Origin of the sequence: Stenotrophomonas maltophilia (assembly GCF_002799245.1) — a bacterium.
GTDB classification, from domain to species: Bacteria; Pseudomonadota; Gammaproteobacteria; order Xanthomonadales; family Xanthomonadaceae; genus Stenotrophomonas; species Stenotrophomonas maltophilia_S.
In genome coordinates this window covers 1-111,930 of sequence record NZ_NEQV01000009.1, presented here as the reverse complement: position 1 = coordinate 111,930, position 111,930 = coordinate 1, and the positions used below count along the sequence as shown (strand labels likewise).

110 protein-coding genes, 7 tRNA genes and 2 pseudogenes (1 of these 119 only partly in view) are annotated in these 111,930 nt (G+C 65.4%); 73 read left to right on the top strand and 46 right to left on the bottom strand.

Annotated elements, in window-relative coordinates; genetic code table 11:
• Positions 1–271, bottom strand: partial view of an MDR family oxidoreductase gene (locus B9Y64_RS21120; RefSeq protein WP_100442315.1) — the 5' end (the start) only. It extends 719 nt beyond the left edge of the window; only the first 271 of its 990 coding nucleotides appear in the window; the start codon lies at positions 269–271; the stop codon falls past the left edge of the window.
• Between the two features lie 102 nt (positions 272–373).
• Between B9Y64_RS21120 and B9Y64_RS21115 the strand changes: the two genes are divergently transcribed.
• The 5 genes from B9Y64_RS21115 to B9Y64_RS21095 all read left to right on the top strand — a co-directional run bounded on the left by B9Y64_RS21115 (position 374) and on the right by B9Y64_RS21095 (position 4,911).
• Entirely contained in the window at positions 374–721 is a 348-nt protein-coding gene (locus tag B9Y64_RS21115) for a winged helix-turn-helix transcriptional regulator (RefSeq protein WP_100442314.1), read from the top strand.
• A 479-nt stretch (positions 722–1,200) separates the two neighbouring features.
• Positions 1,201–1,608: a hypothetical protein gene (locus B9Y64_RS21110; RefSeq protein WP_100442313.1), complete on the top strand. Its 408-nt coding sequence runs from the start codon at positions 1,201–1,203 to the stop codon at positions 1,606–1,608.
• A 76-nt stretch (positions 1,609–1,684) separates the two neighbouring features.
• Entirely contained in the window at positions 1,685–2,548 is an 864-nt protein-coding gene (locus B9Y64_RS21105; RefSeq protein WP_100442312.1) for a Smlt3025 familytype IV secretion system inhibitor, read from the top strand.
• Between the two features lie 31 nt (positions 2,549–2,579).
• Entirely contained in the window at positions 2,580–3,905 is a 1,326-nt protein-coding gene (locus tag B9Y64_RS21100; RefSeq protein WP_100442311.1) for a Smlt3024 family type IV secretion system effector, read from the top strand.
• A 139-nt stretch (positions 3,906–4,044) separates the two neighbouring features.
• Entirely contained in the window at positions 4,045–4,911 is an 867-nt protein-coding gene (locus B9Y64_RS21095; RefSeq protein ID WP_100442310.1) for a Smlt3025 familytype IV secretion system inhibitor, read from the top strand.
• Positions 4,912–5,181: 270 nt separating this feature from the next.
• On the opposite strand, the gene B9Y64_RS21085 is transcribed toward B9Y64_RS21095, so the two are convergent.
• The 7 genes from B9Y64_RS21085 to B9Y64_RS21055 all read right to left on the bottom strand — a co-directional run bounded on the left by B9Y64_RS21085 (position 5,182) and on the right by B9Y64_RS21055 (position 12,138).
• Positions 5,182–5,559 (bottom strand): EF-hand domain-containing protein, encoded by a 378-nt coding sequence (locus tag B9Y64_RS21085; protein ID WP_100442309.1) that lies wholly within the window; start codon positions 5,557–5,559, stop codon positions 5,182–5,184.
• Positions 5,560–5,586: 27 nt separating this feature from the next.
• Positions 5,587–5,988, bottom strand: a complete 402-nt coding sequence (locus tag B9Y64_RS21080) for a hypothetical protein (protein ID WP_100442308.1) — start codon at positions 5,986–5,988, stop codon at positions 5,587–5,589.
• A gap of 90 nt (positions 5,989–6,078) precedes the next feature.
• Positions 6,079–8,043 carry a MacB family efflux pump subunit gene (locus B9Y64_RS21075; RefSeq protein ID WP_100442307.1) on the bottom strand — a complete coding sequence of 655 codons (1,965 nt, stop codon included), beginning with the start codon at positions 8,041–8,043 and terminating at the stop codon, positions 6,079–6,081.
• Complete coding sequence (locus B9Y64_RS21070) at positions 8,040–9,230, bottom strand: efflux RND transporter periplasmic adaptor subunit (protein ID WP_100442306.1); 1,191 nt, start codon at positions 9,228–9,230, stop codon at positions 8,040–8,042. The genes B9Y64_RS21075 and B9Y64_RS21070 overlap by 4 nt, the downstream gene beginning before the upstream one ends.
• 133 nt (positions 9,231–9,363) lie before the next feature.
• Positions 9,364–9,849, bottom strand: a complete 486-nt coding sequence (locus B9Y64_RS21065) for a hypothetical protein (RefSeq protein ID WP_238379960.1) — start codon at positions 9,847–9,849, stop codon at positions 9,364–9,366.
• Between the two features lie 265 nt (positions 9,850–10,114).
• Positions 10,115–11,464: a sensor histidine kinase gene (locus B9Y64_RS21060; RefSeq protein ID WP_100442304.1), complete on the bottom strand. Its 1,350-nt coding sequence runs from the start codon at positions 11,462–11,464 to the stop codon at positions 10,115–10,117.
• Entirely contained in the window at positions 11,464–12,138 is a 675-nt protein-coding gene (locus tag B9Y64_RS21055; RefSeq protein WP_100442303.1) for a response regulator transcription factor, read from the bottom strand. Before B9Y64_RS21055 ends, B9Y64_RS21060 begins: the two co-directional genes overlap by 1 nt.
• 216 nt (positions 12,139–12,354) lie before the next feature.
• Here B9Y64_RS21055 and B9Y64_RS21050 point away from each other — a divergent pair, with 216 nt between their 5' ends.
• Entirely contained in the window at positions 12,355–12,636 is a 282-nt protein-coding gene (locus B9Y64_RS21050; protein WP_100442302.1) for a hypothetical protein, read from the top strand.
• A gap of 55 nt (positions 12,637–12,691) precedes the next feature.
• Here the strand turns inward: B9Y64_RS21050 and B9Y64_RS21045 are convergent, their stop codons facing one another.
• Together B9Y64_RS21045 and B9Y64_RS21040 are read right to left on the bottom strand one after the other, a co-directional pair.
• On the bottom strand, positions 12,692–14,833 hold the full coding sequence (locus B9Y64_RS21045) for a TonB-dependent siderophore receptor (RefSeq protein WP_100442301.1): 2,142 nt from the start codon (positions 14,831–14,833) through the stop codon (positions 12,692–12,694).
• 74 nt (positions 14,834–14,907) lie between these two features.
• Positions 14,908–15,552, bottom strand: coding sequence for a TetR/AcrR family transcriptional regulator (locus B9Y64_RS21040; protein ID WP_100442300.1), 645 nt, complete (start codon positions 15,550–15,552; stop codon positions 14,908–14,910).
• Between the two features lie 82 nt (positions 15,553–15,634).
• On the opposite strand from B9Y64_RS21040, the gene B9Y64_RS21035 reads away from it, so the two are divergent.
• Entirely contained in the window at positions 15,635–17,164 is a 1,530-nt protein-coding gene (locus B9Y64_RS21035; RefSeq protein ID WP_100442299.1) for an FAD-dependent monooxygenase, read from the top strand.
• A gap of 45 nt (positions 17,165–17,209) precedes the next feature.
• Here the strand turns inward: B9Y64_RS21035 and B9Y64_RS21030 are convergent, their stop codons facing one another.
• The 4 genes from B9Y64_RS21030 to B9Y64_RS21015 all read right to left on the bottom strand — a co-directional run bounded on the left by B9Y64_RS21030 (position 17,210) and on the right by B9Y64_RS21015 (position 19,758).
• Positions 17,210–17,455, bottom strand: coding sequence for a hypothetical protein (locus B9Y64_RS21030; RefSeq protein ID WP_100442298.1), 246 nt, complete (start codon positions 17,453–17,455; stop codon positions 17,210–17,212).
• A gap of 122 nt (positions 17,456–17,577) precedes the next feature.
• Complete coding sequence (locus B9Y64_RS21025) at positions 17,578–17,850, bottom strand: hypothetical protein (RefSeq protein WP_100442297.1); 273 nt, start codon at positions 17,848–17,850, stop codon at positions 17,578–17,580.
• A gap of 103 nt (positions 17,851–17,953) precedes the next feature.
• On the bottom strand, positions 17,954–18,427 hold the full coding sequence (locus tag B9Y64_RS21020; RefSeq protein WP_238379959.1) for a hypothetical protein: 474 nt from the start codon (positions 18,425–18,427) through the stop codon (positions 17,954–17,956).
• A 92-nt stretch (positions 18,428–18,519) separates the two neighbouring features.
• Positions 18,520–19,758: an NADH:flavin oxidoreductase/NADH oxidase family protein gene (locus tag B9Y64_RS21015; RefSeq protein WP_100442295.1), complete on the bottom strand. Its 1,239-nt coding sequence runs from the start codon at positions 19,756–19,758 to the stop codon at positions 18,520–18,522.
• A gap of 89 nt (positions 19,759–19,847) precedes the next feature.
• Here B9Y64_RS21015 and B9Y64_RS21010 point away from each other — a divergent pair, with 89 nt between their 5' ends.
• Positions 19,848–20,324: a MerR family transcriptional regulator gene (locus B9Y64_RS21010; protein ID WP_100442294.1), complete on the top strand. Its 477-nt coding sequence runs from the start codon at positions 19,848–19,850 to the stop codon at positions 20,322–20,324.
• Between the two features lie 18 nt (positions 20,325–20,342).
• Here the strand turns inward: B9Y64_RS21010 and B9Y64_RS21005 are convergent, their stop codons facing one another.
• Positions 20,343–21,554: an MFS transporter gene (locus B9Y64_RS21005; protein WP_100442293.1), complete on the bottom strand. Its 1,212-nt coding sequence runs from the start codon at positions 21,552–21,554 to the stop codon at positions 20,343–20,345.
• Between the two features lie 272 nt (positions 21,555–21,826).
• Here B9Y64_RS21005 and B9Y64_RS21000 point away from each other — a divergent pair, with 272 nt between their 5' ends.
• The 26 genes and pseudogenes from B9Y64_RS21000 (at position 21,827) to B9Y64_RS20860 (ending at position 46,766) form a co-directional block, all read left to right on the top strand.
• The gene (locus tag B9Y64_RS21000) at positions 21,827–22,084 is read left to right on the top strand and encodes a hypothetical protein (RefSeq protein WP_100442292.1); all 258 of its coding nucleotides are present in this window, start codon (positions 21,827–21,829) and stop codon (positions 22,082–22,084) included.
• 35 nt (positions 22,085–22,119) lie between these two features.
• Positions 22,120–23,799 carry a type IV secretory system conjugative DNA transfer family protein gene (locus B9Y64_RS20995; RefSeq protein WP_100442291.1) on the top strand — a complete coding sequence of 560 codons (1,680 nt, stop codon included), beginning with the start codon at positions 22,120–22,122 and terminating at the stop codon, positions 23,797–23,799.
• 431 nt (positions 23,800–24,230) lie between these two features.
• On the top strand, positions 24,231–24,677 hold the full coding sequence (locus B9Y64_RS20990; RefSeq protein WP_042358796.1) for a hypothetical protein: 447 nt from the start codon (positions 24,231–24,233) through the stop codon (positions 24,675–24,677).
• Positions 24,678–24,766: 89 nt separating this feature from the next.
• Entirely contained in the window at positions 24,767–25,813 is a 1,047-nt protein-coding gene (locus tag B9Y64_RS20985; protein WP_100442290.1) for a virB8 family protein, read from the top strand.
• The gene (locus B9Y64_RS20980; RefSeq protein WP_014037652.1) at positions 25,810–26,589 is read left to right on the top strand and encodes a TrbG/VirB9 family P-type conjugative transfer protein; all 780 of its coding nucleotides are present in this window, start codon (positions 25,810–25,812) and stop codon (positions 26,587–26,589) included. Before B9Y64_RS20985 ends, B9Y64_RS20980 begins: the two co-directional genes overlap by 4 nt.
• Entirely contained in the window at positions 26,586–27,857 is a 1,272-nt protein-coding gene (locus tag B9Y64_RS20975; RefSeq protein WP_100442289.1) for a TrbI/VirB10 family protein, read from the top strand. Before B9Y64_RS20980 ends, B9Y64_RS20975 begins: the two co-directional genes overlap by 4 nt.
• 14 nt (positions 27,858–27,871) lie before the next feature.
• Entirely contained in the window at positions 27,872–28,915 is a 1,044-nt protein-coding gene (gene virB11, locus B9Y64_RS20970) for a P-type DNA transfer ATPase VirB11 (protein WP_100442288.1), read from the top strand.
• Positions 28,916–28,918: 3 nt separating this feature from the next.
• Positions 28,919–29,902: a lytic transglycosylase domain-containing protein gene (locus B9Y64_RS22645; protein ID WP_100442287.1), complete on the top strand. Its 984-nt coding sequence runs from the start codon at positions 28,919–28,921 to the stop codon at positions 29,900–29,902.
• Between the two features lie 72 nt (positions 29,903–29,974).
• Positions 29,975–30,382, top strand: a complete 408-nt coding sequence (locus B9Y64_RS20960) for a TrbC/VirB2 family protein (RefSeq protein WP_100442286.1) — start codon at positions 29,975–29,977, stop codon at positions 30,380–30,382.
• Complete coding sequence (locus tag B9Y64_RS20955; RefSeq protein WP_080347493.1) at positions 30,375–30,683, top strand: type IV secretion system protein VirB3; 309 nt, start codon at positions 30,375–30,377, stop codon at positions 30,681–30,683. The genes B9Y64_RS20960 and B9Y64_RS20955 overlap by 8 nt, the downstream gene beginning before the upstream one ends.
• An 81-nt stretch (positions 30,684–30,764) precedes the next feature.
• Complete coding sequence (locus B9Y64_RS20950) at positions 30,765–33,212, top strand: VirB4 family type IV secretion/conjugal transfer ATPase (RefSeq protein ID WP_100442285.1); 2,448 nt, start codon at positions 30,765–30,767, stop codon at positions 33,210–33,212.
• Entirely contained in the window at positions 33,142–34,080 is a 939-nt protein-coding gene (locus tag B9Y64_RS20945) for a hypothetical protein (protein WP_157804550.1), read from the top strand. Before B9Y64_RS20950 ends, B9Y64_RS20945 begins: the two co-directional genes overlap by 71 nt.
• Before the next feature lie 83 nt (positions 34,081–34,163).
• The gene (locus B9Y64_RS20940) at positions 34,164–35,324 is read left to right on the top strand and encodes a type IV secretion system protein (protein ID WP_100442283.1); all 1,161 of its coding nucleotides are present in this window, start codon (positions 34,164–34,166) and stop codon (positions 35,322–35,324) included.
• Positions 35,325–35,333: 9 nt separating this feature from the next.
• Positions 35,334–35,870, top strand: coding sequence for a DUF4189 domain-containing protein (locus B9Y64_RS20935; RefSeq protein WP_238379958.1), 537 nt, complete (start codon positions 35,334–35,336; stop codon positions 35,868–35,870).
• 44 nt (positions 35,871–35,914) lie between these two features.
• Positions 35,915–36,643 (top strand): annotated as a pseudogene (locus B9Y64_RS20930) (type IV secretion system protein); the annotation flags it as partial.
• 58 nt (positions 36,644–36,701) lie between these two features.
• The gene (locus B9Y64_RS20925; protein WP_100442282.1) at positions 36,702–37,217 is read left to right on the top strand and encodes a DUF4189 domain-containing protein; all 516 of its coding nucleotides are present in this window, start codon (positions 36,702–36,704) and stop codon (positions 37,215–37,217) included.
• Positions 37,218–38,221: 1,004 nt separating this feature from the next.
• On the top strand, positions 38,222–38,695 hold the full coding sequence (locus B9Y64_RS22445; protein WP_100442340.1) for a DUF4189 domain-containing protein: 474 nt from the start codon (positions 38,222–38,224) through the stop codon (positions 38,693–38,695).
• A gap of 84 nt (positions 38,696–38,779) precedes the next feature.
• Complete coding sequence (locus tag B9Y64_RS22640) at positions 38,780–39,055, top strand: hypothetical protein (protein WP_413483100.1); 276 nt, start codon at positions 38,780–38,782, stop codon at positions 39,053–39,055.
• Between the two features lie 328 nt (positions 39,056–39,383).
• Complete coding sequence (locus B9Y64_RS22440; protein WP_343124716.1) at positions 39,384–39,938, top strand: DUF4189 domain-containing protein; 555 nt, start codon at positions 39,384–39,386, stop codon at positions 39,936–39,938.
• Between the two features lie 81 nt (positions 39,939–40,019).
• A complete protein-coding gene (locus B9Y64_RS20900; RefSeq protein ID WP_100442338.1) occupies positions 40,020–40,868 on the top strand; it encodes a type IV secretion system protein in 849 nt (282 codons plus the stop codon).
• A 40-nt stretch (positions 40,869–40,908) separates the two neighbouring features.
• Complete coding sequence (locus tag B9Y64_RS20895) at positions 40,909–41,457, top strand: DUF4189 domain-containing protein (RefSeq protein ID WP_329913206.1); 549 nt, start codon at positions 40,909–40,911, stop codon at positions 41,455–41,457.
• Positions 41,458–42,323: 866 nt separating this feature from the next.
• A complete protein-coding gene (locus tag B9Y64_RS22635; RefSeq protein ID WP_100442281.1) occupies positions 42,324–42,593 on the top strand; it encodes a DUF4189 domain-containing protein in 270 nt (89 codons plus the stop codon).
• A gap of 152 nt (positions 42,594–42,745) precedes the next feature.
• Entirely contained in the window at positions 42,746–43,285 is a 540-nt protein-coding gene (locus B9Y64_RS22630; protein WP_100442280.1) for a DUF4189 domain-containing protein, read from the top strand.
• Between the two features lie 515 nt (positions 43,286–43,800).
• The gene (locus B9Y64_RS20875) at positions 43,801–44,337 is read left to right on the top strand and encodes a hypothetical protein (RefSeq protein WP_100442279.1); all 537 of its coding nucleotides are present in this window, start codon (positions 43,801–43,803) and stop codon (positions 44,335–44,337) included.
• Between the two features lie 57 nt (positions 44,338–44,394).
• On the top strand, positions 44,395–45,402 hold the full coding sequence (locus B9Y64_RS20870; RefSeq protein ID WP_100442278.1) for an XVIPCD domain-containing protein: 1,008 nt from the start codon (positions 44,395–44,397) through the stop codon (positions 45,400–45,402).
• Between the two features lie 98 nt (positions 45,403–45,500).
• Complete coding sequence (locus B9Y64_RS20860; RefSeq protein WP_428993248.1) at positions 45,501–46,766, top strand: hypothetical protein; 1,266 nt, start codon at positions 45,501–45,503, stop codon at positions 46,764–46,766.
• A 54-nt stretch (positions 46,767–46,820) separates the two neighbouring features.
• Here B9Y64_RS20860 and B9Y64_RS20855 read toward each other — a convergent pair whose 3' ends face one another.
• Genes B9Y64_RS20855 through B9Y64_RS20845 form a run of 3 tightly spaced genes read right to left on the bottom strand, consistent with a single transcriptional unit; the run spans position 46,821 to position 49,499 of the window.
• Positions 46,821–48,149, bottom strand: coding sequence for an XVIPCD domain-containing protein (locus tag B9Y64_RS20855; protein ID WP_100442277.1), 1,329 nt, complete (start codon positions 48,147–48,149; stop codon positions 46,821–46,823).
• A complete protein-coding gene (locus tag B9Y64_RS20850; protein ID WP_100442276.1) occupies positions 48,146–48,799 on the bottom strand; it encodes a hypothetical protein in 654 nt (217 codons plus the stop codon). Before B9Y64_RS20850 ends, B9Y64_RS20855 begins: the two co-directional genes overlap by 4 nt.
• 43 nt (positions 48,800–48,842) lie before the next feature.
• On the bottom strand, positions 48,843–49,499 hold the full coding sequence (locus tag B9Y64_RS20845) for a hypothetical protein (protein ID WP_202909095.1): 657 nt from the start codon (positions 49,497–49,499) through the stop codon (positions 48,843–48,845).
• Positions 49,500–49,760: 261 nt separating this feature from the next.
• Between B9Y64_RS20845 and B9Y64_RS20840 the strand changes: the two genes are divergently transcribed.
• The gene (locus tag B9Y64_RS20840; RefSeq protein ID WP_100442274.1) at positions 49,761–50,267 is read left to right on the top strand and encodes a GNAT family N-acetyltransferase; all 507 of its coding nucleotides are present in this window, start codon (positions 49,761–49,763) and stop codon (positions 50,265–50,267) included.
• Between the two features lie 12 nt (positions 50,268–50,279).
• Here the strand turns inward: B9Y64_RS20840 and B9Y64_RS20835 are convergent, their stop codons facing one another.
• From B9Y64_RS20835 to B9Y64_RS20825, 3 genes are all read right to left on the bottom strand, one after another.
• Complete coding sequence (locus tag B9Y64_RS20835; RefSeq protein ID WP_100442273.1) at positions 50,280–50,486, bottom strand: hypothetical protein; 207 nt, start codon at positions 50,484–50,486, stop codon at positions 50,280–50,282.
• A 57-nt stretch (positions 50,487–50,543) separates the two neighbouring features.
• Positions 50,544–50,981 (bottom strand): acetyltransferase, encoded by a 438-nt coding sequence (locus tag B9Y64_RS20830; RefSeq protein ID WP_100442272.1) that lies wholly within the window; start codon positions 50,979–50,981, stop codon positions 50,544–50,546.
• Between the two features lie 68 nt (positions 50,982–51,049).
• Positions 51,050–51,817: an NAD(P)H-dependent oxidoreductase gene (locus tag B9Y64_RS20825; protein WP_100442271.1), complete on the bottom strand. Its 768-nt coding sequence runs from the start codon at positions 51,815–51,817 to the stop codon at positions 51,050–51,052.
• Positions 51,818–51,895: 78 nt separating this feature from the next.
• Here B9Y64_RS20825 and B9Y64_RS20820 point away from each other — a divergent pair, with 78 nt between their 5' ends.
• The 5 genes from B9Y64_RS20820 (at position 51,896) to B9Y64_RS20800 (ending at position 55,766) form a co-directional block, all read left to right on the top strand.
• Positions 51,896–52,255 (top strand): winged helix-turn-helix transcriptional regulator, encoded by a 360-nt coding sequence (locus tag B9Y64_RS20820; protein ID WP_100442270.1) that lies wholly within the window; start codon positions 51,896–51,898, stop codon positions 52,253–52,255.
• Positions 52,256–52,330: 75 nt separating this feature from the next.
• Complete coding sequence (tadA, locus tag B9Y64_RS20815) at positions 52,331–52,855, top strand: tRNA adenosine(34) deaminase TadA (RefSeq protein WP_100442269.1); 525 nt, start codon at positions 52,331–52,333, stop codon at positions 52,853–52,855.
• 75 nt (positions 52,856–52,930) lie between these two features.
• The gene (gene orn / locus B9Y64_RS20810) at positions 52,931–53,503 is read left to right on the top strand and encodes an oligoribonuclease (RefSeq protein ID WP_100442268.1); all 573 of its coding nucleotides are present in this window, start codon (positions 52,931–52,933) and stop codon (positions 53,501–53,503) included.
• A gap of 114 nt (positions 53,504–53,617) precedes the next feature.
• Entirely contained in the window at positions 53,618–54,490 is an 873-nt protein-coding gene (locus B9Y64_RS20805) for an EcsC family protein (protein ID WP_100442267.1), read from the top strand.
• A 160-nt stretch (positions 54,491–54,650) separates the two neighbouring features.
• Entirely contained in the window at positions 54,651–55,766 is a 1,116-nt protein-coding gene (locus B9Y64_RS20800; protein WP_100442266.1) for an alkene reductase, read from the top strand.
• Between the two features lie 82 nt (positions 55,767–55,848).
• On the opposite strand, the gene B9Y64_RS20795 is transcribed toward B9Y64_RS20800, so the two are convergent.
• Both B9Y64_RS20795 and ppsA read right to left on the bottom strand, forming a co-directional pair.
• Positions 55,849–56,742 carry a mechanosensitive ion channel family protein gene (locus B9Y64_RS20795; protein ID WP_100442265.1) on the bottom strand — a complete coding sequence of 298 codons (894 nt, stop codon included), beginning with the start codon at positions 56,740–56,742 and terminating at the stop codon, positions 55,849–55,851.
• A 148-nt stretch (positions 56,743–56,890) separates the two neighbouring features.
• Complete coding sequence (gene ppsA / locus B9Y64_RS20790) at positions 56,891–59,269, bottom strand: phosphoenolpyruvate synthase (RefSeq protein ID WP_100442264.1); 2,379 nt, start codon at positions 59,267–59,269, stop codon at positions 56,891–56,893.
• 144 nt (positions 59,270–59,413) lie between these two features.
• Between ppsA and ppsR the strand changes: the two genes are divergently transcribed.
• The 5 genes from ppsR to B9Y64_RS20765 all read left to right on the top strand — a co-directional run bounded on the left by ppsR (position 59,414) and on the right by B9Y64_RS20765 (position 63,649).
• Positions 59,414–60,235, top strand: coding sequence for a posphoenolpyruvate synthetase regulatory kinase/phosphorylase PpsR (gene ppsR, locus B9Y64_RS20785; RefSeq protein WP_006452040.1), 822 nt, complete (start codon positions 59,414–59,416; stop codon positions 60,233–60,235).
• Positions 60,236–60,385: 150 nt separating this feature from the next.
• On the top strand, positions 60,386–60,895 hold the full coding sequence (locus B9Y64_RS20780; protein WP_100442263.1) for a DUF1249 domain-containing protein: 510 nt from the start codon (positions 60,386–60,388) through the stop codon (positions 60,893–60,895).
• Between the two features lie 43 nt (positions 60,896–60,938).
• Complete coding sequence (locus B9Y64_RS20775; protein ID WP_100442262.1) at positions 60,939–61,427, top strand: NUDIX hydrolase; 489 nt, start codon at positions 60,939–60,941, stop codon at positions 61,425–61,427.
• Positions 61,428–61,552: 125 nt separating this feature from the next.
• Positions 61,553–62,170 (top strand): DUF2239 family protein, encoded by a 618-nt coding sequence (locus B9Y64_RS20770; RefSeq protein WP_100442261.1) that lies wholly within the window; start codon positions 61,553–61,555, stop codon positions 62,168–62,170.
• Positions 62,171–62,287: 117 nt separating this feature from the next.
• Entirely contained in the window at positions 62,288–63,649 is a 1,362-nt protein-coding gene (locus B9Y64_RS20765) for an MATE family efflux transporter (RefSeq protein WP_100442260.1), read from the top strand.
• 64 nt (positions 63,650–63,713) lie between these two features.
• Here the strand turns inward: B9Y64_RS20765 and B9Y64_RS20760 are convergent, their stop codons facing one another.
• The gene (locus B9Y64_RS20760; protein ID WP_100442259.1) at positions 63,714–64,364 is read right to left on the bottom strand and encodes a class I SAM-dependent methyltransferase; all 651 of its coding nucleotides are present in this window, start codon (positions 64,362–64,364) and stop codon (positions 63,714–63,716) included.
• 347 nt (positions 64,365–64,711) lie between these two features.
• Between B9Y64_RS20760 and B9Y64_RS20755 the strand changes: the two genes are divergently transcribed.
• From B9Y64_RS20755 to B9Y64_RS20685, 15 genes are all read left to right on the top strand, one after another.
• On the top strand, positions 64,712–65,326 hold the full coding sequence (locus B9Y64_RS20755) for a CDP-alcohol phosphatidyltransferase family protein (protein ID WP_100442258.1): 615 nt from the start codon (positions 64,712–64,714) through the stop codon (positions 65,324–65,326).
• Between the two features lie 22 nt (positions 65,327–65,348).
• A complete protein-coding gene (gene phaE / locus B9Y64_RS20750) occupies positions 65,349–66,428 on the top strand; it encodes a class III poly(R)-hydroxyalkanoic acid synthase subunit PhaE (RefSeq protein WP_100442257.1) in 1,080 nt (359 codons plus the stop codon).
• On the top strand, positions 66,425–67,492 hold the full coding sequence (gene phaC, locus B9Y64_RS20745) for a class III poly(R)-hydroxyalkanoic acid synthase subunit PhaC (RefSeq protein ID WP_100442256.1): 1,068 nt from the start codon (positions 66,425–66,427) through the stop codon (positions 67,490–67,492). Before phaE ends, phaC begins: the two co-directional genes overlap by 4 nt.
• A gap of 53 nt (positions 67,493–67,545) precedes the next feature.
• Positions 67,546–67,917 (top strand): YfeK family protein, encoded by a 372-nt coding sequence (locus B9Y64_RS20740; protein ID WP_100442255.1) that lies wholly within the window; start codon positions 67,546–67,548, stop codon positions 67,915–67,917.
• A gap of 65 nt (positions 67,918–67,982) precedes the next feature.
• Positions 67,983–68,186: a PspC domain-containing protein gene (locus tag B9Y64_RS20735; protein ID WP_014647543.1), complete on the top strand. Its 204-nt coding sequence runs from the start codon at positions 67,983–67,985 to the stop codon at positions 68,184–68,186.
• Complete coding sequence (locus B9Y64_RS20730; protein ID WP_100442254.1) at positions 68,183–68,635, top strand: hypothetical protein; 453 nt, start codon at positions 68,183–68,185, stop codon at positions 68,633–68,635. The genes B9Y64_RS20735 and B9Y64_RS20730 overlap by 4 nt, the downstream gene beginning before the upstream one ends.
• 395 nt (positions 68,636–69,030) lie before the next feature.
• Positions 69,031–69,246 carry a hypothetical protein gene (locus B9Y64_RS20725; RefSeq protein ID WP_005410085.1) on the top strand — a complete coding sequence of 72 codons (216 nt, stop codon included), beginning with the start codon at positions 69,031–69,033 and terminating at the stop codon, positions 69,244–69,246.
• Positions 69,247–69,453: 207 nt separating this feature from the next.
• Positions 69,454–71,841 (top strand): Tex family protein, encoded by a 2,388-nt coding sequence (locus B9Y64_RS20720; protein ID WP_100442253.1) that lies wholly within the window; start codon positions 69,454–69,456, stop codon positions 71,839–71,841.
• Between the two features lie 207 nt (positions 71,842–72,048).
• Positions 72,049–74,232, top strand: coding sequence for a PAS domain S-box protein (locus B9Y64_RS20715; protein ID WP_100442252.1), 2,184 nt, complete (start codon positions 72,049–72,051; stop codon positions 74,230–74,232).
• A gap of 95 nt (positions 74,233–74,327) precedes the next feature.
• Positions 74,328–75,011: a response regulator transcription factor gene (locus tag B9Y64_RS20710; RefSeq protein ID WP_100442251.1), complete on the top strand. Its 684-nt coding sequence runs from the start codon at positions 74,328–74,330 to the stop codon at positions 75,009–75,011.
• A complete protein-coding gene (locus B9Y64_RS20705; protein ID WP_100442250.1) occupies positions 74,989–76,368 on the top strand; it encodes a sensor histidine kinase in 1,380 nt (459 codons plus the stop codon). The genes B9Y64_RS20710 and B9Y64_RS20705 overlap by 23 nt, the downstream gene beginning before the upstream one ends.
• A 564-nt stretch (positions 76,369–76,932) precedes the next feature.
• Positions 76,933–80,151 (top strand): efflux RND transporter permease subunit, encoded by a 3,219-nt coding sequence (locus B9Y64_RS20700; protein WP_100442249.1) that lies wholly within the window; start codon positions 76,933–76,935, stop codon positions 80,149–80,151.
• On the top strand, positions 80,144–81,307 hold the full coding sequence (locus B9Y64_RS20695) for an efflux RND transporter periplasmic adaptor subunit (RefSeq protein WP_100442248.1): 1,164 nt from the start codon (positions 80,144–80,146) through the stop codon (positions 81,305–81,307). The genes B9Y64_RS20700 and B9Y64_RS20695 overlap by 8 nt, the downstream gene beginning before the upstream one ends.
• Positions 81,294–82,685 (top strand): efflux transporter outer membrane subunit, encoded by a 1,392-nt coding sequence (locus tag B9Y64_RS20690; protein ID WP_100442247.1) that lies wholly within the window; start codon positions 81,294–81,296, stop codon positions 82,683–82,685. Before B9Y64_RS20695 ends, B9Y64_RS20690 begins: the two co-directional genes overlap by 14 nt.
• Before the next feature lie 76 nt (positions 82,686–82,761).
• Positions 82,762–83,004: a hypothetical protein gene (locus B9Y64_RS20685; protein WP_100442246.1), complete on the top strand. Its 243-nt coding sequence runs from the start codon at positions 82,762–82,764 to the stop codon at positions 83,002–83,004.
• 1 nt (position 83,005) lies between these two features.
• On the opposite strand, the gene B9Y64_RS20680 is transcribed toward B9Y64_RS20685, so the two are convergent.
• Together B9Y64_RS20680 and B9Y64_RS20675 are read right to left on the bottom strand one after the other, a co-directional pair.
• Positions 83,006–83,320, bottom strand: a complete 315-nt coding sequence (locus B9Y64_RS20680) for a putative quinol monooxygenase (protein WP_238379952.1) — start codon at positions 83,318–83,320, stop codon at positions 83,006–83,008.
• Between the two features lie 45 nt (positions 83,321–83,365).
• Positions 83,366–84,454: a DUF5694 domain-containing protein gene (locus B9Y64_RS20675; protein WP_100442245.1), complete on the bottom strand. Its 1,089-nt coding sequence runs from the start codon at positions 84,452–84,454 to the stop codon at positions 83,366–83,368.
• 467 nt (positions 84,455–84,921) lie between these two features.
• On the opposite strand from B9Y64_RS20675, the gene B9Y64_RS20670 reads away from it, so the two are divergent.
• Positions 84,922–86,748, top strand: coding sequence for a methyl-accepting chemotaxis protein (locus B9Y64_RS20670; protein WP_100442244.1), 1,827 nt, complete (start codon positions 84,922–84,924; stop codon positions 86,746–86,748).
• Here B9Y64_RS20670 and B9Y64_RS20665 read toward each other — a convergent pair.
• Positions 86,745–88,184: a GGDEF domain-containing protein gene (locus tag B9Y64_RS20665; protein WP_100442243.1), complete on the bottom strand. Its 1,440-nt coding sequence runs from the start codon at positions 88,182–88,184 to the stop codon at positions 86,745–86,747. The genes B9Y64_RS20670 and B9Y64_RS20665 overlap by 4 nt on opposite strands.
• A 296-nt stretch (positions 88,185–88,480) precedes the next feature.
• Positions 88,481–88,566: transfer RNA gene (locus tag B9Y64_RS20655), tRNA-Leu, on the bottom strand.
• Positions 88,567–88,698: 132 nt separating this feature from the next.
• Here B9Y64_RS20655 and B9Y64_RS20650 point away from each other — a divergent pair.
• Entirely contained in the window at positions 88,699–89,079 is a 381-nt protein-coding gene (locus B9Y64_RS20650; protein WP_100442242.1) for a response regulator, read from the top strand.
• Positions 89,080–89,148: 69 nt separating this feature from the next.
• On the top strand, positions 89,149–89,346 hold the full coding sequence (locus tag B9Y64_RS20645; RefSeq protein WP_010484956.1) for a hypothetical protein: 198 nt from the start codon (positions 89,149–89,151) through the stop codon (positions 89,344–89,346).
• A gap of 45 nt (positions 89,347–89,391) precedes the next feature.
• Here B9Y64_RS20645 and B9Y64_RS20640 read toward each other — a convergent pair whose 3' ends face one another.
• Positions 89,392–90,348: an SOS response-associated peptidase family protein gene (locus tag B9Y64_RS20640; protein ID WP_100442241.1), complete on the bottom strand. Its 957-nt coding sequence runs from the start codon at positions 90,346–90,348 to the stop codon at positions 89,392–89,394.
• 76 nt (positions 90,349–90,424) lie between these two features.
• Here B9Y64_RS20640 and B9Y64_RS20635 point away from each other — a divergent pair, with 76 nt between their 5' ends.
• On the top strand, positions 90,425–90,841 hold the full coding sequence (locus tag B9Y64_RS20635) for a GNAT family N-acetyltransferase (protein ID WP_100442240.1): 417 nt from the start codon (positions 90,425–90,427) through the stop codon (positions 90,839–90,841).
• A gap of 99 nt (positions 90,842–90,940) precedes the next feature.
• Here the strand turns inward: B9Y64_RS20635 and B9Y64_RS20630 are convergent.
• The 7 genes from B9Y64_RS20630 to B9Y64_RS20600 form a co-directional block, all read right to left on the bottom strand.
• Positions 90,941–91,016, bottom strand: a tRNA-Glu gene (locus B9Y64_RS20630).
• 48 nt (positions 91,017–91,064) lie between these two features.
• Positions 91,065–91,140, bottom strand: a tRNA-Ala gene (locus B9Y64_RS20625).
• Between the two features lie 44 nt (positions 91,141–91,184).
• Positions 91,185–91,260: transfer RNA gene (locus B9Y64_RS20620), tRNA-Glu, on the bottom strand.
• Between the two features lie 49 nt (positions 91,261–91,309).
• Positions 91,310–91,385 (bottom strand) — tRNA-Ala (locus B9Y64_RS20615).
• A 184-nt stretch (positions 91,386–91,569) separates the two neighbouring features.
• Positions 91,570–91,645, bottom strand: a tRNA-Glu gene (locus tag B9Y64_RS20610).
• A 54-nt stretch (positions 91,646–91,699) separates the two neighbouring features.
• A tRNA-Ala gene (locus B9Y64_RS20605) sits at positions 91,700–91,775 on the bottom strand.
• A gap of 103 nt (positions 91,776–91,878) precedes the next feature.
• Positions 91,879–92,277 carry a heavy metal-responsive transcriptional regulator gene (locus B9Y64_RS20600; protein WP_100442239.1) on the bottom strand — a complete coding sequence of 133 codons (399 nt, stop codon included), beginning with the start codon at positions 92,275–92,277 and terminating at the stop codon, positions 91,879–91,881.
• Between the two features lie 185 nt (positions 92,278–92,462).
• On the opposite strand from B9Y64_RS20600, the gene B9Y64_RS20595 reads away from it, so the two are divergent.
• From B9Y64_RS20595 to B9Y64_RS20560, 8 genes are all read left to right on the top strand, one after another.
• Positions 92,463–93,530, top strand: coding sequence for a GlxA family transcriptional regulator (locus B9Y64_RS20595; RefSeq protein WP_100442238.1), 1,068 nt, complete (start codon positions 92,463–92,465; stop codon positions 93,528–93,530).
• 81 nt (positions 93,531–93,611) lie between these two features.
• Complete coding sequence (locus B9Y64_RS20590) at positions 93,612–94,415, top strand: redoxin family protein (RefSeq protein WP_100442237.1); 804 nt, start codon at positions 93,612–93,614, stop codon at positions 94,413–94,415.
• 30 nt (positions 94,416–94,445) lie between these two features.
• On the top strand, positions 94,446–95,288 hold the full coding sequence (dsbG, locus tag B9Y64_RS20585) for a thiol:disulfide interchange protein DsbG (RefSeq protein ID WP_100442236.1): 843 nt from the start codon (positions 94,446–94,448) through the stop codon (positions 95,286–95,288).
• A 514-nt stretch (positions 95,289–95,802) separates the two neighbouring features.
• Positions 95,803–97,233, top strand: a complete 1,431-nt coding sequence (locus tag B9Y64_RS20580) for a DcaP family trimeric outer membrane transporter (protein ID WP_100442235.1) — start codon at positions 95,803–95,805, stop codon at positions 97,231–97,233.
• 76 nt (positions 97,234–97,309) lie between these two features.
• On the top strand, positions 97,310–98,662 hold the full coding sequence (adiC, locus tag B9Y64_RS20575; RefSeq protein ID WP_006461445.1) for an arginine/agmatine antiporter: 1,353 nt from the start codon (positions 97,310–97,312) through the stop codon (positions 98,660–98,662).
• A gap of 20 nt (positions 98,663–98,682) precedes the next feature.
• On the top strand, positions 98,683–100,971 hold the full coding sequence (locus B9Y64_RS20570) for an Orn/Lys/Arg decarboxylase N-terminal domain-containing protein (protein ID WP_100442234.1): 2,289 nt from the start codon (positions 98,683–98,685) through the stop codon (positions 100,969–100,971).
• 28 nt (positions 100,972–100,999) lie between these two features.
• Positions 101,000–101,902 (top strand): cation diffusion facilitator family transporter, encoded by a 903-nt coding sequence (locus B9Y64_RS20565; protein ID WP_100442233.1) that lies wholly within the window; start codon positions 101,000–101,002, stop codon positions 101,900–101,902.
• 252 nt (positions 101,903–102,154) lie between these two features.
• On the top strand, positions 102,155–102,589 hold the full coding sequence (locus tag B9Y64_RS20560; RefSeq protein ID WP_100442232.1) for a RidA family protein: 435 nt from the start codon (positions 102,155–102,157) through the stop codon (positions 102,587–102,589).
• Here B9Y64_RS20560 and B9Y64_RS20555 read toward each other — a convergent pair.
• From B9Y64_RS20555 to B9Y64_RS20515, 9 genes are all read right to left on the bottom strand, one after another.
• Positions 102,586–103,299 (bottom strand): energy transducer TonB family protein, encoded by a 714-nt coding sequence (locus B9Y64_RS20555; protein ID WP_100442231.1) that lies wholly within the window; start codon positions 103,297–103,299, stop codon positions 102,586–102,588. The two genes, B9Y64_RS20560 and B9Y64_RS20555, sit on opposite strands and share 4 nt — an antisense overlap.
• Positions 103,292–104,038, bottom strand: a complete 747-nt coding sequence (locus tag B9Y64_RS20550; protein WP_100442230.1) for a ChaN family lipoprotein — start codon at positions 104,036–104,038, stop codon at positions 103,292–103,294. The genes B9Y64_RS20555 and B9Y64_RS20550 overlap by 8 nt, the downstream gene beginning before the upstream one ends.
• Positions 104,039–104,078: 40 nt before the next feature.
• Entirely contained in the window at positions 104,079–106,550 is a 2,472-nt protein-coding gene (locus B9Y64_RS20545; protein WP_100442229.1) for a TonB-dependent receptor, read from the bottom strand.
• A gap of 64 nt (positions 106,551–106,614) precedes the next feature.
• Entirely contained in the window at positions 106,615–107,541 is a 927-nt protein-coding gene (locus B9Y64_RS20540) for a FecR family protein (RefSeq protein WP_100442228.1), read from the bottom strand.
• On the bottom strand, positions 107,538–108,047 hold the full coding sequence (locus B9Y64_RS20535) for an RNA polymerase sigma factor (RefSeq protein WP_100442227.1): 510 nt from the start codon (positions 108,045–108,047) through the stop codon (positions 107,538–107,540). The genes B9Y64_RS20540 and B9Y64_RS20535 overlap by 4 nt, the downstream gene beginning before the upstream one ends.
• A gap of 123 nt (positions 108,048–108,170) precedes the next feature.
• Entirely contained in the window at positions 108,171–108,677 is a 507-nt protein-coding gene (locus B9Y64_RS20530) for a hypothetical protein (RefSeq protein WP_100442226.1), read from the bottom strand.
• 70 nt (positions 108,678–108,747) lie between these two features.
• Complete coding sequence (locus B9Y64_RS20525; RefSeq protein ID WP_100442225.1) at positions 108,748–108,972, bottom strand: hypothetical protein; 225 nt, start codon at positions 108,970–108,972, stop codon at positions 108,748–108,750.
• Positions 108,969–109,670 carry a glutamine amidotransferase gene (locus B9Y64_RS20520; RefSeq protein ID WP_100442224.1) on the bottom strand — a complete coding sequence of 234 codons (702 nt, stop codon included), beginning with the start codon at positions 109,668–109,670 and terminating at the stop codon, positions 108,969–108,971. Before B9Y64_RS20520 ends, B9Y64_RS20525 begins: the two co-directional genes overlap by 4 nt.
• Positions 109,667–110,440: a YggS family pyridoxal phosphate-dependent enzyme gene (locus tag B9Y64_RS20515; protein ID WP_100442223.1), complete on the bottom strand. Its 774-nt coding sequence runs from the start codon at positions 110,438–110,440 to the stop codon at positions 109,667–109,669. Before B9Y64_RS20515 ends, B9Y64_RS20520 begins: the two co-directional genes overlap by 4 nt.
• A 76-nt stretch (positions 110,441–110,516) precedes the next feature.
• Here B9Y64_RS20515 and ptsJ point away from each other — a divergent pair, with 76 nt between their 5' ends.
• Positions 110,517–111,803: a transcriptional regulator PtsJ gene (ptsJ, locus tag B9Y64_RS20510; protein ID WP_100442222.1), complete on the top strand. Its 1,287-nt coding sequence runs from the start codon at positions 110,517–110,519 to the stop codon at positions 111,801–111,803.
• Positions 111,804–111,825: 22 nt separating this feature from the next.
• Here the strand turns inward: ptsJ and B9Y64_RS22625 are convergent.
• A pseudogene (locus B9Y64_RS22625) lies at positions 111,826–111,930 on the bottom strand (IS110 family transposase); the annotation flags it as partial.

Sequence of the window (111,930 nt, the reverse complement as noted above, 5' to 3'; positions counted from 1 at the left end):
CCCAGCCATTCAACACGACACGGTCACCGGGCTGGAAATCGGCATTGCTCGACTCCAGCACCACGCCCGCCAGGTCGATGCCCGGAATCAACGGGAAAGTGCGGATGACCGGGCGCGTATTCGTGAGGGCCAGTGCGTCCTTGTAGTTCAGCGTTGAGTATTCGACCTGCACCAGCACGTCGCCGTCCATCAGATTGGCTTCATCGAAATCGACCAGTTCCGTGGATACGCCGTCGTTTGTCTTGCGGGTCAGCAGCGCCTTGAAACTCATGGTGGGGCCTCACGTTCAGTGGATGGCGCCATGCTAGGCTCGCACCCTTATCGCAACAAGAACGATGATTTTCCGTAGGTACTATGGTTTTCCGGAGTATGCATGCGTAGCAAGCGTTGGGATGGCAAGAGCGGTTGCGCCGTGGAGGTCACGCTGTCGGTGATGGGCGGCGTGTGGAAGCCTGTCATCCTCTTTCACCTGATGACAGGCAAGCGGCGTTTCATGGAACTGACGCGGCGGGTGCCCAACGCCACCCAGTCCATGCTCACCAGCCAGCTGCGTGAACTGGAAGCCGATGGCGTGGTGATCCGCCACGTGTACCCGGAAGTGCCGCCGAAGGTGGAATACGAGCTTTCCGAGTTCGGGCGCACGCTGGTGCCGGTGCTGCTTGCCATGCGCGAGTGGGGTGAAACCTACCGTGGCCATCAGGGCACCGACGGTGATAGCTGAAGGCTGAGCGGGTGCGAAGGCCGCATGCCGATTTCGCGAGCGCTCACTGCAATCGACGGTCTTTGGCGCCGGCTGCGCACGTGTCGTATACGGCTTGATATGGCGTCCGTGCAGTGCACGCCGGTGGCGTTGTCTGCTGGCGACGCGCGTCCGTCAATGAGCAACTCGACGTCTGCTGACGTAACCAACGTAACAAGGCGATCGCCCGGGATTTATCTGCTTTCCGCCGCGGGTTCATGGCGGTAACCATGGTCGCGCCAAGGCACCCGCCCTGGCCGGGATTGGCGTCCCGAACTTACGTATCGCTACCGGTCGCGATTGCAGCCGAAGCTGCAACCGCGACAATGCACCGCCAGCTCATGGTGGACGGTGCGTGGGGATCTTCCGATCCGCCGGCTTTAGCGGTACGTATCCGGCACGCCAACCCGCACCGTCCGCCACCTTGCATCTGCAGGTGGCCACATCGTGAGGTTGCCGTCATGCCCGAACGTCTTCCCGATCATCCCCGCCTGCATGCGCTGCTGGGCGCCGCCGTGCGCGATCTTCCCACTGCCTTGGCCGAAACGCTGGAGGCCGCGCTCTGCGAATCCGCTGAATTCGTCACGCCATCGGCATTCTTTGCACACCTGAAAGGCCACGGCAGGAACCTGCGCGCCGATGGCGAGGCCTGGAGTGAGATGTGCTTGAGCCCCGGCCGCGGCTTCGACATGGCCCTTGCGACCCGCAGTGCTTCGGGAATCACGGCGTTGACCGCGATACTGCACGCCGCGCATGTGGCGCGGGAGAACGACGATCCTGCATGCTGCCCCTCCGCAGCCGTGGTCGAGGGTCTGTTCAACGCCTGCCACGTGCTGTCGCTGCAGGTGGAGCGCTGCCTGGTTCCATGAAGGGCTGCGATGCGGTTCCTGTTCCGTTGACGTCCGGTTCCCTATAGTGGCCCCGGAACCCTGCAATGGAATGCCCATGCACGTGATGTCCCCCAGCCGTTGCCTGACGCTTGCACTTGCCGTCGCAGTGAGTGCCGGCGCGTGTGCACGGCCGCCGTCCACCGAACACGAAAGGAATCCCGCCATGTCCGGCGCAACCCAGACCGGCCGCACGATCAACGGCCACACCTATACCGATGCGCCCGTGGAGGTGAAGCTCGGGCCGAACACCTTCCGCATTCCGGCCAACTACCTGGACAGCCAGATCGCACCGTGGCCGGGCGAGGGCGTGACGCTGGTCATCGAGTGGCCCGACATGAAGCCGACGCTGCCGGGTGCCCGGGCGAATCCGCGCACGAATGATTTCCGGAAGGAGATTCCCATTCGGATCAACTACGTTGATCGCGTTCCTGTCGAAACACTGCTTTCAAGGCTGTCGTCAAATGAAGCCATCACGGAGGAGGGCTCTGTGGAAAGGGAGGATCCCAGGGACCGTCTCGATCAACGCGTTGCACAGCCGGAGACCTTGGGCCTGACGCCCTATGCAATCGATGAAGCGAAGATGGTGTTGTACGCGAAGAAGTATGAGGCGCGGTACGGGAAGCCGCCTGTCCGCAATCCCGCCTACGAGAGAGACTGGTACATCGCACGCCAGGCCGACGGTCGGATCAGCTCGTTCATCAAATGTGACGGCGGGACGTTCCGACGCGACGGTGTGCGGCTGGAGGGGAGCGAGGTGATCAGTGAGCCAGGAGAAGTAGCAGCTGGCTGCGTTCATTATTTCGTGGACATCGACAACAAGCTGTCCGTCAGCCTGGACTACAAGAGAGCGTTTCTGAAGGACTGGAAGCGCATGGAAGAGGCCGTCAGGGACGTCATCGCGCGCACCCGGTCCAAGTGAACGGTAATTCAAGGAAGAGAAGGGACAAGGTATGAGTGGATTGACCGAACACGATCTCAGCGTCCTTGGCAGCTATGCCAGAGACGGTAACCGCGAGCTTTACTGGAACTACCTCTCGCAACTGCCGGGAGCCGATGGGTACGGGACACTGGCACTGGGTGTTGTACGCAATGACAGCCTGCCGGGACGCGTCGCGAACACCTATGCACAAAACTACGCGAAGACCCAGCAGGAACAGGGATCCCGGTTTTCCAATGCGCAGTTGACCGAGCGACAGTGGGAGTCCTTTGGGCAGACCCTGCTCGAAAGAGATTTTGAATTGCGACAGCAGTGGATGAACGAGCGCCGCCCAGACCTTGCACTGAATCTTCCCGGCAAGGATGTGATGCTGGCTCACGACCGGGCATTTGAACTGCATGAACTTGATCCCAACTGCTGGACCCCGCGCGTATTGCTGGAAGCGGCCGAGCAGAAGAGCGGCCGCGAGAAGCTGGAACAGATCTGGACCAACATGCTCAACAATGACTACGCCGGAGGCCCCCGCGTAGGCAACACCAGCGTCGATGCCATCAGCCAGATGGGATGGGCGAAGGGTGGGCAGTACCTGACCCGGTTGAGCGTGCTGGAGGCCACCCAGGCACTGGAGGGCCGCTCAACGGTTGATCCGAACGTCATCGGCGGCAACAGCTACTATGCGATGTACTTCGAAGCGGACAGGAAGTGGGCCAGTGTCAGTGCGGGCGGCGGCCACATGTCGCTACGCGAGATTACCGACCCCGCGCGCATCGCCGAACTCAACGATGCGCGCCAGGTTCGCCTGGAGCGGCAGGAGAAGCGTACCCAGTTCCACCCGGACGACCCGTACCGGACCATTACCCGCAGCCCGCTTACCGCAGCCGTGGACGACGTGCCGGATCCCTCGCAGGCACCGACCCGTCTGGCCGACATTGGTCCCGGCCACCGTGAGTACGCATTGATGCAGCAGGTGCGCGAAGGCGTGGCTGCGATCGATGCCAGCGCGGGGCGTACCCATGATGAGAACAGCGAGCGCCTAGTAGCGAGCGTGATGGCATTGGCGCGTCGTAACCAGCTCGAACGTGCCGACCATGTGCTGCTGAGTGCGCAGACCGCCGATCATCCGGCCGGCCGCAACGTGTTCGTGGTGCAGGGCGAGTTGAATGATCCGGCCCATCTGCGGGCCGCCATGCCCACGGACAGGGCGGTGCAGACACCGGTCGAGCAGTCGCTGCAGGCCCTGCAGGCAGTCGGTGCGGACCGTGAGCAGGCACAGGCGCAGCGCCAGCAGCAGGAGATCGATGTTCAGGCGCGCGACAACCCTGCGATGCGCATGGCCTGACCGGCCCAGCAGGTGAGCCGAGCGTGGGCTCGGCTCTACCGTGGTTTTCGCCTAAGGCCTCAAACCTTGGGGTGCGAGCCTTTCGTTCGCTTTTGCAGTTCTACCTATAATCGATTTGGAACCCTGCAATGGAGTGTCCATGCACGTGATGTCCCCCAGTCGCTGCCTGATGCTTGCGCTTGCCGTTGTACTGAGTGCCGGCGCGTGTGCGCGGCCGCTGTCCACCGGACAGGAAAGGAATCCCGCCATGTCCGGCGCAGCCCAGACCGGTCGCACGATCAACGGCCACACCTATACCGATGCGCCCGTGGACGTGAAGCTCGGGCCGAACACCTTCCGCATTCCGGCCAACTATCTGCACAGCCAGATCGCACAGTGGCCCGGAGGGGGCGTGACGCTGGTCATCGAGTGGCCGGACATGAAGCCGACGCCGCCAGGTGCCAGGGCGAATCCGCGTACGAATGATTTCCGGAAGGAGATTCCCATCCGGATCAACTACGTTGATCGCGTTCCCGTCGAAACACTGCTTTCAAGGCTGTCGTCAAATGAAGCCATCACGGAGGAGGGCTCCGTGGAAAGGGAGGATCCCAGGGACCGCCTCGATCAACGCGTTGCACAACCGGAGACCTTGGGCCTGACGCCCTATGCAATCGATGAAGCGAAGATGGTGTTGTACGCCAAGAAGTATGAGGCGCGGTACGGGAAGCCGCCTGTGCGGAATCCGGCGTTCGAGCGCGACTGGTATGTTGCACGAGACGTAGCCGGGAACCTGATCAGCTTCATCAAGTGCGACAGCGCAAAGTTCCTGGGGGACGGAGTGCGACTGACGCAAGATCAGGTCATCAGCCTGGAGGATCCTGTGGCTGCCGGATGCGTTCACTACTTTGTCGATATCTCTGACAGTCTATCCATCTCGCTGAACTACAAACGGGCGTTCCTGGCCGATTGGAAGCGGATGGAGGATGCGGTCTGGGATGTTCTCGCGCGTTCCCGAGTCCGGCAATGAGTGCATTCAGGAGCAGGCGATGGGCGGATTGACGCGAGAGTATCTCAAGATTCTGGCCAGCTATGCCAAGGCCGGGAACCGCAGCCTGCCAGGCCGTGTTGCGAACAGCTGAGCATAGGCCTGCGCCCAAGATCTGGAGGGCAGGCACTCCGGCTTTCCCGACGCGAAGCTGAGCGAGCACGTTCTGGCCCTCGCGCGTGGTGACGGAGCCGTGCCCACCAAGGTGGGCACCTGTCAAAGCGATGCGACGTGGCATCCGGTAATGGGGCGCTACTTCGCCGGGGCGTCTGCGGTCTGCGCGGCCACCATGGCCTGCTGCATCTCCTTCAGCGACAGATAGCCATCACCGTCGGTGTCCAGGCCCGCAAAGTACTTCGCGATCTCCGGCACCACGGTGGCTTCCTCCTTGCTGATCCTGCCGTCCTTGTTCGCGTCCATGGCAGTGAACGCGGCGTCGATTGAATCGGCCTGCTTGCTGAAGCGTTGCTGCTGGAATCGCGCGTACTCGGCTTTGTCGATGCGCCCATCCTTGTTGGTGTCCATCGCGGCAAATGTGGAATCGATGTAGGCCTGCTTGGGGTCGGCCGGTGCGGCCTCGGCAAGCAATGGGGCAACGCACAGTGCAATCAAAAGAGCGGTCGTCTTCATGGGGCATTTGTCCTTGAGGTGTACAGATCAGCGGCAGGGATAGGTGTAGCCGTCGGCGCCGCGATAGGTGTCGTTGCGGCGGTCATAGTTGCCGTAGCGGCTCATGCAGTAGTCGGCGCGCTCTCGGGTCTCGCGTTCGCGCTTGGCAGCTGCGGCAATCACACCGGCCACGACTGCCGCACCCACCACACCCACCACCACCCCGGTTGCCTTGGCCTCGTGGCGGCGCTCGCGTTCCCTGTCACGCTCCCGCTCGCGTTCCCGACGCTCCCATGCGTCGCGATCGTGGTCACGGTAGTCCTGGTTCCACTGCGGGGTGTAGCGGTCACCACGCTGCGCATGGGCGGCGCCGGAATACGGCAACAACACCAGCAGTTGAGCTGCTGCTGCTGCCAGCAGAAGTGCGGTTCTTCCTGGTCTTGGAAACATCGTCCAGCTCCTGTTCGGACATTGTCGGTAGCGCCAGTACACATCGCGGACATTGCGCGAACCTGCCGTCACTGCAGGCCACTTCACTGGCTATCGAACCAGTGCCTCGACCGGGTCCAGCTGTGCGGCACGGCGCGCTGGCAGGAAGCCGAAGCCAATGCCAATCAGGCTGGAACAGGCGAAGGCAGCCAGAATCGAACTGGCGGAGAACACCAGGCTGAATCCCACGTTGGCCAGCTCCAGCGCGACGCCCAGCGCGAGGGCCACGCCGATTCCAAGCATGCCGCCGAGCAGGCACACCAGCACCGATTCGATCAGGAACTGCTGCAGGATGTCGCTGCGTCGCGCGCCCACCGCCATGCGCACGCCGATCTCGCGTGTTCGCTCGGTCACCGACACCAGCATGATGTTCATCACCCCGATTCCACCCACCACCAGCGCGATGGCGGCGATGGAACTGATCATCATGGTCAGGATGCCGGTGGTCTGTTCGATGGACTGGCGGATCTGGGCGTTGTTGCTCATGTAGAAATCGGTGCTGCCGTGGCGGCGTGCGAGCAGTCGCCCGATGGCCCGCTCGGCCGCGTCCATGCTGATTGCATCGGAGACGCGCACGGTGATGCTGGAAACGTGGCTCTGCCCCAGCATGCGTGCCAGGGTGGTGGTGTAGGGCAGCCATACCCGCAACAACGAGGCGTCGCCGGCAGCGCCGGCGTCCTTCTTCACCACGCCCACCACGCGTACCGGTACGTTGCCCAGCAGCAGGGTCTGACCGATGGGGTTGTCCGCCGCAGCGAAGAAGCGGGCGCGGGTATTGGCATCGATCACGACCACCTGCTGGTAGCCTGCCACGGCGGGTGGGCCAAAGAAGGCGCCTTCACCCAGCTTCAAACCATGCACGCGGAAGTACTGTTCGCTGACGCCCTGCACCTGCACGCTGGCCGAGCGGTTGCCGCGCAACGCGGTGCCCGTGGTGGCCACGCCGGGCGTGGCGCTGTCCACGAACGGCTGCCCGTCCAGGGCCACGCTGTCGCCGGGGGTGAGCGTTTCCACCCGTGCCGAGTTCAGGTCGCCAAAGCCGGATCCGGGATAGATCTCGATGGTGTTGGTGCCCAGCGATGAGATGTTGGACAGGATGGCCTGCCGCGCCCCGGTGCCCAGCGCCACCACGGACACCACCGATGCGATACCGATGATGATGCCAAGCATGGTCAGGAAGGTGCGCATGCGATGTGCGTTCATTGCGCGCAGGGCCATGCGGAACGCCTCCGCGAAGCGGTCACGCATCGCTTGCCAGCCGCTGCCATGGCCGCGCTGCGGCAGGGCCGCCGCTGGCGCATCTGCTGCCGGGATTCTGCCCGTGGTGCGGTCATCGACAATCCGGCCATCGCGGATTTCGATGATGCGCTGTGCATGCTCGGCCACGGCCATGTCGTGGGTCACCAGCACCACGGTGTGGCCCTCGGCATGCAGCTCGCCCAGGATCTTCATTACTTCCTTGCCGGAGTGCGTGTCCAGCGCCCCGGTCGGCTCATCGGCGAAGATCACCGCGCCGCCGTTCATCAGTGCGCGCGCGATCGAAACACGCTGCTGCTGGCCCCCTGACAGTTCGCCAGGCAGATGCTGCAGGCGCCCGCCCAGTCCCAGCCGCGCCAGCAGTTCGGCCGCGCGGGCGTGGCGGGTGGCCGCCGGCATGCCTGCATAGATCGCAGGCACCTCCACATTGCCCAGTGCCGTCAGGTCAGTCAGCAGGTGATAGCGCTGGAAGATGAAGCCGAAGTGCTCGCGGCGCAGTTCGGCCAGTTCATCGGGCGACATCTGTGCGGTTTCACGTCCGTCGATCTGGTACGCACCCGCAGACGGTCGATCCAGGCAGCCGAGAATGTTCATCAGCGTGGACTTGCCCGAGCCGGACTGGCCCACGATGGCCACCAGTTCGCCGGCGCGGATGTCCAGGTCCACGCCATCGAGTACGACCAGGGTCTGTTCGCCCGCGGTGAACTCACGGCGTACGCCGCGCACGCGCAGCAAGGGGGCAGTGGTGGGTATGCTCATTTCGGCGGCGCGGGTGCAGTGGCGGCTTCGTCCCGGGTCTGCGCCAGTACCACCTGTTCGCCTTCCTTCAAGCCGCTGCGTACTTCCACCTGGATCTGATCGTCCAGCCCGGTGGTGATGCGGCGGGCACGGGCGTATCCGTCGGCACCACGCACCTGCACGCTGTAGCTGCCGTCGGCCGCGCGTGCACCCAGCGCAGCGGAGGGCAGTGTCAGCACATTGTCGGCGCGGCCCAGCACGATGCGCACCTGTGCGGTCATGTAGCTGCGCAGGCGGCCATCGGCATTGGCCACGTCGAACTGCCCGTTGTAGTACATGGCCGTGCGGCTGCCATCTGCGGTCGCGGGTGAAGCGAGGCCGGAGGCGTCTTCCCGGGTGATCGATTCGGGAGCCGGTGCGATTTCGCGCAGCGTGCTGCTGTAGCGACGTCCTGCGTCGCCAAGGATGGTGAAGAACACTTCCTGGCCAACGGAGGTGTGCACAACATCCGCCTCGGAAATCTCCGCGTATACCGTCATCACGTCCTGGTTTCCCAACATCACGATGGTCGGTGCGCTCTGTACCGCGTTCACGGTCTGCCCCTGGCGCGCCACCACGGCCAGCACGGTGCCGTCGGTGGGTGCCGTGATACGGGTGTACTCAAGGTTGGTCTGCGCGATATCCACGTCGGTCTGCCGCTGCGCGATCTCACCTTCCAGCGCGGCGATCTGTTCCCGGGTGGCGTCGACCTTGGCCTTGGCCGCATCGACGTCGGCGCGTGCCACAAGCTGCGATGTCACCAGCTGTTGTTGTCGATGCAATGTCAGCTCGAATTGGTGCAGGTCGGTAGCCAGCGCGTCGCGGTTGGCGCGCGCGGTGCGCTGTGCCGCCTGTGCGCTCAGCAGCGCGTTGCGCTGGGTGCGCGAATCGATATCTGCAATCGGATCGCCGGCCCTCACCTTGTCGCCCAACTTCACATGCAGGGTTTCGATGCGACCGGAGACCTGCGCGCCCACGCTCACCAACCGAGAGGGCTTCAGTGTTCCGGTGGCTTCCACGACCTGTTCGATGTTGCCACGGGTCACCGGTGCCACCTGCAGCTGCGGTGGGGGTGCGGGCCGGAGCCACGCGAAGAGCGCCAATGCCGTGCACAGCAGTGCGGCAGCAATCATCAGCACGCGGCGGCGGGTGCGGGGTGCGGCGCTCATCGGCGCAGCATCCGGAAGGGACGGGGCATCGTGGATCCTCGCGACAGATGGAATGCACGCCTGCGGGGACAGGCGGGGATGGTCGCCGAGTCTCGATGCGCTGGATTGCGTGAACCTTGCGCTGGGAGGCGTTTCAGCAGGCAACGCCCAGCGTGAGCAGTGCCAGCGCGACGAACTGAAGCATGCTGCCGAGCGCCAGCAGTACGTGGCGCGCGCGTTGCGCTACCGTGGGCAGGCTCGAAAGCTGGCACAACGCGCCGACCAGCAGCACGGCGCACGCAGTAACGGAGAGCCTGGCGGCAGCTGCGCTGAGGGTGATGATCATCAGCGTAGCAGCAAACATCACAGCCGCTGCGTGCGTTTCCAGGGTCCGCAGCGGCGCGGGAACGGGGCGTGATGCAGCTCCTCGCCACACTGCCAGCATGTGCAGTGCGGCATGCACGGCGACGAACACCACCACGGCGGCGGCCGTTGCGTGCGCGTGTCGATACGCGGAAGCCACCAGCGCGACGCCCGGGAGCAGCAGGAAAAGAGCCGCGAACAGGCGGATCAGCACGCCCGCCCGCTCGCGTTCGGAAATCATCCGCAGCCAGCGCGGCCAGTGCTCCAGCCCACGCAAGCGGCCTGCACGCGCGCGGCAGTTCCACGCCGCGGCGGTCAGGCTGGGCGCAGTCCGTGGCGGCGGGGTAGGTGTGGGAGTGGGCGGTGGAGAAGCTCCCTGTGTCACATGCAGGCTTCCTGTCAGATCCGGACGCAGCACCTTCAGCGGTGCCACTCACCTGGATGCTGGGCGGCGAACATTGCCGCAACCTTGCGTGTCACCTCCGGGCGCTGTACATGGACAGCTGGAAGTCACCCGAGTCCATGCGCTGTGTTCAGTGTGTTCAGTGCTCTGGCGGTGGCGCGCTGCTGACGCCTGGGTGCGGCGGGAACTCGACGCGGATCAGTGCGCCACCACCGGGCGCATCCAGAATCGTGACGTGGCCGCCGTGACGGTCGATCACCTGCCGCACCAGGTTCAGACCCAATCCGGCCCCTGTCTGCCGCGGCCGCAGGCGCTGGAAGGGCTCGAACACGCGTTCGCGCTGTTCGACCGGAATGCCGGGGCCATCGTCTTCCACCTCAACGCAGCTGCCCTGCACGCGCACGATGATGTGGCGTCCACCGTGCTCGGCGGCATTCAGCACCAGGTTGGCGAGCACCCGTTCGATCGCACCGGATTCGCCCAGCACCGGGAAGTTCGGTTCCACCGCCACGGCGACCGTCTTCTCGGACTGGATCAGCAGGGGCGCCAGATCGGCGACGACCCGCTTGGCCACGCGGGCCAGGTTGAGGGAGTCCTTCGGCCCGTCTGCTTCCATGCGATGCAGGTCCAGAAGCTGCTCGGCCAGCGTTGCCAGCCGAGCGACTTCCACGGCCAGGCTGCGCGAGGTCGAATCGTCGGTCGCATCGATCTTCACCCGCAGGATGGCGATGGGCGTTCGCAGCTCATGGGCGGCTGCGGCGATGAAGCGGCGCTGCCGTTCGTGCCCTTCGTCCAGGCGGTCCAGTGCTTCGTTCACTGCGGTCACCAGGGGCGCGATCTCCACCGGCACCGCGGTCTCTGTCAGGCGGATGCCGCGACGGCTGGCGGAGATGTTGCGGGCTTCCTGCGCGATGCGTTCCACGCCGGCCAGGGCACGACGCACGATGATCGGGGTCAGGATGATGGTGGCCAGGCCCAGCAGCAGGAAGATCGGCAGGGTGATGATGTGCGCGGCCAGCGCCATCTGCCAGGTCAGCGAATCGGTTTCGCCATGCGCCATGATGGTCAGCTTGCCGGCTGGACCGGTGTGCTGCCGTATCACCACGGCCAGGCCGTCGTTGCGGCCGCGTCCGCGCAGATCGCCATAGGGAATGCCGTCGAGGGCGCCGACCAGCGATGCGTAGGCTGGCGGTACATGGCCGAATGTCACATGGTGGCCATGTTCATCCTCGGCGATGAACCATGCGCCGGGGACGATCTTCAGCAGCTCGGCCAGCTCCGGCGTGTGTTCCACATACAGTTCGCCCCTGCTGTCGCGGTGAACGGCCTCTGCCGCCACCGGAGCGAAGGTCTGGATGGTGTAGTAGCCGCCGCTGTCGGCACGCACCAGCACCATCAGCAACGCGAAGAACGCCACCAGCAGTGCGAGCAGCTGGTAGATCAGCGTTTTGACGATCAGTGGGCGCTTCAGTGAAGGACGACGCGCCATTACTTCGTTTCCCGCATCAGATAGCCGACACCCCGGATGGCATGGATTTCCACCCCCGCATCGGCGTCGGCCAGCTTGCGCCGCAACCGGGAGACATGCGAGTCCAGCGTGTTGGAATGGATGCCGTCATCGAAGCCGTACACCGCCATTTCAATGGACTCGCGCAGCACGGTGCGGCCCAGGCGGCGGGCGAGGACTGCCAGCACGCGGATCTCGCGGCGGGGAAGCTCCAGTCGCTGCCCGCCCACGCTGGCCTCGCCCGAGGTGGGGTCGAACAGCAGCCGGCCGATGCTCACCGGCTCCACCTGCATGCCGCTCGGCCGACGCCCGGCCGCACGGATCCGCGCGAACAGTTCTTCCAGCGCGAAGGGCTTGGCCAGGTAGTCGTCGGCGCCCTCATCCAGGCCGGCGATGCGGTCCGGCAACTGTCCCAGCGCGCTGAGCACGATGATCGGTACCCCCGGATTGCGCCCGCGCAGCACTGGAATGAGGCTCAGCCCGTCACCATCGGACAGGGTGCGGTCCAGCAGCACCAGGTCGTGTGACCCGGAAAGCGCTGCTTCGCGGGCCAGCGCCAGGGTACTGGCCAGGTCCACGACATGGCGCTCGCGCTGCAAGGCAGACTTCAAGGTGGTAGCCAGTTCGGCTTCGTCTTCGATCAGCAGGATGTGCATCGGCGGGAGTCGGGCGGGAACGGGGGCACATGGGAGGGGGCTTCGGCACGCGCCGGCACCGTATTACAGGAACATTGCGTGAACATGGCGTGCCTTCAGGGCCTGCCGCTGGCACGGCAACACCAATGTGGCACAGGCCACCTGGCGCAAGGTTCGCGCAATCCGGGCACTCCAGCCTTGGCGCCCGTTCGCTGATCCCAAACCCCTGGAGTGCCCATGAAGCTGTTCTTCCCGCTGTTGTTCGTTGCCGCGCTGGGCGGCTGCACCACCGCCAAGATGACCGTCACCCCCGATGGCCGGCGTGGCGTTTCCATCGACTGCAGTGGCTCCAGCTCCTGGAGTGGCTGCTACGAAAAGGCCGGGCAGATGTGCCCGGGGGGCTATGTGGTCTTCAGCAAGGATGGCGATGAAGGAAACGCCATCGCGGTGGGCAACAGGAACGGCTTCACTTCCACGCAGATGGCCACGCGCTCAATGCTGGTGTCCTGCTCGCACTGACGTGGGCAGGGGAGGTGGGTTGCCACCTCCCCTTGGTGCGCTCCGCCGCGCGGTGTCAGAAGCTGTAAGCCGCCTGCACATACACCCGGCGCGGCTCGCCCGGGAAATGCCCGTTGCGTTCGATGAAGCCACTGGCCGCATACACCTTGTCGAACAGGTTCTTGACGTTGGCCTGGAACTGCCACTGCTTCCATGTCGTCTTCCAGCTCATGTCGAACACCGTGTAAGCCTTGACCGTCTGTCCATCCAGGCTGACACGCTCGCCGACATGATCGGCGCCGAAGCCGATGGCGGAGTTGATCGACGGCAGATCATAGCGAGTCCACAGACCGAGCTTGTTGCGGGGGGCGTTCGCGAAGCGGTCGCCGGAGGCATTGGTGATGCCATTGGGTCCGGCATCCATTACCCGTGCGTCGTTGTAGGCGTAGGTCAGGTTCACCACCCAGCGCTCGGTCACGTCGGCCAACAGGTCCAGTTCCATGCCCGTACTGCGTACCAGGCCCAGCGCGGCCAGCTGGTTCACGCCGCCGACTACGTCGCCGGTGGCCTGCACGATGTTGCTGCGGTCGATGCGGTAGGCCGCCATGTTCAGGGTCATGCGTTCGGCCAGCAGGGATTTCAGGCCGACTTCCCACTGCCTGCTGCGCTCGGCGTCGAACGGTCCGCCCGCCGCCGGGTTCTGGTTGGCCGCGCTCTGCGGCACGAAACCGCTGGCGACGTTGGCATACAGGTTCAAGCCGTCCCGCACAGTAAAGGTGCTGCCCACGCGCCAGCTGAGATCGTGGCCATCCACGCTGCTGCTGCCAATGCGGTCCTCATCCTTGAAGCCATCCCAGCGCAGTCCGGCCAGCACATGCCAGCGCGTGCCCAGTGCCAGCTCATCCTGCAGATAGCCGCCGTAGCGCTTGCTGCGGGTGGAGGTGCTGCGCCAGGGCAGGGCGGCCAGGTTGTAGTCGTGCCAGGTACTTGCGCCATAGACCGGGTTGAACAGATCGATGCCGCGCACCGGGCCGGCGCCGCGTGCCAGGTCGGCGCTGTTCGCGGTCTGCGCGGTGAAGTCGGCGTCGAGCTGATACACGTCTGCACCGAACAGCACCTTGTGCTCGATACGGCCGGTGCTGATCCGCCATACGGCATTGCCGCTGGCGGTAAATGCGGTGTTGTCACGGACCTGGTTACGCAGCTGGCGTGTCATCCACTCGGCTACGCCGTCGCGGTCACGATCAATCAGTCCCATCGGCTCGTGGTACATCTGGTGCTCGTTGTTGCTGAACCAGCGTGCGGCGAAGTCCACGTCGAGGTTGTCGCGCGGTGCGAAGCGATACTGTGCCAGTGCGACCTTGGCGCGCATGTCGAGAAAGTCACTGGCCTCGTTGTGGTTCCAGCGACGGTCGGTCAGGAAGCTGCCGGCGTCGTTCACCGGCACGCCGCGCAGGCGGTTGCCGCCCAGGTTCTGGGTGATGTCGGTGAACTGCAGCACCAGCTCGCCGGTCTGGCCAACATCGAAGGCCAGCGACGCATCGCCGATCACGCTTTCACTGTCGGCATTCCAGCGCACGCCCTGCTCGTTGTCGGCGTACAGGCCGGCGCGGTAGCGAATGCTGCCGGTGGCATTCAAGGGTCCGGTGCCTTCAATCGATCCGGCGCGGAAGTCCTTGTCGCCGGCCTGCAGCTCGATGCGGCGCTCGGTGCGGCCCTTGGGCTTGCGCGTTACATAGTTGATGACGCCGCCGGCATCGCCACCGCCGTACAGCGCACCGGCCGGACCCTTCAGCACTTCCACGCGTTCGATGTTGAACAGCTGCGGCACCGAAAAGCCTGCATAGGGATCACCGCGCAGACCGTCGTAGAGCACGTTCTCCTGGCGGAAACCGCGCAGGGTGACGCCGGCATAGCTGAAGAAGCTGATGCCGCTGATGCTGCGGTACAGATCGGTGACCTGGCGCGCCGCCTGGTCGTCGATCAGCTCGCGCGGCACGACCTGGATCGACTGCGGTACCCGTTCCAGCGGGGTGTCGGTGCGGGTGCCGACGGCCGCATCGTTGGCGCGGTACAGGGTCTGCGCGCGGCCGTGGACTTCAACCTTGTCCAGATCCTTCGGGGCGTCAGCGGGCGCCTCGGAGGCCAGGGCTGGCGCAGCCAGGGAAAGGGACAGCGCCAGGCAGAGCGTGCGCTTCAGAGGGCTTGAAAGGGGCATGGAGGGGATGGGGTCGGGTTGCAAATGAGAAAGATTAGCATTTGCAATGCTTCGTGACCTATCCCCCGGATGCGCTATGGACGCAGATCCGGATCGGTGTACGGGGTGCCCGCCAAGGCCACCAGCACGCCGGTGCCGCCGCGCACGATCAACTGCAGCATGGCTTGGCGCGGATCCTCGCCCTCCCGCTGGCTGGCCAGTCCTTTTTCATAGGCCGCCACCATCGACGCCAGCAGCATGGACGCGCCCAGGCGTGCCTCCGGGTCATGCGCCGGCCGACCGACGGCGTCTGCCATCAGCTGCGCCAGGTCGTCGGCCAGTTGTGCCTGCAGCCGTCGCGCGTGCGCCACCAGTACCGGGCTGTCGGCCACGGTGGCCCAGAAGGCCGCCGCACCGGCATTGATCCGCAGCAGGGGATGGCCGCTGCCGAGCAGCTCCCGCACCAGCGATTGGAACGCGGCCAGCGGGGTCATGCCGCGGCGCACCGTCATGCCCTCGCGCAACAGGGTCCGGGCCTCCTCATCGCGATCGAACACCAGGTCTTCCTTGCTGGCGAAGTAATTGAAGACCGTCTTGCGCGAGACCCCCGCCGCATCGGCGATCTCGGACATGGACACCGCCTCGAAACCCCGCCGGATGATCAGCTCGGTGGCGACGTCCGAAATGGTCTGTCGGGTCTCGGTCTTGCGCTGCTCGCGGCGGCCCGGAGGTGGGGTCATGGGCGGTTCACTTGTGAAACCGTACACCGAGTGTAACATTGCCGTCGCCAGAGCACCGGCCCGGTGCTCACAGGGAATCCTCATGTTGTACGACGTCGTCATCGCCGGGGCCGGCCCGGTTGGCCTGTTCCTGTCCTGCGAACTGGCCCAGGCCGGCTGCTCGGTCATGCTGCTGGAGCAGGCTGAGTCGCCCGACTCACCGCTGAAGCGCCTGCCATTCGGCCTGCGGGGCTTGAACGCGCCCACGCTGGAGGCATTGGATCGGCGCGGCCTGCTGGACGCGGTGGCCGCCCGTCAGGTGCTGAAGCCGGACAAGGGCGCGCCGCCGCCCGGCACCGCCCATTGGCTGGCGCAACCGCGACCGCTGGGCGGCCACTTCGCCGGCATTCCTTTTGCCCTGGACAACGTGGACAACACGCGCTGGCGCTATCGCCTGCCAACGCCGGTGCCTACCCAGATGGCGGTGGAACTGCAGGCGCTGGAAGCCGTGCTGGCCGAGCGTGCGATCGCCCTGGGTGTCCGCATCGAGCGCGGGTGTGAGGTGCAGGCCGTGCATGCAGCTGAAGCGGGGGTGGCGGTCGAGACCGCTGGCGCAACGGTTCGTGGACGCTGGCTGGTGGGCTGCGATGGTGGCCGCAGCACCGTGCGCAAGCAGTGCGGCTTCAGCTTCGTCGGCACCGCCCCTGAATTCACCGGGTACTCGTTGCGGGTCGAGCTGGACGACCCGACGGTGCTGACGCCGGGCCGGCAATACACCGATCACGGCATGTGCAACTTCAATCCACCGGGTGTGGTGGCACTGGCCGACTTCGACGGCGGAGCGGGTCATCGCAGGCCACCCGACCAGGCCGCCGCGCAGGCGCTGTTGCGGCGTGTCTCCGGTCGCGAGGCAACGATCACCGCGCTGCAGCTGTCGAGCACCTGGACCGACGGCGCGCGCCAGGCCGGGACCTATCGCATCGGCCGCGTGCTGCTGGCCGGTGATGCCGCTCATGTGCACTCGCCGCTGGGTGGCCAAGGGCTCAATCTTGGCATCGGCGACGCGATGAATCTTGGCTGGAAGCTGGCGGCAGTGGTGCGCGGTACGGCCGATGATGGGCTGCTCGACAGTTACACGGCCGAGCGGCATCCGATCGGTGCGAAGGTGCTGGACTGGTCGCGTGCGCAGGTTGCGTTGATGCGGCCGGGCGCCGGTTCGCGCGCGTTGGCAGCGGTGATCGCCGAGCTGGCCGAAACCCATGACGGCGCCACATATCTGGCTGAGCGGGTCTGGGGTGTTGTGCAGCAGGTGGACCTGGGCAGCATCCATCCATTGGCCGGGCGCAGCACCCCCGACGTCCGGCTGGCCGATGGTCGTCGGGTGGGTGAGGTACTGCGAACGGGGCAGGGCGCGTTGCTGCAGTTCGGCGCGGCATCTGCCGTGGGGGCTGTCGCTGAAGGCTGGCGACGGTGCGTTGCCAGCGTAACGGCGGCCGAAGACAATCCGTTGCGCCTGGGTGCCATGCTGGTGCGCCCGGACGGCATCGTTGCCTGGGCCTGCGATGCCGATGGCGCAGAGGCCGGGCTGCGTGAGGCCCTGCTGCGCTGGTTCGGTCCGGCGGCCGCTGATTGATCCGCGTGGCAGAGGCGCAGCCGAACCCGGCTGCGCCGCTCGCGGTTACAGATCCTTCTTCTTGCCGCTCAGGTCGATCGGCTTGTCGCTGCCCTTGCGCTCGTTCGACCACACTTCCATGCCCTTGTTGCAGCGGCTCTCGCGGGCAGCGACCTCGCGCGGCAGGTCCTTCAGATGGGGCGACTCCTGGCAGGCCTGATGCATGGCGCTGTCGTCATAGGTGGCGCAGGCGCTGAGCGACGCCAGGGCGAAGGCAACGAGGGAGGCGCGGAGCGGGGGCTGCAGATTCATGAGTGGTCTCGGGTGGTGCCGGGATGGCCATGGAATTCAATCCGTGACACCAGGCACGCACAATCGGACCAATTGCACTTGTTATTCTATAACAGTTACGCGATAGTCCGGCCCCTGCCGGGTCAGGCGATGCAGATCATCAGCAGCGTGCACAGCGCCAGCATCAGCACGAACACGCGCCGGCTCAGCGCCAGGCAGGCCAGATAGGCTGCGAGTGCCCACGCAGCCAGCAGCGCGCAGGCCACCACCCATAACCCGATCGCCATCATCGAACCAGCCGCCAACGCAGACAATGCGATGGCCTTGAACAGCGCCACGCCCAACACGCTGCCCAGCATGCCGGCCTGCAAGGCGATGGCATCATGGCGGGCAGGTAAGCGGTGGTGGTGGTGCATTGCGGGTCCGGTGCAGGCCGAGAACGTGGCGTCGGCTGCACTGTGCCGAAATGCACATCCACGAAATGTGTTCATCGCGCGCGAAGAATGCGGTGAAGCCTGCTCAGTCGAACTCACCCTCGGCCGATTCCAGGCGCTGCCGGTACGCCGCCCGGTGCTGGTACAGGCGCTGGCATTCGGTTGACCTGTGGATGCGGCTGGCAGGCTCGTTGGCCACCGAATCGCACAGTCGTGCGATGTGGTTGTTGGATGCCAGTTCGGTCACGAAGAACACGGCGGTGATGCCGGTGCCGAGCAGCACCACGTACAGCAGGCGGCTGAGCCAGCGTGACAGCTTGCGTTCGAAGTGCTGCTGGATGGTCAGGTCGAAGCGGATGATGCTGAGCACGATCCAGATGACCGCGACGAGGAAACAGAGCGTGGGCAGAAGGCCGCGCCAGAGGCCGGCCTCGTACACCGATTCGCTGTAGTGGACGGCGGCACCGGCGCCGGCAATGGCGATTGCCAGCGCCCAGTTGCGGCCCAGCGAGAGCAGGTCGTCGAGCAGCTTTTCGCGGTTTCTGGTCGGGCCAGCCACATCCATTCCTTGTGCATGCGTCGATTGGCAGGCGGTTGCCGCCCATCTGCAGATGGTGGGGCATCACTGCAGCGATGAGAAGCCTGGGCGGCTCAGTAGGCGTTGGCGCGAGCGCCGATCCAGCGCCGGTAGCGGCGGGTCCGGCACGTTGCGGCAGCCTGTGCCAGCAGCAGTGCCCAGACGGGCGAAACGCCGGGAGCAGTGGGCCGGCGCGCGCTCAACCGCGCCAGCTGGTACTTCACTGCAGCCATGTATGCGCTGGCGGCCAACGGCTTGCTGCGCCAGTCGATGGTGCGCAGTGTCGGCACCGGGTCGCGGCCCTGCTGCCAGCCTTGCGGCAGATCCGGTGCGATCGCCAGTGCGGTGGCGATGCCGACCATGGCCACACCGCTGTCCAGTACCTGCTCGGCCACGGCGCGGCGGCGGATGCCACCGGTGACCATCAGCGGCATCGTCGCCACCGAGGCGATCCCGCGCGCGAATTCGAGGAAGTAGGCTTCGCGGGCCAGGCTGCGCTGGTCGCGCGCAGTGCCGGTCATGGCCGGTGCTTCGTAGCTTCCACCGGACAGTTCGACCAGGTCCACGCCGAGGGGGGCCAGCATTGCCACCACTGCGCGCGCATCCTCGGGCGAGAAGCCGCCGCGCTGGAAATCGGCGGAGTTGAGCTTCACGGCCACCGCGAACGTGGGTGACACGGTGGCGCGCACCCCCTGCACGATCTCCAGCAGCAGGCGCGCACGGTTGTGCAGGCTGCCACCCCAGCGGTCGTCGCGGCGGTTCGACAGTGGCGACAGGAACTGGCTGAGCAGATAGCCGTGCGCGGCGTGGATCTCCACGCCACTGAATCCGGCGCGCTCGGCCAGCTCGGCACTGCGGATGAAGCGTGCGATCACCGATGCGATGTCGTCCTCGGTCATCGCTTTCGGCAATGCGAACTGCCTGGACAGCGCCCCCATCTCCAAGGCGACGGCTGACGGTGCGAGCGCGGGTTGGCCGAGCGCGGCCGGCATCTGCCGCCCGGGATGATTGATCTGCATCCACATCTGCGCGCCCCGCGAGCGCACCGTTTCTGCCCAGGCGATGAAACGGTCGAGGTGGCGATCGTCTTCCAGCACCACGCCGCCGGGCCCGGTCATGGCGCGGCCATCCACCATCACGTTGCCGGTGATGATCAGCCCGGCACCGCCGTCGGCCCAGCGCTGGTAAAGCTGCAGCAGCACAGCTGAAGGCGCATGGTCGGCGTCGGCCATGTTTTCCTCCATCGCCGCCTTGGCGATGCGGTTGCGGATGACGGCGCCGGAAGGCAGTGCCAGAGGGGAGAACAGCGACATCGGACAGCTCCAGGACAGGGGAATGGCGCTACGCTAACCTTCAAGTTTCATTGAAGGTCAACAGGCTCCGATGTTGAGGGTTCATACAGATGAAGATCGGTGAGCTGGCCAGGCGTACCGGCCTGGCCGCGTCGCGCATCCGCTTCTATGAGGAGGCTGGGCTGCTGGTGGTGCAGCGCCAGGCCAATGGCTATCGCGACTACCCGGAGCAGGCGGTCCTGCTGCTGGAACTGATCACCGGCGCGCAGCGCGCAGGTTTCAGCCTGGAAGAGATCCGCGCGCTGCTGCCACCGGACATGGGCCAGTGGCAGCACGGCGCGCTGATCACGATGCTGCAGCAGAAGGTGGCCGATATCGAGGCGCTGCAGCTGCGGCTGGCGCAGAGCAGGGCGCACCTGCTGGCGTTGATCGAGGACATCCAGGCGCGGCCGGACGGCATCGACTGTGCGGCCAATTCGCGGCGGGTGCTGGATCGCGTGCAGCGCGGTGAACTGGCACGGCCGACCCTGGCGGCCGGCGATGTGGCGATGCTGCGCCCGGGTCGCCGGCGCACCGGCGGTGGCTGACGACCCGGTGCGGTGTCCTCAGTGGCTGCCGGCGACGGCGGTCCTGCGCTTCTTGTCCAGCATCACCGCCACGCACCACAGCAGCAGGCCGCCGACGGCGGTGGCCGCACCGACATAGCCGGTACTGGCCGGGCTGAAGCCGGCGCTGATCGCCATGCCACCCAGCCACGGGCCAAGTGCATTGGCGGTATTGAATGCGGCGTGGTTGGAGGCGGCCGCCAGCGTCTGCGCTTCACCGGCCACGTCCATCAGGCGGGTCTGCAGTACCGCTGCCAGCGCGCCCATGGTGCCGACGGTGATGATCATCGGGCCGATGGTCCATACCGACTGCGCGGCCAGCGGATACAGCAACAGCATCACGATCGACCACAGCAGCACCACCGCGGCGGCCTTGAAGTGGAACTTGTCCACCAGCCAGCCACCGGCGATGTTGCCGATGATCGCGCCGATGCCGAACACGCCCACCGCCAGCGGCATCCACGATTCGGCCACGCCGGTGACCTGCACCAGGGTGGGGGCCAGGTAGGTGAACACGCAGAACATGCCGGCGAAGCCGACCGCACCGATCGCCAGCGCCAGCCACACCTGGGTGGTGTTGAAGGCGCGCAGCTCGCGCATCGGTGAGGTGCGTACTTCGTCAGGGTCGGGCAGCAGGAAGCGCGCGATCATCGCCACGGTGGCAATGGCCAGTACGCTGACCAGGGCAAAGGCGGTGCGCCAGCTCAGCTGCTGGCCCAGCCAGGTGGTCAACGGGTTGCCGACCAGGATCGCGATCGACAGGCCCAGCAGCACCCGCGACATCGCCTGGCCGCGCTGGCCGGCAGGGCTGATCGCGGCGGCCACCAGCATCGCCACGCCGAAGTAGGCGCCATGCGGCAGGCCGGCGACGAAGCGTGCCACCAGCATCGTGGCGTAGTTCGGTGCCAGCGCGCTGGCCAGGTTGCCGACCGCGTAGAAGCCCATCAGCGCCAACAGCAGCTTGCGGCGCGGGAAGCTGGCGCCCACGAAGGCGAGGATCGGGGCGCCGACCACCACGCCGATCGCATAGGCGCTGATCAGGTGCCCGACCTGGGTTTCGGAGATCGACAGGCCGCGACTGATCTCCAGCATCAGGCCCATGCTGGCGAACTCGCTGGTACCGATGGCGAAGCCGCCCAGTGACAGGGCGAGGATGATCAGGGTGCGCTGACGGGGCGTCAGCCGCGCAGCCAGGGAAGAGTTGGGGCTCATGCGGGGGCGCGATGGGGGCGGGGAGCCGGTCATTGTACTGCTGCACCGCAGCAGGAGCAGCCACGCTTGGGGTAAATCAGTGTTCGATCCGTGGCGATGTCGCTTCCGCCGCGGAATGGTCCGCCGAATCTCCGCGGCGCGTACCTGGACGGGCACGCAATGCCACCGTCCACACCGACCCGCGCCGTCGGTGTGCATGCACAGATGACATGCCTGCGGGCATGATGGCGGCGCAGGGGACTGTGGTGCTGCTCAGACAAGGAGGCGGATCGATGCAGGAGTTCAGGCACGTGCTGGAGACACGCGGGCGTTATCAACTGGTAGCGGTGTCCTACGCGCCGGTGTACGCTCCGGGCGATGTGGTCGGCCATGCGGTCGTCGCCGACGATGGGGATCGTCTGACCGACCTGATATCACTGGCCGAAGCGCGCCAACGCTTGCTGCAACTGGTGCGTGAGGAGGGCGAGGAGCCCGGGCTGGAGAACGAGAACCCACTGCGGAAGAAGGCGTCGCGCTGGCGCCACCGCTAGGCCGTCGCGCCGCGTGCGCATCATGGAGGATTCGGGTGTTGCCCAGTAAGAAGTATCTGCTCATCGCCATCATCACGGTGGCGACCCTGCTGCTTGGTTTCGTGTTTTCAGGCTACCTGACCCTGCTGTTCCTGGGGCTGGACACCAAGCTGTTCACCTGGAACACCTACTACCAGTACTTCCACGCCATCGGCCAGCCGCAGGTTGCGCCCTTCGTGGGCAAGATCAAATGGGCCGGCTACGTGGGCTTCGGCCTGCCGCTGCTGGTGCTGCTGGTGACCGGCCTGGTGCTGCTGCTGAAGAAGGACAAGCGCTCGCTGCACGGCGACGCGCGCTTCGCCACCGGCGCCGACCTGTCCAAGCACGGCATGTTCAAGAAGACCGGCCAGAGCATCGTGGTCGGCAGCCATGGCGGCAAGCTGGTGCGCCTCGATGGCCAGCAGTTCGTGATCCTGGCCGCGCCGACCCGTTCGGGCAAGGGCGTGGGCGTGGTCATCCCGAACCTGCTGGAATACGGCGAATCGCTGGTGGTGCTGGACATCAAGCAGGAGAATTTCGACCTGACCAGCGGCTGGCGCGCCAGCCAGGGGCAGGAGATCTACCTGTTCAATCCCTTCGCCGAGGATCGGCGCACGCACCGCTGGAACCCGCTCAGCTACGTCTCCGACGATCCGGCCTTCCGCGTCTCGGACCTGATGAGCATCGCCGCGATGCTGTATCCGGATGGGGCCGAGGACCAGAAATTCTGGGTCAGCCAGGCACGCAATGCGTTCATGGCCTTCACCCTGTACCTGTTCGAGAACTGGGACGACGAGCGCAGCAGTGGCTTCCCGGGCGGCTCGGGCACGCCCACGCTTGGTGCGGTGTACCGGTTGTCCTCCGGTGACGGCACCGACCTGAAGAAGTACCTCAAGACCCTGTCGGAGCGATCGTTCCTCAGTGCCAACGCACGTTCGGCGTTCGCCAACATGCTGTCGCAGGCCGATGAGACCTTCGCCTCGATCCTGGGTACCTTCAAGGAGCCGCTGAACCCCTGGATCAATCCGGTGCTGGACAAGGCCACCAGCTGCAACGACTTCCTGCTGACCGACGTCCGCAAGAAGAAGATGACCATCTACATCGGCATCCAGCCGAACAAGCTGGCCGAGAGCCGGCTGATCATCAACCTGTTCTTCAGCCAGCTGATCAACCTCAACACCAAGGAACTGCCCAAGTCCAACCCGGACCTGAAATACCAGTGCCTGTTGCTGATGGACGAATTCACCTCGATCGGCAAGGTCGAGATCATCGCGTCGGCGGTGTCCTACATGGCTGGCTACAACATCCGCCTGCTGCCGATCATCCAGAGCATGTCGCAGCTCGATGCCACCTATGGCCGGGAAGTCTCGCGCACGATCATCACCAACCACGCCCTGCAGATCCTGTACGCACCGCGCGAACAGCAGGATGCCAACGACTATTCGGACATGCTGGGCTACACGACGGTGCGCAAGAAGAACGTCACCCACGCCCGCGAGAAGACCCACAACTTCACCGAGGAACGGCGCGCGCTGATGCTGCCGCAGGAGTTGAAGGCGATGGGGCCGGACATGGAGGTGTTCCTGTACGAGGGCATACCCCACCCAGTGAAGTGCGACAAGATCCGCTACTACAAGGATCGCTACTTCACTTCGAGGCTGCTGCCGAAGGTGGACGTTCCGACGCTCAAAGTCTGAATTCACAGATGTAAAAATGTGAACTTAGTTCGCATTCAGTGACGTGAATTGGTGCGCTTCGTCAAAAAAATAGCACGAAGAGATGGATTTTCAGGTTTTCCTGACATGGAATTGACGCGTGGTTGTGCGACCCTATGATTGAGGTCCGGAAGTATGTGCCGGGTGTCAAAGTTTCAGCAGTAGGGTGGCCAGGAGTTTGTGCCATGGAAACAAGGATGGTTTCGACGTTGGTAAGGGTGTGCAGGTGCGTGGCGGCTGAAGTCCGTCGCTCGGCCTGCAACCTGGTTGGCAGCCGCAAGGCTGCAGGGGAGCCGGGGCAGGTGTGCTGCAAGCCAGCGCGTCTCCCCGTTTCCGGTGTGCGCGATGCAGCGCCGGACGACCAGGGATCCAACGCTCGGAACTGCTTTTTCGTACGTCAAAGTGAAGCCCGTATGAATCAGGCGTTTATCGCAAAAATGTCCATCGCCGCAGTCGCGGCGCTGATGGTGGCAGGTTGTGCCACCAAGTCCGCTCCCGATTTCGGAGGCCGCTGGAAGCCGGTCAACCGCTTTGCTGCGGCGACGACCGAAATCCCGCTGTATTCCAGCTACGTCTACCAGGCCTCACCGATGGATGGCACGCTCAAAGCCATGCTCGAGCGCTGGGCCAAGGATTCCGGACGCACGCTGGACTACCGCCTCAGCTCGGACTTCACCCTGTTCGGCGCGGTCTCGAACATCGACACCACCAATGCACAGCAGGCCGTGATCGATCTGACCGCAGCCTATGCAGCGCAGGGCATCTCCGTCTCCATCGTTGGCAACCAGATCGTTGTGCAGAGCGCTGGCTCGACGCCGACCGCGTCGGCGCAGGGCGCTGAATCCAGCAGCGGCACCTGAGTCCACCTCGAAATCATCGAACGTGCCGCTCCCCGCGCTTGTCGCAGGGGTTCCACGCCCATTGATGTTTCAGCAGTACGGAAGAATCCATGTTCCGCAAGAAGGATCCCGGCAATAGTCCCAAGGTCGAGCAGTCGGTCGCCAAGGCGGTCAGCTACGAGATCACCGTGGCCGACATGGCACGCCGCAGCGAGCGACGTGCATGGTGGGTGGCCACAGGGTCATTGCTGATGTCGCTCGCCCTGGCCGGCGGCTATTACTACATGCTGCCGCTGAAGGAGAAGGTGCCGTTCCTGGTGATGGCCGATGCCTACACGGGTACCGCGACCGTCGCGCGCCTGAGTGGCACCTTCCAGGGCGAGACGATCACCACCAACGAAGCGATCAACCGCAGCAACGTCGCCCAGTACGTGCTCGCACGCGAATCGTACGACTCGGCGGTGATGGGCCTGCGCGACTGGGAACTGGTGTTCGTGATGTCCACCGATCCGGTGGCGCAGTCCATGCGTGTCCGCTATGCCGGCAACAATCCGCAGAACCCGTTCGTGATGTATGGCCGCGAGCGCGCCATCCGGGTCAAGATCCTCAGCATCACGCCGCTGGGCGCCGAAGCGAACGGCAGCTTCCGCGGTGCTTCGGTGCGCATCCAGCGCAGCCTGCTGGACAAGCGCACCGGTGTCGCCACCTACCTGGACAACCAGCTGGTGACGATGCGCTTCGGCTACAACCAGAACCTGGCGCTGTCCGAACAGGATCGCATCCTCAACCCGCTGGCGTTCCAGGTCACCGAGTACCGCGTCGACAACGACTACTCGCGTGGCGTGCCGGTACCGGATGACGGCGCCATGCAGGCGCAGGCCCAGCAGGCCGCACAGCAGGCGCAGGGCGTCTACGATCCCAACAATCCGGCCGCGGCCACGATGATCGATCCCGCCACCGGCCAGCCGGTCGCGGTTCCGGCCAACGGCCAGGTGCCGGGCCAGCCGATGCCGGGCCAGCCCGTACAGGGGCAACCCATGCCGGGTCAGCCGGTGCAGGGGCAAGCAATGCCGGGGCAGGCCATGCCCGGACAGCCGGCCATGAGGCCGGCGCAGAACAATTCCACCGGAACTGCTGATGGAGCAAGCAACCGATGAGTAGTCGAAATATCAGGGGAAGCGCGCTGGCGCTGCTGTCGATGTTGTCGTTGCTGTTCTCAGCAGCGGCGATGGCGCAGGCGGTTGACCACTACGAGTACGAGAAGGACCGCATCTATCCGGTTCGCACCGGCCTGGGTCTGACCACCCAGATCGAGTTGAGCCCGAACGAGAAGATCCTCGACTACAGCACCGGCTTCAGCAGCGGCTGGGAACTGACCCGCCGCGAGAACGTGTTCTACCTCAAGCCGAAGAACGTCGACGTCGACACCAACATGATGGTGCGCACCGAGACCCATTCCTACATCTTCGAGTTGAAGGTGGTGGCCACCGACTGGCGCCAGCTGGAACAGGCCCGGCGTGCAGGCGTGCAGTACAAGATCGCCTTCGTCTATCCGAACGACACCGTGTTCGGCGTCGCCCAGGAGGCGGTCGAGGAAGAGGCCAAGCCGTTGTTGAGCTCTGAACTGGCCAAGGACCGCCAGTACAACTTCAACTACTCCTATTCGACCAGCAAGGCGAAGAAGATGGGGTGGCTGATCCCGGTCAACGCCTATGACGATGGTCGTTTCACCTATCTGAAGCTGCCGAATTCGCCGGAGTACAAGACCGGCATCTTCCCGGCGGTGTTCGGTCGCGAAACGGAATACGGTGAAGACTTCGTGGTCAACACCACGGTTGAAGGCAATACGCTGATCGTGCACGGGACACACCCGTACCTGGTCATCCGCCACGGCGACTTCGTCGTCGGCCTGCGAAGGAACGTGAAGAAATGAGCCAGCAGAACACTCCCGGAAACGACCCGAACAACGGACGCGACGAGAGCCAGAGCCCGTACGGCGCACAGGGTGCCCCGGACGCGCAGTCGAATCCGTACTTCGGCACGACCCAGGCCGAGCCTGCGCCGGATCTGGATGCGGCCGCACCGCAGCTGCGCTCGGCTGAGGAGCAGCGGCTGAACCGTAAGGCGCTGCTGTTCCTGGGCGGCATCGTGCTGCTGCTGATGGCCATGGGCTTCCTGCTGTTCCGCAAGGGCCAGGATGACAAGGACGCTGTGCAGAAGGTGCCGGACGTTGCGCGCGCCACCACGCCGACGCTGCCGGACGCTGTGCAGACCGACCCGGGCCCGGCCCAGGCAATGCAGCCGGTTGACCCGATACCGATGTTGCCGGCGCTGCCGCCGCCGCCGCTGGATTCCACCCCGCTGTTCGTTCCCCAGTCCGATTCGGCACGCGAGATGGAGCGTGGCCCGACTTTGCTGGACCGCCGCATCGGCTCCGGGAGCGGGGTGGGTGGTGGTGATGGACAGGATGGCAACGGGGGCAATGGCGGCCGCGGCATGGATGAGTACACCCGTACCATGCTGGCCCAGCTGCCCAACAATCAGGCGGCGCCGGCAAAGGTCCGTCGCGGACCGGACGTGGAAGACGTGTCCAACGCCAGCTACATCCGCAGCCCCGATGCCCTGCTGGTGCGTGGCACTTACCTGCGCTGCGTGCTTGAAACCCGCATCATCACCGATCTCGCCGGGTACACCTCTTGCCTGCTGACCGAGCCGGTGTACTCGATCAATGGGCGCAGCCTACTGCTGCCGAAGGGCTCCAAGATCTATGGCGCCTATGGCGGCGGTCCGACCGGCAAGCGCGTGGAGGTGATCTGGGATCGCATCACCACGCCGAATGGCATCGACGTTGCGATGTCCAGCCCGGGCGTGGATCAGCTGGGTGGTGCCGGTCATCCGGGCCAGTACAGCGCGCACTGGGGCAGCCGTATCGCCTCGGCGCTGATGATCAGTCTGATTTCCGATGCCTTCAAGTACGCGGCCGCCGAACACGGTCCGGAGACGACCACCATCGCCAACAACGGCATGACGGTGCAGTCGCCCTATGAGAGTGCTACCGCACGCACGATGGAGCGCCTGGCCAACGAGGCACTCAGCAGCAACCGTCGTCCGCCGACTGTCACCATCAACCAGGGCACGATCGTGAACGTCTACGTTGCCAAGGACGTCGACTTCACCAACGTGCTGCACCCTCGCCGGTAACCCAACGAACGATCATGGACGCCGAAGTGTCACCCCTCGCCCTCGTCTCCAGCGATTTCCTGCGCTATCAGTACGAAGTGCTGGGCATCGCCGAGTACATGACGTCCCCGGAAGTGACGGAAATCTGCATCAACCGTCCCGGTGAGCTGTACCTGGAAACCCGGGCAGGGTGGCAGCGGGTGGACGTGCCGAGCCTGACCTTCGAGCGGGCCCGGCAGTTCTGCACGGCGGTGGTGAACGAGAGCAATACCGGCCAGCGCATCACCGATGCCGATCCGGTCGTGTCGCTCACGTTCCCCACCGGCCAGCGAGCGCAGTTCGTGATTCCGCCCGCCTGTGACGCCGGTAAGGTGTCGATCACCATCCGACTGCCGTCCAAGCACACCAAGTCGCTCAGCCAGTATCACGAAGACGGCTTCTTCAATCAGATCCTGGAAAGCGATGGCAGCATCAGCGAGCAGGACCGCGAGCTGCTGGAGCTGCGCCAATCGCGCGAGTACGCCGAGTTCTTCCGGCGTGCGGTGATGTACCGCAAGAACATCGTGGTATCCGGTGCGACCGGTAGCGGCAAGACCACCTTCATGAAGGCGCTGGTCAATCATATTCCGGACAGCGAGCGCCTGGTCACGATCGAGGACGCGCGCGAACTGTTTCTGACCCAACCCAATGTCGTGCACCTGCTGTATTCCAAGGGTGGGCAGAGCACCAGCAACGTCAGCGCCAAGAGCTGCATGGAGGCCTGCCTGCGCATGAAGCCCGAACGCATCATCCTTGCCGAGCTGCGCGGTGACGAGGCGTTCTACTTCATCCGCAACTGCGCATCGGGCCACCCGGGTTCGATCACCAGCTGCCATGCGGGCAGCCCGGAGCAGACCTGGGACCAGCTGGCGTTGATGGTGAAGGCCTCGACCGAAGGTTCGGGCCTGGAATTCAATGTGATCAAGCGGTTGTTGATGATGACCATCGACATCGTCGTGCATATCAAGGCGCATGCCGGTTCGCGCTACATCACCGGTATCGACTTCAATCCTGGGCGTGCCCAGGGGCAGGAGGGCTGAAGGATGCTGCCAGGACTGGAAATGATGGCATGCCCGGAGATGGCCGTTTCGATGGATGTGATGCAGCACGTCATCAACGTCGAATCGTCGCGCAATCCCTACGCCATCGGTGTGGTCGGCGGAGCGCTGGTGCGCCAGCCCAAGGCGTTGGACGAGGCGCTGGCGACGGTACGCATGCTGGAAGAGAAGGGCTACAACTTCTCCATCGGGCTGGCCCAGGTCAATCGCTACAACCTGGGCAAGTACGGCCTGGATTCCTACGAGAAGGCCTTCCAGCAGTGCCCGAACCTGCAGGCGGGTTCGCGCATCCTCGCCGAATGCTACAAGCGCTCCGGTGGTGACTGGGGCAAGTCGTTCAGCTGCTACTACTCGGGCAATTTCGAGACCGGCTTCCGTCACGGCTACGTGCAGAAGGTCTACGACTCCATGCGTCGTGGGCAGCAGCTTGCCAGCAATGGTGTTGCGCCGATCGACGTAGTCAGCCGCGGCGAACGCCGTAGCGTGAAGGTCGAGCATCATCCGCAGCTGGCCTCTCCGGCGCAGGCACGCATCGTCGCGCAGTCGAGTGGCCCGGTATACGTGTCGTCGGAAGACCCGGCACGTGCGTATGTCGTTTATCCGTCCACCGGTGCGATGGCGCGGGGCAGCCTGCTGAACATCGCCGATCAGGCGCTGTCCAAGGTGGTGCTGGGTTCGGTGGACCGGATGATGCAGCCGCAGGCGCAGTCGGCCCAGGCGGGCGCCTATCCGCAGCAGCAGGCCGCTGGCATGCCGCAGCAGCTGCCGCAGCAGGGCCCTGCGCAGGCGATGGCCATGCCGCAGCAGTTGCCGGGCGCAGCTGGCGCTGGCAATGAGGGGCCCGTGATGTTGCGGCCCTGGAGCGAGCGCAACCAGCCGGTGGCCGGTGGCGACAATGCATACAACGCACCGGTGCAGGCTGCGCCGGTGCAGCAGATTCCCGCAGGGGATGCGGCCTTCGTGTTCTGACGAAGTCGTGGTTCGGCCCGGCACCTGCCAGGCCATTCAGTTGTGTTAGTCCATCAACAAGGAAATCAATCCATGAAGCGATCCAATCTCGACCTCGTCCAGGCCCAGCGCACGCTGAAGACCCTGCTGATGGCAACGATCTTCGTCGGCGCCATGTTCGCACCGCAGGTGTTCGCCACCAGTCCCGACTTCGGCGGTACCGACAAGAAGGTCTGCGGTTTCTTCTCCAACATCAATGGCCTGCTGAACATGGCCTCGATCGCCGTGGTGACCATTGCGGTGATCTTCGCCGGCTACCAGATCGCCTTCGCGCACAAGCGCATCGCTGACGTCGCGCCGATCCTGATCGGTGGCGTGCTGATCGGTGCCGCCGGCCAGATCGCGCGCATGCTGCTGGGCGAGGGCAGTGACGGCAAGTGCACCGGTGGCGGCTCGACGTACTACCTGATCAACAACGCCATCCAGTACTACAGTGCATAAGAACGTCCTGTTCCGCGGTTGCACACGTCCAGCAATGTTCCTGGGCGTGCCCTACCTGCCATTTTTCATGGTGGCGGGCGGGCTGTTGCTCCTCAGCGTGTACACGAACTTCTGGTTCCTGCTCACCATTCCGGTGGCGATCTTCATCATGCGGCACATGGCCAAGCGTGACGAAATGATCTTCCGGCTGTTGGGGCTGCGCCTGATGTTCAAGCTGAAGGTGCGCAACGTGCCGGAACATGACGGCATGTGGGTGTTCAACCCCAATCACTACCGCAACAAGCCGGCCCGAATGGATTGAGGTCCGGATCCGGCCTGGCGGGCGTCCGCGCCCGCCAGGTCTCTTGAAACTCCTTGGCAGTACCTCTTTGGAAGCAGTCGTATGTTCAGCCCTGACACCTCCATCAGTGAGTTCATCCCGTTGTCGTCGCATGTCGCCCCGAACGTGGTCAAGACCACGGGCGGCGACTACCTGCTGACCTGGCATCTGGAAGGGCTGCCGTTCGTCGGCCGCGAGGAGTGGGAGCTCGAGCACCGCCATAACACGTTCAACCGCCTGCTGCAGACGCTGCGCGCACCCGACTTCGTCAACGTCGCCTTCTGGGTGCACGACATCCGTCGCCGCCGCACGCTGAAGGGCAAGAGCAACTACAGGCAGCGCTTCAACCAGGACGTGTCCGACCAGTACATGGGCATGCTGTCCTCGCAGCGCATCATGCAGAACGAGCTGTACCTGACCATGATCTACCGCCCGGTGGTGGCGGGTAAGCGCTTCGTCGAAAAGTCGGCGAACGTGGAAAAGCTGCGCGCCGAGCAGGAGCAGGCGGTCGAGAAGCTGATGGAACTCGCCGGGAACGTCGAGGCCGTGATCCGCGATTACGCACCGTATCGCCTGGGCATGTACGAAGCCAAGAACGGTGTGGTGTTCTCGGAAACGCTGGAACTGTTCGGCTACCTGATCAACCGCATCGACGAGCCGGTGCCGGTGCTGTCGGCACCGATCAAGGATTACCTGCCGGTCAGCCGCCACATGTTCTCGGCGAAGACCGGCGATTTCGCCATCAACACCCCCAATGGTGCCAATCACTACGGCGCCATCCTGAACATCAAGGAGTATGCCGAGGGAACCTACCCGGGCATCCTCAACGGCCTGAAGTACCTGGACTACGAGTACGTCATCACCCATTCGTTCAGCCCGATGGGGCGCCAGGATGCGCTGAAGGTGCTCGACCGTACCAAGGGCATGATGATCTCCTCCGGCGACAAGGCGGTCAGCCAGATCGTCGAGCTTGACCAGGCGATGGATCAGCTGTCGTCGGGCAACTTCGTGCTGGGTGAATACCACTTCATCATGGCGGTGTACGGCGACACCCAGGCCAAGCTTTCGCAGAACGTTGCCTCGACCCGCGCCGAGCTTTCCAATGCCGGTTTCGTATCGACCAAGGAAGACCTGGCGGTCACCTCGTCCTTCTATTCGCAGCTGCCGGGCAACTGGCGCTATCGCACCCGCCTGGCCAATGTCAGCTCGCTGAACTTCCTGGGCCTGTCGCCGCTGCACAACTTCGCCACTGGCAAGCAGCACAACAACCCTTGGGGCGACTGCGTCACCACGCTGCAGACCACCAACGGCCAGCCGTACTACTTCAATTTCCACGCGACCCATCCGTCGGAGAATTCGCTGGGTGAGAAGGCGATCGCCAACACCATGGTGATCGGCAAGTCCGGTACCGGTAAGACCGCGTTGATCAACTTCCTGCTCAGCCAGGTGCAGAAATACGAGCCGTCGCCGACCATCTTCTTCTTCGACAAGGACCGTGGTGCGGAGATCTTCGTGCGCGCCTGCGGAGGCAACTATCTGGCCCTGGAGAATGGCGCGCCGACCGGTTTCAACCCGTTCCAGTGCGAGAACAACGAAGCCAACGTGCAGTTCCTGGCCGACCTGATCAAGGTGCTGGCCGGCAAGCGTGAGTACAGTGCCCGCGAGGAAGAAGACATCTATCGCGCAGTGGAAAGCATGCTCGATACGCCGATGCACCTGCGCAGCATGACCAACTTCCAGAAGAGCCTGCCCAACATGGGTGACGATGGCCTCTACGCGCGCCTGCGTCGCTGGACCTCGGGCAATTCGCTGGGCTGGGTGTTCGACAATCCGGTCGACACCGTTGACCTGAGCAAGGCCAACATCATCGGTTTCGATTACACCGACATCATCGACAACCCAGAAGTGCGTGTGCCGGTGATCAACTACCTGCTGCACCGCCTGGAGTCGCTGATCGATGGTCGTCCGCTGATCTACGTGATGGACGAGTTCTGGAAGATCCTGGACGGCGAGGGTGGCCTGAAGGAGTTCGCGAAGAACAAGCAGAAGACCATCCGTAAGCAGAATGGTCTGGGCATCTTCGCAACGCAGAGCCCGGAGGACGCGCTGAAGAGCGACATCTCGGCAGCGCTGATCGAGCAGACTGCCACGTTGATCCTGCTTCCGAACCCGAACGCCAGCAAGAGCGACTACATGGACGGCCTGAAGCTGACCGAGGCCGAGTTCAAGGTGGTCACCGCCCTGGACGAGCGCTCGCGCTGCTTCCTGGTCAAGCAGGGTCACGCGTCCAGCGTGTGCCAGCTCAACCTGCGCGGCATGGATGACATTCTGTCGGTGATCTCGGCGTCCACTGACAACATCGACATCATGCATCGGGTATTGCAGACAGCTGCGGTACGCGCACGGGTGACGGTGGATGAGCTGACGCCGGAACAGTGGCTTGAAGATTTCTACAAGAATCGAAAGGGCTCGGGCAAGGCGGCTGTCGCAGCGCGCGACACTGTTACCTGATCCGCGAGACGGCCTGCCCGAAGACTACGAGTTCCGATCAATGGAGACTGATATGAACAATACCAAGCAAGCTTCCTCGCCCCGCCGCCGCGCGCCCCGTCTTGCAGCGATGACCGTGGCAGCCATGATGACGCTCGGCAGCGCCAATGTCAGCGCCTGGATTCCCGTGCAGGAGACCGGTACCAGCCTTATCCAGCACCTGCTCAATCAGATCAACACCTACAAGACTGAGGCGACCGCCTACGCGGCCAAAGCGCAGGACGCGGCCGAGTACGTCGAGCAGAACACCCGCTGGATCCGCACGCTGGAACAGTATCGCCAGGCGCTGATCCAGGTGCAGGCGGCGGTAAACAGCTTCGGCATGCCCGACAGCGCGCCGCTGGTGCCGGTGGCGCCGAACTATCTGGTTGCTGAAACCTGCGGCAAGGCGCTGGACTTCAGCCTGGAGTCCGCCTTCAAGGTGTTCGTGTTCAATCCGCAGGCGGATGTGAAGGAGCAGCAGATGCAGATCTGCGTCAACATCCGGATGATGCAGAACCGCAAGTACAACGACGCGATCGATTTCCTGACCCAGACCGTTCCGCGCATCAACAACTCCTTGACCCGCATCCTCAAGATCCGCCTGACCAACAACGATCAGGGCACCGTGCAGGGTGCCGACAGCGAATCGCTGCGCACCGCCAATGACATTGCCGCACTTGCCCAGAGCTGGGAAGCACGGATGAAATCCTATGATGCCTATATCGAGGTCATGGAGGCCAACCAGAAGGTGGTGGCGCAGGCCGCATTGAAGGGGGACCCGACCAAGCAGCTGATCAGCGACATGGTCAAGACCACCGCACTGAAGACCGCGCTCAGCGTCAAATGATTGCAGGCCGCTAGTACGTAGATAGGCGCTGCAAAGCGATGCGGCGTTCTTTGCAGTAACGGAATTACCAAGGGATTGTGGAAATGACGATCAGGTGGCTGGCCAACTTTGATTTCTCAGGCGGATTGCAGGATCTGCTGGGCTACGCGGTGCGTGTCCAGTCGATCGGCGATTTCGTCTTCTTCAAGCTGATCATGGATTACCTGCGCGACAGGATCAGTGACTACGGCATCGACCTGATGGGGCGCATGATGTCCTGGGTCGGTGGCATTGCCCTGGTGCTGATGACGCTGTGGGTACTGATCCAGGGCTTCCGGATCGTCACCGGCCGCAGCCGCGACTCCATGATGGTGCTGGTGACCAACATGGCGCGCGCGGCGTTGATTGTGAGCGTTGCCACCAGCATGGCGATGTTCGGCAGCAACCTGCAGAAGTTCCTCAACGAGGACGTCAAAGGCCTGATCACCCACGTGGTGACCGGCAAGGACCAGCAGCCGGAAGACCAGATCGACAAGAGCTTGGCCTGGATGCAGGTGGCGCTGTCGAGCATTGATGGCATCAAGATCCTGAATGATCCAGGGTTGCAGGCGGACAAGACCCGGGCGCTGTGGTTCATCGGCCTGGGCACGGGCGGCCCGGCGGTCACCGCTGGTGCGATGTTGCTGCTCTACGAGGTCGCGCTGGCGCTGTTCATCGGCCTGGGTCCCTTGTTCATTCTGTGTCTGCTGTTCGACCAGACCAAGCAGCTGTTCCAGCGATGGCTGTTCTACGGCATCGGCACGATGTTCTCGATGGCGGTACTGGCAGCGATGGTATCGATCGCGCTGGACATGGTGATCCGTGTCTCGACCGCGTTCTGGTCCACCGCCTTGGTCAACAAGTTCCTACTCGAAGGCGCCTCCAGCGACGGCATGACCAGCCAGGCGATGCAGCAGGGCGGCATGGGCCTGATCCTCACGACCCTGATCCTGACCGCTCCCCCAATGGCAGCGATGTTCTTCCAGGGAACCTTGGGCAGCTTCATGGCATATTCGCAGATAGGTGGCAGCCCGGTGGCGCAGGCGCCGGGGCCGAATGGGCAGCCGCCGGGTAGCTATTACACGCCGGATAAACCTTCAGCGAGCGTTGGCAGTCAATCGGGTGGATCGACTTCAGTTGGGAGCAATGTCGTAGTCACTGGCAGCAACTCCACAGCTGGGTCAGGCAATTCTGATACTGGCCGTAAAGGCTTAGCTTCGAACTAGAGGCCGGAAATGAAGTCAATTCGTGTCTATTCAGGTGCAGTAATCCTGCTGGGTGTGGGAATCATTGCCTGCCAATTGCCACAGACGGCCAATGCAGAAGGTAGGTGTCCTCCTGGTCAGTATCCAATTGGTGGTCAGGGAGTCGGCGGCTGTGCTCCCATCCCAGGTGGTACCACTGGAGCAGGCCAAGCGTCGCCTGTTGCGACAGGGCGTTGGATCAAGACTTGGGGAGCCATCGCTTTAGCGAAGGGGGGCGATGTCGGCGTGGCTCTCGGTAAGCGAAAGAAGAGGGATGCGGCTTCGGAGTCCCTTGCTAATTGCGCGCAGCGGGGGGCTACGGATTGCAGGGTGGTATTGGAGTTCAATAATCAATGTGCAGCATTCGTATCCCCCAGTGATGCAAGATTTGGTGGCTCCACGTTTGCACGTGCGGCATCTGTTGATGCTGCGAGTAAGATGGCTGTGAATGCGTGCTTAAAGCAGGGGAGCGATGGCTGTAAAGTGATTTATTCTGGATGCACCGAGCCTGAGTTTGAGAACTTCTGAGGTTGCGCTTATGAGTTTCTGGCTGAAAACGTAGAAATGCCTGATTAGCCGGAAAAGACCAGGCGCCGGAGGAGCAGATCGACAAGAGTCTTTCTTGGATTCAGATAGCGCTGTCCAGCATTGCAGGAAGACAAGACGCGCGCCATTTCATCGGCTTGGGTACCGGCGGCCCGGCAGTGACTGCTGGCTCGATGCTGTTGCTCTATGAAGTCGCGATGGCGTTGTTCATCGGCTTCGGTCCACTGTTCATCCTTTGTCTGTTGTTCGATCAGAGCAAGCAGCTGTTCCAGCGATGGCTGTTCTATGGCATCGGCACGATGTTCTCGATGGCGGTACTGGCAGCGATGGTATCGATCGCGCTGGACATGGTGATCCGTGTCTCGACCGCGTTCTGGTCCACCGCCTTGGTCAACAAGTTCCTACTCGAAGGCGCCTCCAGCGACGGCATGACCAGCCAGGCGATGCAGCAGGGCGGCATGGGATTGATCCTGACGACCTTGATTCTGACTGCGCCCCCAATGGCGGCCATGTTCTTCCAGGGGACCTTGGGCAGCTTCATGGCATATTCGCAGATAGGTGGCAGCCCGGTGGCGCAGGCGCCGGGCCCGAATGGGCAGCCGCCGGGTAGTTACTATACGCCGGATAAGCCATCCAGCAATGCTGGTGTATCCACCAGCACTCAGGATGCAACGGCTGGAGTATCACGCATGACGTTGCCGCAGAACACGGCGCAGGGAGTACAGGAGACGGGTCTTCGGGGGGCAAATCGTTAGCTTCACTTTCCTTTGGCATGAAGTTGCCCCGAATTGCATTGATCGTTGAATAAAGCCTATGAAACTTGAAAAAGTGCTCCTGTTAGTTCTGCTGCTTGCATTCTCTATAACGGCATATGCGGAGGGCCGTTGTCCGCCTGGTCAGTATCCGATTGGCGGTCAAGGAGTGGGCGGCTGCGCTCCGATTCCTGGTGGAACTGCTGGTGCGGAGGTTCCAAGCCCTCGAGCGACCGGACGTTGGATAAAGACCTGGGGGGCCATCTCTCGTTCGATTGCAACGGGTGACGTGGGCGCTTCTGTTGGAAAGCGTGCCAAGGCGGAAGCAATAGCTGAGGCGCAGTCGCGATGCGCAGCGTATGGAGCGAAGGACTGCACCGTTGGGCTCACCTACAAGAATCAGTGTGCTGCTCTTGTGGCTCCCGAGTCTGGTTCTGGTGGGAAGATAGCGATGGCAGGGGCGGCTTCTAAAGATGTTGCTGCGAAGGCGGCGCTGAAGAATTGCGTAGATAATGGCGGTGGATCTTGCGTGGTTAAGTACACCGACTGTAGTGAGCCCTTGTTTGATAAGTTCTGAATCAACTGTGATCGCGTTTCGTTCCGAGCGAGTTTCAATTCGGTTGCTGAGATATGCGGTTGGCCTGGCTAGCTGAAGATTAGGGGGTTCTAATAGTCGCTGCAGCCATAGCTGTAGCATGCAGAACTCGTCCAAGGTTCTTCGTTGAGCTGGACTTGTTCGTTGATGGGGCTAGGAGTAGAAGAGGCTGTTCCGATTCTTTCAGTCTCATATGACGTGGGATAGTGCCCATCAGGACAACATTTCGTAAGTGGTGCTCAGGGTGTCCTTGAGTGTGCCCCGATTTCAGCTAGGCGCAATGCACTGGGTCAGCGTAAGGCGGCGGCAAACGGTACAGAGTGCAGCGCCATCTACTCGGCCTGTAGTGAGTCTGAGTTCAAGTCTTTCCGCTGATGTGACTCGTGGCATTGGTTGGGCTTGGTTGCATGCTGAAGTTCTGCTCATCTTATTTAGGGGTGGCCTACTGAGAAGTGGGCCATTTCTATTTTCCGCTTTCTTCTCGAAGCGGGGTGCATGCGCGTCAAAGATGCTGACGCATCGGGCCCTATAACGCAGGAGCATTTTCGTCAATGAGGGCTCTGACGACGAGCATTGCGGGTGACGTGTGTGGCACAGAAGTGTGGCATGTGATTGATTATGAAGAATATTATTCTGACTATTCCCAGGTGTGTCCATGTTCTTCTAGGGCACCTTGGGTGGCTTCATGGCATATTCGCAGATGGGTGGCAGCCCGGTGGCGCAGGCGCCGGGGCCGAATGGGCAGCCGCCGGGTAGCTACTACACATCGGCCGCTCCGGAGAAGGGGCAGTCCGGCCAAGACAGTGGTGCGCATGATCGTCATGCGACTGCACGTTCAACTCTTCCGTCGTCAGATTCCACCAGGGTCGCCGAAACCGGTCTCAGAGCTGCACATCCCGGCAATCAATAGCCGCCATACGTAACGGAGTAAAAGTGTGAAATACATATTGCCCTTCATTCCTGCCGGCTTGCTCCTATGTTTGTTTATGACGGGTGAGGCGAAAGCGGAAGGGCGTTGTCCGCCAGGGCAATACCCGGTCGGTGGTCAAGGAGTAGGTGGATGCGCACCTATTCCCGGCTCCGGTGCTGAAGGCGTGCAGAGCGGTCCTATTGCTACTGGGCGTTGGATCAAGACTTGGGGGGCAATTGCGGGGGCGGCAAGCACGGGCGATATGGGGGCTTCCGTTGGAAGGCGCTCCAAGCGAGAAGCTGGTTCAGAAGCGCTTGCTAGGTGCGCGACACACGGGGCGAAAGACTGCAAGATCGATACAACGTACAAGAACCAGTGCGTCGCATATGCTGACCCTGAGCCGGGCAGTAAGGGAATAGTTTCAATATCAGTCGCCGGCTCAAGAGAGGAGGCGACCAGTCGGGTTCTCTCCTACTGTGCGAAGAACGGTGGAGGGCAATGCAAGGTGTTGTACACGGATTGTGCTGAGCCAATATTTGAATCTTTCTGAGCTGTGCTGGGCGAATTATCGACAGAGTTCTTGAATTGGTCATCGCATGTTGAAGAGTGCTGAAGACCATTGCCGATCGTGGTAGTGGCGACGAACCTGGGAATGTTCGGTCGCGATCTCCATGAATCCCTAACGGAAGACGTAAAAGGCCTGATTGCCCATGTGGTGACCGGCAAGGACGAGAAGCCGGAGATGCAAATCGACAAGAGCCTCGCCTGGATGCAGGTGGCGTTGTCGAGCATCGATGGCATCAAGATTCTCAATGATTCCGAGCTGCAGGCTGACAAGGCCCACGCGATGTGGTTCAACGGCTTGGGACCTCTGTTCATTCTGTGCTTGCTGCTTGATCAGACCAAATGACCAGCCAGGCGATGCAGCAGGGCGGCATGGGATTGATCCTGACGACCTTGATTCTGACTGCGCCCCCAATGGCGGCCATGTTCTTCCAGGGCACCTTGGGTGGTTTCGCGCCATACTCCCAGATCGGTGGATCGGCAGCGGGCCAGCCGGGTCCACAGGGCCAGCCGCCGGGTTCGTATACGCCGCCGGCTCCCAAATCGAATGATCATGGTGGTAGCGGTAGTTCCGGCGCTGACTACAGTCGAATGGGAGGCGTGAATAGTGGGGCCTCAGGTGTAAGTCAAGATACTGGGCAGCGAGGTGTCGCAGTCACGGCAAAGGATTCAAGATGAGAAACGGCTACAGATCAGGTATTCAATCGACCGCCCCGATTTTCCGCGCCGTGATAGTCGTTTGTACTATGGCTGCTCTATCGGTTGTTGCCGGACCAGTGCTGGCAGAGGGTAGGTGCTCGCCCGGTCAGTACCCAATCGGAGATGACAGAGCGCCTGGCTGTGCGCCAATTCCAGCGGGAGGGGGGGGCGCGGAATCTGGCCCCAGGCCAACTGGTCGCTGGATCAAAACTTGGGGCGCGCTCTCCAGCTCCGCGTCAGGTGATGCGGGAGTTTCGATGGGAAAATTCAGCAAGTCTGATGCTCAGAAGGATGCTCTCGCGCAGTGCGCCCAATGGGGGGCTAGTGATTGTCGGATCGATCTAGCATTCAAGAACACGTGTGTAGCTGCGGCTACCGCTGGTGGGGGGCGTGGTACGAAGATCCATACCGGTGCTGATGTGGGCGTGGCTCAGGCCCGCGCTCTCAAGGACTGTCAAGTTACGGGGGTGGGGGGGGCGTGCAAGGTTGTTTACAGCGGTTGCACGGAGCCGTATTTCAAGGCGTACTGATCCTCCCGTAGCCTCACTCTTGATGGATGCTGATGCCGCGATGTGTGCGGTGCTGCGTTGATCGTCACCGTTGCCACCAGCATGGCGATGTTCGGCAGCAACCTGCAGAAATTCCTCAACGAGGACGTCAAAGGCCTGATCACCCACGTGGTGACCGGCAAGGACCAGCAGCCGGAAGACCAGATCGACAAGAGCTTGGCCTGGATGCAGGTGGCGCTGTCGAGCATTGATGGCATCAAGATCCTGAATGATCCAGGGTTGCAGGCGGACAAGACCCGGGCGCTGTGGTTCATCGGCCTGGGCACGGGCGGACCTGCAGTGACGGCAGGTTCCATGTTGCTGCTGTATGAGGTCGCCATGGCCTTGTTCATTGGCTTGGGACCACTGTTCATTCTGTGCCTGCTGTTCGATCAGACCAAGCAGTTGTTCCAGCGATGGCTGTTCTACGGCATCGGCACGATGTTCTCGATGGCGGTACTGGCAGCGATGGTATCGATCGCGCTGGACATGGTGATCCGTGTCTCGACCGCGTTCTGGTCCACCGCCTTGGTCAACAAGTTCCTACTCGAAGGCGCCTCCAGCGACGGCATGACCAGCCAGGCGATGCAGCAGGGCGGCATGGGCCTGATTCTCACAACCCTGATCCTGACCGCTCCCCCAATGGCGGCCATGTTCTTCCAGGGCACCTTGGGTAGCTTCATGGCATATTCGCAGATAGGTGGTAGTGCAGTACCAGCATCGCCGGGCCCGAATGGTCAGCCGCCGGGTTCGACGGGCGGAGGGCAAAGTTACAGGCCCCAAGCCCCCGCGGGAGAAAGTGGAGGTTCACCCATGGGAATGCAGGCAGCTAACCCTAGGTTGCACGTCGGCCCGGATTCCGCGACACAGTCTCCAGGCCTTAGGGGTAACGCTGGTACGGGTGTAGCTTGAATTGGATGATTGCGGTCCAGAGATTGGAGGAAGTTGGAGAATGAGGTTTCGACGCTATGTAATCTCCTTGTCGATGCTTGCTTTTCTGGGCGCAGCCGCGACGGCTGCGGCGGAGGGGAACTGTCCTCCCGGCTACTACCCAATCGGTGGTCAGGGCGCCCAAGGTTGTGCACCCATTCCAAGTGGCGCACCGAGTAGCACATCGAGTGGCGGGATTTCCGAATTGCCCGCAAACTCTCCGACGGGGCGGTGGATAAAGACTTGGGGGGCAATCGCCGAGTCCCGGTCTACTCAGGACGCAGGAGCATCGACCGGCCTTCGGTCACAGCTAGCGGCTGAGCAAGAGGCGTTGCGGAAGTGCAGTTCAACAGGTGCCGCCGATTGCTCCGTCAGTTTGGCGTATCGAAATCAGTGTGTGGCTTGGGTCATTCCAAGTGGGAAGACTGGTCGTGGAATGTCGGCACTGGGGCGTGGTGCTACGCCGGAAATGGCGCTGATAATGGCGCATTCCAAGTGCAAGAATGATGTGGGCGGGAAGTGCGCGGTGCTGTATGAAAACTGTACCAAGCCTATTTTTGAAGAGTTTTGATGTAAATGTGCCGGTGGGCTCGCTGGTATAGTTTCGAATAATGTTATCCTTGGCGATTCACGGCATAAAATGCTGCGCGCCTACTTCCGGCTGAATGTGTCTCAGCAGTCTCCTCTCCTCTCCTGAGCTGATGTTCACTGGGACGAAATGCGTTAATGCTACTACAGTAGACTGGGCAACTCAGACTGCCTTGCGGGACTGTAGAGCGGCGGCCGGAGCGCAATGCAGATCCGTCTACGTCGCGTGTACTATTCCACTTTTCAAGAGATATTAGGCGTACGTTGAATGATCCGTATTGCTGCCGGTTCTCAGCTGATGCGATGCTATCTGCTCCATTAGTGGGGCGCATCATTGATGCTGGCCATATGTTGCGGGTGGCATGAGCAGGCACAAGCGCAAGTAACTCCGTCGCGACATATTTCTGGCCGTATCGAATGGGTAGTTCCTTGGAGGATACTGCTGGGCCGAGAGCCTCGCAGCAGTAACGAAGCATGCGCCCCCAATGGCGGCGATGTTCTTCCAGGGAACATTGGGCAGCTTCATGGCATATTCGCAGAGGGGCGGCAGTGCAGTGCCGGCATCGCCGGGCCCGAATGGTAAGCCGCCGGGTTCGACGGGCGGAGGGCAATACAAGCCGAACGCACCGGCGACTCACGAATCTCAACCGATGGGTGTAGGCTCTGCAGTCACTCCGAGATTGCAGGGTACCTTTGACTCTCCGCCACCATCGTCTGGGCTTAAAACGGTCAGCCGAGCACGGACCTCCCGGGCATCGCAGCGGTCTTGCATCAGCAGTCGCCAGACAGGCTGCGCGCCTGATTGCATGAGTGTTCTCAGCGAGACGCCGAACCGCAAAGAACAGCCGCATGATGGCCAATATCGCCCAGTCTCGGAGCGCGATCGCCGCTGGCAGTGCGCCCAAGGCCTACGCGATCCATTTGAGGTTGAACGAGCGCGATGCACGTGACACCGCGGTCAGTCAGTGCGGAGCAGGTGACTGCAAAGTGGTGGCTGCTTTCACGCTTGGCCAGTGCGCCGCAGTCGTCCGTGCCCGCAGTAGGGGCAGGGACGTTGAGCAGAGGCCGCGATGTTCTTCCAGGGTACGCTGGGTAGCTACATGGGCTCACAGGGTGTGACCCAGACTGTTCAACATCAGGGTAGTCGTACGATAGTGGAAGGGGGGAGTGCGGCCCCAGGTGGTGATGGAATGACCTCAGGAAAATACGGGAACGCACCGTCGAAATGATTCCGATGAGGCTAGGTAAACTTATTTATTCTGAGGCTCTGCATGCGTAACTGGACCCTCCTTCTGGGGCTATTTGTCTTACCCGCAGTAGCATTCGCTGAGGGGAACTGCCCGCCTGGCTTCTACCCGATTGGAGGCCAGGGTGTTCAAGGTTGTGCGTCGATTCCTGGGGCTGCGGCATCAGTCCCTCCCTCACAAGCCCCAAGGCAGGCGCCTAAAGGGGAGTGGGAGAAGCGATGGGGAGCTATAGCCGAGGGCGCGGTTTCCTCTCAGGGAGGGAGTAAGCCAACGGGCACAGCGGTTTCCCAGAGAACCGAGAGTCTGGCCCGGTCTGTCGCGTTGGATGCGTGCAGGAGAGCGGGAGGTGGCAATTGTCGAATTGCCATCTCGTACTACAACCAATGCGTCGCGATGGCTGATCCGGTTGGGGCGCTGAATCCTGGAGCGATTACTGTTTCGTGGCGTGCAGAAACGGCAGATTTGGCCAAACGTAATGCGCTGCGGGAATGTCGCGGGGACCGCAATCAATCTTGCGAAGTTGTGTACTCAGCCTGCAGCTTGCCGGAATTTCGTGCCTATTGATGCTCCTTAGCGGTCAGAGGTCTTTGCGTCTTGTCTAGCAGGGCGCGCTTGAGTCCGATGTCTTTTCATCGCTAGAGGCCGCCGGGAAAATCTCCCGGCAACTGAATTTCAGATCATACTTCTGCTACATGGCACGAGAGCATTCTCGGATCTGCCAATTCTGAAGGACGCCTGCGTTGACCCATTTGCTGAGTGGGCAACCATTCACGTTAACCGCGCTTTTTCTGTGATCAAGTGCGCTTTTCATCCCAAGCCCCCTTCGACGAGCCCCGCCTCCTCGAAGTAAGCTGCGTGCGCGTCAAAATCCCGACGCATTGGTGCCATCGAACGCAGGAGCTTTTCCGTCCATGAGGACTCTGATCACCCGCGCTGCGGATGACGCTTGCCACCGTCGCGGTCGCCGTGGGCTCAGGGCTATCATCCGGCATGGCGGAGGCTGGGCGCGCGTGGAGCATCGCACCGGTTTCGGCCACCGCACGGGTAAGGGCAAGACGGCATTGAAGGAGTCGCACGGGATGGAGAAGGGGAGTGGCACCCATATGGACAATGCCCTGGCGTTCGTTCCGTCGGGCGCGAACCTGCTGGAAGCCGTACGCGGCGATCTCACCGGGAATGGTTTCCAGGACCAGCTCCTGGTCATCGACCAACCCCCTCCGGAAGGATTGCTGCCCGGCGAGCACGGTCCCAACCGGGTGCTGTTGCTGCTGCTGGGCGACGCCGCTGGCCGATGGCAGCTGGCCGCGCGCAACGACAAGCTGGTGCCGTGTTCCACCCGTGGTGGTATTGCCGGTGATCCCTTCGCGTACGTGACGATCGAGGATGGCGCTTTCAGTGTGATCACCAACGGCGGGAGCCGCGAGCGTTGGAGCAGCATCTACACGTTCCGCTACGTTCCGGCCGACGAGGCCTGTTGGGTGCATGGCGTGCAGCGCAGGGTGGTCGACACCGAGACCGAAGCCACCCATACGCGTGACTTCTCGGCGGCCGAACTGGGCCGGGTGCGGTTCGAGGATTTCGACCCGTCCGTCGTCGCCGACGTGAGCTTGCCCTGAGTGCCATGCCTGTGAGGAGGCGGGAGTACCCAACGATGATCGAGCAGGAGTTTCACCGTGTCGCAGGATAGAGAGTCGCAGCTGTTGCGGCAGGCCACGGAGGCCGGCATGACCTCGTCCCGGGAACTGGCCAACTTCATGGCGCAGGCCGGGCATGAGTCCCGTGGCCTGAGCCGGCTCAACGAGAGTTTCAACTTCACCCGGGGTATCTCGCAGATCCCGGTGGAAGCGGCGTGGCGCAATGGCAATGGTGCGCTTGAGAGCGCCCGCCAGGAGGCGCTGCGTGGGCGGCCGGAGAACCTGGCCGAACTGATGTATGGCGGGCGCATGGGCAACGATACGCCCGGTGACGCATTGAAGTATCACGGCCGTGGCTATCTGCCGCTGGTCGGCAAGGAGAATTACGAGCGTGCCGGCAAGGCGCTGGATCTGGATCTGGTGAATCACCCGGAACTGGCCGCGCAGCCCGAGCACGCAGGCCGCATTGCCGTATGGCAGTGGCAGGCGCGGGTGCCGGAGGCGGCGCGCGAGGATGTGCGCGAAGCGACGCGTGCGATCAATGGTGGCCTGAACGGCATCGAGGCCCGCCAGCAGCGATTCGATGTGTGGCAGCAGAAGCTGACACCTGACGTGATGGCGCGCCTGGAGCGTGGCGAAGTAGGTGCGCCCGCACAGCAGGCTGCCATGCGCGACATGTCGCAGCCGGGCGAGCCGGGACACACCCTGTTCCAGGGCGCGCGCCAGCACCTGCAGCAGATGGGGCCGCAGAGCGGACTGCGCAGCGGGCAGGAACTGGACAACGCCGCCGGCGCACTGGCGCTGAGCGCGCATAAGGCGGGGATGTCGCGCATCGATCATCTGCTGGCCGGCAATGACGGTCGCACGCTGTTTGCGGTGCAGGGCGCACTGGGCGATCCGGCCATGCTGCGCGCATCGGTCGACCGCGAACAGGCGGCGCAGCAGCCGCTGGCGCAGAGCAGCCAGCAGTTGGCCGCCAGTGTCGCGCAGGAGGACCCGGCTGCCGTGCTCGCCCGCGAGCAGGAGCAGCGCCCGCGATCTCTGTAATACCCGATGCCCGCGGGCGGGGTGCCCGCAGGCGCTTTACGTACGACGCGTGGCGCCTCCGTGGCGCCGACATGGAAACCCACTCGTAAGGACACCACATGCGAATCGTTCCCCCGAATGCCCAGCACACCGCTGCCCGCTGCAATGCATCCGTGCGCCGCCTGACGCCGCTCTGGTTGCTGTCACTTGGACTTGCCGCAGCATCGGCACAGGCTCAGGAGGCGACGCCACCCGCCGTGGAGACGACCCCGGCTGCGGAAGCGACGGTTGATGCGCCTGCCGCAGCGGCGCCCGTTGCGGCACTCACGACCGAAGCCGTTGTCGCGACTCCGGCACACGAGGCACCGGCTGCCGTGGCAGCCCCTGCGACCCCCGTGGTGGACGCGCAGCCGGAGCCAGCGGCAATCCCGACGCCCCCGCCTGCTGCCCCCGCAGCGGCGGCTCCCGCGGCCGCACCGCCTGCCGCAGTCGAGCCAGCCGCCCCGGCGGTGGCGCCCGCACCTCCCGCATTGGCCATCGTGCCGTTGCCGCCCGAGCAGGCGACCGAGCGTGCGCTCGGTGCCCGCTGCCCGGTGGATCTGGCCGGTCGACTGGCGACCCAGGGCGACCTGCTGATCGGCGCCTGCCAGGGCACGATGCCGGCGCATCTGGCCGCGATGCTGGTCGCGCTGCCCGAGCAGGACATCCACCTGCCGCGCAGCTGGCGCGAGCGTGAGGTACTGCAGAAGGCCTGGTTCAAGGCGGTGCCGGGCTACGGCCAGCGCCCGGACTTCATCGTGCGGATGGGCGACATATGGGTGCGTTCGCTGGAGGGACGCGACGCCGACAGCACGTTCTACCTGGTGTCGGCGCCGTTCACCTGCAGCGACCGGGTCGCCAACCGTGATGAGTACGGCGCGGAACCGGTACGCGTGCCAGCGGGTGGCTGCCGCGAGGCCTATGTGGCCCAGCGTGTGTACCAGGTGCGCGGTGATGCCGCGCCGAGGGATGTGACCGCCGATGCCATGCCGGCCATGCCCCAGGTGACGGAAGCTGACCGTGCGCGCCAGCTGTCGCGCGAGGGCCGGATCAGCCTGGATCACAGCAAGCTGCAGTACGGCCCGGCCATGCGCTGGTTCGTGCAGTACCCGGAGACGGCGCAGAAGGGCGGTCCGCGCGCCTACAGTGACTGGAGCCGCGAGCACATCGCGTTCGTGGTCTGGACCGGTGATCGTTTCGAGCTGCGCGAGAAGGTCGCGCGTGCGCAGTGGCCCTGTGATCCGGTGGCACCCGGCGATCGCGCCTGTGGCGGATTCCCGGATTCCGGGCCGGATCTGTTCGTGACGGCCGGAACATCCGTGCCAATGGCAGCGTCCAGCCCCTGAGCCGGAGTGCCGAAGTCAATCGGGAGCCGGGCCAGCCGGCTCCCGCGGTGATGATCAGGCCTGCAGACTGCGGGTCTGGTTCTGCTGCTGCTCCAGCTGCTGGTCGCGCTCCAGCGCAAGGCGCTGATTGGCGGCTTGCTGGTCGATGCGCTGGCTGCTCTGTTCCAGCGGTGTGTTCATCGCCACTGCCGTATCCACCGACACACGAAGGTGCGCCGGGTCGCCGCCCTGGCCCTGCACGGCGAAGCTGCGCGAGGCATCGGCATTCATCATCACCTCGTCGATGCGCTTGCCGCCTGCCGCATGCATTTCGGCGGCCAGACTGCCTGCCAGCTGCGTGCTCATCACGTCCGGCACGCGGCCGACCCGCACGTCCTGCGCATGCACGCCACGGATCGCATCGTTGAACAAGGGATTGCCAAGATGGTTGGCATCGTCCATGCGCAGCATGCTGGTGTGATGGCCGTTCTTCTCCGCTTCGCGGCGTGCCGGCTCACCCGGCTGCAGCGGGCCACGGATATGGTCGTACAGATCGACGGCGCCGCCCGGGATGCCGCGTGCCGCGCGGGTGACGCCACGACGCAGTGATTCGACGTCGTCACGGTACTCCTCGATCATCTTGGCATTGTCTTTTGCCAGCTTCTGCGTTTCCGGGTGTTGCAGCACGGAGCCGTCGCCGAGGAAATTGCCCAGCTTGTGCGCGCCGAACGAGCTGCCCGCTGCGACGAGCGGGCTGTCCGGGATAAGGGCGCGCATCGGGTGATTGCTGAAGCCGTTTGCGGCGAGTGTCTTGATCTCATCCGGCTTGGCATAGATGCGTACCTGGCCGAAGTGCGGTGAGGCCGAGCTGACCGGATCGGAGGCCATGACATGGTTGATCATGGTGTTGCCGCCTTCCGGGATGCGGTAGCTGAGGCTGACCGCGCCATAGGCGTTGAAAGTCTCGCCCTTGACGTTGAAGTGGTGCGAGGTGATCTGGGCCAGGGCGCCACCGAGGGAGTGGCCGGTGACGGTGACCTGAGGGGCATGGCCGCCATTCAAGCGTCCCTGCAGCGCGGCAGTTTCGAGCGTTCTCTGTGTCAACGCGATCGCGTCTGGCGCCTGCACATTGGTCCGAGCAACCACCATGCCGCCATCGGTCAGGATCGCATCCCGAGCGATCTGCTCGGTGCCACGATGGGCGATGACGATCTCTTTGCTGTCTACGCGCTGGTAGACGGTACCTTGATAGCCGTTGAGCCGATTGTTGACATGCTCAAGTATCTTGTACTCATGACCGTTTAACGTGACCTTCTCTTCCTGGCCGGGGGTGCGTCGGCCGACGGCCCGATCCTTGTAGGCGTCATCAGATAACGCAGCATAATCCTGGGAGGTAATGGTCACGGCGCCACCTCACTTGCGGAGAGGGTGATCGTGAACAGTTTGTCCTGCAGATCTGCGGCGTAGCTGCTGCGCTCGGGCTCGCCACTGGCGGGGAAGTTGGGAACGCGATCTGCCCGCGGATAGACCAGGTCCGGATAGTAGAGCGTATGCGCGCCACCTTCGGTCAACGGCTTGGCGTCGACAAAGGTCAGGAAGCGGGTCTCTTCTTCGGCGCCCGTCGCCTTCAACATCGCCCCCGCGCCGGTGAACTCCCACTTGCAGACACCGCGACCGTAGTAGTCCTCATCCAGCATGCGGTCGATGTATACGGTGCCGCGGTACTCGCCATCAGCGACCTTGCGCAGCTCCACCGGCTCCTGGCTGGTGATGCGTGCAGCGGTGCCGGTGGCCGGCTCGATGTGGCCGCACTGGTCTTCATTGCTGACGTCGTACTGGGCCACGCCTTCGACCACCGCGAAATCGCCCGGGGCGTCCTTCAGGCGCAGCACCAGTTCATAGGCCTTGCGCGGGCTGGGGTTGAGCTTGGCGAGGCCACGCCCACCCTGGGCGACATCGGCTTCAGCAGCGGCACGTTCCTGGTTCATGGCGGTCTCCGGATGGCAGGCGGTCAACAGAAGCAGAGCAAGGCACGGAATCATCGTGTGGCGCAATGTCGGCCTCCTTGGGGATAGAGGTAGATGTGACACTGGCAGTTCATGGCGCAAGCTTCTGCACAGTGGTGGTGGTAGAGAACAGCGCGTCGCGCAGCTCTTCTTTGTACGCTGACGGATCTTCCTTGCCACTTGCTGGATAGTTGGCAGCAAGTTCGGCGCGAGGATAGGCGACCTTCGGGTAGTAGAGAGTCAACGGCGATCCGGCGTTCATGCGTTCCTTTTTGAAGTACGTCAGGAATCGCGTATCCGCCTCTCCAGTCGTGGCACGCAACATCGTACCGACACCCGTCAGCGTCCAATGGCAGACGCCACGCCCGTAATAGTCCTCGTCCTGCATGCGGTCTAGATAGAACCTGCCGCGGTACTCGTTCGCGCCGACCTTGTGCAGGGTGACGGGCTCCTGGCTGGTGATGCGGCCTGCAGTACCTGTTGCAGGCACGATCCGCCCACAATCTGCGTAGTTGCTGGCGTCGTACTGGGCCACGCCCTCAATGACCGCGAACGGGCCCGGCGCGTCCTTCAGTGTCAGCACCAGCTCATAGGCCTGCTGCGGCGCCGGGTTGAGCTTGGCCAGGCCGCGTCCACCCGCGGCGACGTCACGCTCGGCGTCGGCGTAGGGCGAGCATGCAGCAAGCGGCAGGACGGCGAGCAATGCCAGCAGCGGCCGTCCCCCGCGTTCGGGGTGTGCTACACCCATGGCCCGATCCTGCATCGTGCGTCCATGTCCATATATCCTTCCTGGGTGGCAGGTTTCCCGATTATGGAGCGTGCCGGGAGCACTGTGCCACCCTTCGGGACGGATTTTTGACGCGCGCAGGGCGCGCTGCGCCGGCAGATCGCTTGCTGCAGAGGGCATCCGATCATCGCGTTGGCTTTGCCGCCGGACGCATGTTCGCGGCTGAATCCGCAACAGAAAGCGACAATTCACATTTTCATCACTTCATCAAAGGCGTTCCCCTTGAACTGCACGATCCGTCCTGAAACCCGCGAAGACCAGGCTGTCATCCACGCACTCACCGAGGCGGCCTTCCGCGAAGCCCCGCACAGCAGCCACACCGAGCAGTTCATTGTTGATGCACTGCGTTCGCGTGGAGAGCTCAATCTTTCGCTGGTTGCCGAGAAGGACGGCCAGGTCGTAGGGCACATTGCCCTGTCGCCGGTGACGATCAGCGATGGCAGCACGGGCTGGCTCGGCCTGGGGCCGATCTCGGTATTGCCCGGATGGCAGGGGCAGGGCATTGGTGCGGCGCTGATGCACGCGGCGCTCGACGCATTGCGTGAGCAGGGCGCGCAGGGCTGTGTCTTGCTGGGGGAGCCCGCGTACTACGGACGATTCGGGTTCCGCGCCGAACCGGGCCTGGTGCTGCCCGGTGTCCCGCCAGAGTACTTCCAGGCGCTGTGCCTGCGACCACCGATGGCGCAGGGAGAGGTGAGCTACTCTGCGGCCTTTGAAGCCACCGCCTGAGCATGCGGAAGATCAGGGCGCACGCCAGACAGTGGGCTCGGGCTGCGGCTTGGGAATGCGGTAGCCGCCGATGTGCTCGAGCAGTTCATTGGTGCGGCGCTGCTCGGCCAGCAGCTCGCGCAGCAGATTGCGTACCGCGAAGATCGCGAACGGTACCAGGATCCAGACCAGGCTGATTCCCAGAGCGAACAGGGTCAGCAGAGCTCTACCACCTTCCATGCACGGCACTCCTTCGTGGACGCCGCCACGCTAGCACGCGGCGGCTGCCGAGGGATGTCAGCCGTTGTGCCGGAGATGGATCAGGGGGTACGGACGGCCCTGCGAATCGAGCGGTGAGCGGCCGGTTTCGACGAAGCCCATGCGCAGGTAGAAGCCAACGGCCTGCGCGTTCTGTGCGTTGACGTCGGTACTCAACTGCGGATGCAGGGCCAGCGCGTGCTGCAGCAGCTGCCGGCCGATGCCCGTGCCGCGCACATCCGGATCGATGAACAGCGCTTCCATGTGCGTGCCGTCGATCAGCATGAAACCAAGAGGGCGGTCCTGCGCATCGACGGCAACGGTCATCGGCGCCTGCGGCAGGAAGCCAGCCACCTCGGCATCGATGGCCTGGCGGTCTTCGGCGCTGAGGAAGTCGTGGGTGGCGTCGACGGCGCGGCGCCAGAGGTCGACGAGGGCGGCGCCGTCGTCGGCGCGCGAGGGGCGAAGGGTGGTCATGGGTTCACCAAGGTGCTGCGGAAGAGGGCGCAGTATGAAGCTTCGCGGTCGCGCCTGCAGGAGCGGATTCATCCGGCGTTGCGATGGCGGATGAAGGGGCTGTACGCAGTCGCCTCCGCGCGGAGCACCACGCTGTCCTCGAAATCCACGCTGTCGTTGAAGGGCACGATGGGCCACTGTGGCCATTGCGCCAGTCGTTCGCGGTAGTGGAGGGTTGCCGTGGCCAGTGCCTCGTCGTGCGCCTGCACGCGCTCCGGTGCCAGCCCGGAACGGACACCATGCACCACATGCGGTTCCATCACGTCGAAGCCGACGTAGCGCAGGCTGTACATCAACGGCCAAAGCAACAGACGGGTATCCCCCTCGCGGCCATCCATCCCGCATGCCCGCGCCGAAGAACCGGTGGTGACGCTTGGCAGGGCACGTTTGCCGCGCATCGCGCCGTGTTCGTGGCGCCGGCGGCTGTTGTACATCGGCCCGTAGACCAGTACGCGGTCCAGCCAGCCCTTGAGGATCGCCGGTGCCGCGAACCACCAGAGCGGGAACTGCAGGATCACCAGGTCCGCAGCCTGCAGCAGCTGCAGATGGCGCTGCACATCGGCGGGCAGCCGACCCTGTTCGGCGCCGTAACGCTGTTCGCGCTGGGCATCGAAGCGGTCGGGTTGCAGGCGGCTTGAATGGTGATGGGCCGCTTCCAGCGGATCGAAGCCCTCCGCATACAGGTCGACCACGTCCACCTGCAGGTGGTCATGCCGCAGCTGTTCGGCGGCCTGCGTGGCCAGATGGGCGTTGAACGAGCGGGGTTCGGGATGGGCAAGCAGGATCAGGGCGCGCATGGGGCAAGGTGTTCATGGAGTGTGCGACCATCCTCGCGATGCCGGAGTGCCCCGGCAATTACGCACCTTGAGGTAACCATGGCCTGTCCGGGCGATGTCTATGCCGCCGATTGCTCGGCGCGCGATGCGCTGGCGCTGATCTCCGGCAAATGGGTGATGCTGCTGTTGCCGGCGCTGGCACAGGGGCCGCTGCGCAATGGCGCGCTGCTGAGGAAGATCGATGGCATCTCGCAGAAGGTGTTGACCCAGACCCTTCGGCAGTTGGAGCGCAATGGTCTGGTCGAGCGGTGTGACCTGGGCAGCAAGCCGCTGCATGTGGAGTACCGGCTGACCGAGGTCGCGCGTGGTCTGGTTGACACGCTGTCCGCCCTGGACCGTTGGGCCGAGCACAACTTCCCGGCGCTGGACGCCGCCCGCGAGCGCTTCGACGCACGTTAGCGGCGCCTGCACGGCCACGGGCGTACAATGCCACCCCGGCGGCCTACCTGGCCCTGTAGACACGCGAGAACCGCCATGACCGATGCCCTGGGCGTACCGGTGCACGACGCCGATGAACACTGGATGCGCCATGCGCTGGCATTGGCCGAGCGCGCGCAGCGCGAGTTCGATGAGATTCCGGTGGGTGCGGTACTGGTGAGCGCCGATGGCCAGCTGCTGGGCGAGGGCTGGAACCTCAACATCGCCTCGCACGATCCCAGCGCGCATGCCGAGATCGTGGCCATGCGGGCCGGTGGCACGCTGCTGGCCAATCATCGGCTGCTCGGCAGCACCCTGTACGTGACCCTGGAGCCGTGCGCGATGTGTGCGATGGCGATCGTGCATGCACGCGTTGCCCGGCTGGTCTACGGCGCCAGCGACCCCAAGACTGGCGCGTGCGGCAGCGTGTTCGACCTGCTGGGCGATGCCCGCCACAACCACCGGGTGGAGATTCACGGTGGGGTGCTGGCCAAGGAGGCCAGCACGCGCCTGACCAATTATTTCCGCGCCAAGCGCGGCAAGCCGCCGCTGCTGCTGGAAGACCACGCCGGCGAGGGCTGAGTGGCGAAAGGGTATGATGGGCGCCCCTTTCCCTTCACCGGTAGGCCGCGCGCCTGCCCAGCAACGAGGCGACACATGGCGGACAACGGCGCGGCCAACGAGCGACTGATCTGGATCGACCTGGAAATGACCGGGTTGGATACCGACAACGATTCGATCATCGAGATCGCCACCGTGGTCACCGATGCCCAGCTCAATGTGCTGGCTGAAGGGCCGGAGTTCGCCATCCACCATCCGCTGGAAACGCTGGAAGCGATGGATGAGTGGAACCGCAACCAGCACCGCCGCTCGGGTCTGTGGCAGCGCGTGGTGGACAGCACCACCACCCTGGGCCAGGCCGAGGCGCAGACGGTGAATTTCCTGGCGCAGTGGATTCCGGCCGGCCTTTCGCCGATGTGCGGCAACTCGATCTGCCAGGACCGCCGCTTCCTGCACCGCCAGATGCCGAGGCTGGAAAAGTACTTCCACTACCGCAACCTGGACGTGTCCACGGTGAAGGAACTGGCCAAGCGCTGGGCGCCGAGCGTGGCCGCCGGTGTCGGCAAGAACAGCAACCACACCGCACTGAGCGACGTGCACGATTCGATCGCCGAGCTGCGCCATTACCGCCAGTTCATGGGTGCGCTGTCAGGGTTGCCCACGCCTTGATCGGTAGTGCCGGCCACTGGCCGGCAGTTCCAGGGCTTGCGTGAGGTGCATCAGGTTGCCGGCCAGCGGCCGGCACTACCCTCCGTTCAACTCCCTGGCGCTAAGATCGGCGCCATGAACGAGCCCATCCTGCTCCCCCGCGATATTGCCCATGACGCCCACGACTGGTCCGACCTGCAGCGGGCGGTGGCCCTGCTGGAAGCGCCGACCCTGACTGCGCGCATGGCGAACCTGGTCGGCACGCCGCTGGAGTTCGCGGTGAAGGCGCTGCCCAAGGCGGTCGCCGGCCGCATCCACGGTGCGGTGCAGGCGGCGCTGTCCAAGTCGGCGCAGGCGGCGCTGTGGAGCATGGACAACACGCCCGGCAAGGGGGCATCGACCCGCTGGCACAAACTGGCGGCCGCCACCTCGGGTGCGGTCGGCGGGGCCTTCGGCTTCGCGGCATTGTTCATCGAGCTGCCGGTGTCGACCACCATCATGATGCGTGCGGTGGCCGACGTGGCCCGCAGCGAGGGATTCGACCTGTCCGAGTTCAGTACCCGCCAGGCCTGCCTGGAGGTGTTCGCGCTGGGCGGCAACTCGCCACGCGATGATGCGAGCGAGACGGGCTATTACCTGGCCCGTGGTTTCACCACCGATGTGATGCGTCACCTGTCGGCCGAACTGGCCGGGCGCGTGGTGACCGGCCGCGACCTGACACTGGGCGTGGCACCGAAGGAGGCCGGCAAGTTGCTGGCGAAGATGGTGGAGAAGGTGGCGGCGCGATTCGGCGTGGTGGTCACCGAGAAGTTCGCCGCGCAGGCGGTGCCGATCGTCGGTGCTGCCGCGGGTGCAACACTGAATACCATGTTCACCGATTACTACCAGGACATGGCGCGCGGCCACTTCATCGTGCGCCGGCTGGAATTGAAGTACGGGGAGGATGTGGTGCGCACCTGCTACGACCGCGTGGCGCACGGTGCGGCCAGGATCGAGCCAGCGCTGTAACCCCGGGGGTCAGAGCCCCTTCCTTCGGAAAGGGATCCGACCCGAAGGAACGGGCCGCATCCTTGCCCTGGCGGAACAATTGTTTTGCCAGCGCGTGCCTGTTGCGCAGCGGGAGACATCCCCATCCTTTGCGGCACTTCCCCCGCAAGAGATTGCCGCCATGATGTTCACCTCCCATCGCCTGGGCGCGCTGACGCTGCCCAACCGCATCGTGATGCCGCCGATGACCCGCTCGCGCGCCGCCGACGGCAACGTCGCCACTGCGGAAATGGCCGCCTATTACGCGCAGCGTGCCAGCGCCGGCCTGATCGTCAGCGAAGGTACCCAGATCAGCCAGCAGGGCCAGGGCTATGCCTGGACCCCGGGCATCCACAGTGCCGAGCAGGTGCAGGGCTGGCGCCAGGTGACCGATGCGGTGCACGCCGCCGGTGGCCGCATCTACGCCCAGCTGTGGCATGTGGGCCGTGTTTCGCACGTGGCGCTGCAGCCGGAGGGCGGTGCACCGGTATCGTCGTCGGCCCTGCTGGCTGAAGGCGTGAAGGTGTTCGTCGATCCGAGTGGTGCCGGTCCGGAAACCGGCATGGGTGAAATGATCCAGCATTCGATGCCGCGCGCGCTGCGCGAAGACGAGATCCCGGGCATCGTCGAGGACTACGCGCAGGCCACCCGCAATGCGCTGGCTGCTGGCTTCGATGGTGTCGAGCTGCACGCAGCCAATGGTTACCTGATCAATCAGTTCATCGATTCGCAGGCGAACCTGCGCACCGACCGCTACGGCGGCTCGCTGCAGAACCGCCTGCGCTTCCTGCACGAAGTGGTGCAGGCCATGGTTGAAGTTGCCGGCGCGGACCGTGTCGGCGTGCGCCTGGCGCCGCTGACCGTGCAGCAGGGTGCGGTGGACGATACGCCGCAGGCGACCTACCTGGCCGCCGCCCACCTGATGGCCGGGCTGGGCGTGGGTTACCTGCACATCGTCGAAGCCGACTGGGACGAAGCGCCGCTGATGCCGGTGGCGTTCAAGCAGGCACTGCGCATGGTCTACCCGGGCACGCTGATCTATGCCGGCAAGTACACGGCCGAGCGCGCCGAGCAGGCGCTGGCTGAAGGCTGGGCCGACCTGATCGGCTTCGGTCGTCCGTTCATCGCCAACCCGGACCTGCCGGAGCGCCTGCGCCTGGGGGCGGAACTGAATCCGCCGGATCGGGCGACATTCTTTGGCGGTGGCGCGGTCGGGTTCACCGATTACCCGACGCTGGAAGAAAGCGTCGCGGCTTGATCCTGGCGGGTGCCGGCCAGCGGCCGGCACTACCGGTGCCGTTGGGTGGGTGCCGACCGTTGGTCGGCACCACCCGGAAGGATCAGGGCTTGTCGCGCACCAGTGCCTCAGCCTCGACCACGCCGCCGTCCTTGCCATGCAGGTACAGGTGCATGTCCTGCTGCGGGTAGGGGATGTTGATGCCGGCCTTGTCATAGCCCAGCTTCAGCTGTTCCAGCAGCGTGACCTTGGTGCCGAACCAGTCGGCCGACTTCACGTAGCAGCGGATGCCCAGGTTGATGGCGTGCGCACCCAGCTCATACACCACCACGTCCGGTGCCGGCGTCTGCAGCACGCGCGGGTCGGCCTTCATCAGCGCAAGTGCAGTGTCTCGCGCCAGCTGGATGTTGTCCTCGTAGCCGATGCCGATCACCAGTTCGACGCGGCGTGTCGGTTCGGCGGTGAGGTTGATGATCGGCGCGGCGGTGATCAGCGTGTTCGGAATGGTGGTGTGCTGGTTGTCGGCGCCGGTGAGGACGGTCTGGAAGATGCGCACTTCGCGCACGGTGCCGGTCTGCCCGGCCACGGTAACCACATCGCCCACGCGGAACGGCCGCAGCGTCACCAGCATCACGCCCGAGGCGATGTTGGACAGCGAATCCTTCAGCGCCAGGCCAACAGCGAGGCCGGCGGTGCCGAGCACGGCCAGCAGCGGGGTGATCTGCACGCCCAGCGTACCAATGGCCAGCACCACCACGATGACCAGCGACGCGGCATACACCACATTGCGCAGGAAGCTACCCAGCATCGGGTCCACGCCCATGCGCGCGGTCGCGCGCGGCATCGCATTGGACAGGCGCCGCGCCACCCACATGCCGACCAGCAGCACGACGATGGCGGCCAGCAAAGGCACGCCATAGGTCTCCAGCAGGCGTTCCCAGTCGAGCGAATGGAACCAGGGTGTTGCGGCGGGGGAGGGCGATGCGGCGGCGATCATGCGGGATTTCCTTTGCTGCTGCGGGACAGGCGCGAGGTGCGCGTGGCGTGCACGGACGCCAGAAACAGCAAGCCCCGCAGAGGCGGGGCTTGCATGCAGCAGCAGTATGGGCGGACGTAGATGAAAGCGACGTCAGCCCATCACGGCATCAGCCGTTGCCTTTCAGCTTGGCCAGGCGCAGCCAGGTATCGACCACGGTATCCGGGTTCAGCGACACCGACTCGATGCCTTCCTGCATCAGCCATTCGGCCAGATCCGGGTGATCGGACGGGCCCTGGCCGCAGATGCCGACGTACTTGCCCTTGGCACGTGCCGACTTGATCGCCATCGACAGCAGCTTCTTCACCGCCGGGTTACGTTCGTCGAACAGGTGCGCGACGATCGACGAGTCGCGGTCCAGGCCCAGGGTCAGCTGGGTCAGGTCGTTGGAGCCGATCGAGAAGCCGTCGAAGATCTCCAGGAACTCATCGGCGAGCAGTGCGTTGGACGGCACTTCGCACATCATGATGATCTTCAGGCCGTTCTCGCCCTGCTTCAGGCCGTTCTGTTCCAGCACCTCGATGACCTTGCGGCCTTCTTCCAGGGTGCGCACGAACGGAATCATGACCCACAGGTTGTCCAGGCCCATTTCGTTGCGCACGCGCAGCACGGCCTTGCACTCCAGCGCGAAGGCGGCCGAGAAGCTCGGGTCGACGTAACGGCTGGCGCCGCGGAAGCCGATCATCGGGTTCTCTTCGTGCGGCTCGTAGTTGCTGCCGCCGATCAGGTTGGCGTACTCGTTGGACTTGAAGTCCGACAGGCGCACGATCACGGCGTTCGGTGCGACCGAGGCGGTGAGGGTGGCGATGCCTTCGGCCAGCCGGTCCACGTAGAAGCTGACCGGATCGGAATAACCGGCGATCTTCTCGTCGATCTTCTTCCTGGTCGCCGCGTCCTGGCGGTCGTACTCCAGCAGCGCGTTCGGGTGGATGCCGATGTGGCTGGCGATGATCATCTCCAGGCGGGCCAGGCCGATGCCGGCGTTCGGCAGCTGGCCGAAGTCGAAGGCACGTTCCGGGTTGGCCACGTTCATCATGATCTTCAGCGGTGCCGGCGGCATGTTGCCCAGATCGGTGGTGGTGCGCTCGAAGCCGAGCTTGCCTTCGTAGATGAAGCCGGTATCGCCTTCAGCGCAGCTGACGGTGACCAGCTGGCCGTCCTCGATCACCTTGGTGGCGTTGCCCGAACCGACCACGGCCGGCACGCCGAGCTCGCGCGCGATGATCGCGGCGTGGCAGGTACGGCCACCGCGGTTGGTGACGATGGCCGAGGCGCGCTTCATCACCGGTTCCCAATCGGGGTCGGTCATGTCGGCGATCAGCACGTCGCCAGGCTGCACGCGGTTCATGTCGTCCAGCGTCTTCACCACGCGGGCCACGCCCGAGCCGATCTTGGCGCCGACGGCACGACCTTCGGCCAGCACCTTGCCGCCCTTTTCGGTCAGCGCGAAGCGCTCGATCTGGGTGGCGTGGCTGCGCGACTTCACGGTTTCCGGGCGCGCCTGCACGATGAACAGCTTGCCGCTGACACCGTCCTTGGCCCACTCGATGTCCATCGGGCGGCCGTAGTGCTTTTCGATGACCAGCGCCTGCTTGGACAGTTCCTGCACGTCCTCGTCGCTGATCGAGAAGGTGTTGCGCAGTTCGGCCGGGGTGTCCTCGATCCTGACGCGCTCACCCGGGACATCCGAGTACACCATGCGGATCGCCTTGCTGCCGAGCGAACGGCGCAGGATCGCCGGCTTGCCGGCCTGCAGGGTGGGCTTGTAGACGTAGTACTCGTCCGGGTTGACCGCGCCCTGCACGACCATTTCGCCGAGGCCGAAGGACGAGGTGACGAACACCACGTCGCGGAAGCCGGACTCGGTGTCCAGGGTGAACAGCACGCCGGAGGAACCGACGCCCGAACGCACCATCAGCTGCACGCCGGCGGACAGGAACACGTCCTCGTGCTTGAAGCCGTGGTGCACGCGATAGGCGATGGCGCGGTCGTTGTACAGCGAGGCAAACACTTCCTTGACCTTGTGCACGACGTCGTCGGCACCGGTGACGTTGAGGAAGGTTTCCTGCTGGCCGGCGAAGGAGGCATCCGGCAGATCCTCGGCGGTGGCCGAAGAACGCACGGCCACGGCCACGTCGCCGCCGCCGTTGTCGGCGCTCAGCTGGGCGTAGGCGGTGCGGATGTCCTGGTCCAGCTGCGGCTGCAGCGGAGCGTCGATCACCCAGGAGCGGATTTCCTTGCCCGCAGCGGTCAGCGCGTTGACGTCCTCGACGTCCAGCGTGGCCAGCTTGTCGAAGATGCGCTTGGACAGGTCGTTGTGCGCGATGAAGTCCTTGAAGGCTTCAGACGTGGTCGCATAACCTCCAGGAACGGAGACGCCCAGACCGGCCAGATTGCCGATCATCTCGCCCAGCGACGAATTCTTGCCGCCTACGCGGGCCAGGTCGGCCAGACGCAGTTCGTGCAACCACAGGATGTTCTCGTTCAAGCGCGATGCTCCGTTTGGCCATCGCCCGAGGCGGGCTGAGTGGCCGCGTCCGTAGGAAGAAGCCGATATGATGCCGGGCAGACCGCTGTCGGCACAAGCTTGTGTTGGCGGCCCTTTTAGGCTTCGTAGGGGGTAAAAGCGCGCATGTCGACCATCCGTCCGGTGTTCTACGTTTCCGATGGAACCGGTATCACCGCTGAAACCATTGGGCATAGCCTGCTGACCCAGTTCTCCGGGTTCAGCTTCATTACCGACCGCATGTCGTTTGTCGACGACCCCGAAAAAGCGCGTGAAGCCTGTGCCCGGATCCAGGCGGCGGGGGAGCGGTACCAGGTCCGGCCGATCGTGGTGAACTCCTGCGTCGATCAGAGCCTGAGCCTGATCCTGGCCGACAGCGGTGCCCTGATGCTGGATGTGTTCGCACCGTTCATCGAGCCGCTGGAGCGTGAACTGGCCAGCCCGCGCCTGGCCCGGGTCGGCCAGGCCCACGGCATGGTCGATTTCGACACCTACCACCGTCGCATCAACGCGATGAATTTCGCGCTGACCCATGACGATGGGATCGCGGTGAACTACGACGACGCCGACGTGATCCTGGTGGCGGTGTCGCGCGCTGGCAAAACGCCCACCTGCATCTACCTGGCCCTGCATTACGGGGTGCGCGCGGCCAACTACCCGCTGACCGACGAAGATCTGGAAAGCGACCGACTGCCGCCGCGGCTGCGCAACTATCGGCGCAAGCTGTTCGGCCTGACCATCGACCCGGACCGCCTGCAGCAGATCCGCCAGGAGCGCCGCCCCAACTCGCGCTATGCCAATCTGGACACCTGCAAGCGCGAGGTGGCCGCAGCCGAGGTGATGTTCCAGATGGAGCGGATCCCGACGTTGAGCACCACCCATACCTCGATCGAGGAGATTTCCAGCAAGGTGCTGGCCACGCTGGGGTTGCAGCGCGAGCTGTACTGATCCGTGCGCCACGACCAACGGTCGTGGCCTACCCAGGTGGCGGGCATTGCCCCTCCTCTGCGGTGGGTATCGACCGTTGGTCGATACCGAGCCCCTTTGGTCGGGGCGATCCCGCCCCCACGTTGAAGCACCAACGTGTAGGATCGACCCATGGCCCACGCCTCGCCCCGCACCGAACGCATTCCCCGCCTGAGCCGGCTGAGCTGGCTCATGGGCCTGTACGCGGAAAACTACCGCCACCTGGTGCGCCTGTTCGCACCGGCGGAACTGGTGGCCGGCAGCTACATTTCTTCGGTCGGCGATGGCCTGGACGTGCGCCTGGACGTGATCGAGTGCCACCGCTACACGGTGGAACTGCGCTTGACCTACGACCTGGCCGACCCGGTCACCGGCGAGCCGGACCCGTCGGCCTATGTGCGCCTTTACCGTGATGCGCGCCAGGCCGAGACCACCCATTGCTACGTCGGCCGCCGCTGGCAGGACACGATGGGCCTGTATCCGCCGCCGGCGGAGCTGATCAGCCACCGCATGCGGATGAACACGTTCCTCGGCAAGTGGCTGGAATACCTGGCCGAGCGCGGCCACGGCGTGGCCACCCTGCGCCGCGATCCCGTCGATGCAGGTACACCCGCCGAGCGTCGCCTGTCGCTGGTGCGCTGATCGGCCATAATCCACGGCTGACCTGCCGCTGGATGCATGCCCCATGCCGTACACCCCGATCGTCGCAACCCTGGGCTATGTGCTTTCGCCCGATCGTCGCCAGGTGCTGATGATCCACCGCAACACCCGTCCCGGTGACCACCACCTGGGCAAGTACAACGGCCTGGGCGGCAAGATCGAAGCAGACGAGGACGTGGCTGCCAGCATGCGTCGTGAAATCGCCGAGGAAGCGGGCATCGACTGCACCGGCATGCGCCTGCGCGGCACCATCAGCTGGCCCGGTTTCGGCAAGCACGGCGAAGACTGGCTGGGTTTCGTGTTCGTCATCGACACCTTCGAAGGCACTCCGCACGGCGGCAACCACGAAGGCACGCTGGAGTGGGTGGACCTGGACAAGCTGGACACGCTCCCGATGTGGGAGGGCGACCGCAACTTCCTGCCCCTGGTGTTCGACGCCGATCCGCGCCCGTTCCACGGTGTCATGCCGTACAGGGACGGTCGCATGGTCAGCTGGTCCTACAGCCGGCTGTGACCTGGAGAGGCTGGCAGGTGCCAACCCGGATTGGCACGCTGCCCATTGCCAATTAATACCCGGGCAATATTGACTCGCGAGTATTACCCGGGCAATATTCGCGCATCGCCTCTGATGCCATTGCCATGCCTGCGTCCCGACTCCCGCCCTTCAGTTGTTTCGACGGCCATCGCCTGGTCGCTTCCGGTACCCCGGAAGTGGCTGCACTGGCCCTCAAGCAGCTGCGCGCCGACAACGCCGCCGGACCGTTGCTGGTGTTCGACAACGCCACCGGCCGCACCCGTGATTTCGATACGCGCGGCAGTGACGCAGAACTGCTGTCGCGGGTGGCCGACGCGCTTCCATCCGCCGTGGAAGCGGATGCCGAAGCGGCCCCCGCAGACGAACCCGCCGCCCCGCGCGGCCGTGGCCGCCCCAAGCTGGGCGTGGTCGCCCGTGAAGTGACCTTGCTGCCACGGCACTGGGCGTGGCTGGCCGATCAGCCTGGCGGGGCCTCGGTGGTGCTGCGCAAGCTGGTGGAGGCGGCCAGCCGGGCGGGTGCAGACAAGAACCGCCAGCGCCGTGACAGCGAGCGTGCGTATCACTTCCTGCAGACCATCGCCGGAGACCTGCCGGGCTTCGAGGAGGCCATCCGCGTGCTGTTCGCTCATGACCGCGCGGGCCTGGAAGCGGCGCTGCATTCCTGGCCCGGTGACGTGCGCGACCACGCCCTGCGGCTGGCTTTCGACAACGCCGACGGCTGAGCCATCGCGCCGTCGTTGAGCGGCGGCGCCACATGATCGCGGGCCACGGCCCGCTCCCCTGTGCTTGCTTTGCTGGCGGAAACGCCGGGCAGGGCGGCGCCTTGCCCGGAGAACCCCATGAACACCCCTGCACATCCTGTCCCCCCGGTCGCGCCGCCGCTATGGCGTACCTATCTGGCCCTGCTGGTGCCGATGCTGCTGACCAATGCACTGCAGCTGGCTGCTGGCACGCTGGACAACATCTACCTCGGCCATCTGCTCGGAACCCAGGCCGTGGCTGCCGCCGCGGCTTTTTTCCCGGTCTTCTTCCTGCTGCTGGCACTGGTGATGGGCCTGGCGACGGGCGCGATGGTGCTGATCGGCCAGGCCTGGGGGGCGGGCCGGCCACAACAGGCGCGCGCGGTGGCTGGCAGTGCGGTGGCACTGATCCTGCTGTTGTCGGTGCTGGTGATGGCGGTGGGCGGCGGTTTCGCGCCACAGCTGCTGGCGGCACTGGGCACACCGGCACCGGTCCTGAGTGAGTCCATTGTCTTTGCGCGGGTCCTGCTGCTGGCGGCACCGGTGTTCTTCCTGCTCTGGCTGGCCACCGCCGTGAGCCGGGCAGTGGGCGATGCAAGGACGCCTCTGCATGCGCTGCTGATGGCAACGGCGGTCGGCCTGCTGTGCACGCCGCTGCTGATCCTGGGTTGGGCCGGCCTGCCACGGTTGGGTTCGGCCAGCGCGGCTGTATCGGCGGCGTTCGCCTCGCTGCTGGCCCTGGGCTGGTTGCTGTGGCGCTGGCAGCGGGTAGGACATCCCCTGGCACCGGGACGTGAGCTGCTGCGTGCCATTCGTTTCGATGGAGCGCTCATCCGCTCGATGCTGCGCATCGGCGTACCGTCTTCGCTGCAGATGCTCAGTCTGGCCATTGCCGAAATCGTGCTGCTGGGCTGGATCAACCGCTACGGCTACACCGCCACGGCCGCCTACGGTGCAGTCAACCAGTTGATGAGCTGGGTGCAGCTGCCGGCGATGTCCCTGGGGATCACCGCCACCATCCTCGCAGCGCATGCGATGGGGGCAGGGCGTACGGCACGGCTGCCGGCCATCGCCCGCACCGGCGTGCTGCTTGGACTGGCGGTGCTGAGCGTGGTGGTGGTGCTGGTTGTGGCGCTGGCGCCCTGGCTGACGGGCCTGATCCTGGCGGCGAGCGAAGTGCGCGAACTGGCCACGCTGCAGCTGCGCACGGTGGTGTGGGGCGTACTGGCAATGGGGATCAGCGCGGTCCTGGTCGGGGTGATGCGCGGCAGCGGCACGGTATTGCTGCCAGCGTTGCTGGGCATGGTGGCGGTACTGCTGCTGGAGCTGCCATTGGCGATGTGGCTGCAGGTGCAGCATGGGCTGGCCGGCCTGTGGTGGGCGTGGCCGCTGGGGTTGCTGGCGATGCTGGTGATGCAGGTGTTCTGTTTCGCGCGTTGGCGGCGGGTGCAGGTTGGGTAGTGCCGGCCGCTGGCCGGCAATCCGGAATGGCCGGGGCAGCCGGCCAGCGGCCGGCTCTACCACTTCAGCGCCGCTGCGCCAGCAGCAGATGGAAGTGCTTGTCGCGTGCCTGGCCATCATTGCCGGCGGCGGTTTCCCGGTGGCTGCGCCAGGCTGAAACGCTGAACCCGGATACGCGCAGGGCCAGCTCCACCGCGTCCAGTTCATGCAGCTGGAAGTCGGCAGCGAATGGCAGGGTCCGCATGAAGGCGGCATCACCAAAGGCCAGGCAGAGCCGGCCGCCCCGGTGCAGCACCCGCGCCAGCTCACCCAGCACCGGCGCCAGGTTCGGCCAGAAGTACAGGGTGTTGACCGCCAGTGCCGCATCCATCGAGGCATCGCCGATCGGCAGTGTGTGGGCGTCGCCATGGCGCATCGTGGCACGGTCGGCCAGCCCGGCGGCGGCCAGGCGCTGATTGCCGGCCTCGACCATGGCGGGGGACCACTCGATCCCCAGGTACTGGCTGCCGGTTGCCCGCAGAAGCAACGGCGCGAAAGCGGCGTTGCCGGGGCCGATCTCCAGGATGCGCTCGCCCGCCGATACCGCCAGCAGCCCGATCGCCGCCCGGTTGAGCGCGCCGTTGCTGCGGTTCATTGAATCGGCCACCGCCAGTGCGGCGTCGCCATGGGGCTGCCGCAGCTGCGCGGCCAGGGAGATGGCATCCAGCATCGTCATCGTCGTCCGTCGGTAGGATTCGGACGTGGCGGCGGCGGGCCCGCCGGTGACCATAGCGCCGACGCTGCGGCTTGGGAAGTAGGAAAACCCCGCTGCTGGGTGATGAGGAAATGTCCACCGTCGCAGTCGGTGAGATCTGGTTGTCCACAGGGGGTGTGGATTACGCGTGGGCAACTTTGTGGATAAGCTGCGACAGGCTCCACCCCCCTAGGCTGTCAAGATGGGTGGCGAAAAATTCACCGCTGGTGAGGGTGGGTGAGGGAGCGGTGAAGGGTGGGCCCGGTCAGCGCTGTCGCCAGCGGCGGCGCTCGCGGTAACCTGTGGGCCTTGATGCTCCGTGAGACCCCATGAAACGTCACTTCTCGATGCTGCGCGAATTCCAGCTGGCCGACTGGTTCACCCTGGCCAATGCTTTCTGCGGCACCGGTGCGGTCTTTGCCGCGATGCGCTTCCTGCAGGACGGCGAGCGCGGCTACCTGCTGTTCGGCATGGCGCTGATCCCGCTGGCCTTCATCTTCGACGCCCTCGACGGGCGCATCGCGCGCTGGCGCAAGTCCAGTTCCACCCTGGGCCGCGAGCTGGACTCGCTGTCCGACGTGATCTCCTTCGGCGTGGCGCCGGCGGCACTGGCCTATGCCTGCGGCATGCAGGGCGGCTGGGACTGGCTGGTGCTGAGCTACTTCGTCTGCTGCGGCGTCAGCCGCCTGGCACGCTACAACGTCACTGCCGAGGCGCTGGCCGGCGACGAGGGCAAGGTCAAGTATTTCGAGGGCACTCCGATTCCGACCAGCCTGGTGCTGGTGATCGTGCTGGCGATTGCCGCCGGTACCGATGCCATCGGCCAGAACATCTGGTTCGGCCAGTGGCAGATCGGCCCGTGGCAGCTGCACCCGATGGTGTTGTTGTTCGCCCTGTCCGGGTCGCTGATGATCAGCAAGACCCTGCGTATCCCCAAGCCATGAGCCAGCCCTGCGGAGGCCTGCGATGACCAGCTCGGCCCACGACGCCGGCAGCAGCGATTTCGAGACCCTGGCCCGGCAGTACTTCGGCGCCTGGGGCGATGCCCTGCGCCATGCGAGCACACCCGGTGCACCGGCCGGTGACGATCCCGGCAGCTGGCAGCGGCTGTTCGACTGGTGGGGCCAGCTGCTGCCCGAACAGGGCCCGGGCGCGCCGGAAGATGCCGTGCGCCGGTTCCGCGAACAGGCGGGCAGCTGGTACGGCACCATGCAGGACGTCGCCGCGCGTTTCGCCGGCCGCGACGCCAGCAGCGCCGAAGTGGCGCAGGCCTGGCGCGAGGCGGTGCAGGGGCAGGGCGACGGCATGCTGCAGTGGATGCTGCAGGGCGCCCGTGGCAGCACCCAGGCCGGCGCCGCCGTGCCCGAATTCGCCGCGTGGCTGCAGCAGTTCCAGCTGCCGGCCGGCCCGTGGCTGCAGAGCCCGGCGTTCGGGCCCGGGCGCGAGCATCAGGCGCGCTGGCAGGCCCTGCTGCGTGCGCAGGAGGAATACCAGCAGCATTCGCGCGCCTACGTCGATCAGATCAAGCAGGCGCTGGAGGAGGCCTTTGCGCTGTTCGAGCAGCGCCTGGCCGAGCACGAACAGCCGGGCAGCCAGCTGACCAGCGCCCGTGCGATGTTCGACCTGTGGATCGAAGTGGCCGAGGAGGCCTACGCCAAGGTCGCCATGTCCGAACCGTTCCAGCAGGTATACGCCTCGCTGGGCAACGCGCAGATGCGTCTGCGCGCCGGCCTGCAGCGCGAGGTGGAACAGATGAGTGAACGTATCGGCCTGCCGACCCGCAGCGAGATGGATGCCGCGCACCGTCGCATCGCCGAGCTGGAGCGCAGCCTGCGCCGCCTGCAGGCACAGGTGGCGGTGCTGGCCGGAACCGCCGCGGTCGATCCGGTGGCGCAGCCGGCGCCGGCAAAGGTGAAGCCAACCACGCGCAAGGCCGCGAAGAAGGCCGCACCGGCAAAGAAGGCGTCTGCGAAGAAGACGCCTGCAAAAAAAGCGCCTGCAAAAAAGGCCACGCCGCGCACTTCCGCTCGGGCGCGTGACCGATGAAGGGACCGCTGGGCTTCAACGCCGATGACCTGATGCAGGAGACCCTGGCCATGCAGCGCAAGCTGTTGGAAGGGCTGAAGCTGCTGCCGCAGGTGGAAGACGTGGACTATGGCGTGACCGCACGCGAGGAAGTCTGGCGCGACGGCATGGTGGTGCTGTATCGCTTCGTCGGCGAACAGGCGCCGACCCGGCGCACGCCGTTGCTGATCGTCTATGCGCTGGTCAATCGGCCGTACATGGTCGATCTGCAGGCCGACCGTTCGCTGGTGCAGAAGCTGCTGGCGCTGGGCCAGGACGTGTATGTGCTGGACTGGGGCTACCCGGACCGCTCCGAACGCTTCCAGACCCTGGAGGACTACCTGCTGCGCTATATCGATGGTGCGGTGGACGCACTGCGCATGCGCAGCGGCGGCCCGGTCGACCTGCTCGGCATCTGCCAGGGCGGCGTGTTCGCGCTGTGCTACGCCGCATTGCGCCGGCAGAAGCTGGGCAAGCTGATCACCATGGTCACCCCGGTCGACTTCCAGACTGCCGACAACATGCTCTCGCATTGGGCGCGTCAGGTGGACGTGGACCTGCTGGTCGACACGCTGGGCAACATCCCGGCCGACCTGATGAATGCCAGTTACCTGATGCTCAAGCCGTTCCGCCTGAACGTGCAGAAATACGTAGGCCTGCTCGACATCCTCGATGACAAGGCGGCGCTGGAGGACTTCCTGCGCATGGAGAAGTGGATCTTCGATTCACCGGACCTGGCGGGCGAGGCGTTCCGTGACTTCATCAAGCAGTTCTACCAGGGCAACGGGTTGGTGAACGGCACGGTGCGGATCGGCGAGGAAGCGGTGGATCTGTCGCAGGTGACGCTGCCGGTGCTGAACATCTATGCCGAGCAGGACCATCTGGTGCCGCCGGACGCCTCGCGCGCCATGCGCGGGCGCTTGGGCACGGACGACTACACCGAGTCCAGTTTCCGCGGTGGCCATATCGGTATCTATGTGTCCGGCCGCGCGCAGCGCGAAGTACCGGCGACGATCGATGGCTGGCTGAAGGCGCGCGACGCGTAAGGCTTGCTTCGCCTTTGCAGAGTCGAGCTTGCTCGACCACCTGGAGAATGATGATGTCGCAACGGTTCATGATGATGCTTGCCGCGCTGCTGCTGGCGGCGCCACTTGCCCAGGCCGCACCCAGCGCGGAGGCGCGAAGAGAGATCGCCCAGCTGATCTCCAGCCTGGATGGCTCCCAGTGCCGGTTCCAGCGCAATGGCAGCTGGTACGACGGCAGCGATGCGCGCGCGCATCTGCAGCGCAAGTACGACTACCTGCTGAAGAAGGACATGGTGGACAGCGCCGAGCAGTTCATCGAGCGCGCCGCCAGCCAGAGCAGCATGAGCGGCAAGCCTTACCGGATCCATTGCCCGGGGCAGCCTGAACAGACCGCAGCGGCCTGGTTCGGCGCCCGTCTGCAGGCCCTGCGCCACCGCACGCCGTAGACATGGGCCGGGTGTAGAGTCGGGCCCCGCTTGACTGCCTTTGTGCGCTGCCAGGAGACACTGCCATGAACACCACGCCCAAGACGCTGTCGCGTTCGCTGAACGACCGCATGATTGCCGGCGTGATGGGCGGCATTGCCCATCGCTTCGGTTGGAATGCCACGTTGCTGCGGGTGGTCTACGTGCTGCTGTCGCTGGCCTCGGCGGCCTTCCCCGGCATCCTGGTCTACCTGATCCTGTGGCTGCTGATGCCGAACGAGGCCGATTGAAGACTGCCTTGACGCCCTGGCCACTCTGGTTGCGCGCGCTGCAGGTGCTGGGCGCGGCATGGACGTTGCCCAACTCCCTGCTCGGCCTGATCGGCGGCCTGGCCGGCATGCTCGGTGGCGCGACACTGCGCTGGAGCGGACGTGACTGCGCGCTGGTGTTCGACCGCTGGCCGTGGGGACCGGGCGGAGCGATCACGTTGGGCAATGTGATCCTGCATACCGGCCACGATCTGGGCATCTCCTGCCGGACCTATGCGCATCAGGCGGGGTGGGGCGTGGAGCCGCTGATCCGGCTGGATGACCATGAGCGTGCGCACGTCTATCAGTACATGGTGCTGGGGCCGCTGTACCTGCCGGTGTACGTGCTGTGTGGCGGGGTGAGTGCGCGCAATCCGTTCGAGCGGGCGGCCGATCATTTCGCCCGGTTCGGGCATGGCTGGTGGCCGTAGTTTGCAGCCAACGGCGCAGCCGCTCGTGGCGTGGTGCGCTTGCTCGTGTAGAGCCGAGCCCGCGCTCGGCTTCGCGGACCACCCGGAAAGCAGCCGAGCATGGGCTCGGCTCTACAGGAAGCAGCCGGCCAGCCCACAGGAAACCGGCTTTCCGCGACCAACCAATCCACCCACGAGGGGCTGCGCCGTTGGCAGGAACAGCGCTGGATTCGTTAGCCGAAAGTTAAAGGTTTGTAAGCATTCTGCTGCGATCCCGCAGTCATCTGCATGCAACCGATCGTCATTAGCCTTCGTGACGTTCCAGTCAGGTTCGACGCGGTAAGCTCTCCCTCGATGAGCTCGCAGCATCGCTCATCGAGTGCAGTACGCAGTAGCAATTTGGAGGAATACATCACATGGCAATCGTTCTTTATGTCGGTGGTAGCAAGGATGGCGAGAAGGGCGTGGTGCCCTACGGCTTCAGCAAATCCCGCGCCGACACCGCGCTGGGGCCGGAGTTCTACACGGAGCGGTTCATGGAACTGCAGGGTGTCGGCAAGGTCCGCCTGATGGCCCTGGAAGGCATGCGTGACGAGATCGTCATGCAGCGCGCCGCCCGCCACTACCGCTGACCTTCGCAACACGCGGCAGGGCGCGCCAGCCATCGTGCGCCCGCGCCGGCATCCCAGCCCCGGGCCAGTCCGAGCCCTCTCTCCGCCAGGATGCCGGCGTCCAATCCGGCTACGCCGCTGAACCTCGCCCCCTGTCAATGCCTTGTCCGGCTCCGTCGTGGATTGCCAGAATGGGGTCTTCCCGTAACGCGGCACAGACCTGAAGCAATGCACGACGCCAAGAACGCACAGAGCGCGCTCGCCCAGCAGATCGCCCAGACCATCGCCGACGAGATCGGTGCCCAGTCCGCCCAGGTACGCGCCGCCGTCGGTCTGCTCGACGAGGGCGCCAGCGTTCCGTTCATCGCGCGCTACCGCAAGGAAGTGACCGGTGGCCTGGACGACACCCAGCTGCGCAACCTGGAAACCCGGCTGACCTACCTGCGCGAGCTGGAGGACCGCCGTGCGGCGGTGCTGGCCAGCATCGGCGAGCAGGGCAAGCTCAGCGATGAACTGCGCAACGACATCCTGGCCGCCGATACCAAGAGCCGGCTGGAGGACCTGTACCTGCCGTACAAGCCCAAGCGCCGCACCCGCGCCCAGATCGCCCGTGAGGCGGGACTGGAGCCGCTGGCCGATGGCCTGCTGGCTGACCCGGCGCAGGACCCGCAGGCCTTCGCGGCCACCTTCGTCGACACCGACAAGGGCGTGGCCGACACCAAGGCCGCGCTGGAAGGCGCGCGCGCGATCCTGATGGAGCGCTGGGGCGAAGATGCCGCGCTGGTCGGCGAACTGCGGACCTGGCTGGGCGAGACCGGCGTGATCCGTGCCCGCGTGGCCGAAGGCAAGGAAACCGAGGGCGCCAAGTACCGCGACTATTTCGAGCACGCCGAGTCGCTGGCGAAGATTCCCTCGCACCGGTTGCTGGCGCTGTTCCGTGCACGCCGCGAGGAGATCCTGTTCCTGGAACTGGACCCGGGCAGCGATGCCGAAGCCGGCCACCAGTACGCCGAGGGGCGGGTGGCACGCAAGACCGGCATCGCCGACCAGGGGCGCGCCGCCGACCGCTGGCTGCTGGACGCCTGCCGCCTGACCTGGCGCGCCAAGCTGCACACCCATCTGCTGCTGGACCTGTTCAACCAGGCCCGCGAGAAGGCCGAGGCCGAAGCCATCGCCGTGTTCGGCGACAACCTGAAGGATCTGCTGCTGGCCGCACCGGCCGGCCCGAAGACCGTGCTGGGCCTGGACCCGGGCATCCGTACCGGCTGCAAGATCGCCGTGGTCGATGCCACCGGCAAGCTGGTCGCCACCGACACCATCTACCCGCACGAGCCGCGCCGTCAGTGGGAGCAGTCGCTGCAGACGATCAAGCAGCTGTGCGCCAGGCACAACGTGGAACTGATCGCGATCGGCAACGGCACCGCCAGCCGTGAAACCGACAAGCTGGCCGGTGAAGCGATCAAGGCTGCCGCCAACCCGAAGCTGCAGAAGGTGGTGGTCAGCGAGGCCGGCGCATCGGTGTACTCGGCGTCCGAGTTCGCGGCCAAAGAGTTCCCGGGGCTGGACGTGTCGCTGCGTGGCGCGGTGTCGATTGCCCGCCGCCTGCAGGATCCGCTGGCCGAGCTGGTCAAGATCGATCCCAAGGCGATCGGTGTTGGCCAGTACCAGCACGATGTCGACCAGTACCGGCTGGCCCGGGCACTGGATGCTCGGGTCGAGGACTGCGTGAATGCCGTGGGCGTGTACGTGAACACCGCATCGGCGGCGCTGCTGTCGCGGGTGTCAGGCCTGTCGGCCACGGTGGCCGAGAACATCGTGCGCCATCGCGACGACAACGGCCCGTTCAAGCGCCGCAAGGACCTGCTGAAAGTCGCGCGCCTGGGCGACAAGACCTTCGAGCAGTGCGCCGGCTTCCTGCGCATCGCCGACGGTGACCAGCCGCTGGACGCCTCGGCGGTGCACCCGGAAGCCTACCCGGTGGTCGAGCGCATCGTCGCCAGCACCGCGCGTCCGATCAAGGCGCTGATCGGTGATGGCAGTTTCCTGCGTGGCTTGAAGGCCGAGCAGTTCACCGATGCCACCTTCGGCGTGCCGACCGTGCGTGACATCCTGAAGGAGCTGGAGAAGCCCGGCCGCGACCCGCGCCCTGAGTTCAAGGCGGCGCGCTTCGCCGAGGGCGTGGAGGACATCAAGGACCTGCGCGAGGGCATGGTGCTGGAAGGTGTGGTCAGCAACGTGGCCGCCTTCGGGGCCTTTGTCGATATCGGTGTGCACCAGGACGGCCTGATCCACATTTCGGCGCTCTCCGATACGTTCGTGAAGGACCCGCGTGACGTGGTCAAGGCCGGCGATATCGTCAAGGTGAAGGTGCTGGAGGTGGACGTGGCGCGCAAGCGCATCGCCCTGACCCGGCGCTTGGACGACACCCCCGGCCAGGCCACCAGCCGTCCGGGCCAGCGCGAAGAGCGTGGCCAGGGGCCGGGACCGCGCCGCGACGCCGGCGGCCAGAACCGCGGGCCGAACCGGGGCCAGGGCAATGGCGGCCGTCCCGCCCAGTCCGCGCCCCCGGCCAACAATGCCCTTGCCGAGGCCTTCGCCCGCGCCAAGCGCAGTTGAGGACCGTGTCCCCCGTCACGCTTGATTGGTGGCGGGGGACTTGTCGATTTTCCCCGTGATTGCGCACACTTGCGCCTGAGGGGGGCGTTCGGCCACCCCGCTGTCGCTGGGGAGGGCCATGACGCCAGCACCATCCGTCGCTCGTACCGGCGGCCGCAACGCTCCGCTGCGGTCGGCGCCTGCCCGTGCCGGCAGGGGACCGGATTGATGCCGGGCCAGGGCACCCACGGCAATGGACTGCTGGAACGTCGCCTGCAGGAGCTGGCGGAGGAGCGCCGCCGCCTGGCGATGATCATCGACGGTACCGCTGCGGGAACCTGGGAATGGAACGTGCAGACCGGCGAGATGCGGGTCAATGCGCGCTGGGCCGAGATCGTCGGTTACCGCCTGGAAGAGCTGGAACCGATCTGCCAGAAGACGTTCCTGAAGCTGGTCCATCCCGATGACATCGCGCTGTCCGATGCGGCGCTGGACGACCATTTCGAGGGGCGCAGCGACAACTACGCCTGCCTGTTGCGCATGCGCCACAAGAACGGCCAGTGGATCTGGATCCAGGACCGTGGCCGGGTCTTCGAATGGGACGGGCAGGGCAGGCCGCTGTGGATGGCCGGTGCCCATGCCGACGTCACCGAGCTGCAGCAGGCGAGGCAGGACGCGGCCGAGACCCGGCAACGCCTGCAGGCCGTGGTCGATGCGTCCGACGAGGTTGCGGTGATCGCCACCGATACCGATGGCATCATCACCCTGTTCAACACGGGTGCAGAGCGCCTGCTGGGCTACAGCGCAGCGGAGATGGTCGGCCAGCGCCGGCTCGATGCCTTCCACGATCCGGAGGAACTGAAAGCCTGGCTGAGGCCGCTGGCCGACGCAGAGGGCCACCTTCCCGACGTGTTCGAAGCGCTCAGTGCGCGCGCCGACGGGCAGACCTACGTGCGGCAGTGGACCTTGCTGCGCAAGGATGGCCTGCCACGCCAGGTACGCCTGTCGATCAGCCGCATGGAGGGCGCCGAGGGTGCGCGAATCGGCTACGTGGGCATGGCCATCGACATCACCGAGATCCTGCAGGCGCGCGCTGAGGCACGGCTGTCGGCGGAGAAGTTTGCGGGGGCCTTCACGTCTGCTGCGCTGGGCATGGCCCTGGTCTCGCTGGACGGACGCTGGCTGGACGTCAACGACGCGCTGTGCCGGATCCTGGGTTACCCGCGCGAAGAGCTGCTGCAGGTCGATTTCCAGCGCCTGACCCATCCCGATGACCTGCAGACCGATCTGGCCCTGGTGCAGGACCTGCTGGCCGGTCGGCGCAGCCACTACCACCTTGAAAAGCGCTATCTCGACCGCGACGGCCGCATCATCTGGGCGCGGCTGTCGGTGTCGCTGGTGCGTGCCGAGCATGGCGAACCGCTGCATTTCGTGTCGCAGATCCAGGACATCACCGCCCAGCGCAGCAGTGAGCAGCGCCTGTTCGAGAGTGAACAGCGCAGCCGCATCACCCTGGATGCGGTGGCCGACCTGGTGCTCAGCGTCAGCCTTGATGGCCGCATCGACTACGCCAATGCCGCCGCGGTACGTACCCTGGCCGGCGATGGCGCATTGTCGCTGGCTGGCCACAAGGTGCAGGACGTGCTGGCGCTGACCACCGAGTACGCGCCCGGCTCGGTACTGGACGTGTCGGTACTGCTGGACCCGGAGAGCAATGCGGTGGACCTGCACGCCGACCTGCTGCTGCGTTGGGGCACGGCAACGGTGCCGGTGGACCTGACCCGTGCCTGGCTGCGCGATGACGAAGGCCACGTGCGCGGCGCGGTCTGGGTGCTGCGCGACGATACCCAGCAGCGTGCGCGCCAGCGCGAAGCCCGCCACCTGGCGGAGATCGATCCGCTCACCGAACTGAGCAACCGCCGCGGTTTCGAGGTGCACCTGCAGCAGGCGATCACCCGTGTCGAGCGTACTGGCCAGGCCGCCTCGCTGATGTACATCGATCTGGACCGCTTCAAGCCGGTCAACGACACCTGGGGCCACCTGGCTGGGGATGCCGTGCTGTGGGCAGTGGCCAGTGTGCTGCGCCACGGCGTGCGCGATTCGGACGTGGTGGCGCGGCTGGGCGGTGACGAGTTCGCGGTGATCCTGTCCGGTTGCACGCCGCGTCGTGCAGCCCGTATCGGTGGCGAACTGCTGCACACGCTGGCCTCGCTGTCGATTCCGTGGGATCAGCACCGGTTGCGGGTGGGTGCCAGCATCGGCATCGCGCCGCTGGCGGGCGGCATGAGCGTGGACCAGGCGGTAGCCGCTGCCGATGCCCAGTGCTACCGGGCCAAGGCAATGGGGCGCAACAACGTGCAGGTGCAGGGCGAGCTGTCCGAGCTACCGGGTGACGACGGCGAACCGGGCTGAACCGGCCCGCACCAGCGCGCTCGATGAAGGATGTTTCATTTGCCCGCGCCGGCCGATTTGGCGAGCATGGGCCAGTCTGGACTTCAGCGGTGCCCATGTCGCGCGTATTGACCATCGAGGATGACGCCATCACTGCCCAGGAGATCGTGGCGGAGCTGGGCAGCCATGGCCTGCAGGTGGACTGGGTGGCCGACGGCCGCGAAGGCCTGGTGCGTGCGGCCAGTGGCGACTACGACGCGATCACGCTGGATCGCATGCTGCCCGGGCTGGATGGCCTGGCCATCGTCACCACCCTGCGCCGGATCGGCATCGATACGCCGGTGCTGATGCTCAGTGCGCTGTCGGATGTCGATGAGCGGGTGCGCGGCCTGCGTGCTGGCGGCGATGACTATCTGACCAAGCCGTTTGCCTCGGACGAGATGGCCGCGCGCGTGGAGGTGCTGCTGCGCCGCCGCCAGCGCCCGGCCAGCAATGAGACCCTGCTGAGCGTGGGCGATCTGCAGCTGGACCTGCTGGCGCGTACTGCCCATCGTGGCGGGCGCAGCCTGAGCCTGCTGCCGACCGAGTTCAAGCTGCTGGAATACCTGATGCGCAACGCCGGCCAGGTGCTGACCCGGATGATGCTGTTCGAGGAAGTGTGGGGCTACCACTTCGACCCCGGTACCAACCTGATCGACGTCCATATCGGCCGCCTGCGGCGCAAGCTGGACCAGGCCGACGCGCCGTCGCTGATCCGTACCGTGCGCGGTAGTGGCTATGTCCTCAGCGAAACTGTCTGACGGCTGGCGTTCGTCCAGCAGCCGCCTGCTGGGCCTGTACAGCCTGCTGTTCGTAGCCTGGTCGTGCGTGCTGCTGGGGGTGCTGTACTGGAGGGTGTCGCTGTACCTGGACGAGCTGGCACAGTCGGCGGTGCTGCAACGTGCGCACCTGTTCGAGCATTTCACCGGTGATGGCCTGGCTGCAGCGCTGCGCGAGAACCGCCGCTACGACCTGCATGGCATCGATGCCTACGGGTTGTTCACCCCGGATGGCCAGCCGATTGCCGGCATGCTGAAGTCGCTGCCGGCGCAGCTGCCGCTCGATGGCAGCGCGCATCCGGTGTCGGGCTTGCCGATCGCTGATGTGAATGCACGCGGCAAGCGCGGCTTCGGCCTGGCGATGCCGACCCGCGACGGCCGCATCCTGGTGCTGGTGCGTTACAGCGGACCCTTGAATGAGGTCAATCACCTGATCCTTGACGCCTTGCTGTGGGGCGTGTCGCTGACCCTGTTGCCGGGCCTGCTTGGCTGGCATCTGCTGCGACGGCGGCCATTGCGCCGCATCCAGGCCATTGAGCAGGCCACTGCCCGCATCGTCGCAGGCGACCTGGGCCAGCGCCTGCCGTTGGCCAACCGCCGCGACGAGCTGGACATGCTGGCGGCCATCGTCAACGCCATGCTGGACCGCATCGAGCAGTTGATGACCGAGGTCAAAGGTGTGTGCGACAACATCGCCCATGACCTGCGTACACCGCTGACACGCGTGCGCGCGCAGCTGTACCGCCTGCGTCAGCAGGTGCAGGACGATGATCCGCAGGCGCTGCCGCTGGAGCAGGTGCTGGAAGAAACCGACACACTGATGGCGCGTTTCCGCGCGCTGTTGCGGATCTCCGAGCTGGAAGATCACCAGCGTCGTTCCGGGTTCGATACGCTGGCGCCGGAAGCATTGCTGCAGGAAATCCACGCGTTCTACGCGCCGCTGGCGGAGGAGAAGGGGCAGTGGCTGCAGCTGGATCTGGCCGCTGGCCTGCCGGGCGTGGTGGGCGACCGCGGCCTGTTGTTCGAGGCGATCGGCAACCTGCTCGACAATGCGATCCGGTTCGCGCCGGAAGGGGGCCGTGTGCAGCTGTCGGCCCTGGTGGAGGAGGGCGCCACCTGCATCGTGGTGGAGGATTCGGGGCCTGGCATTCCCGAAGCCGAACGCAGCCTGGTGTTCCAGCGTTTCCATCGCGCGGAGGCAAGCAAGGGCGGAGGATTCGGACTGGGCCTGTCGATCGTGGCAGCCATCGCCGGCCTGCACGGGTTCCGCCTGAAGGTGGCGCGGTCCACGCTGGGTGGCGCCCGTTTCAGCCTGCTGTGCCGGCCGCAGGTGCTGTAGGGGATTGTTCGGCAGGGCTTGCAGCCCTGCACCTGCCGAAGCAACGTCAACGTCAAAAACGGGGTCTCCTGCGGGGAGGCGGGGTGGGTCCGGTTGCGGGGGACGCCGTAAACCCGTCCATGGGGGCTTGGCCGCGGCATCCATGCCGCGGACACCCCCGCAACCGGACCCACCCCGCCTTCGACAGATTCCCGCGATCTGCTGGAACATCCATTGGGGTCGGATCCCGTTGCTGCGCAACGGGCTCTGACCCCATTCTTGATTTTCGATATCTGATGGATTTCATCCACGCATGGCGTGGCTCTACTGGCGACCGGGAAACTGTCGGGGGTGGGGCGGTGTGGCTGGGCAGGACCGCCTCGCCATCCCCAGGAAGCTGATTTTGCTTCGGTTGTTGCCATTGCTGTGGCTTGAAGGCCTCGGCGGGTGCAGGGCGCAGCCCTGCCGAGCCCACCCCTTTCATGAAACATGTTTCATCTGCGGCACAGCCTTGTTTTAGCTGGCAGCGCCGATACTTGCGGGCCTGCGCTGCCCGCGGTGGGCAGTGCATTGCTGGAGAGCCGCATGCTCGGGTTGGTCAGGACCGCGCTCAACAAGCCTTACACCTTCGTGGTGATGGCCATTTTCATCTGCATCGTCGGTCCGCTCAGCGCGCTGCGCACCCCCACGGATGTGTTTCCCGATATCGGCATCCCGGTCATTGCCGTGGTCTGGCAGTACACCGGTCTGTCTCCGGACGCGATGGCCGGGCGGGTAATCTCGCCGTACGAGCGTGCGCTCAGCACCACCGTCAACGACATCGCGCATATCGAATCTCAGTCGCTGGCCGGCATGGGCGTGGTCAAGGTGTTCTTCCAGCCGGGCGTGGATATCCGCACCGCCAACGCGCAGATCACCGCGATCTCGCAGACCATGGTCAAGCAGATGCCAGCCGGCATGACGCCGCCACTGATCCTCAACTACAGCGCTTCGACCGTACCGGTGCTGCAGATGGCGTTCTCCAGCCCGACGCTGGGGGAATCGCAGATCCGCGACCTTGCACAGAACACGGTCCGCCCGCCACTGACGTCGATCCCGGGCCTGGCCATTCCCGCCCCCTACGGCGGCAAGCAGCGCCAGATCACCCTCGACCTGGACCCGCAGGCAATGGCAGCCAAGGGGCTGTCCGCGCAGGACGTGGGCAACGCGCTGGCCGCGCAGAACCAGATCACCCCGGTGGGTACCGCCAAGCTGGGCAGCAATGAATTCACCGTGCTGCTCAACAACAGCCCCAGCGAGATCGAAGCGCTGAATGACCTGCCGATCCGCACCGTCAACGGTGCGGTGGTCACGATCGGCCAGGTCGCCCATGTGCGCGACGGCTCGCCGCCGCAGACCAACATCGTGCGCGTCAATGGCGGTCATTCGGTGCTGATGGCTGCCTTGAAGAATGGCGATGCCTCCACCCTGACGCTGGTCAGCCGCATCCGCGCGATGCTGCCGCAGATCGGCGAATCGCTGCCGCCATCGCTGAAGATCTCGTTGCTGGGCGATGCCTCGACCTTCGTGCGCGAGTCGATCAGCAGCGTCGCCCGCGAGGGCGTCATTGCCGCGTTGCTCACCAGCGTGATGATCCTGGTATTCCTTGGCAGCTGGCGCTCGACCGTGATCATCGCGGCCTCGATCCCGCTGGCGGTGCTCTCGGCCATTGCGTTGCTGTCGGCCGCCGGGCAGACCCTCAACGTGATGACGCTGGGTGGCCTGGCGCTGGCGGTGGGCATCCTGGTCGACGATGCCACGGTGACCATCGAGAACGTCAACTGGCATCTGGAGCAGGGCAAGGGCGTGCGCGAGGCGATCCTCGATGGCGCGGCACAGATTGTCGGCCCGGCATTCGTGTCGCTGCTGTGCATCTGCATCGTGTTCGTGCCCATGTTCCTGCTCGATGGCATCGCCGGGTACCTGTTCCGGCCCATGGCGCTGGCGGTCATCTTCGCCATGGCCAGCTCGTTCGTGCTCTCGCGCACCCTGGTACCGACCATGGCGCTGTACCTGCTGCGTCCGCACCGGGTGGAAGGCGGGGTCGGCCATCATCCCGAGGACGCCTTCCTCAACCATCACGACGGCGACCATCCGCAGCCGCGTCGTGCACGCCTGACGGCCACGCTGGTGCGCTGGCAGCAGCGCTTCGAAGCCGGTTTCTCCGCAACCCGCGACCGTTACCACGCACTGCTGGGCCTGGCGCTGGCCAACCGCCGGCGCTTCCTGATCGGCTTCATGGCCTGCGTGCTGGTGTCCTTCGCGCTGCTGCCGACGCTGGGCCAGGATTTCTTCCCGGCTACCGAAGCCAGCGCGTTGTCGCTGCATGTGCGCCTGCCGTTGGGCACGCGCATCGAGGAGACTGCGGCTGCGTTCGACCGCATCGAAGCACGCATCCGCCAGGAGCTCCCGCCCAGCGAGATCGATGCCATCGTCGACAACCTCGGCCTGCCGATGACCGGCATCAACATGGCCTATAGCGCCAGCGGCACCATCGGTCCGCAAGACGGCGACATCCAGGTCTCGCTGAAACCGGGTCATGGCGATGCGGCCGAGTACGAGAAGCGTCTGCGCGAAGTGCTGCCAGCGACCTTCCCGGGAACCAGCTTCGCCTTCCTGCCGGCAGACACCAGCAGCCAGATCCTCAACTTTGGTTCGCCGGCGCCGCTGGACGTGCGCATCGCCGGACCGGATGCCGCTGGCAATCGCGCCTATGCCCAGGAACTGCAGCGTCGCCTGCGCCACGTACCAGGCCTGGTCGACCTGCGCCTGCAGCAGCCCGATGGCTACCCGACCCTGAAGGTGGATGTCGATCGCCTGCGTGCCAATGGCCTGGGCATCACCGAACGCGATGTCACCAACAGCATGGTGGCGTCACTGGCCGGCAGCGGCCAGGTCGCACCGACCTTCTGGCTGAGCCCGAAGAACGGCATTTCCTACAGCGTGGTCGCGGCCACGCCGCAGTACCGCATGGACAGCCTAGCGGCGCTGCAGGCGCTGCCGGTGACCGGTAGCAGCGGTACGCCGCAGGTGCTGGGCGGCCTGGCTGACATCCAGCGTGGCTCCAGCTCGGCGGTGGTCACCCACTACAACGTGCAGCCCACGCTGGACCTGTATGCCAGCGTGCAGGGCCGTGACCTTGGTGCGGTGGCGGCCGACGTGCAGAAGGTCATCGATGGCATGGCCGGGCAACGGCCACGGGGTACCGAGGTTGGCCTGCATGGGCAGATCGATGCGCTGCATGTGGCGTTCACCGGCCTCGGCTACGGCCTGCTTGCAGCGATCGTGCTGATCTACCTGCTGATCGTCATCAATTTCCAGTCCTGGACCGATCCCTTCGTGATCATCACCGCACTGCCGGCCGGCCTGGCGGGCGTGGTCTGGATGTTGTTCCTGACCCACACCACGCTGTCGGTGCCCGCGTTGACCGGCGCCATCCTGTGCATGGGCGTGGCCACGGCCAATTCGATCCTGGTGGTCAGCTTCTGCCGAGAGCGCCTGGCCGAGCACGGTGACGCGGCCAAGGCCGCGCTTGAAGCAGGATTCACCCGTTTCCGCCCGGTCTGCATGACAGCGCTGGCGATGATCCTGGGCATGCTGCCGACCGCATTGTCCACCGAACAGAACGCGCCCCTGGGCCGCGCGGTGATCGGCGGCCTGTTGCTGGCGACCTGCGCCACGTTGTTGTTCGTTCCGGTGGTGTTCGCATTGGCCCACTCCCGCAAAATCCGTACTGCTCCTGCCGGAGAACCCCTGCATGTCTGAGTCTTCGCTGCCGCAGCGCCCGCTGCGCCGTCCTTTGCTTCTGGCCGCTGCTGTTGCGCTCGTCCTGGTGGCGGGTGGTCTTGCTCTGCGTGCGCAGCAGGCACACGCCGTGGTCGAGTGGACCGAGCGCCAGGCGGTTCCGTCCGTGCAGGTGGTTGTCGCCGGTGGACACGGCGCTGCAGGAACAATGACCCTGCCGGCGCACCTGAGTGCCTGGACCGAGGCGCCGATCCATGCCCGCGTGGGCGGCTACCTGAAGTCGTGGAGCGCCGACATCGGCCAGGCGGTCAAGGCCGGGCAGGTGCTGGCGGTGATCGACAGTCCGGAACTGGACCAGCAGATCGCCCAGGCCCACGCCCATCTGCTGCAGGTACAGGCAGACGCAGCGCTGGCCAAGGTCAGCGCCGAGCGTTGGCAGGGCATGCTCGGCAGCCATTCGGTGTCGCGCCAGGAAGCCGACGAGAAGCAGGCCAATGCGGTGGCCGCACAGGCCAGCGTGGAAGCGGCGCAGGCCGACTATGCGCGGTTGCAGGAGCTCGGTCGCTACCGCACCCTGCGTGCACCGTTCGATGGCACCGTCACCTCGCGGCAGACCGATGTCGGCCAGCTGATCCGTGCCGACGACAGCGGTCGCGAGCTGTTCAACATCGCCGACACCCGCCGCCTGCGCCTGATGGTGCCGGTGCCGCAGAACAGCGCGGCCAGCATCCGTTCCGGGCTGCAGGCCACGCTGCAGGTGCCCGGCCAGGAAGGGCGCCATTTCACCGCCACGCTGCAGGGGGATTCCAGCGCGATCGATCGCAGCTCGGGCACCCTGCTGGCGCAGTTCGTGGTCGACAACGCCGATGGCGCACTGCTGCCTGGCAGCTACGCGGAGGTGACCCTGCCGTTGCAGGGCGGTGGCGCCGGTGTGAGCGTGCCGGCCGAGGTGCTGATCTTCCGTGCCAAGGGCACCCAGGTGGCGGTGGTCGACGCCCAGGACATCGTGCATCTGCGCGACATCCATATCGCCAGTGATCTGGGCAGTACCTTGCGGGTGGACCGGGGCCTGAAGGCTGGCGACCGGGTCATTCCCAATCCACCCGATGCCCTGCACGAAGGAGACCATGTGCGTGTGGTGGCCGCTGAGCAGGAGCCTGCGCATGCCCGCGGCTGATCGCGCCGTGGCGCTGGGGGTGGCGGTGCTGCTGGGTGGCTGCTCGCTGGCGCCGGCCTATCAGGTGCCGTCGGTGGCGATGCCGGCCGCCTACGAGCAGGTTGGGCCGGGGATGGCCGCCGCGCCGTTGCAGGAGGCGTGGTGGCAGGCCTTCCACGATCCGGTGCTGGACCAGCTGCAGCAACAGCTGGACCAGGCCAATCCGACGCTGGCACTGGCCGTGGCGCACTACGATGCCGCACGCGCCGCTGCGGGCGAAGTGGCGTCGGCACGCGCACCGCAGATCGGCTTCAGTACGGGCCCGCTGCGGCAGCGCCAGTCCGACGACAAGCCGCTGCGCAGCGCGACCCAGCCGGCCATCTATGACAGCAATACCGCTACGTTCTCGCTGTCGTTCGATCTTGACCTGTGGGGGCGGCTGCGCAATGCGGCGGCCGCCGGCAGGGCACGCGCCGATGCAAGTGGCGACGACCTGGCCGCCGCGCGGCTGAGCCTGTCGCAGCAGCTGGCCGGGCTCTATCTGCAGCTGAGGGGCGCCGAGGCGCAGCAGGTGATCCTGCGCGGGAGCATCGAGGACTACCAGCAGGCGCTGGTGCTGACCGAAGACCGATTCCGTGGCGAGATCGCTTCGGAGCTGGATGTGTCCCGTGCACGCCATCAGCTGGCGAGCGCACAGGCCGATCTGGATGCGCTCGACGCGCGCCACGACCTGCTGCGGCATGCCATTGCCGAACTGGTCGGTGCACCGGCCAGTGGATTCGCCCTGGCCACTGCAGGCCTGCCGGCGCTGCCGAAGGTGCCGGCCGACCTGCCCAGCAATCTGCTGCAGCGGCGGCCGGATATCGCGGCTGCCGAGCGTCGCGTGTTCGCCGCCAATGCCGGAATCGGTGTGGCGCGAGCAGCGTGGTTCCCGCAGCTCAGCCTGACCGGGTTGCTGGGTGGCCAGACCTCGGGTGGCAGCGCCCTGCTGGATGCCGGCAACCGCTATTGGGCGCTGGGTCCGTTGGCCGCATTGCCGGTCTTCGATGGCGGTCGCCGCAAGGCCGCCAAGGCCGAGGCCGAAGCCGAGTTCGACGCTGCGTCGGCGCAGTACCGGGCCACCGTGCTGGCCGCGATCCGCCAGGTCGAAGACCAGCTGACCCTGCTGCGCCAGCTCGATGCCCAGCGCGGCCACGAGCAGGAGGCCGTGCAGGCCGCGCGGCGGGCGGAGCAGATCGCGCATGACCGCTACACCGGTGGTGCGGTGAGCTATCTGGACGTGGTCAGCGCACAGACCGATGCCCGCCAGGCGCAGCTGGGCCTGCAGGACATCCAGAGCCGGCAGTTGCAGGCCAGTGCGGCGCTGATGGCGGCACTGGGTGGTGGCTGGTCGCGGTAGCGGCGGCAGGCGATCTCAGCCTGTGAGAGGGAGGGGCGGAACAATCGCCGCATCCTCCCGGACAAGAGAGCACAGGATGATCAGCTGGAATCGGAATGCCGTCGCCGCCTATGCGCCGGCCATGGTGGGCTGGTGCCTGGCGCTGGCCAGTGGCTTGCGCCTGGAACAATTGCGCGACGATCACCTTGCCCTGGCGATGCTGCCGGCGCTGCGCGCGGGCGTGGTGGTGTTGCTGGTGCTGACCTTGGCCTGCACGGTGCTGGCCAGCGTGCTGCTGTGGCGTGCGGGCCGGCCATCGCGCCGGACCATCGCAGGCTGACCTACAGCGCAGCGGCCTCCATCAGCACGAACCGGCAGGGCGCACGCTGGAAGGCATTGATCTGCGGCACCAGGCGCAGGAAGTGTTCGCTGGCGCAGTGGGCGTCGAGTGCGGCGCGGTCGGGCCACAGCTCGATGAAGATGAAGTGCCCGGGATCCTTCTGGTCAACGAACAGCTCATAGCTGATGCACAGTGGCTCGCGCTGCGTGCAGGCGACCAGCTCCCGATACAGCGGCTGGACGGTTGCCAGGGCCTCGGGATGGATGAAGTCTTCGGCGATCACCTTCAGCATGTCGAACTCGATGCAGGGAAGCATCCATGATATGCCGGAGGGGGCCGGCGTTCTGCCGGCACTTCACCGTCAACGCAGTACTTCGTCCGAGCTCACCAGATTCACATCGTGCATCTGGTTGAGGTAGGCCTCGTAGTAGCCCTTGTGCGAAGCACCGACGATGGCCAGCATGCGGCTGCCAGGGTGCTGGCCCAGCACATCGCGCATGTTGGCGACCATGCGCAGGTTGCGGGTTTCCCAGTAGCCGACATACATCCTGCCGAAGGCTTTGGGCGAAGGCTCGACGAGCGTCGCGCCGAAGTCGCTCTGGTAAGCGGTCATTGCCGCCGTGGGATCGTTGTACGCCCTGTACAGGGCCATGACGCCGCCGGGCTTGTCCAGGTCGGCCACCAGGCGTTCATCGGCGTCCATGCGTGCCTGGGTATGTGCGTTTTTCCAGGCACCGGTGATGGCCGCGCTGGCCGCCGCTTCATCCTCGGCGGGCGTGGGGGAATCGGCCGTGTGGTCGTCCACGGCCCACAGCCGCTCATGCCCGAGGCGGGCAGCGACTTCGGCGGCAATCAGGTTGGTTTCATTGCGGCGGACCAGGCCTTTGTCGAGGATTTCGACCAGGGCCGGGGTCAGTCCATCACCGTCTCTGCGCTCGGACGCGGGCAGGCGCAGCCACTGCACCTGCGCCGAACCACGTTCGCCGGCTGCCAGGAACAGTGCGGCGAGCCGACGACGCTGGGCGGGCGCTGGGTTGCTCGGCCAGGTCGCAAGCAGGCGCTCGGCCTGGGTGTTCGCCGCGACCACGTCCAGTCCGGTCGCCGCCTGTGCAGCCGTGGTGTCGAAGCAGTAGGTGGCCACGCTCTCCGCATAGCGTGCCGGGTAGCGACGCATGAAATCGCACTGGAGGCCGGACAGGTCTTCGGTGGCGATCAGCTCGGGCTTCCAGGCGACCAGTCGCTGCAGCAACGGTTCCAGCGAGGCGGGCTGGAAGGACTTGGGCAGGCCGGACAAGTGGGTGGTAGCCAGTACCAGCACTTCGTTCGGGCGCCCGGCAGGTGGGCCCTTCAGCTGATCGGGGCGGAAGGCGGGCCGATAGCTGGCGTCTGCGGCAAGCGCACCGGTGCTGCACAGGCTGAGGATGATGAGGCTGCCCAAGCGAGCGAACATACGATCTCCCTGTCAGTGAACGATCCTGCAGATCGCTGCATGCTCGCCATTTTCACGTCGTGGGGTATCTCCCGTTGGTCATGCAAACCTTTCCGGCCTGAGCTGCATCGATGCCCGCGGCAGGTGATCGCGACGTGAAGTGCCCCGCGATTGTCTATCGCATCCCGGCAGCGGTGCCGCAAATTGCGATGGGCGTCGCGGAATCCGGCTAAAGCCACCGATGGCATCGCCGATATTCCCTCTGGATCCCGCTCCAGTCGCCCGCTGCAGGACCCCAGGCTGCCCCCGATGGGCGGCCCGCGCTGTGTGTTCCGCCGCCCCCGGATGCAGACCGCACCCGCACCAGACGTTCTTGCCAGCCGCTCGAGGGGTGCCTGCGGGCACCTGCAGTCCCAAGCAACTGAAGTTGCCGCCGGGCATCCCGCCCGTCGGGTCGCAACCGCTTACCGGACACCGAGGATCAGACAATGCTCATTCCAGGCTTCACGGCGGGCGCGCAGGCGCCGGCCGAGCTGCATACCCGTTGGTCGCCGTGGCGTGCCCTGCTGGGCGCGCTGGCACCCCAGCACCGCGCCGGCGTCGAGGCGGTGGCCGATGGCCGCGCCGAGCTGGAGGCCCAGGTTGCGGCGCTGCACCGGGTCCAGGCGGTCATCGAGTTCGCCCTCGATGGCACCATCCTGCAGGCCAACGACAACTTCCTGCAGGCGATGGGCTACCGGCTGGAGGAGATCCAGGGAAAGCATCATTCCCTGTTCGTCGATCCCGAGCAGGCGCGTAGCGCCGAATACCGTGACTTCTGGGCGCGGTTGGGTCGTGGCGAATATGACGCTGGCCAGTACCGGCGTTTCGGCAAGGGCCAGCGCGAGATCTGGATCCAGGCCTCGTACAACCCGGTGCTGGACCGGCAGGGGCGTCCGTACAAGGTGGTCAAGTTCGCCACCGATATCACCGCGCAGAAGCTGCAGGCGGCCGATTCGGCCGGGCAGCTGGCCGCGATCGACAAGTCGCAGGCGGTGATCGAGTTCAGCATGGATGGCCGCATCCTGTCGGCCAACGACAACTTCCTGGCCGCCACCGGCTACAGCCTGGATGAAGTGCGTGGCCAGCACCATTCGCTGTTCGTCGAGGCCGAGTATCGCGGCAGTGCCGAGTATCGCCAGTTCTGGGAGAAGCTTGGCCGTGGCGAATACGATGCCGGCCAGTACCGGCGCCTGGGCAAGGGGGGGCGCGAGGTCTGGATCCAGGCTTCCTACAACCCGATCCTGGACCTCAACGGGAAGCCGTTCAAGGTCGTCAAGTACGCCACCGACATCACCGCGCAGGTGCATGAGAACCAGGCCATGCAACGTGCCGTGGCGCAGACCCGTGAAGTGGTGGCGGCCGCCAAGGAGGGCGACCTGACCCGGCGCGTGGCCACCGCCGACAAGAACGGGCCGATCGCGGAACTGTGCGAGGGCGTGAATTCGCTGGTCGAGGCGATGGCTGCGATCATCGGCCAGATCAAGTTCGCCGCCGACACCATTGCTGTTGGCGCAACCGAGATCGCGCAGGGCAACAGCGATCTGTCGCAGCGCACCGAGCAGCAGGCCGCGTCGCTGGAGGAGACCGCGGTGTCGATGAAGGGGCTGGCCGAGACCGTGCAGCGCACCGCGACCAACGCACGGCAGGCCAGCCAGCTGGCCGGTGGCGCCGCCGATGTCGCTGCACGCGGCGGCAACGTGGTGCACGAAGTGGTCGAGACCATGGCGGTGATCAATGCGTCCTCGCGGCGCATCGTCGACATCATCGGCGTGATCGACGGCATCGCCTTCCAGACCAACATCCTTGCGTTGAACGCGGCAGTGGAAGCGGCGCGAGCAGGTGAACACGGGCGTGGCTTCGCCGTGGTCGCCACCGAGATCCGCGAACTGTCGCAGCGCTCGGCCAGTGCTGCCAAGGAGATCAAGCAGCTGATCGATGCGTCGGTGGCCAATGTCGGCGCCGGCACCGCGCAGGTCGAGAGCGCCGGCCGCACCATGGACGAGATCGTGGTCAACGTGCGCCGGGTCAGCGACCTGATGTCCGAAATCAGCACGGCCGCGCAGCAGCAGAGCGACGACATCCAGCAGATGAACCATGCCGTCGATCTGATCGACCAGGGCACCCAGCAGAACGCCGCGCTGGTCGAGGAAGCCTCGGCCGCGGCGCGCAGCATGGAAGAGCAGTCAGCGCAGCTGCTGCAGACGGTGGCCAGCTTCCGGGTGCAGGGCGGGACGGGGCATCTGCACGGCGCGGCGGTGCTGCGCGCGGTCTAGGTCTGCTGGTCGGAGTGTTGCTCCCCGGCCGCGATGGCCGGGGCAGCATGCACGCAGTTGCGGCCGGCATGCTTGGCCCGGTACAGGGCCTGGTCGGCCCGGTCGACCAGGCCACGCGGGTCGGCCGGCTCATGCGCGGCCTGCCAGGCCACGCCGATGCTGATGGTCACGTGGGCCTCGGCGGCGGGCAGGGCGGCGGCTTCCACGGCAGCGCGCAGGCGCTCGCCGAGGCCCAGGGCGTGGGCGGCGTCGGGCGCGGGCAGGGCGGCGATGAACTCCTCGCCGCCGTAGCGCGCCAGCAGGTCATCGCCGCGTTGCAGGCAGCCATCGAGGATCGCGGCGACCGCCTGCAGTCGGCGATCGCCTTCCGGGTGCCCGTAGGTGTCATTGAGTCGCTTGAAGTGGTCGATGTCGATCATCAGCACCGCCAGCCCCAGGCCCTGGCGACGCGCGCGGCCATGCGCGCTGCCGAGCGATTCATCGAAATTGCGCCGGTTGCCCAGCCCGGTCAGCGGATCGCGCCGGGCCAACAGCGCCAGCTCATCGCGCTCGCGCTGGATCTGGACCTGGGTCAGCACGCTGCGCAGGGCATAGCCGAGCATGGCACCGATGAAACCCACGGCGGCCAGGGTCGGTTGCAGGCGTGCAACCAGCAGTGCCACCATCATCAGCAGCAACGGCAGCATCAGCGGCACGGCGGCATCGACGATGCGACGCAGGTTGCGCGGTACGACCACCGCCGATGGGCGATGCGTGCTGCCGGCCAGCACGGCCAGCAGCACGAACAGGCCGCTGATCAGCAGGTCTCCCCAGCCACCATCGGGTACCTGTGGCAGCCAGGTATTGATGGAGAACGCCAGCAGGAAGTACCCCAGCGCGTAGATCGCCAGCATGCGGAAGAAGTCGCGGCGGTCGGCATTGTCTTCGGCCAGGAAGCGGATCAGCGCGAAGCAGAACACCAGGCTGTTCTGCACGTTGCTCATCGTGTGCAGGCATTGCGTCCACAATGCGGTGTTCAGATGCGCCATGGCCCGCGTATGCACGAAGTACAGCAACCACAGCAGCGCGATGATCACCAGGTCCACCGCACGGATGAAGCGGTTGCCGCCGCCCGGGCTGGCAGCCACGTAGGTCAGTGGGATCCGGTAGAACACGTACAGGATCAGTGACGATGCGGTCATCTGCACAGGGGTGAGGCCGGCCACATTGCGATACAGCAGGGCCAGCAGGGCGAGCGAGAACAGGCCGACGGCCGCGCCAAGCGTTCGCCATTTGCAGGCCGCCTGGCTGTCGCGCGCGCGCCGCACGCAGGCCAGTGCGGCCAGAAGAGGGGCCGTGATCAGCATCAGGTAGGAGCCAACCGGGTCCTGCGGGCCGATCAAGGCAATGACAAGCGCGTGCGTGACCATGAAAAACAGTGCTGCACGCAACGTCATGCATTCCCCCGCCCCCGGATCCGGCTGCGATCACGATAGGCAGAAGTACGTGAGGCTGGCAAGAAAAGTGTGCGGCCGGTCTATTTAAAACCTTGCTGGGTGTCACATATGTGCTCGGTCACGCCTGGCCGCGAGAGGAAATGGACCAGGCGGCATCGGACGCCTGCAGCGGGCGCAGCCGCGCGGGCAGGGTGCCGGCAGGCGTGGGCAGGGCATGCCGGGGCATCCTTGCCAGTGCCGGCGCCCGGGCCCGGGAAATGCAAAAGGCCAGGTCATGGACCTGGCCTTTGATGCAGTGGTGCCGGTGAAAGGACTCGAACCTTCATGGGGTTACCCCCGGCTGATTTTGAGTCAGCTGCGTATACCATTCCGCCACACCGGCAGGCAGCGTGCGAGTGTAACCGAGGTCGGCAGGAGATGCATAGTAGGAGGGACTATCAGGGCGGTTCCTGTCGGCATTGGCCCCTTGGTAGCTATACTCACCGCGTGTAAATGCCTCCAGGAGCGGTAGCCGATGACAGTGTTGCAGGACCTGAGGGTGCTGGTGGTCGAGAACGACGAAATGAGTGCGGCCCTGCTGCAGATGCAGCTGGTGCATGCCGGCGCGACGGTGGTCGGGCTTGCAGCGAGTGTGTCCGAGGCCCTGCGGCTGCTGGAGCAGAGCGCGCCGGACGTGGCCCTGCTGGACTACCGGCTGGCCCGCAACGAGACCAGTGAGCCGGTGGCTGCAGCGCTTTCAGCGCGTGGCATTCCGTTCGTGCTGGCCACCGGGATGCTGGCCGAGCAGCTGCCGGCGCCGATGTTGGCCGGCCTGCTGCTGGTCAAGCCGTATCTGTCGGCCGATCTGTCACGGGCGCTGGCCCGTGCCGTTGGCCGCGCCAGCGTCAAGGCCTGAGCAGCTCACGGCGGACCGCCAGGAGTATGCTGCCGAGGCCTGAATGCTCAGGCCTACAAGGAGAGTGGCATGAAGAAGTGGATCAAGCGCATGGTTGCTGCGGGTGTCCTTTCGATGGCGGTCTTCGGTGGTACGGCGTCTGCCGCATGGTGCGGCCAGCCCTGTTTCCAGCTCTACAAGAGCTGCATCGCGCGCGGCGGCGAGGTTGAGCAATGCCTGCAGGAGCAAGCCTTCTGCGAAGAGGCGATGTGCGGCGGCAACCCCTGATCCAGAAACCCCGCCCAGGCGGGGTTTTTCAATGGCGCGTGGCGCTCATCCCGCTTCCTCGTACACGTAACGGATCTCCTCGCGGTCATCGAGGATGCGGTACTGGCGCGCCAGGTCATCCGGGTCGGGATTGAGCCAGGCGTCGAGGTGTTCCTTGCGGATCGGTACCACGCCGCGGTCATGCCCGGCAGCGGCGACGTCGCTGGGAGGTGCGTCGGTGATCGTGGCAAACGACAGCAGGCGGCCTTCCTGTCCTTCCCATTCCGCCCAGAGGCAGGCCAGCAGCAGGTCGCGGGGAGGATCGGGACGGAATTCGAGCACTACATCCTGTTCCTTTTCGTCGGTACCGAGGCTGCGGCCGGCGATGGCGTGGCGTGGCACGTGTTCGTAGAACGCCTGCACCACCACCACGCCGTGGCGCAGTCCGAACGCACCCCGCCAGTAACCTTCCAGGCTGTCGCGCCGCGCATTGTAGGTGCCGGGGTATAGCACGTCGTTGCGCGCAGGCTTGTCCGGCAGGCGGCACTGGTAGCGCATCGGCTTGATCACGCGCTGGCCGTTCTCGCTGACCATCACCGGCGCGTAAGTGCCGGGAAAAATGCGGTTGTCGCGCGGCAGCAACTGCACCCGGTGCAGGTCCTCCAGTCGGGTTTGTGCACGCTCGATGCGGTTGCCGGCCACGCGCAGGTCGTTGCGTGCCTTCTGCGTGGGCCGGGTGGCCAGCGTGGCATGGGCAATATCGCGTCGTTCGCGTTGCCGGGCCAGTTCGGCCTCCAGTGCCTGCTGCTCCTGCGCATGCCATTGCTGGATCCTGGCCAGGATGTCCCGTCCCTGTTCGGTACGCGCACCGGCGAATCCGTCATCCATCGCCTTCGGGGTCTTCGGCCGTTTCTTGCCCGGATCGTGTGCGTACAGTTCGGCGAACGCTTCCAGCGACAGGATGGCGCCGAACTCGCGTACCAGCTTGGCGTAATCAGCGCGGATCAGGGCGGAATAGCACATGGGGCGGTATGGGCCTGGGTCGCAGCGGCTGCGACGTGGATGCGGCAGGATAGCCCGACCCATCAGGAGATGCCGCATGAATGATTCCATCACCTGCCAGTTCCGCGAAGCTGTGCCCACGGTCGAGGACTACTGCCAGTTGCGTGTGCTTGCAGGCCTCAGTGCCAAGACCCGGGAAGCCGCCACGCGCGCGCTGCCCAATACGTTGTTCGGCGTGTGTGCCTACCAGGGCGCTGAACTTGTGGCGATGGGGCGTATCGTCGGTGATGGCGGCTGCCACCTGCAGGTCTGCGACATCGCGGTGCTGCCGCGGTTGCAGGGGCAGGGCCTGGGCAAGGAGGTGATGCGGCGCCTGGATGGCTGGATGCAGGCCAACCTGCCGCCGTCGGCGTATGTCAGCCTGCTGGCTGATGGCGAGGCGCACCGGTTGTACGCACAGTTTGGTTTCGCGCCGACGGCACCGGCATCGATCGGGATGTATCGGCGGTTCTGAGCTGTGCCCGGGGTGAAGCCATCCATGCGTGGTTGGCTTCGGCGTGATGGCAGATCACAGGCAAAGAAAAACCCCGGCCGAAGCCGGGGTTTCAAGAATTGGCGTCCCCACGGGGATTCGAACCCCGGTCGCCACCGTGAAAGGGTGATGTCCTAGGCCTCTAGACGATGGGGACGCACGAAAAACTTCAAGTTGTAGATCCTTCGACGGCCTAATGTCGAAGTGGTGGAGCCAAGCGGGATCGAACCGCTGACCTCCTGCATGCCATGCAGGCGCTCTCCCAGCTGAGCTATGGCCCCATGAAACATCGGATATCTGCCGGGAGCAGAGTCCGTTTTGAAACTGGCGTCCCCACGGGGATTCGAACCCCGGTCGCCACCGTGAAAGGGTGATGTCCTAGGCCTCTAGACGATGGGGACGCACGAAAAACTTCAAGTTGTAGAACCTTCGACGGCCTAATGTCGAAAGTGGTGGAGCCAAGCGGGATCGAACCGCTGACCTCCTGCATGCCATGCAGGCGCTCTCCCAGCTGAGCTATGGCCCCGTGTTACCGAGCCGCCTATCATACCTGCGTGTTCACGTTTGTGGAAGCTTTTTTTGAACTTTTTTCGTTCCGGTTCAACCGTCGCCACGAGGGCAGGGGAACCGCAACGCCACAACCTGAATGCCGGTAGGCGGTGAACAAAAAAGACCCGGTTATCGGCCGGGTCCTCGTTGTTCGTGATGAGTGGCGTCCCCACGGGGATTCGAACCCCGGTCGCCACCGTGAAAGGGTGATGTCCTAGGCCTCTAGACGATGGGGACGCAATTCTCATCAATGTTCTTTAGCGACCTTTCGACGGCCTAATGCCGAAAGATTGGTGGAGCCAAGCGGGATCGAACCGCTGACCTCCTGCATGCCATGCAGGCGCTCTCCCAGCTGAGCTATGGCCCCACGTCGCTGAGGAGCGAAATAATAGCCTTGCCCCAGGGGGTTGGCAAGCATTTGTTGCACTTTTCTTCACGCGCGTTGCGAGGTGGATGACGGTCGCACGCTCTCATGCGGCGTCGTCGGTCAGCGCCGCCAGGATCGGGCACTGATCCAGTGCGCCGTGGCCGGGGCAGGCATCGACCAGCTGCGCAAGCGCGGTGTGCATGCGTTGCAGTTCGGCCATGCGTTGTGCGATGTCCTGCAGGCGGGCCTGCGCCGTGTCGCGCACGCTGCCCATGTCCTGCGCGTGGCGGTCGCTGAGTGCCAGCAGTTCGGCGATTTCTTCCAGGCTGAAGCCCAGTGTCTTGGCACGGCGGATGAAGCGCAGCCTGCGCAGGTCCTGCTCACCGAAGATGCGGTAGCCGCCGGCCGAGCGTGCCGCCGTGGGCAGCAACTGCTGGCGCTCGTAGTAGCGCACCGTATCGATCGGCACGCCGGCCTGGCGCGCCAGTTGACCAATGTTCATGGCGGATTCCTGCGGATGCGGCCGGTCATTGTGAAGCCTTGAGTCAGGTCCAGGGTCAAGGTCAGTCGCTGACAGCGCATTCAGCACACTTTGCAACTTTCTTCATAGCCCCACTGTCCTGGCAGTTCCTACCCTGCGCTTGAACCGGCCGCTGGATGGCCTGCAACGAACCGAGGAGATGGCCTGTGGAAGGATTCAGGAACGAAGGATTCGTCGAGGTTGCGGTGGTCGAGTACCCGGGAGGTGACCCGTCGGCCGCCTCCGTGCTGACCGAAATGGCACATGTCGCCAACCGGCTTGCCCACCAGCAGCGCCGTCCGTTCAAGCGTGTCCTGGTGACCCGCTGGATCGTGCCGGCCAGCCAGACCGGCGTGCATCGCATTGCCGGCGCGGAGATGCTCGAGGCGGACATTCCCGCCGTGATCGCCGTGCCTGGCCAGATCAGCCAGGGTGTCTGCCTGCGGGCCGATGAGGTCCTGCTGGATTGGCTGCGCGCGCACTACGACGGTGGCAGTCTGCTGGCGGCGGCCAGCGATGGTGTCAGCATGCTGGCGCGCGCTGGTCTGCTGGCCGGGCGCATCGTCAGTGGTCCGGACCTCGGGCGCCATCCGGGCCTGCAGGGGCAGTCGGCCAGCTGGGTGCCCAGTGAGCGCGCGCTGGTCGATGACGGCGACCTGCTGACGGTGGCCGGTTCCCAGGCCTGGCGGTTTCTCGCCCTGCGCCTGCTGTACCGCCTGCACGGTCAGGGCGTGGCCAGTTCCGTTGCGCTGCAGCTGGGGATCACGGTGCCAGCGGCCATCCAGCAGGATCTCGAGCGTTTCAGTGCCAACTTCGCCCACGGTGATCGCGACGTACTGAGGGCGCAACGCTGGCTGCATACCACCGCTGCGCGTGGTGCCACGCTCGCTGCGATCTGTGATGTTTCCGGACTGGAGCCACGGACCCTGCAGCGGCGCTTCCTGAAGGCCACCGGCCTGCGCCCGATCGAATATTGCCAGCGGTTGCGCATCGCCAAGGCGCAGGCACTGCTGCAGCAGGGGGCGGGTATCGATGAAGTGGCCTGGGGCGTGGGTTACGCCGACCAGAGCGCATTCCGCCGTCTGTTCCTGCGCATTGTTGGAATGACGCCGGCCAACTATCGCCGGCAGGTCAACAGCAAGCGGCGCGAGCGGCCGCTGTTGTCATCGGTGGCGGGCAGTCTGCGTGGGCTGCACTCGGCGCCCGGCATTCAGATGCCGGGCAGCGCGGCCTGATGCCCGCGGTGGGCGTCGCGCTTGCAACCTGGGCGCGACGCTTCGACCATGCAGGCCACGGTTGATGGAGCAGGTGGGCTGATGTCGAGTGTTGGACCGGTGCCGATGCCGGTGGTGTTGATCCTGGTGTGCGTGCTGCTGGCCATGGCGGTGGCACACCTTTGGCCGCGTCGGAAAGACGGGATGGCCGTGCCCTCCGCGGCAAGCATGGTTCTGGACATGTTGCTGATCGGCCTGCTGTGCGGACGTATCAGCTTCGTGGCCTTGAACTTCGCGCTCTACCGTGAGGCCCCCTGGAGCATCCTGCAGATCGCCGATGGCGGGTATCACCTCGCCGTCGTGCTGGTTGCGGGCCTGGCGTGGGGCATCTGGCGGCTGCGGCCGTGGCGCGTGTTACGTGCGCCGGTACTGGTGGGGGCGTTGGTGGGCGTGGTGCTGTGGGCGGCCGGAGGCCAGCTGCTGGCAGCATGGCAGGAGCGGCGGATGCCGCTACCGGCGGTACAGGTGGCCGATCTGCAGGGGCGCATGATCGACCTGCAGCAGTTCCGGGGCAAACCGGTGGTGCTGAATCTCTGGGCCAGCTGGTGTGGACCGTGCCGGCGTGAGATGCCGGTACTGGCATCCGCACAGCAGACGCACACCGACGTGCAGTTCGTGTTCCTCAACCAGGGGGAAACCCTGGACGAAGTGAAGGGTTTCATCGCATCCGAACAGCTCTGGCTGGGCAATGTACTGCTGGACGATACCGCCTCCGCGTCAACCGTACTGGGTGTGCAGGCCTACCCGTCGACGCTGTTCTTCGACGCCGAAGGGCGCCTGCGTGAACTGCACCTTGGCGAACTGACAGCAGCCGGCCTTGAACACAAACTGCGCCGGCTGCGGTAGCCTGCGCGGGCATCTCATTACGGAGTTCCCATGTTGTCGACTTCCCTGCGCATCGCCCCGGCGGTGCTGTTGCTGCCGGTCATGCTGGCATTGGCCGCCTGCAGTCAGGCCCAGACCCCTCCGGGCAAGACGGCGGCAGCACCGGCCGCGAGCGCTCCGGCCTCTGCGGCCAAGGGTGAGCGCCCCGCAGTGCTGAAAGGCATCGAGAAGCACGGTTTCGAAGTCGTTGCCGAATTCGATGCACCCGGTGGCCTGCGTGGCTTCGCTGGCGTGGTGGGCGGGCAGCAGCCGGCCGCGGCCTACGTCACCGCCGACGGCAAGCACGTGCTGGTAGGCAGCCTGTTCGATGCCGAGGGCAACGATGTGGCCGCCGAAGCAGTGGAGAAGCTGGTTGCTGCACCCATGTCGGCCAAGATGTGGACCAAGCTGGAAGCCAGTGCCTGGGTGCGTGACGGCAAGGCCGATGCACCGCGCGTGGTCTATACCTTCAGTGATGCCAACTGCCCGTACTGCCACAAGTTCTGGGAAGCGGCGCGTCCGTGGGTCGACGCCGGCAAGGTGCAGCTGCGCCACATCATGGTCGGCGTGATCCGCGAGGACAGCCCGGCCAAGGCCGCTGCCATCCTGTCTGCGCGTGACCCGAGTGCGGCCCTGCTGGAAAACGAACATCAGTTCGACCGTGGTGGCATCAAGGCCCTGCCGAGCATCAGCCGCGAGATCGCCGGCAAGCTCGATGCCAACCAGGTGCTGATGATCGAGATGGGCTTCCAGGGCACGCCGGGTATCCTGTTCCAGGATGCACAGGGCCAGGTGCAGCGTCGCGCCGGTCTGCCACAGGGCACTGACCTGCAGACGGTGCTGGGCCCGCGCTGATCGGCAGCCATGTCGTGATGTGACCCCACAGGCCCGCATGGCAGCATGCGGGCCTGTTGCTTTCTGCCACGTATGCGGGTGATGCAGGTTGCGCACCACCTGTTCGTCGTCACGTCTGAATCGTGACTGACATCAAGCATCGCGCCTTGATTCCAATCAAGGCCAAAAACAACAGGCGGATTAGCCTGTGACGCATGGAATACAGCGTCAACGCGCCATGGATGCCGCGCCTGACATGCCCTGGATCGGGGCAGTCGGCACAGCCATTCACGACATTCTCACTCCCTGATTGTTACCCAGACCGCTGCGGTCGCCACCTCTCTGGCAGCGCGGCCTTGATGGAGTCGACGTCGGTGCGGGTGGGGCAGTGTCATCGTCCTGTTGTCTGCCACGCGCAGGCTGGCCGCTGTCGTCGACGCAGTACCTGCAGTTCCAGCAACGGCAACGCAATGTCGGAGTCGCGCCTGTGCGCGCGCCGTCAGCGCGTTGCAATGGTTCGTCCAGGGAGGATGCAATGCGCTTGGCGGTACTGAGTCTGGCCTGTTTGACCGCGCTGGCGATCACGCCGGCATATGCGCAGCAGGTTGGCCAGGAGGATGCGCGGGCCTTGCGCCAGGAAATCGCGGCCATGCGGCAGGCATTGGAAGGCATGCAGCAGCGCCTGGATCGGCTCGAGCAACGCGATGGCGCCGGAGCGGCCGCTGCGCAGGCGACGGTGCCGGTGGTTGCACCTGCCGGCAGCGCCAACCTGCTTCATCCCACCCAGGTGCCGGGCGTGGCGCAGCCGGTGCTGCCACAGCGCGAATCCGTGGCCGACCCCTCAACGGCGGCCTTGCGTCCCGATAGCGCCGCCGGGCCGACCGACCCGGATCTGAAGGGTTTCTTTGCCATTCCCGGCACCGATACGGTGATCCGCATTGGCGGCTATGCCAAGCTCGATGCGATTGCCGATTCGCGCGCGGCCGGTGACGAGGATCAGTTCATTCCCTCCTCGATGCCGGTGGGTGGCAGCCATCGCGATGTTTCCAACTTCAACATCCATGCCAAGCAGACCCGCTTCAGCTTCGAGGCGCGGCGCCCGACCACGCACGGCAACCTGCGCTTCTACCTGGAGAATGACTTCTTCGGCAGCAGCGACGGCTATGAGTTCCGCCTGCGCCACGCGTATGGCCAGCTCGGCAATACCTATGCCGGCTACGGCTATTCCAGCTTCATGGATCCGGACAGCCTGCCCGACACGCTGGACTTCGCTGGCCCCGGTGGGGCCGGCTACCTGCTGGTGGCCGGCATCCACCACAGCTTTACGATGGGCAAGGGCAACACCCTGACCATCGCCGCCGAAGATCCGAAGACTGAACTTGCAGGCGCCAGCGATACGCGAGCGGCAGTGAACCGCCTGCCCGACATGACCGTGACCGCGCGCATGGAGCGCGACTGGGGTCATCTGCAGCTGGGCGCCGTGGCACGCAGCCTGGCCTATGACGGTGACGGCGAGCGTGACCGGAGCATGGCCGGCGGCCTGCAGTTCAGTGGCTCGGCATCGGTAGGCGAGCGCGACCTGCTGCTGTTCGGCGTGCTCGGAGGGCGTGGCCTCAGTCGCTACACCGCCGACCTGACCGGCTCGGGGCTGGACGCGGTGGTCGGTGCCGACGGCCGTCTCAACGCGCTGGACCTGCACGGGGGCTTCGTTGGCTACACCCATTACTGGTCCGGACTGTGGCGATCGAACCTGATCTTCGGCCAGCTGACCCTGGAGCGGAACGCCGCACTGGCGGCCGATGCATTCCGGCAGAGCCGCTACGGCGTCTTCAACCTGATCTGGAGCCCGGCACCTTCGTGGACGATGGGCATGGAGCTGCTGTACGGCCGCCTGGAACAACAGGCGGGCGCGCGCGGTGACACGGTCCGGGTGCAGGGCAGCCTGCAATACAACTTCATCAAATAGGCGCCAGCGGTCGTACGCCAGCGTAACCGTCCCCACGCCCGGCTGCACCGGGCTCATGCCAGTACAGGAGATTGTCATGGCAGAAGCAAAGAAAATCGGGGTGGTCGGAGCCACCTTCCTCGTCGCCGGCAACATGATGGGCTCAGGCGTGTTCCTGCTGCCATCCAGCCTGGCCAAGATTGGTACCGCCTCGATCTGGGGCTGGCTGATCACCACTGCGGGCGCGCTGCTGCTGGCTTTCGTGTTCGCCAAGCTGGGCAAGCTGGCCCCCAAGGCGGGCGGCCCCTATGCCTACGCGCGTGACTGGTTCGGGCCCTACATGGGCTTCCAGACCAATACCATCTACTGGTTCGCCAACTGGATCGGCAACGTCGCCATCCCGATCGCGGCGGTCGGCTACTTCAGCTACTTCTTCCCGATCCTGTCCGAGCCGCTGGTGCGCTGCATCGCGGTGCTGGTGCTGGTGTGGGCGCTGAGCTTTGCCAACATGATCGGCCCGGCCTTCGTCAGCCGGGTGCAGACGGTCACCACCAGCTTCGCGCTGGTGCCGATCCTGGGCATCGCCATCTTCGGCTGGTTCTTCTTCGATGCCGACATCTTCAAGGGCGCCTACAACGTGTCCGGTGAGTCCAACTTCGGCGCGATCTCCAGCGCTGCGGCACTGACCCTGTGGGCCTTCATCGGCGTCGAATCAGCTTCGGTGACGGCCGGCGTGGTCGAGAACCCGGAAAAGAACGTGGCCCGCGCCACCCTTGCCGGTGTGTTCCTGGCCGCCATCGCCTACATCGCCAGTTCCTCGGTGATCATGGGCATGGTGCCCAATGGCGAGCTGCAGACCTCCGATGCACCGTTCGCTCTGGCTGCCGCCAAGGCCGTCGGTGGCTGGGGCGGCGCGCTGGTCAGCCTGTGCGCCTTCATCGGCGCTGCCGGTTCGCTGGGCGGCTGGATCCTGCTGACCGCACAGAGTGCCAAGGCGGCCTCCGATGATGGCCTGTTCCCGAGCATCTTCAGCAAGACCAACAAGGACGACGTGCCGGTCAAGGGCGTGCTGATCGTGGCCGTGCTGATGACCCTGGCGGTGCTGGTCACCTCCACTTCGGAAACCGCGTCGGCCCAGTTCGACGTGATCACGTCGGCTGCCGTGGTGCTGACCCTGCTGCCCTACATCTACTCGTGCGTGGCCTGCTACTTCGTGGTCGAGCGTTCGCACACCCTGGTCCACACCGGTGCGTTCTGGACCCTGACCAGCCTGACCGTCGTGTACTGCCTGTGGGCGATCTACGGCTCGTCGGGAACCATCGTCCAGTACGCCTTCCTGTTCGTGCTGTTCATCACCGTGTTCTATCCCTTCTTCAGCGAGGAGCGCCGCCAGCAGCGGCAGCGCGCCCGCGAGGCATCGGCCATCAGCGCCGGCGCCCAGCGTTCCTGAGTTCGACAAGGAGAATCAACGTGTACTTCAAGTCCCTGGACTATCCGGTCATTGTCATCGACAACGACTACGAGTCGCCGCGGATCGGCGGCATCCTGATCCGCGCCCTGGTGGAAGAGCTGCGCAGCAACGACCAGCGCGTGCTGTGCGGCCTGAACCTGGATGATGCCCGTGCCGGTGCCCGCACCTACGTGGCGGCCTCGGCGGTGCTGATCTCGATCGACGGCAGCGAAGAGGTGGATGGCGAATTCCAGCGCCTCACCGCCTTCCTGCGTGAGCAGAGCGCGCGCCGCGCCAACCTGCCGGTGTTCCTGTACGGTGAGCGCCGCACCATCGAAAAGGTGCCGAGCAAACTGCTCAAGTACATCCACGGCTTCATCTTCCTGTTCGAAGACACCAAGAGCTTCATCTCGCGGCAGGTGATGCGCGCGGCCGAAGATTACATGAAGAACCTGCTGCCGCCGTTCTTCAAGGCGCTGATCCATCATGCGGCCGAATCTAACTATTCCTGGCATACGCCGGGCCATGCGGGCGGCGTGGCGTTCACCAAGTCGCCGGTCGGCCGTGCATTCCATCAGTTCTACGGCGAGAACACCCTGCGCAGCGATCTGTCGATCTCGGTGCCGGAGCTGGGCTCGCTGCTCGATCACACGGGTCCGATCAAGGATGCCGAGAACGAGGCGGCACGCAATTTCGGTGCCGACCATACCTTCTTCGTTACCAATGGCACCTCCACCGCCAACAAGATCGTCTGGCATGGCACGGTGGCCCGCGGCGATGTGGTGTTCGTGGATCGCAACTGCCACAAGTCGCTGCTGCACGCGCTGATCATGACCGGTGCAGTGCCGGTGTACTTCACCCCCAGCCGCAACGCACACGGCATCATCGGCCCGATCAGCCTGGACCAGTTCACGCCGAAGTCGTTGCAAAAGCGCATCGCCGCCAACCCGCTGGCCAGCCAGGCCTACAAGGCCGGCTCCAAGCCGCGCATCGCGGTGGTCACCAACTCGACCTACGACGGCCTGTGCTACAACGCCGAGAAGATTGCCGACGAGATCGGCAGCGCGGTCGATTTCCTGCATTTCGACGAAGCCTGGTACGCCTACGCTGCGTTCCATCCGTTCTACGAGAACCACTACGGCATGGCCAAGGGCAAGCCGCGTGAGCAGGATGCGATCATCTTCACCACGCATTCCACCCACAAGCTGCTGGCCGCGTTCTCGCAGGCATCGATGATCCACGTACGCAACTCGGCGCAGCGCAACCTGGACGCGGAGCGCTTCAACGAGTCGTTCATGATGCACACCTCGACCAGCCCGCATTACGGGGTGATCGCGGCGTGCGACGTGGCTTCAAAGATGATGGAAGGCGACGCCGGCCGCTCGCTGGTGCAGGAAATGCATGACGAGGCCATCGCGTTCCGCCGCGCGATGCTGCACGTCCGCGATGACCTGGGCCGCGACGACTGGTGGTTCAGCGTGTGGCAACCGACCCAGGTCGAGCGCAGCCTGGACAAGGGCGATACACCGGCACCGCTGGTGGCCAAGCGTGAGGAGTGGTACCTGCAGCCGGACGCCCACTGGCACGGCTTCGAGAACCTGGTCGACGACTATGTGCTGATCGATCCGATCAAGGTGACCCTGCTGACCCCGGGCCTGGCGATGGATGGCAGCATGGGCAAGCTGGGCATTCCGGCGGCGGTGCTGAGCAAGTTCCTGTGGGGCCGCGGCATCACCGTGGAGAAGACCAACCTTTACTCGGTGCTGTTCCTGTTCTCGATGGGCATCACCAAGGGCAAGTGGAGCACCCTGGTTACCGAGCTGATGGCTTTCAAGGAGCTGTACGACCGCAACGCGCCGCTGAGCCAGGCACTGCCGACGCTGGCCGCCGATTATCCGAACGCCTATGCCGGTTGGGGCCTGCGTGACCTGTGCGACGCGCTGCATGCGTTCAACCAGGAATTCGCCGTGGCCAAGGTGATGCGCGAGATGTACGTGGATCTGCCGACCCCGGTGATGACCCCGGCCGATGCCTACAACCACCTGGTGAAGGGCGAGATCGAGCGGGTCGACATCGAGCAGGTCAGTGGCCGCGTCGCTGCGACCATGCTGGTGCCATATCCGCCGGGCATTCCGACCATCATGCCGGGCGAGCGCTTCGGCGACAGCGACGAGCCGATCATCCAGTCGCTGCGCATCGCCCGCGAGCAGAACGCCCGCTTCCCGGGCTTCGAATCGGACGTGCATGGGCTCATCATCGAGCATGATGGCGATGTGCCGTCGTACAAGGTGGAGGTACTGAAGGCCTGACCTGCGACGGTCGGCCCTTCGGTGGACGATGGATACCGCGCGCGAGCAACGCATTCTGAAGTTCTCGATCGGGGTCACCATTGCGGTGAGCGCGGTCGGTTTCAGTGGTGGCCTGCTGGTGGGATCGCAGGCCATCCTGTTTGACGGCGTGTACAGCCTGGTCGACGTCGCCCTGACCCTGGTGTCGCTGTCGGTGCTGCGGCTGGTGGCGCGGGAACAGAGCCCGCGCTTCCAGTACGGCTACTGGCACCTGGAGCCGATGGTCGAGGCGCTGGGCGGTGTGATCCTCTCACTGGCCTGCGTGTATGCGCTGGCCAACGCGGTCATTGGCTTGACCACGGGCGGGCACGAAGTGAAGTTCGGGCCCGCGCTGTGGTGGGCGGCGCTGCTGAGTGCCAGCAACCTGGCGATGGCGGCGTTTGTCGCGCAGCGGGCACGGCGCCTGCGTTCGGCGCTGTTGTGGCTGGATGTACGCGGCTGGCTGCTGGGTGGCTTGATGAGCCTGGCAGTGGTGCTGGCCTTTGTGCTGGCCCTGGTCCTGCACGGTGGGCAGTGGCACCACTGGGTGTCGTATCTGGATTCGATCGTGCTGGCGTTGATCAGCCTGGCGGTACTGCCGGTACCGGCACGCAGTGCATGGAAGGCCATGCGTGAAGTGCTGCAGGTCGCGCCGGATGATCTGGACCAGCGCGTGCAGCAGGTAATGCAGGCGTTCGTGGCAGAGCGCGGTTATGCCGGTTTTACCAGCCACGTGGCGAAGATGGGGCGGATGCGCTTCATCGAGATCCATGTGCTGGCTGATCCGACGACACCACTGGGTTCGGTGGGCCAGGTCGATGCGATGCGCGATGAGATCGCAGTGCGGCTGGATGCCCGTGGCAGCACGTTCTGGCTGACCATCGACTTCACTGCCGACCCGGCGTGGACGTGACCCGGCTTCTGTAGCCGAGCCCATGCCCGGCTGCCCTATGCGAAAGGCAGCCGAGCGTAGGCTCGGCTCTACAGGACCGGAGGCAGCCGAGCGTGGGCTCGGCTCTACAGGACCGGAGGCAGCCGAGCGTGGGCTCGGCTCTACAGGACCGGGATCGTTGCGTGTGGCAGACCGGTCTGTTGCACCGGATCTGTTTGACCTCAACAGGGGTTGAGGTCACAGACTGCCTGCATCCCCCACGAGGCATGCGGCATGAACCTGTTGACCACCCCGGACCTCAGCCATGGCCTGCTGGAACTGTTCAATCCCGCGGGGCTCTACGACCCTTCGGCCAACGGCTACTCGCACGTAGCGGTGGTGCGCCTTCCCGCCCGGGTGATCCATATCGCCGGGCAGGGCGGTGAGGATGCGGATGGCCATCTCTCCCCCGGCTTCGAGGAACAGGTCGGGCAGGCACTGGACAACCTGCAGATCGCGCTGCGCTCGGCGCGGGCCAGCCTGGCCGATGTCGCGCGGTTGCGCATCCTGGTGGTCGACCACGACGAGGACCGGCTGGGCATCATCGCCCAGCAGGTGCGGCGGCGCTGGCCGAACCGCGCGGCACCGGCCTGCACCCTGATCCCCGTGCCGCGGCTGGCGCTGGACGGCATGCTGTTCGAGATCGAGGCGGAGGCCTACGCCGCCTAGCGCAGGTAGTACTCCACCGGCACCACCAGTTCCTGCGGTGCCTTCAGTTCATCGGGAATGGGCGGCAGCGGCTGCGCGCGGCGGAACGTCTGCAGCGCGGCGTCGTCGAGCATCGGCTGGCCACTGGGCTGTTCCAGCCGCAGGGCCAGCAGGCGGCCGGCGCGGTCGATGCTGGCCCTGACCCAGGCCGTACCCTGCTGGCGGCGCGAGCGTGCGGCGGCAGGGTAGTAGCGGTAACGCTCCAGCCGCGCCATCAGGCGGGCTTCCCACTGGTCGCTGGCGGCGCCGGCCTGGAAGTCCGCCGGTGGTGCGTCCGGAGCGGGCGGAGCGGCCGTGATCGATGCCGGTGCGGGACTTGCATCGATCGCGGCCGCAGGCGGGGCGACCGGCAGGGCTTGCCGGCCGGGGCCGCCATGTTCGCTGGCGGCCAGCTCGCCTTCGCGCGCGGCGGTGGGCTTCGGTGGAGGAGGCGACTTCGTCGGTTGCGATGCGCGCGCCTGCTGCGCCTGGCTGGGGGTATCGGCCTGGCGCTCTTCCACTGGCTGGGGCGGCGTAGCCGGTGCCAGCAGGCGCAGGCTGATGCGCACATCCTGCTCGGGTGGCGGCAGCAACGGCGGCGCTGCCACCCAGTGCACCAACAGCAGCAAGGGCAGCAGGTGCAGGCCGATGCTGATGGCGATCGCCTGCCAGTGCTGGCGGCGTTCACTCATCGTCCAGTACCCACAGCAGGTCGGCGTCGGCCGCATCGACGGTTTCACCGGGTGACGCGAGCGCGATCACCAGCGCCGGTGTATGCGGTGACAGGTAGCCCGGTACCCCGGTACCGCGCAGTACATGCCAGCGGCCGGCCACCAGCAGTGCGGGTTCAGGTACCGCAGTCAACACCTGTGCCATGCGCGTGTCGCGGGCCTGCTGCACGGCCAGCATCCCTTCCAGCATGGGCGCTGCGTCTGCGTGCTGGGCGAGCACCACGGTCGACAGGCGTTGCCGGGCAGCGGCCACCGGGAACCGCACTGCGCCGGTGGATGCCAGGCGCACATTGACCTCGGCGCGCGCGAGATTGCCACCGAACAGGGGGACGCCGGCAGCGGTGGCGTCCTGCACCAGCCCGCCATAGGCGGACCACGGCCAGCGTGTATCCCAGCCCAGCAGTTCCTGCAGGCGCGCACCTTCGGCACGATTACCCTTGGCCAGCCAGCGTTGCACGCGCTGCAGGCGCGGCTGGCGCTCGCTGGCGATCATCTCCAGCACCAGCGCGCCTTGCGGGCGCTGCTGCTGCAGCGCCTGCAGCAGCCAGCGCTGGGCGGCGTGGTCACCGGCAAGGTCGTGGCGTTCGCCCAGCAGCAGTCGTGGGGCGTCCGCTGCGCGCTTCACGAATGCAGCGTCGTCCAGGCGCTGGCCACTGGCCAGGTCGATCACTGTGCCCGGCAGTGGCTGTGCGCTGGCCATCGCGGCCAGCGCAAGCAGGCACAGCGGCAGCCAACGACGGCTAGAACGCCACGTTGACGCCCATCGAGACGGTGCGGCCACGGCCGTTGCCGCGGTCCAGGATCGGGCTGAAGATGCTGTCGATCGAGGCATTGTTGTCATAGGCCTTGTTCTGCAGGTTTTCGATGTTCAGCCACAGCGTGGTGTTGGGCTGGGGCTTGAAGCTGGCGTAGAAGTCGAGCAGTACGCCGGTACCGCCGGTCTTGCGGGTCTGGAAGAAGTCGTAGCCTTCTTCGGCGGGCCCGGAGTATTCGGCGCGCAGGCCGGCCTGCACGCGCTGCTGCCACCAGCGGCCGCCTACGTCCAGCGTCCAGTAGCGGTCGGGCAGGGCGGTGATGTCTTCCAGGTTGACGAATTCGATGGCTGGCGCGCTGGTGTGCGAGCGGGTCCAGCTCAGCGTGGCGTGATAATGCTCGCTGGCGTAGTGCGCTTCCAGCTCGATACCGCGCATGCGCACCACGCCCGGGTGGTTCATCCAGCGCGTGGTGGTGCTGAAGTTGTCCACGTCCAGCGCATCGGTCCAGGCATTGAGCTGCGGATCGCTGTCGATCGGCACCACGAACGGCTCCACCTCCGGCGGGTGCACGATCAGCAGGTACTGCGGCTTGATGTAGTCGCGGATGCGGTTGTCGAAACGGGTCACCCGCAGCTGCGCCAGGTCACCGTCGGCCAGCACCGAAGAGGCGCTGAGGTTGGCGCCGAACTGCAGGTTGCGCGAGCGCTCGCGGCGCAGGAACGGGTTGGCACCGACGCCATCGGCATCGCTCATGCCTTCCAGCGGGATCTTCTCGAAGAACATCTCCTGCACACGCGGCGGGCGGGAGGTGCGCGAGGCTTCGGCGAACAGCTGCAGCCAGTCGGTGGCCTGCCACGAAACCGCCAGGCTGGGGCTGAGGGCGCGCTGGGTGCGGCGCACGTCGATGCCGCCGCCATCGATCTCTGCGCACTGGCCGGGTACATCCGAGCACACCGGGATGTGGCCACGGATACCATAACGATCCTGGCGCAGGCCTGCGGTCAGCGCGTAGATGCCGTACTGCAGTTCCAGCGTGCTGAACACACTGTCCAGCTGGCTGCGGCCCTGGGGGTTGGCGCCGCGCAGGGTGGGGGTATCGGCGACGTAGATATCCGACTGGTGCTTGATGCCGGTGTTCCAGCGTGCCTGCAGTCCGCCGATATCGAAGCGGCTGGTGTTGTCGACGGTCCAGCTGCTCAGGCTGCTGTGGGTGCGGCGGCCGATGTAGCTGGAATCCTCGACCGGCGGATAGAACAGCCGGGTCTTGTTGCCGGCGAAGGTCGCGCGCAGGTCGATCCACGGCGAATAGGGCGTGTAGTGGTAGCTGGCGCGCTGGTTGCGCGCGGAAATCTGCCACGGATAGTTGTGGTAGAAGTCGTTTTCGTAACGCATGTGGCTCAGGTCGAGCCGATGCTGGTCGCTGGGCTGCAGGCGGGCCTTCAGCAACCAGCTGCTGGGCTGCTGGCTGCCCGGGTCGGCAGTGTTCTTCTGCCCGCGCGCGGTCGCGTATTCACTGCTGCGGCTGCTGCTGGCGGCGGCCAGCAGGCCGAACTGGCGGTCACCGCCGTCCTCGCTATGGCGCCAGGCACCGGCGAAGGTGCGGCCGCTGCCGTAGCCGTTGTTGCCATGGCGGTAGCCTGCACGCAGGCCCCAGTCGCGGCCTTCGCCAAGCAGGTCATCGATATCCAGCGTGCGGAAATTGGCACTGCCGGCCAGCGTGCCGGCACCATCACCGCCGGCGACCGCACCGCGCTGCACATCCACGCCGGCCAGCAGGAAGGGATCGACATAGGCGAACGGCCCCCCCGAACCATGGCCCGCATTGTTGCGGAAGGTCTGGGTGACACCATCGATCATGGTGTTGACCCGGCCGGCACCGGTCATGCCGCGGATGTTGACCTGCAGGCCCGGCTGGCTGCGCGAATGGAAGCTGTGGGTGCCGGGCATCGAGCGCAGCAGGCTGTTGCCATCCTGGCGTTCGGCCATCGCCACGCGCTCGCTGCCGACCACCGGCGCGAAGCCATCGCGCGTGGCCGGGACATACTGGCTGGCGCCTGCACCGGGAGAATGACCGTGCGCGGTATCACCCTGCACGCGCAGCGGACCCGTTCGACGGCTGCCATCCGAGCGTTCGGCCGGCGCCGGTTCCAGCGTGGCGCGGCGTGCGTCGATGAAGCGCGGGCGCAGGCCGCTGCCGACCAGCAGGCGCGACAGGGCCTGCGCGTCGTCGAACTGACCGCGCAGCGCCGGTGCGGTCTGGCCGCCCGGCAATGCCGCACCGATCACCAGATCGACACCGGTCAGCCGGCTGTAGGCATCCAGCGCGCTGGCCAGCGGTTGTGCAGGAAGATCGAAGTGGCGAGTGGCCGGCTGCGCGTGTGCGCTGGTGGACAACAACGGAAGCGGGCTGGCGCAGGCCAGTGACAGGGCGAGGACAAGGGGGCGGTGAAACAGCATCGGGGGCTCCAGGGGCTGACGCAGCGCGTCGTCATCCTGGGTAGACGCAGCGGCAGGGCCGATGTCAGGGTGCATCGCGATGTCCCCTGCGTGGCGGTAGCCACACCTGCACGCCCGCGCCCAGGCGGAGCACGCGCACGTGCAGCTGCGTGGCCAGCTGGTCGCGGCTGCGCGCCGCACCGTCAGCGCTGCCGAGCAGGGTGACCGGCTGCTGGCGCAGGTGTGCGCCGATGATCCAGGTGTGGCCGCCATGCCAGCGATCCAGGTCCTGGGTGACCTCGGCCAAAGGGGTGGAGACCCAATGCAGGCGGCGTTCGCGCCAGGCCAGGGCATTGTGGCTGGCCGCCAGGCCCATGATCGGCGCCTGTCCATCGAAGCGCAGTTGCTGCCCTTCGATGGCCTGCCCACTGCGGGTGCCACTGTCCACGCGCACCCGATGCTCGGTGACGGTGACCACGCTGTCGTTGTCCTGCACGGCAAGGTCGAAGGCCGTGCCGAGCGCGGTGACCGTGCCGTGCGTGGTATGCACCTGGAACGGGTGCTGCGCATCGGTGGCTACCTTGAACCAGGCCTGGCCATGCTGCAGCTGCAGCTGGCGGCGCTGTGCATCGATGCGGACATGGACTTCGCTGCCGGGTGAGAGCAGCACGCGCGAGCCATCCGGCAATGCTTCTTCGCGGATCTCGCCTGCCGCCGTGCGCATCACCTGCGCGGCCGGTGGTGCGGCCTGGCGGGTATACAGGCCCAACGCACAGAGCAGCAGCACGGCAATGCCGGCGTCGCGCAGCCGTCGGCGCTGCCGCCTGAGCTGGTGCCGCTGCAGGCTGGGCGTCGCATCACCGGCCTGCCAGAGCGCCTGCAGGTGCTGGTACTGCGCGGCGTGGCGCGAATCGGCGTGGTACCACTGGTTGAACGCACGCTCGTCGCGGCCGCCATCGTGGCCGTCCAGCCACCAACGCGCGGCCTCGCGCGCGATCGCATCCTGGCTCATGCGCCGGGTACCTGCTGCAGCGCCACCAGTGCGCGCAGCAGATGGCCATGCGCGGTCTGCCGGCTGATACCCAGCTGGCGGCCGATTTCTGCCAGGGCCATCTGTTCCACCCGTGCCAGCAGGAATACCTGGCGCGAACGGGGGGGCAGCGCGGCAATGACCGCGTCGAGGTGGCGCAGTTGCTCGGCGTCCAGCAATCGTTGCTCGGGCAGGGGCGCAGGATCGGCGATGGCGAGCAGCTGCGCATCATCCAGCGCCTCTTCGCGCCGGCGTTGGCGCTGCCGGTAATGATCGGCGATCAGATTGTGGGCGACGCGGTACAGGTAGGCGCGGCCGTTGCTCAGCAGGCCACTGGCGGCGACTTTGACGACGCGCAGCCAGGTTTCCTGGACGACGTCGTCGGCGTCGCTGCGTTGCGGGAGTTTACGGCGGACATGGGCGTGCAGCGGCCGGTAATGGGCCGCACACAGCTGCGCGACATCCGTCGGTTCGACAGGCGTGGACACGGGGCGGGCGACAACTGGGAAAGGGAACAGCCCGCGGCGGCAAGGGCAGCGGCTGCACCTTACAGCAAAAGAGAATCATTTGCATCTATGGACGGGGCACAGCACGCATGGGCGCCCGCGGCGTCAGCGCGGGCGATAGTCGCAGTGGATCTGCAGGGCTTCGGTGGCGTTGTGATGCAGCTCGAAGCTGCAGCGCTGCAGGCTGCGCTTCACCTGCGCGATCGCTTCGGCATGGCGGGCGACGCGACGGTCCTGCCAGCGCGGCGGGGTGAATACGCCCAGAGGCAGCAGCCGCAAGCGCCGGCCGTGCAGCACCAGCGAAACATCGACGTGACGCCCATCGACGTCGTGGCCGTTCGCACCGAAGATGGCGCCGACTTCATCGCGACGTTGCGGATAGCAGGCGCGGAACACCGCGATGCCGAGCCGGCGCACCACGCGACGGAAGCCACCGAGGTGGCCGTGGCTGGGTTCGAAGCCGCGCGTGACCAGCAGGCGCAGCCCGGCAGGCAGCAACGCCTGTGCGTCGCACAGGCGTTGCAGTACCTCTTCTTCCAGTTGGATGCGGGTGGAGGGCCAACGCGGTGCGACAAGCAGCCCGTGGTGGCTGCCGCGGTGCAGGGTCAGCATGCGTGAAGCTTCGCATGCGGGCGAACAGCAGGGGTAGTGCCGGCCAGCGGCCGGCATTGCCATCGTCGGGTCAGATGTCGCGGTACTGGATCTGCGCGGCCAGTACGCGCAGGCCGTCGGCGTTGCTGGACAGGATGCGTTCTTCACCAACCCCCTTCTGCCGCGTCAACCGGAAGCCCTGGTCGGCAGGCAGCTGTGCGGCGATGCTGTCCATGCGCTGCAGGGCGTCGGGACCGCTGCAGTCGAAGTGGCCCCAGTAAGCGCCATCGCGGTGGATCTGCAAGCGATAGTTCATCGCGGACGCTCCGGCAGGCCCTGCAGCCAGTGGTCGAACATCGCTGTGGCGGCCGCTGCCAGTGGTGCGCCATAGCGACGTGCCTGTGCGCGGAGATCGTTCGGATCGATGCCGGCCTGCGCGAGCTCCAGGGCGTGGCCGATCAGCCAGCGCTCGAACTGGCGCGCGTCCAGCTCCGGATGGCATTGCAGTGCCAGCGCATGGCTGCCGATGGCGAAGGCCTGGTGGCGGCAGGCCGGCGTGCTGGCCAGGCGACGTGCACCCGCCGGGAGTTCAAACGCCTCGCCATGCCAATGCAGTACCGGAATGCCCTGCAGTGCCTGCAGTGGTGAGCGCTGGCCGTCATCGGTGAGCAGCAGTGGCGCAAAGCCGATCTCCTTGCCGCCACTGGCGGCGACGCTGGCACCGAGTGCACGTGCCATCAGCTGCGCGCCGAGGCAGATGCCCAGCGTGGGCCGTTGCTGGTGCAGCCGACGCTGCAACAGCGCGATGCTGTCGTCGAGAAAGGGATAGGGACCCACATCGTTGACGCTGACCGGACCGCCCAGCACCACCAGCAGGTCGGCGGCTTCGGCCGGATCGAGGGCGTCGACACCGGCCTGCAGCACCTGCAGCTGCCAGCCCTGTGCCAGCAGCAATGGCTGCAGGGTGCCAAGATCTTCAAAAGCGACGTGTTGCAGGATGACCGCATGCTTCATGCCGGGGCTCCATTGCTGGGCCAGTAGAAACTATCCGGGGTGGCGCGTGCGCCGAAGATGGCCTGTCCGACGCGGACCACGGTGGCGCCTTCCTCGATGGCGACTTCGAAGTCGCCGGACATGCCCATCGACAGCTGCGACAGGTCAAGGCCAGGCGGTGCGGTGCGCTGCAAGTGGTCACGCAGTTCGCGCAGGCGCACGAAGCAGGCGCGCACGCGCTCGACCTCCGGGGTGAAGATGGCCAGCGTCATCAGGCCGCGTACGCGCAGGCGGTCGAACGCAGGAAGCTGCTGGACGAAGGCCTCGACGGCAGCGGGTTCCAGGCCGTACTTGCTGGGTTCGGCGGAGGTGTTGACCTGCACGAACACATCCAGGGTGCGGTCTTCCCGCTGCAGGCGCTGCTGCAGTGCTTCGGCCACGCGCAGGCTGTCCAGCGCCTGGAACTCGCTGGCGAAACGCGCCACGTAGCGTGCCTTGTTGGTCTGCAGATGCCCGATCACCGACCAGTGCACGCCGAGGTCCGCCAGCGTCTCGGCCTTGCGCTGCGCCTCCTGCACCTTGTTCTCGCCCAGCTCGCGGCAACCGGCGGCCACCGCCATGCGGATGCGGGCATCATCGACGGTCTTGCTGACCGGTAGCAGGCGCACGCTGGCCGGGTCACGGCCAACGCGGGCGCAGGCCCCGGCAATGCGTTGGCGCACCGTGACCAGGTTGGCGGCGATCTGTTCAACGGACTGGGCGACGGGCCAGTCGGCAGCGGCAAGGGGCATGCGGGCACCTCCAATGCAGGGTGGCCAGGGTGGGATACACTGGCACAGGACAAGAGATATTTTGGCATAGGACAAAATGAAAATCACCGGGCATAGCGCCGAGTCGATCTTCGACAGCATCCGCGATGGCATCGGCAAGGGCCGCCTGCCGGCCGGCAGCGTGCTGCCGCCGGTGCGTGAACTGGCTGAGCAGCTGGGCGTGAACCGCAACACCGTGGCCGCTGCCTACAAGCGATTGGATGCGGCCGGCCTGGCCAGCACCGCGGGCCGTCGTGGCACCGTGGTGCGTGGACTGCCGCCGGCGATGGCGCGCGAGGGCAGCACGCCGGGGCTGGCGCTGCAGGACCTGGCCGGTGGCAACCCGGATCCGCGCCTGCTGCCGAACCTGCGCCTGGCCCCTGCGGCGCCACGGCTGTATGGCGTGGGCACGGTCGACCCGCGATTGCAGGTGCTGGCACGCGCTTCGCTGGATACGGACTGCCCCGAGGGGTACGCCCTGGAGCTGACCCATGGCGCGGTCGATGGCATCGAGCGCTTGCTGGCGGCATGGCTGCTGCCGGGTGATCGCATCGCGGTGGAGGATCCATGCTTCCTCGGCAGCCTCAATGTGCTCAATGCGGTGGGCCATGCGCCGTTGCCGGTGACGGTGGATGCACATGGCATGCAGGTCGAGTCGTTGCGGCAGGCGCTGGAGGCCGGTGCACGTGCGGTGCTGCTGACCCCGCGTGCGCACAACCCGACCGGGGCCAGCCTGGATGCGAAGCGGGCACGGGCGTTGCGCCAGCTGCTGGCGGCCTACCCGCAGGTGGCGGTGCTGGTCGACGATCATTACGCGCTGCTCTCGCAGCAGGCCTACCACTCGGTACTGCCACTGGATGGCCGGCGCTGGGCGCTGTTGCGCTCGCTGTCCAAGCCGCTCGGCCCGGACCTGCGCCTGGCCTGGTTGGCCTGTGATGAAGAGACCGCGATGCGGTTACGGTTGCGGTTGGCGTCCGGCACCGGCTGGGTCAGCCATCTGCTGCAGGATGCAGCCACCTCGGTGCTGGCGTCGGCGACGCAGCGGGCGAAGATCGCCTCGGCGGGCGAGCGTTACCAGCAGCGCCTGCAGTCGCTGCAGGAACTGCTGCGCGTGCGCGGCGTACCGACGCCGCTGCCGATGGAGGGATTGAACCTGTGGCTGCCGTTGCTGGCCGACAGCCATCCACAGGTACTGGCACTGGCTGCGCGCGGATGGCATGTACGCGCTGGCGAAGTGTTCGCGGTGGCTGCACCGGGGCATGGCCTGCGCATCACCTGCGCGGCGCTGGGGGCGGCGCAGCTGCGGCAGTTGGCCGATGACCTGGCGGCGGTGTGCAGTTTGTAGAGCCGAGATCCTATGTTCGAGATCAAGCCTGCTGGAAGCAGGCTTGACCCACTTTCAGCATGGTCGGATCGAACTCCCGGCCGCTCTTGAAGACGCCCCAGGCAATCCTGGCCAGCTTTCTGGCCAG

Bases quoted from the DNA above. Each gene is read 5' to 3' on its own strand.
- B9Y64_RS21115 (WP_100442314.1), top strand. From the start codon at position 374: ATGCGTAGCAAGCGTTGGGATGGCAAGAGCGGTTGCGCCGTGGAGGTC.
- B9Y64_RS21110 (WP_100442313.1), top strand. From the start codon at position 1,201: ATGCCCGAACGTCTTCCCGATCATCCCCGCCTGCATGCGCTGCTGGGC.
- B9Y64_RS21105 (WP_100442312.1), top strand. From the start codon at position 1,685: ATGCACGTGATGTCCCCCAGCCGTTGCCTGACGCTTGCACTTGCCGTC.
- B9Y64_RS21100 (WP_100442311.1), top strand. From the start codon at position 2,580: ATGAGTGGATTGACCGAACACGATCTCAGCGTCCTTGGCAGCTATGCC.
- B9Y64_RS21095 (WP_100442310.1), top strand. From the start codon at position 4,045: ATGCACGTGATGTCCCCCAGTCGCTGCCTGATGCTTGCGCTTGCCGTT.
- B9Y64_RS21085 (WP_100442309.1), bottom strand. From the start codon at position 5,559: ATGAAGACGACCGCTCTTTTGATTGCACTGTGCGTTGCCCCATTGCTT.
- B9Y64_RS21080 (WP_100442308.1), bottom strand. From the start codon at position 5,988: ATGTTTCCAAGACCAGGAAGAACCGCACTTCTGCTGGCAGCAGCAGCA.
- B9Y64_RS21075 (WP_100442307.1), bottom strand. From the start codon at position 8,043: ATGAGCATACCCACCACTGCCCCCTTGCTGCGCGTGCGCGGCGTACGC.
- B9Y64_RS21070 (WP_100442306.1), bottom strand. From the start codon at position 9,230: ATGAGCGCCGCACCCCGCACCCGCCGCCGCGTGCTGATGATTGCTGCC.
- B9Y64_RS21060 (WP_100442304.1), bottom strand. From the start codon at position 11,464: ATGGCGCGTCGTCCTTCACTGAAGCGCCCACTGATCGTCAAAACGCTG.
- B9Y64_RS21055 (WP_100442303.1), bottom strand. From the start codon at position 12,138: ATGCACATCCTGCTGATCGAAGACGAAGCCGAACTGGCTACCACCTTG.
- B9Y64_RS21050 (WP_100442302.1), top strand. From the start codon at position 12,355: ATGAAGCTGTTCTTCCCGCTGTTGTTCGTTGCCGCGCTGGGCGGCTGC.
- B9Y64_RS21045 (WP_100442301.1), bottom strand. From the start codon at position 14,833: ATGCCCCTTTCAAGCCCTCTGAAGCGCACGCTCTGCCTGGCGCTGTCC.
- B9Y64_RS21040 (WP_100442300.1), bottom strand. From the start codon at position 15,552: ATGACCCCACCTCCGGGCCGCCGCGAGCAGCGCAAGACCGAGACCCGA.
- B9Y64_RS21035 (WP_100442299.1), top strand. From the start codon at position 15,635: ATGTTGTACGACGTCGTCATCGCCGGGGCCGGCCCGGTTGGCCTGTTC.
- B9Y64_RS21030 (WP_100442298.1), bottom strand. From the start codon at position 17,455: ATGAATCTGCAGCCCCCGCTCCGCGCCTCCCTCGTTGCCTTCGCCCTG.
- B9Y64_RS21025 (WP_100442297.1), bottom strand. From the start codon at position 17,850: ATGCACCACCACCACCGCTTACCTGCCCGCCATGATGCCATCGCCTTG.
- B9Y64_RS21015 (WP_100442295.1), bottom strand. From the start codon at position 19,758: ATGTCGCTGTTCTCCCCTCTGGCACTGCCTTCCGGCGCCGTCATCCGC.
- B9Y64_RS21010 (WP_100442294.1), top strand. From the start codon at position 19,848: ATGAAGATCGGTGAGCTGGCCAGGCGTACCGGCCTGGCCGCGTCGCGC.
- B9Y64_RS21005 (WP_100442293.1), bottom strand. From the start codon at position 21,554: ATGAGCCCCAACTCTTCCCTGGCTGCGCGGCTGACGCCCCGTCAGCGC.
- B9Y64_RS21000 (WP_100442292.1), top strand. From the start codon at position 21,827: ATGCAGGAGTTCAGGCACGTGCTGGAGACACGCGGGCGTTATCAACTG.
- B9Y64_RS20990 (WP_042358796.1), top strand. From the start codon at position 24,231: ATGAATCAGGCGTTTATCGCAAAAATGTCCATCGCCGCAGTCGCGGCG.
- B9Y64_RS20985 (WP_100442290.1), top strand. From the start codon at position 24,767: ATGTTCCGCAAGAAGGATCCCGGCAATAGTCCCAAGGTCGAGCAGTCG.
- B9Y64_RS20980 (WP_014037652.1), top strand. From the start codon at position 25,810: ATGAGTAGTCGAAATATCAGGGGAAGCGCGCTGGCGCTGCTGTCGATG.
- B9Y64_RS20975 (WP_100442289.1), top strand. From the start codon at position 26,586: ATGAGCCAGCAGAACACTCCCGGAAACGACCCGAACAACGGACGCGAC.
- virB11 (WP_100442288.1), top strand. From the start codon at position 27,872: ATGGACGCCGAAGTGTCACCCCTCGCCCTCGTCTCCAGCGATTTCCTG.
- B9Y64_RS22645 (WP_100442287.1), top strand. From the start codon at position 28,919: ATGCTGCCAGGACTGGAAATGATGGCATGCCCGGAGATGGCCGTTTCG.
- B9Y64_RS20960 (WP_100442286.1), top strand. From the start codon at position 29,975: ATGAAGCGATCCAATCTCGACCTCGTCCAGGCCCAGCGCACGCTGAAG.
- B9Y64_RS20950 (WP_100442285.1), top strand. From the start codon at position 30,765: ATGTTCAGCCCTGACACCTCCATCAGTGAGTTCATCCCGTTGTCGTCG.
- B9Y64_RS20940 (WP_100442283.1), top strand. From the start codon at position 34,164: ATGACGATCAGGTGGCTGGCCAACTTTGATTTCTCAGGCGGATTGCAG.
- B9Y64_RS20935 (WP_238379958.1), top strand. From the start codon at position 35,334: ATGAAGTCAATTCGTGTCTATTCAGGTGCAGTAATCCTGCTGGGTGTG.
- B9Y64_RS20925 (WP_100442282.1), top strand. From the start codon at position 36,702: ATGAAACTTGAAAAAGTGCTCCTGTTAGTTCTGCTGCTTGCATTCTCT.
- B9Y64_RS22445 (WP_100442340.1), top strand. From the start codon at position 38,222: ATGACGGGTGAGGCGAAAGCGGAAGGGCGTTGTCCGCCAGGGCAATAC.
- B9Y64_RS22440 (WP_343124716.1), top strand. From the start codon at position 39,384: ATGAGAAACGGCTACAGATCAGGTATTCAATCGACCGCCCCGATTTTC.
- B9Y64_RS20900 (WP_100442338.1), top strand. From the start codon at position 40,020: ATGGCGATGTTCGGCAGCAACCTGCAGAAATTCCTCAACGAGGACGTC.
- B9Y64_RS20895 (WP_329913206.1), top strand. From the start codon at position 40,909: ATGAGGTTTCGACGCTATGTAATCTCCTTGTCGATGCTTGCTTTTCTG.
- B9Y64_RS22635 (WP_100442281.1), top strand. From the start codon at position 42,324: ATGATGGCCAATATCGCCCAGTCTCGGAGCGCGATCGCCGCTGGCAGT.
- B9Y64_RS22630 (WP_100442280.1), top strand. From the start codon at position 42,746: ATGCGTAACTGGACCCTCCTTCTGGGGCTATTTGTCTTACCCGCAGTA.
- B9Y64_RS20875 (WP_100442279.1), top strand. From the start codon at position 43,801: ATGGAGAAGGGGAGTGGCACCCATATGGACAATGCCCTGGCGTTCGTT.
- B9Y64_RS20860 (WP_428993248.1), top strand. From the start codon at position 45,501: ATGCGAATCGTTCCCCCGAATGCCCAGCACACCGCTGCCCGCTGCAAT.
- B9Y64_RS20845 (WP_202909095.1), bottom strand. From the start codon at position 49,499: ATGGGTGTAGCACACCCCGAACGCGGGGGACGGCCGCTGCTGGCATTG.
- B9Y64_RS20835 (WP_100442273.1), bottom strand. From the start codon at position 50,486: ATGGAAGGTGGTAGAGCTCTGCTGACCCTGTTCGCTCTGGGAATCAGC.
- B9Y64_RS20830 (WP_100442272.1), bottom strand. From the start codon at position 50,981: ATGACCACCCTTCGCCCCTCGCGCGCCGACGACGGCGCCGCCCTCGTC.
- B9Y64_RS20825 (WP_100442271.1), bottom strand. From the start codon at position 51,817: ATGCGCGCCCTGATCCTGCTTGCCCATCCCGAACCCCGCTCGTTCAAC.
- B9Y64_RS20820 (WP_100442270.1), top strand. From the start codon at position 51,896: ATGGCCTGTCCGGGCGATGTCTATGCCGCCGATTGCTCGGCGCGCGAT.
- tadA (WP_100442269.1), top strand. From the start codon at position 52,331: ATGACCGATGCCCTGGGCGTACCGGTGCACGACGCCGATGAACACTGG.
- orn (WP_100442268.1), top strand. From the start codon at position 52,931: ATGGCGGACAACGGCGCGGCCAACGAGCGACTGATCTGGATCGACCTG.
- B9Y64_RS20805 (WP_100442267.1), top strand. From the start codon at position 53,618: ATGAACGAGCCCATCCTGCTCCCCCGCGATATTGCCCATGACGCCCAC.
- B9Y64_RS20800 (WP_100442266.1), top strand. From the start codon at position 54,651: ATGATGTTCACCTCCCATCGCCTGGGCGCGCTGACGCTGCCCAACCGC.
- B9Y64_RS20795 (WP_100442265.1), bottom strand. From the start codon at position 56,742: ATGATCGCCGCCGCATCGCCCTCCCCCGCCGCAACACCCTGGTTCCAT.
- ppsR (WP_006452040.1), top strand. From the start codon at position 59,414: ATGTCGACCATCCGTCCGGTGTTCTACGTTTCCGATGGAACCGGTATC.
- B9Y64_RS20780 (WP_100442263.1), top strand. From the start codon at position 60,386: ATGGCCCACGCCTCGCCCCGCACCGAACGCATTCCCCGCCTGAGCCGG.
- B9Y64_RS20775 (WP_100442262.1), top strand. From the start codon at position 60,939: ATGCCGTACACCCCGATCGTCGCAACCCTGGGCTATGTGCTTTCGCCC.
- B9Y64_RS20770 (WP_100442261.1), top strand. From the start codon at position 61,553: ATGCCTGCGTCCCGACTCCCGCCCTTCAGTTGTTTCGACGGCCATCGC.
- B9Y64_RS20765 (WP_100442260.1), top strand. From the start codon at position 62,288: ATGAACACCCCTGCACATCCTGTCCCCCCGGTCGCGCCGCCGCTATGG.
- B9Y64_RS20760 (WP_100442259.1), bottom strand. From the start codon at position 64,364: ATGACGATGCTGGATGCCATCTCCCTGGCCGCGCAGCTGCGGCAGCCC.
- B9Y64_RS20755 (WP_100442258.1), top strand. From the start codon at position 64,712: ATGAAACGTCACTTCTCGATGCTGCGCGAATTCCAGCTGGCCGACTGG.
- phaE (WP_100442257.1), top strand. From the start codon at position 65,349: ATGACCAGCTCGGCCCACGACGCCGGCAGCAGCGATTTCGAGACCCTG.
- phaC (WP_100442256.1), top strand. From the start codon at position 66,425: ATGAAGGGACCGCTGGGCTTCAACGCCGATGACCTGATGCAGGAGACC.
- B9Y64_RS20740 (WP_100442255.1), top strand. From the start codon at position 67,546: ATGTCGCAACGGTTCATGATGATGCTTGCCGCGCTGCTGCTGGCGGCG.
- B9Y64_RS20735 (WP_014647543.1), top strand. From the start codon at position 67,983: ATGAACACCACGCCCAAGACGCTGTCGCGTTCGCTGAACGACCGCATG.
- B9Y64_RS20725 (WP_005410085.1), top strand. From the start codon at position 69,031: ATGGCAATCGTTCTTTATGTCGGTGGTAGCAAGGATGGCGAGAAGGGC.
- B9Y64_RS20720 (WP_100442253.1), top strand. From the start codon at position 69,454: ATGCACGACGCCAAGAACGCACAGAGCGCGCTCGCCCAGCAGATCGCC.
- B9Y64_RS20715 (WP_100442252.1), top strand. From the start codon at position 72,049: ATGCCGGGCCAGGGCACCCACGGCAATGGACTGCTGGAACGTCGCCTG.
- B9Y64_RS20710 (WP_100442251.1), top strand. From the start codon at position 74,328: ATGTCGCGCGTATTGACCATCGAGGATGACGCCATCACTGCCCAGGAG.
- B9Y64_RS20705 (WP_100442250.1), top strand. From the start codon at position 74,989: ATGTCCTCAGCGAAACTGTCTGACGGCTGGCGTTCGTCCAGCAGCCGC.
- B9Y64_RS20700 (WP_100442249.1), top strand. From the start codon at position 76,933: ATGCTCGGGTTGGTCAGGACCGCGCTCAACAAGCCTTACACCTTCGTG.
- B9Y64_RS20695 (WP_100442248.1), top strand. From the start codon at position 80,144: ATGTCTGAGTCTTCGCTGCCGCAGCGCCCGCTGCGCCGTCCTTTGCTT.
- B9Y64_RS20690 (WP_100442247.1), top strand. From the start codon at position 81,294: ATGCCCGCGGCTGATCGCGCCGTGGCGCTGGGGGTGGCGGTGCTGCTG.
- B9Y64_RS20685 (WP_100442246.1), top strand. From the start codon at position 82,762: ATGATCAGCTGGAATCGGAATGCCGTCGCCGCCTATGCGCCGGCCATG.
- B9Y64_RS20680 (WP_238379952.1), bottom strand. From the start codon at position 83,320: ATGCTTCCCTGCATCGAGTTCGACATGCTGAAGGTGATCGCCGAAGAC.
- B9Y64_RS20675 (WP_100442245.1), bottom strand. From the start codon at position 84,454: ATGTTCGCTCGCTTGGGCAGCCTCATCATCCTCAGCCTGTGCAGCACC.
- B9Y64_RS20670 (WP_100442244.1), top strand. From the start codon at position 84,922: ATGCTCATTCCAGGCTTCACGGCGGGCGCGCAGGCGCCGGCCGAGCTG.
- B9Y64_RS20665 (WP_100442243.1), bottom strand. From the start codon at position 88,184: ATGACGTTGCGTGCAGCACTGTTTTTCATGGTCACGCACGCGCTTGTC.
- B9Y64_RS20650 (WP_100442242.1), top strand. From the start codon at position 88,699: ATGACAGTGTTGCAGGACCTGAGGGTGCTGGTGGTCGAGAACGACGAA.
- B9Y64_RS20645 (WP_010484956.1), top strand. From the start codon at position 89,149: ATGAAGAAGTGGATCAAGCGCATGGTTGCTGCGGGTGTCCTTTCGATG.
- B9Y64_RS20640 (WP_100442241.1), bottom strand. From the start codon at position 90,348: ATGTGCTATTCCGCCCTGATCCGCGCTGATTACGCCAAGCTGGTACGC.
- B9Y64_RS20635 (WP_100442240.1), top strand. From the start codon at position 90,425: ATGAATGATTCCATCACCTGCCAGTTCCGCGAAGCTGTGCCCACGGTC.
- B9Y64_RS20600 (WP_100442239.1), bottom strand. From the start codon at position 92,277: ATGAACATTGGTCAACTGGCGCGCCAGGCCGGCGTGCCGATCGATACG.
- B9Y64_RS20590 (WP_100442237.1), top strand. From the start codon at position 93,612: ATGTCGAGTGTTGGACCGGTGCCGATGCCGGTGGTGTTGATCCTGGTG.
- dsbG (WP_100442236.1), top strand. From the start codon at position 94,446: ATGTTGTCGACTTCCCTGCGCATCGCCCCGGCGGTGCTGTTGCTGCCG.
- B9Y64_RS20580 (WP_100442235.1), top strand. From the start codon at position 95,803: ATGCGCTTGGCGGTACTGAGTCTGGCCTGTTTGACCGCGCTGGCGATC.
- adiC (WP_006461445.1), top strand. From the start codon at position 97,310: ATGGCAGAAGCAAAGAAAATCGGGGTGGTCGGAGCCACCTTCCTCGTC.
- B9Y64_RS20565 (WP_100442233.1), top strand. From the start codon at position 101,000: ATGGATACCGCGCGCGAGCAACGCATTCTGAAGTTCTCGATCGGGGTC.
- B9Y64_RS20560 (WP_100442232.1), top strand. From the start codon at position 102,155: ATGAACCTGTTGACCACCCCGGACCTCAGCCATGGCCTGCTGGAACTG.
- B9Y64_RS20555 (WP_100442231.1), bottom strand. From the start codon at position 103,299: ATGAGTGAACGCCGCCAGCACTGGCAGGCGATCGCCATCAGCATCGGC.
- B9Y64_RS20550 (WP_100442230.1), bottom strand. From the start codon at position 104,038: ATGGCCAGCGCACAGCCACTGCCGGGCACAGTGATCGACCTGGCCAGT.
- B9Y64_RS20545 (WP_100442229.1), bottom strand. From the start codon at position 106,550: ATGCTGTTTCACCGCCCCCTTGTCCTCGCCCTGTCACTGGCCTGCGCC.
- B9Y64_RS20540 (WP_100442228.1), bottom strand. From the start codon at position 107,541: ATGAGCCAGGATGCGATCGCGCGCGAGGCCGCGCGTTGGTGGCTGGAC.
- B9Y64_RS20530 (WP_100442226.1), bottom strand. From the start codon at position 108,677: ATGCTGACCCTGCACCGCGGCAGCCACCACGGGCTGCTTGTCGCACCG.
- B9Y64_RS20525 (WP_100442225.1), bottom strand. From the start codon at position 108,972: ATGAACTATCGCTTGCAGATCCACCGCGATGGCGCTTACTGGGGCCAC.
- B9Y64_RS20520 (WP_100442224.1), bottom strand. From the start codon at position 109,670: ATGAAGCATGCGGTCATCCTGCAACACGTCGCTTTTGAAGATCTTGGC.
- B9Y64_RS20515 (WP_100442223.1), bottom strand. From the start codon at position 110,440: ATGCCCCTTGCCGCTGCCGACTGGCCCGTCGCCCAGTCCGTTGAACAG.
- ptsJ (WP_100442222.1), top strand. From the start codon at position 110,517: ATGAAAATCACCGGGCATAGCGCCGAGTCGATCTTCGACAGCATCCGC.